At 64.4% G+C, this 113,649-nt stretch carries 104 protein-coding genes, 3 tRNA genes, 2 pseudogenes and 1 riboswitch (1 of these 110 only partly in view); of the genes and pseudogenes, 58 read left to right on the top strand and 51 right to left on the bottom strand.

All coding sequences use genetic code 11. The annotated features are described in order from the left end of the window. A protein-coding gene (gene leuB, locus IVB12_RS14440; protein WP_247299920.1) for a 3-isopropylmalate dehydrogenase crosses the window boundary here: on the bottom strand, positions 1 to 127 show its beginning. Its footprint begins 986 nt before the window's first position; the window shows 127 of its 1,113 coding nt (coding positions 1-127); its start codon is at positions 125 to 127; the stop codon falls past the left edge of the window. A gap of 219 nt (positions 128 to 346) precedes the next feature. On the opposite strand from leuB, the gene IVB12_RS14435 reads away from it, so the two are divergent. Next, positions 347 to 1,549, top strand: a complete 1,203-nt coding sequence (locus IVB12_RS14435) for a YbfB/YjiJ family MFS transporter (protein WP_247299918.1) — start codon at positions 347 to 349, stop codon at positions 1,547 to 1,549. 64 nt (positions 1,550 to 1,613) lie between these two features. On the opposite strand, the gene IVB12_RS14430 is transcribed toward IVB12_RS14435, so the two are convergent. The 4 genes from IVB12_RS14430 to IVB12_RS14415 form a co-directional block, all read right to left on the bottom strand. Then, a complete protein-coding gene (locus IVB12_RS14430) occupies positions 1,614 to 2,396 on the bottom strand; it encodes a molybdopterin-binding protein (RefSeq protein WP_247299915.1) in 783 nt (260 codons plus the stop codon). A gap of 13 nt (positions 2,397 to 2,409) precedes the next feature. After that, entirely contained in the window at positions 2,410 to 3,039 is a 630-nt protein-coding gene (locus IVB12_RS14425) for a cytochrome b/b6 domain-containing protein (RefSeq protein ID WP_247299912.1), read from the bottom strand. 181 nt (positions 3,040 to 3,220) lie between these two features. Next, entirely contained in the window at positions 3,221 to 3,775 is a 555-nt protein-coding gene (locus tag IVB12_RS14420) for a fasciclin domain-containing protein (protein ID WP_247299910.1), read from the bottom strand. A gap of 301 nt (positions 3,776 to 4,076) precedes the next feature. Then, entirely contained in the window at positions 4,077 to 4,838 is a 762-nt protein-coding gene (locus IVB12_RS14415; protein ID WP_247299907.1) for an SDR family NAD(P)-dependent oxidoreductase, read from the bottom strand. 86 nt (positions 4,839 to 4,924) lie between these two features. On the opposite strand from IVB12_RS14415, the gene IVB12_RS14410 reads away from it, so the two are divergent. After that, the gene (locus tag IVB12_RS14410; RefSeq protein WP_247299904.1) at positions 4,925 to 6,454 is read left to right on the top strand and encodes a malonyl-CoA synthase; all 1,530 of its coding nucleotides are present in this window, start codon (positions 4,925 to 4,927) and stop codon (positions 6,452 to 6,454) included. A gap of 29 nt (positions 6,455 to 6,483) precedes the next feature. Continuing rightward, positions 6,484 to 6,981 carry a DUF3658 domain-containing protein gene (locus IVB12_RS14405; RefSeq protein ID WP_247299901.1) on the top strand — a complete coding sequence of 166 codons (498 nt, stop codon included), beginning with the start codon at positions 6,484 to 6,486 and terminating at the stop codon, positions 6,979 to 6,981. A 141-nt stretch (positions 6,982 to 7,122) separates the two neighbouring features. Here IVB12_RS14405 and IVB12_RS14400 read toward each other — a convergent pair whose 3' ends face one another. Continuing rightward, positions 7,123 to 7,983 (bottom strand): sulfite exporter TauE/SafE family protein, encoded by an 861-nt coding sequence (locus IVB12_RS14400; RefSeq protein WP_247299898.1) that lies wholly within the window; start codon positions 7,981 to 7,983, stop codon positions 7,123 to 7,125. Positions 7,984 to 8,494: 511 nt separating this feature from the next. Between IVB12_RS14400 and sdhC the strand changes: the two genes are divergently transcribed. The 10 genes and pseudogenes from sdhC to IVB12_RS14350 all read left to right on the top strand — a co-directional run bounded on the left by sdhC (position 8,495) and on the right by IVB12_RS14350 (position 20,426). After that, entirely contained in the window at positions 8,495 to 8,893 is a 399-nt protein-coding gene (gene sdhC / locus IVB12_RS14395; protein WP_247299897.1) for a succinate dehydrogenase, cytochrome b556 subunit, read from the top strand. Further along, positions 8,890 to 9,306 carry a succinate dehydrogenase, hydrophobic membrane anchor protein gene (gene sdhD / locus IVB12_RS14390; protein ID WP_247276140.1) on the top strand — a complete coding sequence of 139 codons (417 nt, stop codon included), beginning with the start codon at positions 8,890 to 8,892 and terminating at the stop codon, positions 9,304 to 9,306. The genes sdhC and sdhD overlap by 4 nt, the downstream gene beginning before the upstream one ends. 3 nt (positions 9,307 to 9,309) lie before the next feature. Continuing rightward, the gene (sdhA, locus tag IVB12_RS14385; protein ID WP_247299894.1) at positions 9,310 to 11,145 is read left to right on the top strand and encodes a succinate dehydrogenase flavoprotein subunit; all 1,836 of its coding nucleotides are present in this window, start codon (positions 9,310 to 9,312) and stop codon (positions 11,143 to 11,145) included. A gap of 107 nt (positions 11,146 to 11,252) precedes the next feature. Next, on the top strand, positions 11,253 to 12,035 hold the full coding sequence (locus tag IVB12_RS14380; RefSeq protein ID WP_247276138.1) for a succinate dehydrogenase iron-sulfur subunit: 783 nt from the start codon (positions 11,253 to 11,255) through the stop codon (positions 12,033 to 12,035). Positions 12,036 to 12,221: 186 nt separating this feature from the next. Further along, on the top strand, positions 12,222 to 14,354 hold the full coding sequence (locus tag IVB12_RS14375) for a hybrid sensor histidine kinase/response regulator (protein ID WP_247299891.1): 2,133 nt from the start codon (positions 12,222 to 12,224) through the stop codon (positions 14,352 to 14,354). Positions 14,355 to 14,407: 53 nt separating this feature from the next. Beyond that, positions 14,408 to 16,365, top strand: a pseudogene (locus IVB12_RS14370) (ABC transporter ATP-binding protein/permease). A gap of 99 nt (positions 16,366 to 16,464) precedes the next feature. Next, positions 16,465 to 17,289: an FkbM family methyltransferase gene (locus IVB12_RS14365; protein ID WP_247299888.1), complete on the top strand. Its 825-nt coding sequence runs from the start codon at positions 16,465 to 16,467 to the stop codon at positions 17,287 to 17,289. A gap of 24 nt (positions 17,290 to 17,313) precedes the next feature. Further along, positions 17,314 to 17,700, top strand: coding sequence for a VOC family protein (locus IVB12_RS14360; protein WP_247276134.1), 387 nt, complete (start codon positions 17,314 to 17,316; stop codon positions 17,698 to 17,700). Positions 17,701 to 17,783: 83 nt separating this feature from the next. Beyond that, complete coding sequence (locus tag IVB12_RS14355; protein WP_247299885.1) at positions 17,784 to 18,026, top strand: hypothetical protein; 243 nt, start codon at positions 17,784 to 17,786, stop codon at positions 18,024 to 18,026. 186 nt (positions 18,027 to 18,212) lie between these two features. Beyond that, positions 18,213 to 20,426 (top strand): OmpA family protein, encoded by a 2,214-nt coding sequence (locus IVB12_RS14350; protein ID WP_247299883.1) that lies wholly within the window; start codon positions 18,213 to 18,215, stop codon positions 20,424 to 20,426. 66 nt (positions 20,427 to 20,492) lie between these two features. Here the strand turns inward: IVB12_RS14350 and IVB12_RS14345 are convergent, their stop codons facing one another. From IVB12_RS14345 to IVB12_RS14315, 7 genes are all read right to left on the bottom strand, one after another. After that, positions 20,493 to 22,250 carry an alkaline phosphatase gene (locus tag IVB12_RS14345; protein ID WP_247299881.1) on the bottom strand — a complete coding sequence of 586 codons (1,758 nt, stop codon included), beginning with the start codon at positions 22,248 to 22,250 and terminating at the stop codon, positions 20,493 to 20,495. A 104-nt stretch (positions 22,251 to 22,354) separates the two neighbouring features. Continuing rightward, positions 22,355 to 23,692 carry an argininosuccinate synthase gene (gene argG, locus IVB12_RS14340; protein WP_247299880.1) on the bottom strand — a complete coding sequence of 446 codons (1,338 nt, stop codon included), beginning with the start codon at positions 23,690 to 23,692 and terminating at the stop codon, positions 22,355 to 22,357. A gap of 93 nt (positions 23,693 to 23,785) precedes the next feature. Continuing rightward, the gene (locus IVB12_RS14335; protein WP_247299878.1) at positions 23,786 to 24,562 is read right to left on the bottom strand and encodes a phosphatase PAP2 family protein; all 777 of its coding nucleotides are present in this window, start codon (positions 24,560 to 24,562) and stop codon (positions 23,786 to 23,788) included. A 79-nt stretch (positions 24,563 to 24,641) separates the two neighbouring features. Next, the gene (locus IVB12_RS14330) at positions 24,642 to 25,136 is read right to left on the bottom strand and encodes a hypothetical protein (RefSeq protein WP_247299876.1); all 495 of its coding nucleotides are present in this window, start codon (positions 25,134 to 25,136) and stop codon (positions 24,642 to 24,644) included. Positions 25,137 to 25,300: 164 nt separating this feature from the next. Further along, positions 25,301 to 26,503, bottom strand: a complete 1,203-nt coding sequence (gene rlmN, locus IVB12_RS14325) for a 23S rRNA (adenine(2503)-C(2))-methyltransferase RlmN (RefSeq protein WP_247299873.1) — start codon at positions 26,501 to 26,503, stop codon at positions 25,301 to 25,303. A 185-nt stretch (positions 26,504 to 26,688) separates the two neighbouring features. Then, a complete protein-coding gene (locus tag IVB12_RS14320; protein ID WP_247299871.1) occupies positions 26,689 to 27,336 on the bottom strand; it encodes an invasion associated locus B family protein in 648 nt (215 codons plus the stop codon). A 114-nt stretch (positions 27,337 to 27,450) separates the two neighbouring features. After that, positions 27,451 to 28,290, bottom strand: a complete 840-nt coding sequence (locus IVB12_RS14315) for an SDR family oxidoreductase (RefSeq protein ID WP_247299869.1) — start codon at positions 28,288 to 28,290, stop codon at positions 27,451 to 27,453. Positions 28,291 to 28,552: 262 nt separating this feature from the next. Here IVB12_RS14315 and IVB12_RS14310 point away from each other — a divergent pair, with 262 nt between their 5' ends. The 3 genes from IVB12_RS14310 (at position 28,553) to IVB12_RS14300 (ending at position 31,849) form a co-directional block, all read left to right on the top strand. Further along, entirely contained in the window at positions 28,553 to 29,527 is a 975-nt protein-coding gene (locus tag IVB12_RS14310; protein WP_247299867.1) for an NADPH:quinone oxidoreductase family protein, read from the top strand. 113 nt (positions 29,528 to 29,640) lie between these two features. Further along, entirely contained in the window at positions 29,641 to 30,672 is a 1,032-nt protein-coding gene (locus IVB12_RS14305; RefSeq protein WP_247299865.1) for a hypothetical protein, read from the top strand. A 19-nt stretch (positions 30,673 to 30,691) separates the two neighbouring features. After that, a complete protein-coding gene (locus IVB12_RS14300) occupies positions 30,692 to 31,849 on the top strand; it encodes a TAXI family TRAP transporter solute-binding subunit (RefSeq protein ID WP_247299864.1) in 1,158 nt (385 codons plus the stop codon). Between the two features lie 8 nt (positions 31,850 to 31,857). On the opposite strand, the gene IVB12_RS14295 is transcribed toward IVB12_RS14300, so the two are convergent. Next, positions 31,858 to 32,235 (bottom strand): YkvA family protein, encoded by a 378-nt coding sequence (locus tag IVB12_RS14295; protein WP_247280031.1) that lies wholly within the window; start codon positions 32,233 to 32,235, stop codon positions 31,858 to 31,860. Positions 32,236 to 32,322: 87 nt separating this feature from the next. Then, a complete protein-coding gene (locus tag IVB12_RS14290; RefSeq protein WP_247299861.1) occupies positions 32,323 to 32,613 on the bottom strand; it encodes a 4a-hydroxytetrahydrobiopterin dehydratase in 291 nt (96 codons plus the stop codon). A 151-nt stretch (positions 32,614 to 32,764) separates the two neighbouring features. On the opposite strand from IVB12_RS14290, the gene IVB12_RS14285 reads away from it, so the two are divergent. Further along, on the top strand, positions 32,765 to 34,210 hold the full coding sequence (locus tag IVB12_RS14285; RefSeq protein WP_247299859.1) for a TAXI family TRAP transporter solute-binding subunit: 1,446 nt from the start codon (positions 32,765 to 32,767) through the stop codon (positions 34,208 to 34,210). 103 nt (positions 34,211 to 34,313) lie between these two features. After that, the gene (locus IVB12_RS14280) at positions 34,314 to 35,855 is read left to right on the top strand and encodes an alkaline phosphatase D family protein (protein WP_247299857.1); all 1,542 of its coding nucleotides are present in this window, start codon (positions 34,314 to 34,316) and stop codon (positions 35,853 to 35,855) included. Positions 35,856 to 35,858: 3 nt separating this feature from the next. On the opposite strand, the gene IVB12_RS14275 is transcribed toward IVB12_RS14280, so the two are convergent. Then, positions 35,859 to 36,239, bottom strand: coding sequence for a response regulator (locus IVB12_RS14275; protein ID WP_247299855.1), 381 nt, complete (start codon positions 36,237 to 36,239; stop codon positions 35,859 to 35,861). A gap of 181 nt (positions 36,240 to 36,420) precedes the next feature. On the opposite strand from IVB12_RS14275, the gene IVB12_RS14270 reads away from it, so the two are divergent. The 6 genes and pseudogenes from IVB12_RS14270 to IVB12_RS14245 all read left to right on the top strand — a co-directional run bounded on the left by IVB12_RS14270 (position 36,421) and on the right by IVB12_RS14245 (position 43,096). Next, positions 36,421 to 37,185, top strand: coding sequence for a Crp/Fnr family transcriptional regulator (locus IVB12_RS14270; protein ID WP_247299853.1), 765 nt, complete (start codon positions 36,421 to 36,423; stop codon positions 37,183 to 37,185). 96 nt (positions 37,186 to 37,281) lie between these two features. Next, complete coding sequence (locus IVB12_RS14265; RefSeq protein WP_247299851.1) at positions 37,282 to 37,998, top strand: prolipoprotein diacylglyceryl transferase family protein; 717 nt, start codon at positions 37,282 to 37,284, stop codon at positions 37,996 to 37,998. Continuing rightward, positions 37,979 to 39,410 (top strand): annotated as a pseudogene (locus IVB12_RS14260) (radical SAM protein). The gene IVB12_RS14265 and the pseudogene IVB12_RS14260 overlap by 20 nt, the downstream one beginning before the upstream one ends. Next, on the top strand, positions 39,407 to 39,667 hold the full coding sequence (locus IVB12_RS14255; protein WP_247299849.1) for a hypothetical protein: 261 nt from the start codon (positions 39,407 to 39,409) through the stop codon (positions 39,665 to 39,667). The pseudogene IVB12_RS14260 and the gene IVB12_RS14255 overlap by 4 nt, the downstream one beginning before the upstream one ends. Before the next feature lie 255 nt (positions 39,668 to 39,922). Then, positions 39,923 to 41,749, top strand: a complete 1,827-nt coding sequence (typA, locus tag IVB12_RS14250; RefSeq protein ID WP_247299845.1) for a translational GTPase TypA — start codon at positions 39,923 to 39,925, stop codon at positions 41,747 to 41,749. Positions 41,750 to 41,851: 102 nt separating this feature from the next. Continuing rightward, a complete protein-coding gene (locus tag IVB12_RS14245) occupies positions 41,852 to 43,096 on the top strand; it encodes an NAD(P)/FAD-dependent oxidoreductase (RefSeq protein WP_247299843.1) in 1,245 nt (414 codons plus the stop codon). 101 nt (positions 43,097 to 43,197) lie between these two features. Here IVB12_RS14245 and IVB12_RS14240 read toward each other — a convergent pair whose 3' ends face one another. Beyond that, positions 43,198 to 43,605, bottom strand: coding sequence for a DCC1-like thiol-disulfide oxidoreductase family protein (locus IVB12_RS14240; protein ID WP_247299841.1), 408 nt, complete (start codon positions 43,603 to 43,605; stop codon positions 43,198 to 43,200). Next, on the bottom strand, positions 43,605 to 44,516 hold the full coding sequence (locus IVB12_RS14235; RefSeq protein ID WP_247299838.1) for an alpha/beta fold hydrolase: 912 nt from the start codon (positions 44,514 to 44,516) through the stop codon (positions 43,605 to 43,607). Before IVB12_RS14235 ends, IVB12_RS14240 begins: the two co-directional genes overlap by 1 nt. Positions 44,517 to 44,882: 366 nt before the next feature. Here IVB12_RS14235 and IVB12_RS14230 point away from each other — a divergent pair, with 366 nt between their 5' ends. Together IVB12_RS14230 and ppa are read left to right on the top strand one after the other, a co-directional pair. Beyond that, positions 44,883 to 45,392: a GNAT family N-acetyltransferase gene (locus IVB12_RS14230; protein WP_008136728.1), complete on the top strand. Its 510-nt coding sequence runs from the start codon at positions 44,883 to 44,885 to the stop codon at positions 45,390 to 45,392. A gap of 177 nt (positions 45,393 to 45,569) precedes the next feature. Continuing rightward, entirely contained in the window at positions 45,570 to 46,106 is a 537-nt protein-coding gene (gene ppa, locus IVB12_RS14225; protein WP_247299836.1) for an inorganic diphosphatase, read from the top strand. 100 nt (positions 46,107 to 46,206) lie between these two features. On the opposite strand, the gene folD is transcribed toward ppa, so the two are convergent. Genes folD through IVB12_RS14210 form a run of 3 tightly spaced genes read right to left on the bottom strand, consistent with a single transcriptional unit; the run spans position 46,207 to position 47,740 of the window. Next, positions 46,207 to 47,091, bottom strand: coding sequence for a bifunctional methylenetetrahydrofolate dehydrogenase/methenyltetrahydrofolate cyclohydrolase FolD (gene folD / locus IVB12_RS14220; protein ID WP_247299834.1), 885 nt, complete (start codon positions 47,089 to 47,091; stop codon positions 46,207 to 46,209). A 1-nt stretch (position 47,092) separates the two neighbouring features. Continuing rightward, the gene (locus IVB12_RS14215; protein ID WP_247299831.1) at positions 47,093 to 47,434 is read right to left on the bottom strand and encodes a DUF167 domain-containing protein; all 342 of its coding nucleotides are present in this window, start codon (positions 47,432 to 47,434) and stop codon (positions 47,093 to 47,095) included. A gap of 15 nt (positions 47,435 to 47,449) precedes the next feature. Next, a complete protein-coding gene (locus IVB12_RS14210) occupies positions 47,450 to 47,740 on the bottom strand; it encodes a YggT family protein (protein WP_008539240.1) in 291 nt (96 codons plus the stop codon). A 187-nt stretch (positions 47,741 to 47,927) separates the two neighbouring features. Between IVB12_RS14210 and IVB12_RS14205 the strand changes: the two genes are divergently transcribed. Then, a tRNA-Ala gene (locus tag IVB12_RS14205) sits at positions 47,928 to 48,003 on the top strand. Between the two features lie 723 nt (positions 48,004 to 48,726). Here the strand turns inward: IVB12_RS14205 and IVB12_RS14200 are convergent. From IVB12_RS14200 to IVB12_RS14170, 7 genes are all read right to left on the bottom strand, one after another. Beyond that, positions 48,727 to 49,539: an enoyl-CoA hydratase gene (locus tag IVB12_RS14200; protein ID WP_247299829.1), complete on the bottom strand. Its 813-nt coding sequence runs from the start codon at positions 49,537 to 49,539 to the stop codon at positions 48,727 to 48,729. Between the two features lie 94 nt (positions 49,540 to 49,633). Next, entirely contained in the window at positions 49,634 to 50,434 is an 801-nt protein-coding gene (locus tag IVB12_RS14195; protein ID WP_247299827.1) for a glutamine amidotransferase, read from the bottom strand. 127 nt (positions 50,435 to 50,561) lie between these two features. Further along, on the bottom strand, positions 50,562 to 51,341 hold the full coding sequence (locus IVB12_RS14190) for an SDR family oxidoreductase (protein WP_247299826.1): 780 nt from the start codon (positions 51,339 to 51,341) through the stop codon (positions 50,562 to 50,564). Positions 51,342 to 51,543: 202 nt separating this feature from the next. Then, positions 51,544 to 52,050, bottom strand: coding sequence for a TerB family tellurite resistance protein (locus tag IVB12_RS14185; protein ID WP_247299824.1), 507 nt, complete (start codon positions 52,048 to 52,050; stop codon positions 51,544 to 51,546). Between the two features lie 219 nt (positions 52,051 to 52,269). Further along, positions 52,270 to 53,679, bottom strand: coding sequence for an adenylate/guanylate cyclase domain-containing protein (locus IVB12_RS14180; protein WP_247299823.1), 1,410 nt, complete (start codon positions 53,677 to 53,679; stop codon positions 52,270 to 52,272). A gap of 51 nt (positions 53,680 to 53,730) precedes the next feature. Further along, a complete protein-coding gene (locus IVB12_RS14175) occupies positions 53,731 to 55,098 on the bottom strand; it encodes a cytochrome P450 (protein WP_247299820.1) in 1,368 nt (455 codons plus the stop codon). 34 nt (positions 55,099 to 55,132) lie between these two features. Then, positions 55,133 to 56,506: a hydrolase gene (locus IVB12_RS14170; RefSeq protein WP_247299818.1), complete on the bottom strand. Its 1,374-nt coding sequence runs from the start codon at positions 56,504 to 56,506 to the stop codon at positions 55,133 to 55,135. Positions 56,507 to 56,640: 134 nt separating this feature from the next. On the opposite strand from IVB12_RS14170, the gene IVB12_RS14165 reads away from it, so the two are divergent. Further along, positions 56,641 to 58,329 carry an MFS transporter gene (locus IVB12_RS14165; RefSeq protein WP_247299816.1) on the top strand — a complete coding sequence of 563 codons (1,689 nt, stop codon included), beginning with the start codon at positions 56,641 to 56,643 and terminating at the stop codon, positions 58,327 to 58,329. Between the two features lie 55 nt (positions 58,330 to 58,384). Here IVB12_RS14165 and IVB12_RS14160 read toward each other — a convergent pair whose 3' ends face one another. Both IVB12_RS14160 and IVB12_RS14155 read right to left on the bottom strand, forming a co-directional pair. After that, entirely contained in the window at positions 58,385 to 58,600 is a 216-nt protein-coding gene (locus tag IVB12_RS14160; protein WP_247280007.1) for a cysteine rich repeat-containing protein, read from the bottom strand. A 166-nt stretch (positions 58,601 to 58,766) separates the two neighbouring features. After that, a complete protein-coding gene (locus tag IVB12_RS14155; RefSeq protein WP_247299814.1) occupies positions 58,767 to 59,060 on the bottom strand; it encodes a hypothetical protein in 294 nt (97 codons plus the stop codon). Between the two features lie 269 nt (positions 59,061 to 59,329). Between IVB12_RS14155 and IVB12_RS14150 the strand changes: the two genes are divergently transcribed. After that, the gene (locus IVB12_RS14150; protein ID WP_247299813.1) at positions 59,330 to 60,379 is read left to right on the top strand and encodes a polysaccharide deacetylase family protein; all 1,050 of its coding nucleotides are present in this window, start codon (positions 59,330 to 59,332) and stop codon (positions 60,377 to 60,379) included. 242 nt (positions 60,380 to 60,621) lie between these two features. Here IVB12_RS14150 and IVB12_RS14145 read toward each other — a convergent pair. From IVB12_RS14145 to IVB12_RS14130, 4 genes are all read right to left on the bottom strand, one after another. After that, positions 60,622 to 60,697: transfer RNA gene (locus tag IVB12_RS14145), tRNA-Thr, on the bottom strand. A 97-nt stretch (positions 60,698 to 60,794) separates the two neighbouring features. Next, on the bottom strand, positions 60,795 to 62,570 hold the full coding sequence (locus tag IVB12_RS14140) for a heme biosynthesis HemY N-terminal domain-containing protein (protein WP_247299810.1): 1,776 nt from the start codon (positions 62,568 to 62,570) through the stop codon (positions 60,795 to 60,797). A 36-nt stretch (positions 62,571 to 62,606) separates the two neighbouring features. Beyond that, positions 62,607 to 63,848, bottom strand: coding sequence for a hypothetical protein (locus IVB12_RS14135; RefSeq protein ID WP_247299809.1), 1,242 nt, complete (start codon positions 63,846 to 63,848; stop codon positions 62,607 to 62,609). Between the two features lie 72 nt (positions 63,849 to 63,920). Continuing rightward, complete coding sequence (locus IVB12_RS14130; protein WP_247299808.1) at positions 63,921 to 64,667, bottom strand: uroporphyrinogen-III synthase; 747 nt, start codon at positions 64,665 to 64,667, stop codon at positions 63,921 to 63,923. Positions 64,668 to 64,818: 151 nt separating this feature from the next. Between IVB12_RS14130 and tsaD the strand changes: the two genes are divergently transcribed. The 3 genes from tsaD to IVB12_RS14115 are packed head-to-tail and all read left to right on the top strand — an operon-like array spanning position 64,819 to position 67,297. After that, a complete protein-coding gene (gene tsaD / locus IVB12_RS14125) occupies positions 64,819 to 65,892 on the top strand; it encodes a tRNA (adenosine(37)-N6)-threonylcarbamoyltransferase complex transferase subunit TsaD (protein WP_247299805.1) in 1,074 nt (357 codons plus the stop codon). Positions 65,893 to 65,894: 2 nt separating this feature from the next. Beyond that, positions 65,895 to 66,875: an NAD(P)H-dependent glycerol-3-phosphate dehydrogenase gene (locus IVB12_RS14120; RefSeq protein ID WP_247299802.1), complete on the top strand. Its 981-nt coding sequence runs from the start codon at positions 65,895 to 65,897 to the stop codon at positions 66,873 to 66,875. A 2-nt stretch (positions 66,876 to 66,877) separates the two neighbouring features. Then, positions 66,878 to 67,297, top strand: coding sequence for an EVE domain-containing protein (locus IVB12_RS14115; protein ID WP_247299799.1), 420 nt, complete (start codon positions 66,878 to 66,880; stop codon positions 67,295 to 67,297). 30 nt (positions 67,298 to 67,327) lie between these two features. On the opposite strand, the gene IVB12_RS14110 is transcribed toward IVB12_RS14115, so the two are convergent. Continuing rightward, positions 67,328 to 68,407 (bottom strand): adenylate/guanylate cyclase domain-containing protein, encoded by a 1,080-nt coding sequence (locus IVB12_RS14110; protein WP_247299796.1) that lies wholly within the window; start codon positions 68,405 to 68,407, stop codon positions 67,328 to 67,330. 101 nt (positions 68,408 to 68,508) lie between these two features. Here IVB12_RS14110 and IVB12_RS14105 point away from each other — a divergent pair, with 101 nt between their 5' ends. Then, positions 68,509 to 68,964, top strand: a complete 456-nt coding sequence (locus IVB12_RS14105; protein WP_247299794.1) for an SRPBCC family protein — start codon at positions 68,509 to 68,511, stop codon at positions 68,962 to 68,964. A 12-nt stretch (positions 68,965 to 68,976) separates the two neighbouring features. Here IVB12_RS14105 and IVB12_RS14100 read toward each other — a convergent pair whose 3' ends face one another. Then, complete coding sequence (locus tag IVB12_RS14100; RefSeq protein WP_247299791.1) at positions 68,977 to 70,146, bottom strand: DNA topoisomerase IB; 1,170 nt, start codon at positions 70,144 to 70,146, stop codon at positions 68,977 to 68,979. 398 nt (positions 70,147 to 70,544) lie between these two features. Here IVB12_RS14100 and acs point away from each other — a divergent pair, with 398 nt between their 5' ends. Next, positions 70,545 to 72,491, top strand: a complete 1,947-nt coding sequence (acs, locus tag IVB12_RS14095; protein ID WP_247299789.1) for an acetate--CoA ligase — start codon at positions 70,545 to 70,547, stop codon at positions 72,489 to 72,491. A gap of 330 nt (positions 72,492 to 72,821) precedes the next feature. Next, complete coding sequence (locus IVB12_RS14090; protein WP_247300060.1) at positions 72,822 to 73,337, top strand: L,D-transpeptidase; 516 nt, start codon at positions 72,822 to 72,824, stop codon at positions 73,335 to 73,337. A gap of 55 nt (positions 73,338 to 73,392) precedes the next feature. On the opposite strand, the gene IVB12_RS14085 is transcribed toward IVB12_RS14090, so the two are convergent. Next, positions 73,393 to 73,977 (bottom strand): thermonuclease family protein, encoded by a 585-nt coding sequence (locus tag IVB12_RS14085; RefSeq protein WP_247299778.1) that lies wholly within the window; start codon positions 73,975 to 73,977, stop codon positions 73,393 to 73,395. 100 nt (positions 73,978 to 74,077) lie between these two features. Here IVB12_RS14085 and IVB12_RS14080 point away from each other — a divergent pair, with 100 nt between their 5' ends. Next, positions 74,078 to 74,326, top strand: coding sequence for a hypothetical protein (locus IVB12_RS14080; RefSeq protein WP_247299775.1), 249 nt, complete (start codon positions 74,078 to 74,080; stop codon positions 74,324 to 74,326). Positions 74,327 to 74,471: 145 nt separating this feature from the next. Here IVB12_RS14080 and IVB12_RS14075 read toward each other — a convergent pair whose 3' ends face one another. Further along, the gene (locus IVB12_RS14075; protein WP_247279992.1) at positions 74,472 to 74,669 is read right to left on the bottom strand and encodes a DUF1674 domain-containing protein; all 198 of its coding nucleotides are present in this window, start codon (positions 74,667 to 74,669) and stop codon (positions 74,472 to 74,474) included. Positions 74,670 to 74,858: 189 nt separating this feature from the next. On the opposite strand from IVB12_RS14075, the gene IVB12_RS14070 reads away from it, so the two are divergent. From IVB12_RS14070 to purH, 3 genes are all read left to right on the top strand, one after another. Further along, positions 74,859 to 76,205, top strand: coding sequence for a transcription antitermination factor NusB (locus IVB12_RS14070; RefSeq protein WP_247299773.1), 1,347 nt, complete (start codon positions 74,859 to 74,861; stop codon positions 76,203 to 76,205). A gap of 159 nt (positions 76,206 to 76,364) precedes the next feature. Then, positions 76,365 to 78,083 (top strand): heparinase II/III family protein, encoded by a 1,719-nt coding sequence (locus IVB12_RS14065; RefSeq protein WP_247300058.1) that lies wholly within the window; start codon positions 76,365 to 76,367, stop codon positions 78,081 to 78,083. 59 nt (positions 78,084 to 78,142) lie between these two features. Then, positions 78,143 to 78,224, top strand: a riboswitch (ZMP/ZTP riboswitch). A gap of 24 nt (positions 78,225 to 78,248) precedes the next feature. Then, complete coding sequence (gene purH, locus IVB12_RS14060; RefSeq protein ID WP_247299771.1) at positions 78,249 to 79,841, top strand: bifunctional phosphoribosylaminoimidazolecarboxamide formyltransferase/IMP cyclohydrolase; 1,593 nt, start codon at positions 78,249 to 78,251, stop codon at positions 79,839 to 79,841. Positions 79,842 to 79,962: 121 nt separating this feature from the next. On the opposite strand, the gene IVB12_RS14055 is transcribed toward purH, so the two are convergent. Further along, positions 79,963 to 81,348, bottom strand: a complete 1,386-nt coding sequence (locus IVB12_RS14055; RefSeq protein ID WP_247299769.1) for an MFS transporter — start codon at positions 81,346 to 81,348, stop codon at positions 79,963 to 79,965. A 101-nt stretch (positions 81,349 to 81,449) separates the two neighbouring features. On the opposite strand from IVB12_RS14055, the gene ggt reads away from it, so the two are divergent. Next, on the top strand, positions 81,450 to 83,201 hold the full coding sequence (gene ggt, locus IVB12_RS14050) for a gamma-glutamyltransferase (RefSeq protein ID WP_247299767.1): 1,752 nt from the start codon (positions 81,450 to 81,452) through the stop codon (positions 83,199 to 83,201). A 23-nt stretch (positions 83,202 to 83,224) separates the two neighbouring features. Here ggt and IVB12_RS14045 read toward each other — a convergent pair whose 3' ends face one another. Then, positions 83,225 to 83,890, bottom strand: a complete 666-nt coding sequence (locus tag IVB12_RS14045; RefSeq protein WP_247299765.1) for a glutathione S-transferase — start codon at positions 83,888 to 83,890, stop codon at positions 83,225 to 83,227. Positions 83,891 to 84,048: 158 nt separating this feature from the next. Between IVB12_RS14045 and IVB12_RS14040 the strand changes: the two genes are divergently transcribed. The 4 genes from IVB12_RS14040 to panE all read left to right on the top strand — a co-directional run bounded on the left by IVB12_RS14040 (position 84,049) and on the right by panE (position 87,789). After that, positions 84,049 to 84,630: a DUF2239 family protein gene (locus tag IVB12_RS14040; RefSeq protein ID WP_247299763.1), complete on the top strand. Its 582-nt coding sequence runs from the start codon at positions 84,049 to 84,051 to the stop codon at positions 84,628 to 84,630. Positions 84,631 to 84,712: 82 nt separating this feature from the next. After that, a complete protein-coding gene (locus IVB12_RS14035) occupies positions 84,713 to 86,062 on the top strand; it encodes an MATE family efflux transporter (protein ID WP_247299761.1) in 1,350 nt (449 codons plus the stop codon). 94 nt (positions 86,063 to 86,156) lie between these two features. Beyond that, positions 86,157 to 86,765 carry a 2-hydroxychromene-2-carboxylate isomerase gene (locus tag IVB12_RS14030; protein WP_247299759.1) on the top strand — a complete coding sequence of 203 codons (609 nt, stop codon included), beginning with the start codon at positions 86,157 to 86,159 and terminating at the stop codon, positions 86,763 to 86,765. A 100-nt stretch (positions 86,766 to 86,865) separates the two neighbouring features. Further along, the gene (gene panE / locus IVB12_RS14025) at positions 86,866 to 87,789 is read left to right on the top strand and encodes a 2-dehydropantoate 2-reductase (protein ID WP_247299757.1); all 924 of its coding nucleotides are present in this window, start codon (positions 86,866 to 86,868) and stop codon (positions 87,787 to 87,789) included. Positions 87,790 to 87,954: 165 nt separating this feature from the next. Here the strand turns inward: panE and IVB12_RS14020 are convergent, their stop codons facing one another. From IVB12_RS14020 to IVB12_RS14005, 4 genes are all read right to left on the bottom strand, one after another. Further along, the gene (locus IVB12_RS14020) at positions 87,955 to 88,548 is read right to left on the bottom strand and encodes a c-type cytochrome (RefSeq protein WP_247299755.1); all 594 of its coding nucleotides are present in this window, start codon (positions 88,546 to 88,548) and stop codon (positions 87,955 to 87,957) included. A 200-nt stretch (positions 88,549 to 88,748) separates the two neighbouring features. Then, entirely contained in the window at positions 88,749 to 90,023 is a 1,275-nt protein-coding gene (locus IVB12_RS14015) for a PQQ-dependent sugar dehydrogenase (RefSeq protein ID WP_247299753.1), read from the bottom strand. Positions 90,024 to 90,401: 378 nt separating this feature from the next. Further along, positions 90,402 to 91,388, bottom strand: a complete 987-nt coding sequence (locus tag IVB12_RS14010; RefSeq protein WP_247299751.1) for an NAD(P)-dependent oxidoreductase — start codon at positions 91,386 to 91,388, stop codon at positions 90,402 to 90,404. A 76-nt stretch (positions 91,389 to 91,464) separates the two neighbouring features. After that, positions 91,465 to 91,539, bottom strand: a tRNA-Gly gene (locus IVB12_RS14005). A 272-nt stretch (positions 91,540 to 91,811) separates the two neighbouring features. Here IVB12_RS14005 and trxA point away from each other — a divergent pair. Both trxA and IVB12_RS13995 read left to right on the top strand, forming a co-directional pair. Beyond that, positions 91,812 to 92,735, top strand: a complete 924-nt coding sequence (trxA, locus tag IVB12_RS14000) for a thioredoxin (protein WP_247299739.1) — start codon at positions 91,812 to 91,814, stop codon at positions 92,733 to 92,735. A gap of 32 nt (positions 92,736 to 92,767) precedes the next feature. Continuing rightward, positions 92,768 to 93,445, top strand: coding sequence for an LON peptidase substrate-binding domain-containing protein (locus IVB12_RS13995; protein WP_247279979.1), 678 nt, complete (start codon positions 92,768 to 92,770; stop codon positions 93,443 to 93,445). Positions 93,446 to 93,451: 6 nt separating this feature from the next. Here IVB12_RS13995 and IVB12_RS13990 read toward each other — a convergent pair whose 3' ends face one another. The 3 genes from IVB12_RS13990 to IVB12_RS13980 all read right to left on the bottom strand — a co-directional run bounded on the left by IVB12_RS13990 (position 93,452) and on the right by IVB12_RS13980 (position 97,083). Next, positions 93,452 to 95,959, bottom strand: a complete 2,508-nt coding sequence (locus tag IVB12_RS13990; protein WP_247299737.1) for an EAL domain-containing protein — start codon at positions 95,957 to 95,959, stop codon at positions 93,452 to 93,454. A gap of 202 nt (positions 95,960 to 96,161) precedes the next feature. Next, entirely contained in the window at positions 96,162 to 96,755 is a 594-nt protein-coding gene (locus IVB12_RS13985) for a cytochrome b/b6 domain-containing protein (protein ID WP_247299736.1), read from the bottom strand. A gap of 49 nt (positions 96,756 to 96,804) precedes the next feature. After that, positions 96,805 to 97,083: a PepSY domain-containing protein gene (locus IVB12_RS13980; RefSeq protein ID WP_247299734.1), complete on the bottom strand. Its 279-nt coding sequence runs from the start codon at positions 97,081 to 97,083 to the stop codon at positions 96,805 to 96,807. A gap of 336 nt (positions 97,084 to 97,419) precedes the next feature. Between IVB12_RS13980 and IVB12_RS13975 the strand changes: the two genes are divergently transcribed. After that, complete coding sequence (locus IVB12_RS13975; protein ID WP_246922246.1) at positions 97,420 to 97,617, top strand: Trm112 family protein; 198 nt, start codon at positions 97,420 to 97,422, stop codon at positions 97,615 to 97,617. Positions 97,618 to 97,869: 252 nt separating this feature from the next. Here the strand turns inward: IVB12_RS13975 and IVB12_RS13970 are convergent, their stop codons facing one another. Continuing rightward, positions 97,870 to 99,090, bottom strand: coding sequence for a ubiquinone biosynthesis hydroxylase (locus IVB12_RS13970; RefSeq protein ID WP_247299732.1), 1,221 nt, complete (start codon positions 99,088 to 99,090; stop codon positions 97,870 to 97,872). Between the two features lie 205 nt (positions 99,091 to 99,295). On the opposite strand from IVB12_RS13970, the gene tesB reads away from it, so the two are divergent. Then, positions 99,296 to 100,162 carry an acyl-CoA thioesterase II gene (gene tesB, locus IVB12_RS13965; RefSeq protein WP_247299731.1) on the top strand — a complete coding sequence of 289 codons (867 nt, stop codon included), beginning with the start codon at positions 99,296 to 99,298 and terminating at the stop codon, positions 100,160 to 100,162. A 1-nt stretch (position 100,163) separates the two neighbouring features. On the opposite strand, the gene IVB12_RS13960 is transcribed toward tesB, so the two are convergent. Next, the gene (locus tag IVB12_RS13960) at positions 100,164 to 101,039 is read right to left on the bottom strand and encodes a DUF4339 domain-containing protein (protein WP_247299729.1); all 876 of its coding nucleotides are present in this window, start codon (positions 101,037 to 101,039) and stop codon (positions 100,164 to 100,166) included. A 234-nt stretch (positions 101,040 to 101,273) separates the two neighbouring features. Between IVB12_RS13960 and IVB12_RS13955 the strand changes: the two genes are divergently transcribed. The 8 genes from IVB12_RS13955 to xth all read left to right on the top strand — a co-directional run bounded on the left by IVB12_RS13955 (position 101,274) and on the right by xth (position 111,263). Then, complete coding sequence (locus IVB12_RS13955) at positions 101,274 to 101,612, top strand: P-II family nitrogen regulator (protein WP_028176997.1); 339 nt, start codon at positions 101,274 to 101,276, stop codon at positions 101,610 to 101,612. 134 nt (positions 101,613 to 101,746) lie between these two features. Continuing rightward, entirely contained in the window at positions 101,747 to 103,048 is a 1,302-nt protein-coding gene (locus tag IVB12_RS13950) for an ammonium transporter (protein WP_247299727.1), read from the top strand. Between the two features lie 307 nt (positions 103,049 to 103,355). Further along, complete coding sequence (locus IVB12_RS13945) at positions 103,356 to 103,694, top strand: P-II family nitrogen regulator (RefSeq protein ID WP_247279969.1); 339 nt, start codon at positions 103,356 to 103,358, stop codon at positions 103,692 to 103,694. A 38-nt stretch (positions 103,695 to 103,732) separates the two neighbouring features. After that, positions 103,733 to 105,181: an ammonium transporter gene (locus IVB12_RS13940; RefSeq protein WP_247299725.1), complete on the top strand. Its 1,449-nt coding sequence runs from the start codon at positions 103,733 to 103,735 to the stop codon at positions 105,179 to 105,181. A gap of 438 nt (positions 105,182 to 105,619) precedes the next feature. Then, positions 105,620 to 106,834 carry an aminotransferase class I/II-fold pyridoxal phosphate-dependent enzyme gene (locus IVB12_RS13935; RefSeq protein WP_247279967.1) on the top strand — a complete coding sequence of 405 codons (1,215 nt, stop codon included), beginning with the start codon at positions 105,620 to 105,622 and terminating at the stop codon, positions 106,832 to 106,834. Positions 106,835 to 106,843: 9 nt separating this feature from the next. Further along, entirely contained in the window at positions 106,844 to 109,318 is a 2,475-nt protein-coding gene (locus tag IVB12_RS13930) for a DNA translocase FtsK (protein ID WP_247299723.1), read from the top strand. Positions 109,319 to 109,471: 153 nt separating this feature from the next. After that, complete coding sequence (locus tag IVB12_RS13925) at positions 109,472 to 110,227, top strand: outer membrane lipoprotein carrier protein LolA (RefSeq protein ID WP_247300056.1); 756 nt, start codon at positions 109,472 to 109,474, stop codon at positions 110,225 to 110,227. Positions 110,228 to 110,447: 220 nt separating this feature from the next. Beyond that, positions 110,448 to 111,263, top strand: coding sequence for an exodeoxyribonuclease III (xth, locus tag IVB12_RS13920; protein ID WP_247299720.1), 816 nt, complete (start codon positions 110,448 to 110,450; stop codon positions 111,261 to 111,263). Positions 111,264 to 111,388: 125 nt separating this feature from the next. On the opposite strand, the gene IVB12_RS13915 is transcribed toward xth, so the two are convergent. Both IVB12_RS13915 and IVB12_RS13910 read right to left on the bottom strand, forming a co-directional pair. Continuing rightward, positions 111,389 to 111,832: a cyclic nucleotide-binding domain-containing protein gene (locus tag IVB12_RS13915; protein WP_247279964.1), complete on the bottom strand. Its 444-nt coding sequence runs from the start codon at positions 111,830 to 111,832 to the stop codon at positions 111,389 to 111,391. A gap of 56 nt (positions 111,833 to 111,888) precedes the next feature. Then, complete coding sequence (locus IVB12_RS13910) at positions 111,889 to 112,575, bottom strand: response regulator transcription factor (RefSeq protein WP_007598630.1); 687 nt, start codon at positions 112,573 to 112,575, stop codon at positions 111,889 to 111,891. Between the two features lie 234 nt (positions 112,576 to 112,809). Between IVB12_RS13910 and IVB12_RS13905 the strand changes: the two genes are divergently transcribed. Together IVB12_RS13905 and IVB12_RS38170 are read left to right on the top strand one after the other, a co-directional pair. After that, positions 112,810 to 113,346 (top strand): L,D-transpeptidase family protein, encoded by a 537-nt coding sequence (locus IVB12_RS13905; protein ID WP_247299718.1) that lies wholly within the window; start codon positions 112,810 to 112,812, stop codon positions 113,344 to 113,346. Between the two features lie 6 nt (positions 113,347 to 113,352). Continuing rightward, complete coding sequence (locus IVB12_RS38170; RefSeq protein WP_256466435.1) at positions 113,353 to 113,487, top strand: hypothetical protein; 135 nt, start codon at positions 113,353 to 113,355, stop codon at positions 113,485 to 113,487. Positions 113,488 to 113,649: the final 162 nt, after the last annotated feature.

Genomic DNA, 113,649 nt, shown 5'->3' with positions numbered 1-113,649 from the left:
GGCCCGTATCGGTCTCGAACTTGGCGATCCCGGCCGAATTGAGCCAATCGATCAGCCGCTTCACCTCGCCTATCACCTCGGGGCCGATACCGTCGCCGGGGAGCAGCAGCAGTTTATGGGTCGCCATGGTCGTGTCCTCAGTTTTTCCTCGTCATTGCCGGGCTTGACCCGGCAATCCAGCCTTCTTGAAAGATGGATGCCGGGGTCAAAGCCCGGACATGACGAAGGGCATGAATTTCGGCCGGAGTGCTAGAGCGGCGTTGCGCGCTTGGCAAGACACCATTGCCGGGGAGCCGGCTGTGCAAAGCGGATGGAGCCTGCCACACTCGCTCGGCCGGAGTACCCCTTGCACGCCCCTGACCGCGCCCCGCCGAACGCGCATCCCGCGCGGCTGATCCTGACCTTGTCGCTGGCAGCGACGGTCGGGCTCGGGATCGGCCGCTTTGCCTATGCACTGGTGCTGCCGGATATGCGGGAGACCCTCGGCTGGCCCTACTCGGCGGCCGGATTCATGAACACCATCAACGCCGTCGGCTATCTCGTTGGCGCGCTGATGGCGTCCCGGCTGATCCAGCGGGTCGGCTGGTCGGCGGCGATCCGCCTGGGAACCCTGGCCTGCGTCGCCGCGCTCGCCACCTGCGCGCTATCAGGCAATTTCGTTGCGCTGAGCCTCGCGCGCCTCGTGCTGGGCTTGGGCGCGGCGGCCGGCTTCGTCGCCGGCGGCGCGCTGGCTGCGACCATCGCCCAGTCCCGCCCGGAGCGCGCCAATTTCCTGCTGAGCCTGTTCTACGCCGGCCCGGGCATCGGCATTCTCGCCTCGGGGCTGATCGCCCCGTTCACGCTGCAATATTTCGGGCCGGGCTCGTGGTGGATCGTCTGGTGGGCGCTAACCCTGCTGTCTGTCGCAATGACGATTCCGCTGTTCCTGATCCGCATCGAAAGCGGTGCGCGCTTCTCGGAAGGCAGCCACGCGTCGTTTGCGATTCTGCCGGTGCTGATCTATCTCGCCGGCTACTTCCTGTTCGGCGCCGGCTACATCGCCTACATGACCTTCATGATCGCCTATGTGCGCGACGGCGGCGGCGGGGCCGCGGCACAGGCCGGATTCTGGAGCCTGATCGGGCTGAGCGCCTTCGTCACGCCATGGGTTTGGCGCGGCGTGCTGGCGCTCGATCGCGGCGGGCTTGCCACCGCTATCATTCTCGGCACCAACGCGTTAGGAGCCGCCTTGCCGATGCTCGGACATTCGCCGGCGTGGCTTGCGGTCTCCGCGGTGGTGTTCGGCGTCGCGTTCTTCGCCGTGGTCGGCTCGACCACCGCCTTCGTGCGCTTCAACTATCCGCCAGAGGTGTGGCCGACCGCGATCGCGGCGATGACGATCTCGTTCGGCGTCGGCCAGACGCTCGGGCCAATCGTGGTCGGCGCGATCACGGATGCGCTGGGGAGCTTGAGTTACGCGTTGAACGTATCGGCGGCGCTGCTGGCGCTGGGGGCGGTGGCGGCGCTGTGCCAGCGCAAGGTGGGGCCGAAGGCGGCGAATGGTGAATAGCGAATTGAGAGCGGGTTGGCTTCACTGCTTCCCTATTCGCTACTCCCGATTCGCCATTCGCCTCTCAGCTCCCACTAAACGAATTATACCCCTGGTCTTCCCAATAACCACCCTTGTAGTCGTTGGTGACCTCCATCGAGACCACGTATTTCGGGTTCTTGAAGCCGAGCTTGGTCGGCACGCGAATCTTCATCGGGAAACCGTAGGCGCGCGGCAGAATCTCGTTCGCGTATTTGAACGTCATCTGGGTCTGCGGATGCAGCGCGCTGCGCATGTCGAGGGGAGAATTGTAGCCGTCCTTGTCGGCGCACTGGAACCAGACATATTTCGCACGCGTGTCGGCGCCGATCAGCTTGAGGAAATCGCGCAGCGGCGTGCCGGTCCAGCTTCCGATCGCGCTCCAGCCCTCGACGCAGATGTGGCGGGTGATTTGCGTGACCTGCGGCAGCTTGTAGAGCTCATCCAGTGTCCAGGACTTCTTGTTGTCGACGAGGCCGCGCACCTCGAGCTTCCAGTCTTTGCCGTCGACGTCGGGCGCGTCGTCGAGATCGTAATAGGCGTTGAACGGGAACGGCTTGGTGATCGCGCTCTCGGGAAACGTCGGCGCCAGCGCATCGGGATTGAAGATGAAGGCCTGCACCGCGTCGTTAAATTTCGAGACCTGCTTCAGCATCTCCTCGGCCGAGGAGGAATCGACGATGTCGCAGCCGGTGAGCAGCGTCAGCGCCCCTAAGCTGGCGCCGCCCGCGATGAAGCGGCGGCGGGTGACATCCGGCATCGCCTTGATGGAGTCTTTGATCAGCAATCGCTTGTCGACGCCGGGGATCAGGAATGAGCGCTTGGCCATGATCTCCTCCCTCTCAACGACCAATGATCATCGCGCGCAGGCTCTTCGGCACCAGCAGCGCGAGAGCAACGTGAATGACCAGGAACGCGCAGATCGCGGCCATGCAGAAGAAGTGCACATAGCGCGCGGTTGGATAATCGCCGAACAGCATCACCAAATAATAGAGCTGCACCGGCTTCCAGATCGCGAGGCCCGAGAGCACGATCAGCACGCCGACCACGATGATGCCGGCATAGAGCAGGCGCTGCACGTAATTGTAGACGGTGAGATCGTCATGGCCGAGCTTGAAGGTCAGCGCCGCCCTGACGTCGTGCAGCACGCCGGACGCCGTGATCGGCAGCAGCTTCTTGCGGAAGCGGCCGGTGGCGAAACCGGTGATGAGATAAGCGAGGCCGTTGATCATCAACAGCCACATCGCCGCAAAATGCCAGAGCAGGCCGCCGCCAAGCCAGCCGCCGAGTGTGTACTCGCGCGGAAAGCTGAAGCCGAACAGCGGCGAGGCGTTGTAGATCTGCCAGCCCGACAGGATCATCAGGATCATGGCAAGCGCATTGATCCAGTGCATGATCCGCACCCAGGCCGGCTGGATCACTTTGGCCGGAGTGGCCCTGACCTGCTCGTCGGTGACTGTGAGGCTCGCCATGATGGTTCCGTCCTGAAGGTCGTGTGTCAGCAATTATACGCCGAAGCGTCCGCTTTCGTTACGCCCTTCCGGCATCGAATCGATACCGGGGGCTATCACGGTCACAATAAAGCGAGCCGGGTACCCCCGGCTCGCGGCCTCAAGGCCTCCTGTTGGGGGGATGAAACAGGACCGCGCGGTGTTACGTCGCCGGCATCAGCACGGTGTCAACCACATGGATGACGCCATTCGACTGGTTGACGTTGGAGATCGTGACCATCGAGGTGCCGCCTTTGGCATCGACGATCCAGGTCTTGCCGTCCATCTTCTTCACTGTCAGTTCCTCGCCCTCGGCGGTCTTCATCTTTTTGCCGTCGGTGAGGTCGGCGGCCACGAGCTTGCCGGGCACGACGTGATAGGTGAGGATCTTGGTCAGCGTCGCCTTGTTCTCGGGCTTGACCAGATTGTCGACGGTGCCGGCTGGCAGCTTGCCGAAGGCGGCGTTGGTCGGCGCGAACACCGTGAACGGGCCTTTGCTTTCCAGCGTCGGCACCAGGCCCGCCGCCTTGACCGCCGCGACCAGCGTGGTGTGATCCTTGGAGTTGACCGCGTTCTGGACGATGTTCTTGGACGGGAACATCGCGGCGCCGCCGACCATGACGGTCCTTTCCTCGGCGCTGACAGGCGCGACGACGGTCGCGGTGATGGCCAGGGCACTGAAGGCGGCGGCAGCGAGACAGGCAATGCGCTTCGACATGAAGAATCTCCCGATTGAATTGAGACCGGCGATGGCCGGCGTTGAGCTGACAACAACGGCGGCTGCGACAGTTCGATCTGGAGCAGCAGCGCGTCGTTGGACCGAACTACGGGAGGGTTTGCGATGCGGTTTCGCAGAAAAATTCTTTGTGATGCGTGAAACTATGCGGGGGGATGTTCGTGTGGTGGCTCCGCCGTCATTGCGAGGAGCGAAGCGACAAAGCAATCCGGGCTATCTGCGCGGATATTTCTGGATTTGCTTCGCTTCGCTCGCAATGACGAACTCGCGGCTACGACCGGGGCTAATCCCTATTGTTCGGCGTCTGGATGAAGCCGCGATTATGCGTGGGGCTGATCAACACTTCGTTGATGCAGACTCTGGCCGGCATGCTTGCGATGAAGGCGATGGTGCGGCCGAGATCTTCGGATTGCAGCATCCTGGCCTGCTCCTCCTCGCTCGGCACCACCGGGCGCAGTTTCAGGATTGGCGTCGCCACCTCGCCCGGCATCAGGCAGCAGGCGCGCAGGCCGTTGACGCATTCGTCCATGTTGAAGGAATGGGTCAGCGCCAGCACCGCATGCTTGGTCGTGGTATAGGCCGGGCCCGGCATCTTCGAGACGTGACGGCCGGCCCAGGACGAGACGTTGATGATCGCGCCGTCCTGCTGCTTGCGCATCGTCGGCAGCACCGCGCGCATGCAATAGAGCACCCCGTTGAGATTGACCTGAACCAGTCTGTCCCAGCCTTCCAGTTCCATATCCTTCCAGCTGCGCTTGGGGACATTGATGCCGGCATTGTTCACCAGCAGATCGATCCGGCCATGTCTGGCGACGATCCGATCGGCCGCCTTCTGCGCTTCAGTGGCGTTGGACACGTCCAACACAATGGCCTCGGCCGTCCCGCCTGCTCCCGTGATCTTCGCGACCACGGCATCCAGGGCTGGCTGACGCCGGCCCGAGACCACCACCGTCCAGCCATCGGCCGCGAGCGCCTCGGCGCCGGCCTCCCCGATGCCGCTGCCGCCGCCGGTGACCCAGGCCACGCGTTTTCCGTTTCTTGTCATGCCAACTGTCTCCGTTGCTTCTGCGGGGCGGTTTTTGCTAATCCAGCCCTCGGTTTTGACCGGCCTTTGCCGGCGAGGAATGTTGCATGAACCAAGCTGCCAACGCCAACCTGTTTTCCCGCCTGTTCGACGGTCTTTCCGATCCCAAACGCCTCGCGATCGAGACGCATGACGGCGCCCATATCAGCTATGGCGATCTGATCGCGCGCGCGGGGCAGATGGCGAATGTGCTGGTCGCACGCGGCGTGAAGCCCGGCGATCGCGTCGCGGTGCAGGTGGAGAAATCGGTCGCCAATATCGTGCTGTATCTTGCCACGGTGCGGGCCGGCGCGGTCTATCTGCCGCTGAACACTGCCTATACGCTGAACGAGCTCGACTACTTCATTGGCGATGCCGAACCGTCGCTGGTGGTCTGCGATCCCTCCAAGGCCGAGGGCCTCGCCCCGATTGCTGCCAAGGTGAAGGCCGGGGTCGAGACGCTCGGCCCTGACGGCAGGGGCTCGCTGACGGACGCCGCCGCCAAGGCGAGCAGCGAGTTCACGACGGTGCCGCGCGAAAACGGCGACCTCGCCGCGATCCTCTACACGTCAGGCACCACGGGCCGCTCCAAGGGCGCGATGCTCACCCACGACAATCTAGCGTCGAACTCGCTCAGCCTCGTCGATTACTGGCGCTTCACCGACAAGGACGTCTTGATCCACGCGCTGCCGATCTACCACACCCACGGCCTGTTCGTTGCGACCAACGTGACGCTGTTCGCGCGCGCGTCGATGATCTTTTTGCCGAAGCTCGATCCGGATCTGATCATCAAGCTGATGGCGCGCGCCACGGTGCTCATGGGCGTTCCGACCTTCTACACACGGCTTCTGCAGAACCCCGCGCTGTCGCGAGAGACGACCAAGCACATGCGGCTGTTCATCTCGGGCTCCGCACCGCTGCTGGCCGAGACCCATCGCGAATGGTCGGCCCGCACCGGCCACGCGGTGCTCGAGCGCTACGGCATGACCGAGACCAACATGAACACGTCGAACCCCTATGACGGCGAGCGCGTGCCCGGCGCGGTCGGCTTCCCGCTGCCGGGCGTCTCGTTGCGCGTGACCGATCCCGAGACAGGCAAAGAGCTTCCGCGCGACGAAGTCGGCATGATCGAGGTGAAGGGCCCAAACGTCTTCAAGGGCTATTGGCGTATGCCGGAGAAGACCAAGGCGGAATTCCGGCCCGACGGGTTCTTCATCACCGGCGATCTCGGTAAGATCGACGCCAAGGGCTACGTCCACATCCTCGGCCGCGGCAAGGACCTCGTCATCTCCGGTGGCTTCAACGTCTATCCGAAGGAAATCGAGAGCGAGATCGACGCCATGCCCGGCGTGGTCGAATCCGCCGTGATCGGCGTGCCGCACGCCGACTTCGGCGAGGGCGTCACCGCGGTGCTGGTGCGCCAGCCCGGCGCGAGCATCGATGAGGCGACCGTGCTGAAGGGCCTGGAAGGACGACTCGCCAAATTCAAGATGCCCAAGCGCGTTTTCGTCGTCGACGAGCTGCCGCGCAACACCATGGGCAAGGTGCAAAAGAACATTTTGCGCGAGACGTATAAGGATATTTACTCGAAGAAATAGGGGCTCAATCGCTCCGGGATGGGGAACGCATGAACCGAGAGCAGGCCGTCCGGATCAACGATCATCTGCTTGATGCTTGCGAAGCCCTCGACCGGGCTCGAATGGCGATTGCAGCACTTGGCAAGACCGAGCGGATCGAGCTCGGGGACTGGCTTGTCGCTATCGTCGGCGCCCTGGAGGACAAGCTGCTCCTGCCGATTTACGAGCAGCATCCGGAGCTGGAGCCGCCAGCGGCCGATTTAGAGGAGCCGACGGTCACCAGCGAGCTCACATGGAATGACGTCCAGCTTCCGCCGTCAGTGACCGAGCAGCGTTTCGACGAGATCATTTTTTCGGTCATGGAGCGGACTTGGCGGAAGACCGCCATGATGGTCTGGCTTGTGGTGAATCGCTGCAAGGAACTTGGATTGTCGATCGACGACGAAATGGTTGCTGCGCGATTGAAGGCGCTTTCCGACTCCGATCGCATCGAAGGCATCGGCGATCTGCGAATGTGGCGCCACAGCGAAGTACGATTGAAGGACTAGACCGCCGATTAGGCCAGATCGGGGCTCAGTCCCGTTCACTTGGTGTAGCGTACGCTCTCAACCCCGCCTTGCGACCAATCCAGACTGCTGTTGTTGAAAGAGTCTTGATTGTTCGCTTCGCACGCAAGGAGTGTGTGGCGGCTACTGCCCGCCTAACAGGCTCAGCACAAACCGGCTGCCCACGATGAACAGATAGCAGCCGAACGCGACCTCCAGCGTTCGCTTCGACATCGCATGGGCGGCTCTTACACCGAGCGGCGCGGTGACGAGGCTCATCGGCATCACCAGCGCGGCGCCGATCAGCGAGACGTAGCCGAGCGCGAACGGAACTTGCAGCGCTACGATGGCCGGATAGGTCGTCGCGGCCGGCCAGCCGGCATAGACGTAGCCGAGCGCGCCGGGGATCGAGATCAGCACGGCGAGCGCCGATGAGGTCGCGACCGCCTGATGGATCGGACGGCCGTAGAACGTCATCAGCAGGTTGGAGAACAGGCCGCCGCCGATGCCCATCAGCGTCGAGAGGATGCCGACGCAGAAGCCGTAGGCGCGCATCAAGAGCCCCTCGGGCATGTCACCTCCGAGCTTCCAGCTCTCGCGCGCGAAGACAAGCCTCGCCGCAGCGGCGTAGGCGACACAGACGAACACGATCTTGAACAGCCGCTCCGGCGCGTAGCGCGCCACCACGCTGCCGGCGACGACGCCAATGACGATCGGCAGCCACCAGAGACGCAGGATCGCCATGTCGACCGCGCCGCGCCGGTAATGCGCCTGGAACGAGCGAAGCGAGGTCGGGATGATGATCGCGAGCGAGGTGCCTATGCAGAGCGGCATCCGCACCTCCAGCGGCACGCCGACGATGCGAAAGCATTCGTAGAGCACCGGCACGAGGATCGCGCCGCCGCCGATGCCGAACACGCCGGCCAGGAATCCCGAGAGTGCGCCGGTTGCAATCAGCAACAGCGCGAGCTCGATGATCTCCTTGATATCAAGACCTGGAATCACCCCTGACCTGCTCCGGCATCGCCCCCGAAACATCTGCTCGGATTCGGCTGCAGGCCCAGCTGTAGAAGATCTGATTTGCCTGGTCGACACGCCGCGCCTGCCGCCTTGGGTGGGATGCAGGACGTGCATATCCGCCATCGCACGGAAAGTCGGTGCGCACGGCAGAATTAGACATGCCCTTGTGGTTCGCCCGAGGTGCTTCCGGCGTCATGAACTGCTGGCTTGAGCGACATTCGAACCACCATCGCTTAGAGGCGTTCCAATAGTGATTTCAATGGACCGCGCCGACGCCAGAAAAGGATGAACCAAGATTCGATATTTCGCTGGTAGGCCTACGCTCTGGTATACCAAGCCTCTGATTGGCCTTGTTTCATCAAGGCTCTAGAGCTGAACTCGCGTTCGATTTATGGCCATTTGGTGATTGCGCAGGTGAAGTCGACTCCGTAAATAGAGCCGACCTTTCCGATCCCCACGCGCCCTTCTGTTGGGCCGCAATACAACATCAAAGCCCATGACCGCACGGATCGAACGACCGCTCTCGCCACACATGCAAGTCTACCGCTGGACACTGACGATGGCGCTGTCCATCGTCCATCGCGCCACCGGTATCGCCCTTTATGTCGGAACCCTGCTGCTGGTCTGGTGGCTGGTTGCCGCAGCCTCCGGTCCGGCCGCCTACGGCCATGTCCAGGCCTTCGCCGGCAGCATCATCGGCCGGCTGATCGTGTTCGGCTACACTTGGGCGCTGATGCATCATATGCTCAGCGGCATCCGGCATTTCGTGTGGGACCTCGGCTACGGCTTCAAGGCCAATGAGCGGGAAGCGCTGACCTGGGGCGCCCTGATCGGCGGCATCGCTCTGACGGTGCTGATCTGGATCATCGCCTATGCGATTGGAGGCGGCCGATGAGTTTTGACGAATCCCACGGCTCGCCGCAGCGTCCCTCGATGCGCACCCCGCTTGGCCGCGTCCGCAATCTCGGCGCCGCGCATTCGGGCACGTCCGATTTCTGGCGCCAGCGCATCACCGGCGTCGCGATGACGCTGCTGATGATCCCGGTGCTGGTGATCATCATGATGCTGCTCGGCCGCAACCAGGTCGGCGCTGCGCAGATTCTCAGTTCCATTCCTGTCGCCGTGATCCTGCTCCTCTTCATCATCGCCAGCGCCTGGCACATGAAGATCGGCATGCAGGTGGTGATCGAGGACTACGTCCATAACGAGAAGCTGAAGCTCACTGCCATCATGCTCAACAACTTCTTCTCGGTCGCCGTGGCGCTCGCCTCGACCTACGCGATCCTGAAACTGTCATCCGGAGTGTAACCCATGGCCACCACAACGAATGGCTCGGGCAAGGGCGCTCCCGCCACCAACGGCAAAGCCTATCCGATCGAAGACCACACCTATGACGTCGTCGTGGTCGGCGCCGGCGGCGCGGGCCTGCGCGCCGTGGTCGGCTGCAGCGAAGCCGGCCTGCGCACCGCCTGCATCACAAAAGTGTTTCCGACCCGCTCGCACACGGTCGCAGCGCAGGGCGGCATCTCCGCCTCGCTCGGCAACATGCACAAGGACGACTGGCGCTGGCACATGTACGACACCGTCAAGGGGTCGGATTGGCTCGGTGACCAGGACGCGATCGAATACATGGTTCGTAACGCGCCCGACGCGGTCTACGAGCTCGAGCATTGGGGCGTGCCGTTCTCACGCACCGAGGACGGCAAGATCTACCAGCGGCCGTTCGGCGGCATGACGACCGAGTTCGGCAAGGCCCAGGCGCAGCGCACCTGCGCCGCCGCCGACCGCACCGGCCACGCCATGCTCCACACGATGTACGGCCAGTCGCTGCGCCACGCAGCCGAGTTCTTCATCGAGTTCTTCGCCATCGACCTGATCATGGACGACCAGGGCACCTGCCGCGGCGTCATCGCGCTCAAGCTCGACGACGGCACGCTGCACCGCTTCCGCGCCCAAACCACGATCCTGGCCACCGGCGGCTACGGCCGCGCCTATGCCTCCTGCACCTCGGCGCATACCTGCACCGGCGATGGCGGCGGCATGGTGCTGCGCGCCGGCCTGCCGATGCAGGACATGGAGTTCGTCCAGTTTCACCCGACCGGCATCTACGGATCGGGCTGTCTCGTCACCGAGGGCGCGCGCGGCGAAGGCGGCTATCTCGTCAACTCCGAGGGCGAGCGCTTCATGGAGCGCTATGCGCCGTCGGCCAAGGATCTCGCCTCGCGTGACGTCGTCTCGCGCGCGATGACCATCGAGATCCGCGAAGGGCGCGGCGTCGGCAAGAAGAAGGATCACATCTTCCTGCACCTCGACCATCTCGATCCCGCGGTGCTGGCCGAACGGCTGCCGGGCATCTCCGAATCCGCGAAGATCTTCGCCAATGTCGACGTGACGCGCGAGCCGATCCCGATCGTGCCGACCGTGCACTACAACATGGGCGGCATCCCCACGAATTATCACGGCGAGGTGCTGACTAAGAAGGATGGCGACGACAACGCCATCATCCCGGGCCTGATGGCGATCGGTGAAGCCGCCTGCGTGTCCGTGCACGGCGCCAACCGCCTCGGCTCCAACTCGCTGATCGATCTCGTCGTGTTCGGCCGCGCCGCGGCGCTCCGCCTCGCCGAGAAGCTCACGCCCAACGCCAAGCAGCCCGAGCTGCCGGCGAACTCGGCTGACCTCGCGCTCGGCCGGCTCGACCATTACCGCTACGCCTCCGGCGGTACGCCGACGGCGAAGTTGCGTGAGGGCATGCAGCACGTGATGCAGAACAATTGCGCGGTGTTCCGCACCGGCGAGGTTTTGAGCGAAGGCCAGAACCTGATCCAGAAGGTCCACAGCGGCATCACCGACATTGCCGTGTCCGACCGCTCGCTGGTGTGGAATTCGGACCTCGTCGAGACGCTCGAATTCGACAATCTGATCTCGCAGGCGGTGGTGACGATGAACTCGGCCGCCAACCGCACCGAGAGCCGCGGCGCTCATGCGCGCGAGGATTTCTCCGAACGCGACGACAAGAACTGGATGAAGCACACGCTGGCCTGGCTGGACGAATCCGGCAAGGTCAAGATCGAGTACCGCCCGGTTCACAACTACACCATGACCAACGACGTGCAGTACATCCCGCCGAAGGCGCGCGTGTATTGATCGAACAATAGCCGTCATTCCGGGGCGATGCGCAGCATCGAGCCCGGAATCTCGAGATTCCGGGTCTGGTCCTTCGGATCATCCCGGAATGACAAAAGGTTAGAGCAATGGTTGAATTCGCACTTCCGAAGAACTCCAAGATCACTGGCGGCAAGACCTGGCCGAAGCCGGCGGGCGCCACCGAGCTCCGCGAGTTCAGGGTCTATCGCTGGAATCCGGACGACGGCAAGAATCCGAGCGTCGACACCTATTACGTCGATACCAATGATTGCGGTCCGATGGTGCTGGACGGCCTGATCTGGATCAAGAACCACATCGATCCGTCGCTGACCTTCCGCCGCTCCTGCCGCGAAGGCGTCTGCGGCTCCTGCGCCATGAACATCGACGGCCAGAACACGCTGGCCTGCACCCGCTCGATGCACGACGTCAAGGACGGCGCGGTGAAGATCAACCCGCTGCCGCATCAGCCGGTCGTCAAGGACCTCGTCCCCGACCTGACCAATTTCTACGCGCAATACGCCTCGGTCGAGCCGTGGCTGAAGACGACCTCGCCGACGCCGCAGAAGGAATGGCGCCAGAGCCACGAGGACCGCGAGAAGCTTGACGGCCTCTATGAATGCATCCTGTGTGCCTGCTGCTCGACCTCCTGCCCGAGCTATTGGTGGAACAGCGAGCGCTATCTCGGCCCCGCCGCGCTGCTTCAGGCCAACCGCTGGGTGTCCGATTCGCGCGATGAAGCGACCGGCGAGCGGCTCGACAATCTCGAGGACCCGTTCCGCCTCTATCGCTGCCACACCATCATGAACTGCGCCAAGGCCTGCCCGAAGGGCCTGAACCCCGCGGAAGCCATCGCCGAGCTCAAGCTCAAGATGGTCGAGCGCCAGATCTGAGTCGAAATTGATGGGCCCGCCCCGGCCGGGCTGGCCCGGGCATGCTGCGATCGCACTCAATTCGAGGAGAATTTTCTCCGGCCCGCTGCGCGCGCAAATTTTGAACCCACAACCAAAGGTTCCAGCAGAAGCTGCTTCCTTCCCTGCGCGTGATTCAGTTAAGCTCCGGCCAGGGACGGAGCGACTGTGCAGAGGGCGCAACGCAATTCGCTGAAACTGTTGCAGTGGATGATGGCGGCATCCCTGGCGCTGCCGATTGCGTTGTTCGCCATCGCCGCCACGATCTCCTACACATCGACGAATGATATCGCCGACCGCGAGATCGAGCGCACCCTCGACGTCGCGCATGAGCATGCGCTCAAGGTGTTCGAAACCATCGACCGCAGCCTTGCCGAGCTCAACGAGGTCGTGCGCAGCCTTCCCGACGAAACCATCCGCGCGCGCGAACCGGCTTTGCACCGTCGCCTGAAGCGGCTGACCGATTCGCTGCCGCAGCTCAAATCGGCCTGGATCTTCGATGCGGACGGAAAAGCGCTGGTCAACAGCCTCGTCTCGCCGCCGCCGGAGCTGAGCTTTGCGGACCGCGATTACTTCTATGCCCACGTCGACCAGAGCATCGGCACCTTCATCGGCACGGCGCTGACGCCACGCCCGCCCTATCAGGGCGCCCGCTTCTTCGGCGTGAGCCGGCGCCGCGATGCCGACGACGGCCGCTTCATCGGCGTGATCCAGGCCTCGGTCCTGCCGGAATATTTCGAGAGCTTTTATGCCAGGATCGGCTCAGATCCCGGCAGCTTCTTCGCGATGGGGCGCACGGACGGCGCACTGCTCGCGCATTTCCCGCGGCTCGACCACGACCTGCGGCTCGATCCGGGCGGCCCGGTGGGCCAAAAGATCGCAACAAGCCCCGAGCACGGCCTCATGACCATCGCCTGGCCGTTGGACGGGATTGAGCGCCGCATCGGCTACCGGCGCATCGCCGAATATCCGATCTATGTCAGCGCCGGGCTCGAAAGCTCGGCCATCCGGGCCCGCTGGTTCGCCACCATGGGCCAGCATCTGGTGTTCGGCATTCCCGCGACCGCGCTGCTGTTCCTGCTGCTCGCCTTCGCGTTCCGCCGCACCCAGCATCTCCAGGCCGAGGCCGCAGCGCGGCGAGAAGCCGAGGACGCGCTCAAGCACAGTCAGCGCCTGGAGGCGCTCGGGCAGCTCACCGGCGGCGTCGCGCACGACTTCAACAATCTGCTGACGGTGATCCGCGCCTCGGTCGACCTGCTGAATCGCCCGCAACTGACCGAAGAGCGGCGGCAGCGCTACATCACGGCCATCGCGGACGCAGTTGCGCGCGCCGCCAAGCTGACGTCCCAGCTCCTCGCCTTCGCGCGGCGCCAGACCCTGAAGCCGGAAGTGTTCGATGTCGGACAGCGGATGCAGTCGCTGCATGACATGCTGGCAACGCTGCTCGGGCCCGCCATCGAGATCGTCACGCGGTTGCCGGCCGAACCCTGCCTCGTCAACGCCGATGCCGGCCAGTTCGAGACGGCGCTGATCAACATGGCGACCAATGCGCGCGATGCCATGCAGGGCAAGGGCAGGATCACCTTCGAGGTCGAGGCCGCGACGACCATTCCGGACACGCTGGCCCCCGGCGCTCATGGCTACATAAGCGTCACCGTCCGTGACACCGGGATCGGCATTCCTGCGGCGCGGCTCGGGCGCATCTTCGAGCCGTTCTTCACCACCAAGCAGGTCGGCCACGGCACCGGTCTCGGCCTGTCCCAGGTGTTCGGTTTCGCCCGGCAATCCGGCGGCGAGGTGACGGTCGCGAGCGAGGTGGGACAAGGCAGCACCTTCTCGCTCTATCTGCCGCGCGTGCCGCTGGAGCTGCGGCCGCAGCGGCAGGCGCCGAGCACAGCGCCCGCGGTGGCCGGCAGCGGCATGTCGGTGCTGGTGGTCGAAGACAACATCGAGCTCGCCAATTTTGCCGCCGACGGGCTGACCGAGCTCGGTTACAGCATCACGCTGGTCGACAATGCGACCGACGCGCTTGCCGAGCTCGTCGTGGACGCCGATCGATTCGACGTCGTGTTCTCCGACGTGGTGATGCCGGGGATGACCGGGCTCGACCTGGCGCAGGCGGTCCGCGACCGCGGCATCGGCGTGCCGGTCGTGCTGACCACGGGCTACAGCCAGGCTCTATCCCAGGATGGCGCCGCCGAGTTCGATCTCGTGCAGAAGCCCTATTCGATCGAAGAATTGTCGGGCGTGCTCCACCGGACCGCCCGGCTGCGGCGCGTCCGGGACGGCGCTGCCGAATGAATCGGTGCTCGGAACCCAAGGGAACCGTTTGATTTCCTTTGCGTTGTCCGCCCATGCACAAGCCGGCCGCGAAGCGCGAACAGGGCAAGAATCCGCCCATTGTCGAGGTCAAAGGCGAGAACGGCGATGACGTGGCGCCGCCGCCGCCCGAGCTGCTCGAACCGGACCCCGAACTGTCGCCCGAAGAAGCCGAGCAGGCCCGCAAGGACTATCTGCTGACGCGTTTCTGGATCAGCGCGCGCGGCTTCTGGGCCGCAACGGCGACCGCATGGCCTGGCCGTTCTCGATCGGCCTCGGCATGCTGATCGTCCTGACCGTCGGCTTCCAATACGGCATCAACGTCTGGAATCGCGCGATCTTCGACGCCATCGAGAAGCGCGATGCGACGAGCGTCTTCCATCTCACGGCGCTGTTCTTCCCGCTCGCAATCGGCAGCATCGTGCTCGGCGTCGCCCAGGTGTTCGCGCGGATGAGCATCCAGCGGCGCTGGCGAGCCTGGCTCACGAGCAGCGTGCTGACGCGCTGGCTCGCCAACGGCCGCTATTATCAGCTTAACCTCGTCGGCGGCGACCACAAGAATCCCGAATACCGCATCGCCGAGGATCTGCGCATTGCGACCGACTCGCCGGTCGATTTCCTCGCCGGCGTCACGTCCGCGCTGCTGTCGGCCGTGACCTTCATCGTCGTGCTCTGGACCATCGGCGGCGCACTCACCGTCAGGCTCGGCGGCTCAAGCCTCACCATTCCCGGCTTCCTGGTGATCGCCGCGATCCTCTACGCCGCGATCGCCTCCAGCTCGATTTTGGTGATCGGCCGCCGCTTCGTGCAGATCTCCGAGGACAAGAACCAAGCCGAAGCCGATTTCCGCTACACGCTGACGCGCGTGCGCGAACATGGCGAGAGCATCGCGCTGCTCGGCGGCGAAGAGGAGGAGCGCGACGGCATCGACCGCAATTTCACCAGCGTACTTCGGCAATGGGCGCGCCTGGCCGGACAGCACATGCGGACGACGCTTGTCTCGCAGGGCTCCAGCCTCGTCGCGCCCGTGGTCCCTCTCCTGCTCTGTGCGCCAAAATTCCTCGACGGCAGCATGACGCTGGGACAAGTCATGCAGGCGGCCTCCGCCTTCACAATCGTGCAGAGCGCGTTCGGCTGGCTGGTCGACAATTATCCGCGACTCGCCGACTGGAACGCCTGCGCGCGGCGCATCGCCTCACTGATGATGTCGCTCGACGGTCTCGAACGTGCCGAGCAAGGCGATGGGCTTGGCCGCATCAAGCGCGGCGAGACCAGCAATGACGCCATGCTGGAGTTGAAAGACCTTTCTGTCACGCTGGACGACGGCACCGCCGTGGTCGGCGAGACGGAGGTGGTGATAGAGCCGGGCGAGCGGCTTCTGGTCGCCGGCGAATCCGGCACCGGCAAGAGCACGCTGGTGCGCGCTATCGCAGGGTTATGGCCGTGGGGCGGCGGCAGCGTCAATTTCCATCCCGACCGTCGGCTGTTCATGCTGCCGCAGCGGCCCTACGTACCCGCGGGATCGCTGCGCCGCGCGGTAGCCTATCCCGGCGCCGCCGAGGATTGGACGATCGAGGAGATCGGCAAGGCCCTGCGCAAGGTCGGCCTCGATCACCTCAAGGAGAAGATCGAGGAGGAGGCGCCGTGGGACCAGACGCTATCAGGCGGCGAGAAGCAGCGCCTCGCCTTTGCGCGGCTGCTGCTGCACAGCCCCGACATCATCGTGCTCGACGAGGCCACATCCGCGCTCGACGAGAAGAGCCAGGACAAGATGATGAAGATGGTCACCGACGAGCTGCCGAAGGCGACCATCGTCAGCGTCGCACATCGCGCCGAGCTGGAGGCTTTCCACAGCCGCAAGATTGTGCTGGAGCGCCGCAAGGGCGGCGCCAGGCTCGTCAGCGACGTCGAGCTGATCCCGCGCAAGGGCAAGCGCAGGCTGCTCGGCCGCTTCCTGCGCCAGCGCATGGCCCCGCCGAAGCAGGCGGCGTGACTTTCGCTTCGCCGTCCCGGCCGTAATCGTCCGCATCGAGCGTTGGAGTCCCTCGCAAAACCGGCTATGCATGCGCCGCCTGCAATGAGGACCGCCTGCTTGACGACCGACAACGCCCCTTCGTCCGCGCCGTTCGGCGCCTTTGCGCCGAATGCGGCGCAGGCCGCTCTCATTCGCCTGGCCCAACAGTCCGGGCTGAAGCGCGGCGCATTCCGGCCCTGGATGTCGCGGCTGGTCAACCTGCTGCGCGGCGGCCCGGTCGACGTGCAATATCAGGGCGCTTCGTTCCGCTTCTATCACCAGGGCAGCGCGACCGAGCGCGGTGCGCTGTTCAATCCCGACTACAATCTCGACGAGCTCGATTTCCTGCGTGAGCACACCCCGGCGGGCGGCACATTCGTCGACGTCGGCGCCAATGTCGGCACGTTTGCGCTGGTGATGGCGCGGCAGGTCGGCACCACAGGCAAGGTTGTGGCGATCGAGCCGCATCCGACGACGTTTGCGCGGCTCGCGTTCAATCACGCCGCATCGAACGCGACACAGGTGCGCCTGGTGCAGGCCGCTGCCGGTGACAGCAACGGCGAGCTGATGATCGAGAGCGGCGGCGGTAATCTCGGTGCCACGCACGTCGTCACCGGCACGGCGAGCGCTGATGCGATCAGGGTCCCCTCGCTGCGCCTGACCCGTATCCTCGACGAGGCTGGCGTCACGCAGATCGATTCGCTCAAGATCGACGTCGAAGGCTTCGAGGACCGCGTGCTGATCCGCTTCTTCCGCGACGCGCCGCCATCGCTGTGGCCTCGCGCCGTGGTAATCGAACACTTGTCTCAAAACGAATGGCAGCAGGATTGCATTGCCGACATGGTGGCGCGCGGCTTTTCCATCGCGCGCAAGACGCGCAGCAATACGTTCCTGTCGCGCTGACAGGGACGAACAACGGAGGTTGCGATGCTGGATCACATGGGATTCTCGGTCTCCGACTATGAGCGCGCCAAGGCGTTCTACGCCAAGGCGCTGGCCCCGCTCGGTTACAGCCTGATCATGGAAGTGACGGCCGAGCAGACCGGGCACGCCGCAGCCGCAGGGTTCGGCGCCGACGGCAAGCCGGATTTCTGGTTCGGCGGCGAAGGCGCGATGAACAAGCCGGTCCACATCGCGATCGCAGCCAAGGACCGCGCCACGGTGGACGCGTTCTACAAAGCGGCGATAGCGGCGGGCGGACGCGACAACGGGCCGCCCGGCATCCGCCCGCATTATCATGCGAACTATTACGGCGCCTTCGTGCTCGATCCCGACGGGCACAACATCGAGGCGGTCTGCCACGCACCGGAATAAGCCGCGCTGCACACCGGCGAACAGGGAACATCGGCACGGCATCATCGTTATCGTCCTCTGGGCCATTGATCACGAAGGTGCCGATGCCAATCGAGCCGCCAGAGATTCCACCGACAACACCGGGGACTCCAACCGAGCCGCCTCCTGGAATTCCGCCGGGCAATCCGCAACCCGACATCACGCCGCCGATGCGCGAGCCCGGCGAAACACCGCGGCCGGATGAATTGCCCGGCCATGTTCCCGAAGAGATTCCACGACGCGGGCCGAACGGACCGCTCACGCCCAATCCCGCGACGGACGCGCGTTCGCCGCGGGATCACACATGAGGCGAGCGATCACATGCGGGGCGATTGCAACATGCGTCTGAATGCGCAATGAACGTCGTCATAATGAAGTTATTTGCGTGCAGAAATAAATCGGGCCCCGACTGCTTGGCCCGCCACATTCCGGCCTAACGCGTAGCTGTTCATCCCAACACTTCGTCAAAGAACCTTCCGGGGAAGCTCACCACCATGACCAACCTTCGTCTCGTGCTGCTTGCAACGACGGCCCTGACCGCGATGCAATTCGCAAGCTCCGCATCGCATGCGCAAAGTGCGCCGCCGCTCGTCGTCGCGCAGGCCCAGCCACAAGAGACTGGCCCTGACGGAAAACCGAAGCAGCCTCCGAAGGGCCCGCCAGCGGCCGCGCCACCTGCGGCGCCCGCGCGCCCGGCCGCACCGCCGCCCGCGGCTGCACCGCCGCATCCGCCCGCCGCGCCTCCGCCGGCCGCCGCACCGCCGCGCCCGGCAGCGCCGCCCCCGCCTCCGCCTGCGGCCCGTCCGGCGCCGCCGCCACCTCCGCCGCCTGCCGCACCGAAGCAGCCTTCGCCGCCGGCTGCGGCGCCGCAGCAGCATGCGCCGACACCGTCCCCTTCGGCACCGCCTGCAGCACGTCCGGCTCCCACGCCGCCAGCACCTCCTCCCGCCGCAGCTCCGCAGCAGCATGCGCCGACGCCACCGCCACCTGCGGCTCGCCCGACACCGACACCGACGCCGCCTCCTGCCGCGCAGCCGCATACGCCGCCTCCGGCGCCGTCTGGCGCACGCCCGGCTCCGACGCCGCCGGCCCCGCCCGCAGCAGCGCCTCAAGGCCGCCCGGCGCCGACGCCTTCGCCTTCGCCCGCAGCGCCGACGGCACGACCTGGCGCGCCTGCCCCGACCGCCACGCCTGCACCGACTGCGACACCAGCCCCGACGCCTGCGCCGACCGCGACGCCGGCTCCCGGGAGCACGCCCGGCGCGCCGCCGGCTGGACGCCCCGGTGCACCGCTGCCCGGACGCCCGGGCGCGCCACCGGCTGCAGGATCGCCAGCTCCCGGTGCAACGCCCGCTCCAACGGCGACACCGGCACCAAGTCCCGGCACCCCGACGCCGCTGCCCGGACGTCCCGGTGCAGCACCGACGCCTGCTCCCGGCGCAACACCGGCCCCGGGCGCAACACCGACGCCTGGCCCTCAGGGGGGTACGCCGCCTGCGGGTGCGCCCGCTGCCGGAACTCCGCCCGCGTCGCCGCAAGCCGGCGCCCCGGCCCGGCCGCCGGCGCCTCCCGCCGGTGCCGCGGCGCCAACTGTCGTCCCTGGCACGGCGGCCGCAGCACCGCCGCCGAACCGGGCGCAATACGCTCCGCCCACGGTCGCGCCGGCCTTCCGAGCCGCGCCCACCGTTGCAGCACCGTTGCCGCCTCCGCCGCGTCCGCCGCAGCGTGACCTGACGCCGCTCGCGATCGGCGCAGGCGTGGTGGCCGGCGTCGCGATCGGCGCCACCATCGCCGACCTCCACAACCAGCGGCGCGAGGTCGTCGAAGGCGGCCGCACCGTCTACACCGAGCCGGATCGCATCATCATTCGCGATCCGGGCGGGCAGGCCTATGTCCGCGGCAACGATCTCTATCGCTTCCGCTACGGCGCCCGCGACATCCGCACCGACACAGTCGGCGGCGAAACCCGCACCGTCGTGGTCCGCCCTGACGGCAGCGAGGTGATCACCGTGGTCGGTGCGGACGGTTCGCTGCTGCGCCGAATCCGCAGGGACCCCGGCGGGCGCGAGATTGTCATCATCGACAACAGCTACCGGGATCCGCGCGCGATCGGCGGGTTCTATGTCGACGTGCCGCCGCCGGTGGTCAACATTCCCTATGATCGCTACATCGTCGATGCCCAGGAGGCGTCGCCGGACGTGATCTACGCGACCATGCAGGCACCGCCGGTGCAGCGGATCGATCGGCGTTACTCGCTCGACGAGATCCGCTACAGCCCCAATGTTCGCATGCAGATGCCGAGCATCGACGTCAACACGATCAACTTCGAGACCGGATCGTGGACCATCCCGCCGGACCAGGCGGCCCGGTTGCAGGTGATCGCCGACGGCCTCAACCAGGCGATTCAGCGCAACCCGCGCGAGGTGTTCCTGATCGAGGGACATACTGACGCGGTTGGCAACGAGGTCGACAATCTATCGCTGTCGGACCGCCGCGCACAGTCAGCGGCCGAATTGCTGACGCAGCAGTTCGGTGTGCCCGCGGAGAACCTGACGTCGCAAGGCTACGGCGAGCAGTATCTGAAGGAGCAGACGCAAGGGCCGAGCCTGATCAACCGGCGCGTCACCATCCGCCGCATCACACCGCTGCTCAATGGCGGCCAGGCCTCGCTGCCGCCGCCCCCGCCCGGCACCGCGCCGCCGCGCTGAGACGAAGCATTACGAACGCAAATGGCCGGGAGCGATCCCGGCCATTTTTTTCGAACAGCATCGCCGCTACGGCCGAGCAGCCAGCCCAAGCGCGTCGACCATGAGGCGAAAGATCTCGGTATTGTCCATCGAACCGCGCACACCATCACTGCCTGGCCCTGCCGCCGTGAGGATGACGTCCTCACCCGAATGCACACTGGCGCCGATCATCGCCGGCAGATTGCCCGGGCGCAGCACGACGCCTGGAACATCCTTGTATTTGTCGTTGGCCTTGAAGGTCCCATCCTCGCCACCCTTCACGGTAGGCTCGTTGGGATTGTCGAGCTTCGGGCGGAACGTCTCGTAATGGTCCGGCAGACTGGCCGAGAAGATGGCGAGCCGCCGGCTCACGTCGACGCGTGCCGGATAGCCCTCCGCATCCGCAGCCGGATAATTGGGAAATCCGGCCTGCTCGTAGACGCCGACGCGCTCGCGCAGCGGCACGTTGGGCGCAGTGCCCATGTCGTCAATCACCGTACCGACGAGGCTGTTGGGATGATTGTGGTCCGCCACCACCAGAATGAGGGTGTCGTCGCCACGCGCATGCGCCCATTCACGTGTCTGGCGCACAGCATTGTCGAGCATGATCGTGTCGTAGACGGCTCGCTCCATGTCGAGCAAATGCGCGTATTTGTCGATCATCCCGGACTCGACCATCAGGAAGAAACCGGCCTCATTCCGCGACAAGAGTTTCAGCGCCGCCTGCACCTGCTCGGTCAGGTCGGGCTGCTCGGGGAATTTCCTGACGCCGCCGCCCTTCAGGAACTTGCGGTCCAGTGCGCCGTCCATGTTTCCCGTTGCGAACAGGCCGAGCAGCTTGCCCGTCTCCGGCTTGGCCGCGAGAGCGCCGAGCTCACGCGCGGTGGTCGCCACCTGATAGCCTGCATCGCGAAACTTCGCGATGTAATCGGTCTCGTCCTTGCGTTTCGAGCCGGCGGCGGATTTCGGCAGAAAATTTGCGCTGCCGCCGCCCATCAGCACATCCGGCTTCGCCGCGAAGAATTGCTCGACGATCTCGTCATAGGCGGCGCGCCGGCGGGTGTGCGCAAGCATCGCCGCCGGCGTCGCGTCCTCGATCTCGGTATTGGTGACGATACCGATCGCCATGCCGAGCCGCCTCCTGGCGAGGCTCGTGATGGTTTCGACCCGTGGATCGTCGAACGGGCTTGCGGTGCGGTCCGCATAGACGCCCAAAGCGTTGACGGCGCTCTTGTGCCCGGTCGCATAGGCGCTGGCCGAATTCGCAGAGTCCGTGATGATCGAGTCCGAGCCTGCGGTCGCCACCAGTGCCATGTGAGGCATGTCGTCGATGGCGAGCTTGCCGCGGCTCTTGCCCTCCGAAATGCCCTTGGACAGGATGCGGGCTGCGACCCGATGCGCCGGCGACATGCCATCACCGATGAACAGGATGACGTTCTTCGCCTTGCGCGGACCCGTGTCGTAGACCGTCCATGTGACGCTGCGCTGGCGCGTGCCGTCGCTCACGTCCACGGCAACGCTGCCCGGCGTAGTCAGTGTAACGTCGCGCAGGACCAGGGCCGACTGTTCCTTGCCGTCCTCGCGATCGACGAAAATCCCGGAGCGGCCGAACGCGACTGCGTAATCTGTGCCGTTCACCGTCACCTTCAACTTGGCCGGGTCAACCGGCCCGGGGAGTTCGACCTTAAAATCGAATTGAGCTCCGGCCAGGATCTCGGCACGATCAATGGGATAGATCGTCTGTGCCGACACTGACGTTGCCCAAAGAAGGACGATGAGAGAGGCGACGGCCGACTGCTTGACCATGTTCGATGCTCCGCGCTGCCCATTCCGGGGGAAGCTAGGAGCCTAGCGGCCCTCAATGACACCGTCATTATGTCGTGCATCGCCCGATCGCCGCGACAAAGGGCTCAATCCTTGTCGCTCTCCAGCCGGAAGATCTGCGAGCCTTCGCTGCCCGACAGCAGGCCGGTGTCGCTGTAGAGCTTCAGCTTGCTGCGCGTGTCGGCGATGTCGAGATTGCGCATGGTGAGCTGACCGATTCGGTCGGCAGGCGTGAAGGCGGCGTCCTCGACCTTCTCCATGCTGAGCCGCTCGGGCGCGTAGGTGAGATTGGGACTCTCGGTGTTGAGGATCGAGTAGTCGTTGCCGCGGCGCAGCTCCAGCGTGACTTCGCCGGTGACGGCGCGCGCGACCCAGCGCTGCGCGGTCTCGCGCAGCATCAGGGCCTGCGAGTCGAACCAGCGGCCCTGATAGAGCAGCCGGCCGAGACGCATGCCGCTGATGCGGTACTGCTCGATGGTGTCCTCGTTGTGGATGCCGGTGACGAGGCGCTCATAGGCGATGTGCAAGAGCGCCATGCCGGGCGCCTCATAGATGCCGCGGCTCTTGGCTTCGATGATGCGGTTCTCGATCTGGTCGCTCATGCCGAGGCCGTGGCGGCCGCCGATCGCGTTGGCCTCGAGGAACAGCGCGACGGCATCAGAGAAGGTCTGGCCGTTGAGCGCAACCGGCTGGCCTTCTTCGAAACGCACCACGACCTTCTCGGCCTTAACGGCGCAGTCGTCGCGCCAGAACGGCACGCCCATGATCGGGTTGACGATCTTGATGCCGCTGTCGAGGCTCTCGAGATCTTTCGCCTCGTGCGTGGCGCCGAGCAGATTGCTGTCGGTCGAATACGCCTTCTCGGCGCTCATCTTGTAGGCAAAGCCCTGGGCCGTCATGAACGCCGACATCTCGGCGCGGCCGCCGAGCTCGTCGATGAACTGCTGGTCGAGCCAGGGCTTGTAGATCTTCAAAGCGGGATTGGTTAGCAGGCCGTAGCGGTAGAAGCGCTCGATGTCGTTGCCCTTGAAGGTCGAGCCGTCGCCCCAAATGTTGACGCCGTCCTCCTTCATCGCCGCGACCAGCATCGTGCCGGTGACGGCGCGCCCCAGAGGCGTGGTGTTGAAATAGGTGATGCCGCCGGTCGAGATATGGAAGGCGCCCGACTGGATCGCGGCGATGCCTTCGTGGACGAGTTGCGTGCGGCAATCGACCAGCCGGGCCTTCTCGGCGCCGAACTCCATCGCCTTGCGCGGAATCTCGTTGTAGTCGGCCTCATCAGGCTGGCCGAGATTGGCGGTGTAGGCGTAGCAGCGTGCGCCCTTCTGCTTCATCCAGAGCAGCGCCGCAGAGGTGTCGAGGCCGCCCGAAAAAGCGATGCCGACTTTCTCACCCTTGGGCAGGCTTTTCAGGATTGTGGTCATGGGGCTTCCAATCGGGTCACAAGGGCTGATGTCGGGCCGGGTTTGACCCGCGCGAATATCAAATTTCGCACGCCTCGGCACCTCTTTAATGGCTCAAATCGACGGCTCTGGACCTGTCTTGCGGCCGAACAGGCGCTGGCGGAGCCGGTAGGCGGGCCAGTTCAGCCGCGTCAGGGCCGCGTCGACCGCCTCGTCCGAAAACCGCGTTCGAGGCCAGCGGTAAATCAGCGCGTAGGCGAACCAGATCACCACGAAGGTGACGAGGCCGGCAATCGAGACATCGGTGAAGAAGTGGCCGCCGAAGGCCATACGCAGCCCGCTGGTCACAGCGCCGAACACCACGGCGGCCGTATAGGCGAGCGGCCGCCACGCCGGCGGAGCGAGAGCGGCCGGTGCCAGCGTCCAGAACGCGGTCGCGCCTTCCCCGGAGAAGAACGAGCAGTTGCGCCCGCAGCCGCCGCGCGGATCCCACCACGGCACGAACTGCTGATCGCCAGCAAACTCGGTCACCACGACCGGACGCGGCCGGCCCCAATAATTCTTGAACGTCAGGTTGGTCAGAATGCCGGCCGACATCGTCAGCGTTACCAGCAGGAAGACGACCGTGCGCCCCGGCACCAGCAGCGGCCGGTCAGGCCGGATCATCTTGACGACGAGCGCGACGATCGAGGGAAGCGCGAATGCCCAGGCGATCCACATCGCCGCATCGCGCGCAAAGCCGGCCCAGCCGTTCAGCTTGAGCGGGAATGTCTTGGTCGCGGGGTCGAAGAACAGCGACGCGAGCTTGAGGTCGAGCTCGGGATAGAGGCCGAAGACAAGGCCGATCACGAGCCACAGCGAAAGGGCGATGAAGAGTCCAGTCCGGTTCATGGCGCGCGGTTTAGCGGAGCAGGGCGGAGATGAAAACCCCAACGGCGGTCCCCATCCTCCCCTGGAGGAGGATAAGAAGTCACCGCGCATCGGGCCTGGAATTCGACGGCAGCGGAGGTGGGGGCAGGTGCGAAGGCGGCGGGATGCGCCAGGCGCCTGCATTGCGGCCGGCGATCAGCCAGTAGACCACGCCGGCGACGATGCCCGCGCCCGTCATGATCTCCAGGTGGCGCCGCACGATACCCTCGAATTGGAACGTGTCGCCGTGGAAGGGGACGAGACCGAGATAGCAGGCGAGCCCGACAAGGCCGCCGCCTGCGGCATAAGCGAGCGCGCTGCGGATATAGAGCGCCTCGGTGATGGCAACGATCACCGCGGCCGGCACCAGGGCGAAGCCGGAGACGAAGATGAAGCCGAAGCCGAACAGGATGTCGATCGTGCCCTGATCGACGGGACCCGCGCCGAGGTCAGCGAATTCCGGAAACAGCAGCGCGACGACGACGATTATGCCGCCGACGAAGCAGGCGGCGAGGAAGCCGATGAAGATGACGACAAGGCGGCCGATCAGGGACATGACGTCACCTTCACCGTCGTTGCGAGGAGCCAGCCGGTCCCGCCTTCGGCGGGCCGGATGACAGGCTCCGCGACGAGGCAATCCAGACTGCCTCCGCGGAAAGATTCTGGATTTGCTTCGCTGCGCTCGCAATGACAAGGATGCGAAGGCGCAGGCATTACGTATCAATCCGTCATCGCCATCGCGCGCAGCGCCTGGCGTTCACGCGCCGAGAGCTTCTCCGTCTCTGATTTGAGCTGGCCGCAGGCAGCGAGGATGTCGCGGCCGCGCGGGGTGCGCACCGGCGAGGAATAGCCAGCGTTGAAGATGTATTCGGAGAACTTTTCGATCTGGTCCCAGTCCGAGCATTCATAGGCGGTGCCGGGCCAGGGATTGAACGGAATGAGGTTGATCTTGGCCGGAATGCCCTTGAGCAGCTTCACCAGCAATTTCGCATCGTCGAGCGAATCGTTGACGCCCTTGAGCATCACATATTCGAACGTGATGCGGCGCGCATTCGAGGCGCCGGGATAGTCGCGGCAGGCCTGCAGCAGTTCCTTGATCGGATATTTGCGGTTGAGCGGCACGAGCTCGTTGCGCAATTCGTCGCGCACCGCATGCAGCGAGATCGCGAGCATCACGCCGATCTCCTCGCCGGCGCGCACGATGTTCGGCACCACGCCCGAGGTCGACAGCGTGATGCGGCGGCGGGAGATGCCGATGCCTTCATTGTCGCCGACGATCAGCAGCGCATCGCGCACCGCATCGAAATTGTAGAGCGGCTCGCCCATGCCCATCATCACGATGTTGGTGACGCGGCGCGTGCCGTCTTCGCGATCGGCCCAGTCGTTGAGGCGATCGCGCGCCACCATCACCTGTCCCACGATCTCGCCGGCGGTGAGGTTGCGCACCAGGCGCTGGGTGCCGGTATGGCAGAACGAGCAGTTCAGGGTGCAGCCGACCTGCGAGGAGACGCAGAGCGTGCCGCGATCGGTCTCGGGGATGTAGACGCACTCGACCTCATGCGCCTTCTGGATGTTGTCGCCGCTCGGCAGACGCAGCAGCCATTTGCGGGTGCCATCGTTGGAGATCTGCTCGGCCACGACCTCGGGCCGGTCGACGGTGAAATGCTGCGCGAGCTCGGCGCGAATGCCCTTCGAAATCGAGGTCATCTCGTCAAAGCTCTGGGCGCCGCGGAAATAGAGCCAGTGCCACAGCTGCTGCACCCGCATCTTGCGTTGCGCCGGTGCGACACCGATCTCGCCGAGGCGATCGGCGAGCTCGGCACGCGACAGGCCGATCAGCGAGGGCCTCGCCGGCGGCACATAAGTTTCGAGCGGAGTCTTCTCCACCAGGATTGCGTTGTGCGGCTCGGTCGTCGGTTGCATTGAATGGACCTGATGGGTTTTGTCGTTCCGGGATTGGTCCGGAGGACCAGACCCGGAACCTCGAGATTCCGGGTTCGATGCTGCGCATCGCTCCGGAATGACGGTAAATCTGGAACAGCCCCTATATAGCAACCGGATCTGCCGATTGCGACCGCGGCTATGACTTAGCCTTACCGCCTGCAATCCTATCTTTTGCAGTCCTGGGCGATCTTATCGAGCGCCTGGGCGAGGCCCTTCAGCGAAAACGTGTCGGTCGTCTCGGTGCCCTTGGCCGAGACCCCCTTGACCACGAGATCGGCGGATTTGCGCATGGCTTCGACCATCCGCTCCTCCTCGGCCGCGTTCTTGATCCAGAGGCCATCGCCCTGCGTATACATCGCGAAAGCAGCGCCGCCGACCTCGGCCGTCGATTCCGAACCCGGTTTCAGCGCATAGCCGATCATGACCGAGACTTCGTTGTTGACCTTCTCGGCCGGCCGGGTCGACACGAACGCATAAGCAGGATCGCGCGGCCGGTTCGGCGGGTTGGTCTTCGACGACGAGGGCTTGGCCAGCGCGAAGCAGACCTTCTTGCCGTTCGGCGTGGCTGAATAGGCGCCCCAGGTGCCGAACTGGCCGATCAGGGTCGGCTCCGCGCCGCCCGCAACCGCCGCGGGCGCTGCCGCCGGTTTGCTCTCTGGCTTTGCCGCCGTCTTGGCAGTCGGATGGGCCGCTGGGGGCGCCGGCTTTGGTGCCGCCTTCGGCGCCGGTTGCGGCGTCTGCGCCCCAGCGAGATCGGCGATCCCGCACGTCATCATGCCGATCATCAAAATGAAAGATAGCACCCGCCACATGCTGGAGTGGTTCCCTCAATATTGTGACTGGAAGATGGCCCGGCCGTGTTTTGTCCCCCGGCAGGGATAGCCGGGAAAGTCCAATTTGGGAAGGCAGTTAGCGGGTTGTCAGCACTAGCCTCGAGATCGCGCGGCGCGCTGCTCGGCCCATTGCGCCTCGGTCCAGCCGAGCAGGTCCTCGGCCCCGGAACTGCGCAAATGCGCGCCTCCGTCGATCACCACCATCTCGCCATTGATATAGCCGGCGCGGTCCGAGACCATGAAGCTGGCGAGGTCAGCAAGTTCGCCGTGCTCGCCGGTGCGGCCCAGCGGGTTGCGGGCGGTCCAGCCTTCGTCGCGACCTTCAGGGCGGAGCTGCCCCGACGCGCCGGCGGTCGGGAACGGTCCCGGCGCGATGGCAACGGTTCGGATGCCCTTCGGACCCCATTCCACGGCGAGACTTTTGGTCATCGCCAGCAGCGCCGACTTCGCCATCGCCGAAGGCACGGTGAAGGCGCGGCCGGTGATGGTCGAGGTCGAGAGGATCGAGAGCACGACGCCGCCATGCTTACTCTCGATCCAGCGCTTGCCGGCGGCGAGCGTGCAATACATCGCGCCATGCAGGGTCGGCGCGAGGATCGCGTCCGCGGCGCGAAACGAGAGATGCTCGCTCTGCGCGATGAAGGTCGCCGCAGCATTGTTGACGAGGATATCGAGCGGCGCCTCGCGCCAGATCTGATCCATCATGTTGTCGACGGCCGCACCGTCGCGAACGTCGCAGGCGATGGTCGTGACTTTGCCACTGCTCTCTTTGCGCATCTCGCTCGCCGTTGCCTCGAGCCGGTCGAGCTTGCGGCCACAGATCACGAGCTCGGCGCCGAGTGCGAGGAAGCGACGGCCCATCGCCGCGCCAAGGCCGGAGCCGCCGCCGGTGACGAGGATGCGCTTGTCGTTGAGCAGGTTCGTTTCAAACATCGTTTGAATCCTTATCTCCGCGGATTTCGTCATTGCAAGGAGCGAAGCGACGAAGCAATTCAGATTATTTCCGCAGGGCGGACTCTGGATTGCCTCGCGGAGCCTGTCATCGGGCCGCGCTTTGCGCGGACCCGTTGGCTCGCAATGACGTGATGATAGGCCGAACAGAACGACCAACAAAGAATCCGGATTGTCCGGCTGCTCTAAATCCGGCAAAACCGGGCCAATCATAATTCCACTCGAAACGCTCCAGGTGCCCGCCATGAAAGCCATCCTCTGCTCGCAATATTGCCAGCCCGACGATCTCGTTCTGGCTGACGTGCCGGATCCGGTAGCAGGACCCGGCGAGGCCGTGATCGCGATCAAAGCGGCGGCGCTGAACTTCTTCGACATCCTGATGATTCAGGGCAAGTATCAGATCAAGCCGCCGTTCCCGTTCTCGCCGGCCGCTGAAGTCGCGGGTGTGATCGAGAGCATCGGCGCTGGCGTCACTGATCTGAAGGTCGGCGATCGCGTTGTCGCCTCGTGCGGCCACAATGGCGCACGCGAGAAGATCGCGCTGCCGGCGGCCTCGATTGTCAAGATCCCGGACAATCTCGACTATGATCGCGCGGCCGGCATCATCATCATCTACGGCACCGCGCTGCATGCGCTGGAGGATCGCGCCAGTCCGAAGCCGGGCGAGACGCTCGCGGTACTGGGCGCAGCCGGCGGCACGGGCCTTGCTGCCTGCGAGCTCGGCAAGCTGATGGGCCTGAAGGTGATCGCCTGCGCCTCATCGGACGAGAAGCTCGCATTCGCCAGGGCGCACGGCGCCGAGCTGACGCTCAATTACGCCAAGGAGGATTTGAAGGAAGGTTTGCGCAAGCTCACCGACGGCAAGGGCGTCGACATCATCTTCGATCCCGTGGGCGGTGCTTACGCCGAGCAGGCGCTGCGCTCGATCGCCTGGGAGGGTCGCTTCCTTGTGATCGGCTTCGCCGCCGGCGACATTCCGAAGATGCCGCTGAACCTCGCACTGCTGAAGGGCTGCGACATCCGCGGCGTGTTCTGGGGCGCCTGGACCCGGCTCAACCCGGCCAAGAATCGCGCCAATCTGGAGAAGCTCGTGAAGTGGACGGCGGAAGGCAAGATCTCCTCGCATGTCGACCGGACCTTCCCGCTGGCCCAGACCGCGGACGCGTTGAAGGTGCTCGCGGGACGTCAGGCGATGGGAAAGGTGATCTTGCACCCGTGATTGCGACTGCGCTGGCTGTCGCGAAGATATGCGCATGACAGCTGAGTTCATGGCACCCCATTCCTAGACCGCCACCTGGTAAGGTCTCCTCAACCAGCGCGGGCAAAATTGAGGTGCATTCCACAACCTCGCCCGAATCAAACCCAAATATTTCCCGATTCGTCCCCATCGCCGTCGCTTTTTGGGCTGATTCAGATTGCGATTTACCGGCTCCAGTTTGCTGGGCGCTCCTGGACAACAACAAAAAAACTGAAACCGGTATGCCCCGCGTCGTGTCAGTCTTGGGGAGCATCACCATGGAGACGACGGCGTTCCGTCCGTCCAGGGAATCGAGGGCATTCGATTCCGATCAAGCCGCATCACATCCGTCCACCGCATCGTACATCCGTGCGCGCGCCGCACGGATCGATCTGTCACCCGACGATCCAATTCCACTATTCCTGTCCGATCCGCGCGGTGCCCCGAACCCGGACGAATATACCTCGCTGGAGTTGCGTCCCCGGGTCAGAATTGTGCCGCGTGTTCTTGCGGGCGGTCTCGCAGCCGTTCTCGTGGCGTCCATTCTGGCAATTCTGGCCGCGCTGTTTCAGTCCGACCTTCGCGGCATCTTCGATGCCGGTGGCTCGGCAGTCGTCGCGCTGGAGCAGGCGGTGGCCTCGGCCAACCCGTCGGTCATACCGCAGAGCCCGCGCAAGGATTCGGCGCGCGTGACCGATCCACGCCTGGCGAGCGCTGACACGCAGGATCTTCCTGCACCGCCGAGCCGCGAGGAGATCGCGACCGCCTATCAGACCGCGCTGCAAGCCCAGACGCCTGTGCCTCAGCCCGCGGCGGCACCGCCTGCGCCCCCTCCGCCCGCCAGCACGCTCGACGCCGACACGCTGGCCGGGCTGATGACGCGCGCGAAGAGCCTGTTGGGAATTGGTGACATTGTTGCGGCCCGCCTGCTGCTCGAACGCGCCGCCAATGCACAGGATGCGGCAGCGGCGTTTCTGCTGGCCCAGACCTATGACCCGGCCGTGCTGGGCACTAGCGACGCGCGGCGCATCGCCGCTGACGCGACCGCCGCGCGCGACTGGTATCAAAAGGCCGCGGCACTCGGATCGGCCGAGGCGCGGCAGCGCCTCGCCCAGCTTCAGAACTAGATCGTTTCAGGGGGACATCATGCGTAACGCTTTGGGAATGGCGCTTGCCGCCATTATGACGATCTGTGCCTTCGCGGCGCGCGCCGATCAGACCGAATACGATCCCGCCAAGGTCTCTGACGGCCTGAAGGCCATCTTCCAGTTCGGCTCGACCTCGACCAAGCAGGCGCTGAACGCAAACACGGTCACGCTGATCACCGGCACGATCGGCGGCACCTATGTGCAATTCGGCGCCGACCTCGCTTCCGTGCTCGACGACGGCAACAAGATCCGCGTGCTGCCGATCGTCGGCCGCGGCTCGGTGCAAAGCGTCGCCGATATCCTGTTCCTGCAAGGTGTCGATCTCGGAATCGTGCGCGCCGACACGCTCGACTATCTCGAGCGCAAGGATTTTGCCACGGGCATCAAGAAGCAGTTCACCTATGTCACCAAGCTCTACAATGAGGAGATGCAGGTGATCGCGCCAAGATCGGTCGCGACGCTCAAAGACCTCGAAGACAAGACGGTGAGCGTGGACCTGCCGAACGGCGGCACCTTCGTCACGGCGCTCACCGTGTTCGAGCGGCTCGGGATCAAGGCGAAATTCGTCTATGTCGAGCAGCGCATCGCGATGGAGAAACTGAAGGCCGGCGAGATCGACGCCGTCATCGTGGTCGGCGGCAAGCCGTACAAGTCGGTCTCGACCTTCGGCAATGACGGCCGCTTCCATCTTGCGAAGGTCGACTATGCAAAGCCCCTGCAGAGCGATTATCTGCCGGCAACGCTGACCGCCAAGGACTATCCGAACCTGATCAAGGAGGGCGAGAGCGTGGACACGATCGCGGTGCCTGCGGTGCTCGCGGCCTACAACTGGACGCCCAACACCGAGCGCTATCGCAAGCTCGCGCTGTTCGTTGACGCGTTCTTCACCAAGTTCCCCGCGCTCCAGAACCCGCCCTTCCATCCCAAGTGGAAGGAGGTCTCGCTCGCGGCGCCTCTGTCGGGCTGGAGCAGATTGCCGGTGGCGCAGCAATGGCTCGACCGGCACGGCGTCGAGCCGGTGACGCGCCAGCGCTTCGAAGCGTTCCTGAAGCAGAGCCCGGCGGCCGCGCAGGTGTCCGATGCGGACAAGGAGACGCTGTTCAAGCAATTCCAGGCATGGGACGCGGAGAAGGCGCGTGCGGGGGAAAAGAAGTAGTGGCGCCGTCACTCCTCCGCCTTATCCACCCCGCGCTTCAGCGCGGCACGGGCGGCCTCGCGGTGCTCGTTCGTGATGTGGCCGGCCACCATGCGGATCGCGGTGGCGAGCACGGCGGCGTCATCGGCGAAACCGAGGATCGGCATCACATCAGCGACGAAGTCGAATGGCAGGATGAAATAGGCGATCGCCCCCAGCAGCGAGGCCTGAACATGGCGCGGCGTCTGCCGGTCGAAGGCGCAGTAATAGGCCGCGAGCAGGTCTTCGGCGAACGGCAGTTGCGCGGCAACGCGCTTCAGCTTGCGCCAGAAGCGGCGGCGAACGCCCTCGCGGTCTTCCGCGAGCCGATCGGCGGGCTCAAAGCCGACGCTGTGTTCGGCAGCCATGCTCAAACTCCCCTTTCAGCCGGAGCGGCGGATCGCCGCGTCGCCTGCTGATCACAAGATGGGGATAAGGCCAGGAGCCGCAAGACGTCAGCCGGCAATGGCGTTCATCGCCTTGGCCAGCTCGATATCGAGCGCAGTAACGCCGCCGGCGTCATGGGTCGACAGCACCACCTCGACCGTCTTGTAGACGTTGCGCCATTCGGGGTGGTGATCCACCTTCTCGGCGACCAGCGCCGCGCGGGTCATGAAGCCGAAGGCCTGGTTGAAATCCTTGAAGACGAAGGTCTTCCCGATGGCGTCGCGGCCGGACATCTCACCCCAGCCCGGTAGTCCGCCGAGCGCCTGCTTGCGCGCCTCCGCCGATAGCCGCTCTGCCATGATCGCCTCCGTCGTTCAGGGGAACTTTACCCTAACGCCGTGTCGATGCCCGGGTTCATACGGGATTTCGTCCATCCGCTAACCATGAAGGAGATGTAACCCCGCCGGACAAGAAATTTGCTACAATTGCGGGCGTAAATCGCCGGCGAAGATGAAACTGAGCCTCAAGCGCCTGTTTGGGAGATCGATGACCGGGGGACTGAACCTGGCCGAAACGCCCTCTCCGCCTTCGCCGCGATCCGCGGCGCGGAAGACCGCGCTCGTGTCTCTGGCCCTCGTGCTTGCGATCGTCGGTGCGCTCGCCGGCGGTTACTACTTCGCGATGCGGCCGGTGACGCTGAAGATCGCGGTTGGTCCCGCCAGCAGCGATGACGTCAAGGTGGTGCAGGCGCTGACTCAGGCTTTCACGCAGAACAAGAGTCAGGTGCGGCTGCGCCCGATCCAGACCGACGGCGCCACCGCCAGCGCCAATGCCCTCGCGGAAGGCAAGGTCGATCTTGCCATCGTGCGCGGCGACCTCGATGTGCCGAAGAACGCGCAGGCGGTCGCGACGCTGCGCAAGAATGTCGTGGTGCTGTGGGCCGTAGCGGGCAAGGGCAAGAAGAAGGGCGCGAAGATCACCAAGGTGGCACAACTCGCCGGCCATCGCGTCGGTGTCGTCGGCCGCACCCAGGCCAACGTCAACCTGCTCAAGGTGATCCTCCAGCAATACGGCGTCGATCCCGCCAAGGTCGAGATCGTGCAATTCCCGGCCAACGAGGTTGCCGAGGCGATCAAGGCCCAGAAGGCCGACGTCTACCTCGCGGCCGGCCCGGTCAACAGCAAGATCACGGCGGACGCGATCTCTGCATCGGTCAAAGAGGGCGGCACGCCGACTTTCCTCGCGATCGATTCCGCCGACGCGATCGCGCAGAACCACCCGGTCTACGAATCCGCGGAGATTCCAGCCGGCGCCTATGGCGGTTCACCCGACCGCCCGGACGACGAGGTCAAGACCATCAGCTTTGCGCACCACATCGTGGCGCGCAAAGCTGTGTCCGAAACCACCATCGCGGCATTCACGCGCCAGCTGTTCGCCGTGCGCCAGCAATTGGTGACGGAATTCCCACTGGCGGCGAAGATCGAGACGCCCGACACCGACAAGGATGCGGTGATCCCCGTGCATCCCGGCGCCGCCGCCTTCGTCGACGGCGAGGAAAAAACCTTTCTCGACAAATACAGCGACTACATCTGGTGGAGCCTGATGGCGCTCTCCGCCATGGGCTCGATCGGCGCCTGGTTTGCCGGCTATCTGAAGAAGGACGAGCGCGACAACAACAGCCATTTGCGCGAACGCCTGCTCGACATGATCACGGCGGCCCGCAAGAGCGAGACGACCGAAGAGCTCGACCAGATGCAGGCCGAAGCCGACGTGATTTTGCGCGACACGCTGCGCTGCTTCGATCACGGTGCGATCGAGGAGGCCGCGCTCACCGCCTTCAACATCGCACTCGACCAATTCCATGCCGCCGTCGCCGACCGTAAGGCGGTGCTGTTCAGCCTGCCGCAGACGCCGCCCCGCACGGGCACGCAATTCAGAGCCGCCGGCAACGCGTAGCGCCTGCGCGTTATTGCTGCGTCACATTGTCTCAATATAGGGTCTGATCTCATCGTGGCGGCTGCCGCAAGGCACCCGTCCCTGGCGAAATCGGGACCGTCCCATGACCATCACATTCTCACGCCGCCGTTTCCTCACCACCAGCGCGGGCGCGCTTGGCACGATCGCGATGCCTTATCTGTCGCGAGCGGCTGACCGGCCTGCAGTCACCCATGGCGTACAATCAGGTGACGTCACGGTCGACGGCGGCGTGGTGTGGGCACGCACCGACCGGCCGGCTCAAATGCTGGTCGAGGTGGCGACGACGGAGTCGTTCAGGGACGCTCGCGCGCTGCCGCCGATCGCAGCGCTGCCCGAGAGCGACTTCACGGCCAAAATGCTGATCGAGAACCTGCCGGGCGGACAGGACATCTTCTATCGCGTGCGCTTCCGCGATCTCTCGCATAGCGCGGTCGAGGGCGAGCCGGTGACCGGCCGCTTCCGCACCGCGCCGGCCGACCGCCGCGATGTCAGCTTCGTCTGGGGTGGCGACGTCGCCGGCCAGGGCTGGGGCATCAACCCTGACGACGGCGGCATGTTCACCTTCGCCGCGATGCGCAAGCATCGTCCGGATTTCTTCCTGCACTCGGGCGATACGATCTACGCCGACAGCCTCATCCAATCCGAGGTGAAGCTCGCCGACGGCAAGATCTGGAAGAACGTCACAATCCCCGAGAAGGCCAAGGTCGCGGAGACGCTGGACGAGTACCGCGCCGCGCACAAATACAATCTGATCGACGACAACCTCCGCGCCTTCAATGCCGACGTGCCGATCTTCGTGCAGTGGGACGACCACGAGGTCACCAACAACTGGTCGCTATCGAAGGAGTTGCCGGCGTCATACAAAGTACGCGACATCACGCTGCTCGCCGCGCGCGCAACGCGCGCCTTTCACGAGATGTATCCGATGCGCGAGAGCATCACTGAACCGGGCCGGATTTATCGCCAGATCTCCTACGGCCCGCATCTCGACGTGTTCGTGCTCGACGAGCGCAGCTATCGCGGCGCGAACGGCGCCAATCTGGAAACGGAATACGGACCGGCCAGCCACTTCCTCGGACCCGACCAGATCGCCTGGCTCAAGCGCGGCCTGTTGAATTCGCGCGCGACCTGGAAGGTGATCGCCTCCGACATGCCGCTCAGTCTCATCGTCGCGGACACGCCGAAAGGCGGATCGGAAGCGATTGCGCAAGGCGACGGCCCGGTACGCGGCCGCGAGTTCGAGATCGCGGACATCCTTCGCTTCATCAAGATGGCGTCGATCAGCAACACGGTGTGGCTGACCGCGGACGTACACTATGCCGCCGCGCATTATTACGATCCGAACAAGGCACAATTCCAGGATTTCGAGCCGTTCTGGGAGTTCGTCTCGGGTCCGCTGCATGCGGGCACTTTCGGTCCGAACGCGCTCGACAACACCTTTGGGCCGGAGGTGCGCTTCGTCAAGGCACCGGGCAAGGACAGCCAGAACCTGCCGCCGTCTGCCGGGATGCAGTTCTTCGGCCACGTCAAGATCGACGGCGCCTCCGGCCAGATGACGGTGAGCTTGCGCGACCGCGCCGACGTGGCGCTGTGGTCGACCACGCTCGACCCGAAATCTGCCTGAACCTCAGCGACCGCGCGTCCGCAGCGCAGCCTCCAGCGCCTCGCTCGAGCACGGCTTTTGCAGCCGCGGCCGCGCCGCAAATTCGGGCGGAATCCACGTTTCGGCACCATAACCGGTGACGAAGACAAATGGGACGTTCAGCGCCACCAGTCGCTCGGCGATCGCAAAGCTCTTCTCGCGGTTCAGCTCGACGTCGAGCAGGGCGAAATCGGGAGCACCTTTCGCGATCGCGTCCAGCGCCTGCGTCACCGACCCGGCGGTGCGCACCTGCCTCACGCCAAACCCGAGCAGACGGTCCTCGAAATCGATTGCAATGATCGGATCGTCCTCGACGACGAGGACGTCGGCAGGACATGGGAAGCCATCGAGAAGTGCGGGTGCCATGATCGCATCTTGGAGCGAGAGGTTTTTCTGATCAGGACAGCCGCGCCACGACGCCTGCGCCCAGCGCATCGGAGGGTTCCCGGAACGAAACCACCACATCACAGTTCTTCAGTCTGTCCACTTGTGCACACAGGAAACGGACGGAACCCGGTATTGTGGAAAAGAGCACGGGGGGTTCACGATGGATGCGCGTATCGGCAGTACAAGCGAGGTCGACAGCCGGCCGATCAACAATCTGTTGCGGCGCCTGAGCCCGGCGGATTACGCACTGCTCGCGCCGCACGTCATCATCGAGGACTGCGCGGCCGGCGAACTGCTCTACAATCCCGGCGATGACGTCCAGGTCGTCCACTTCCCCTGCGGACCCTCGCTTGCGACCTTTCTCGTCCCTAACGAGGATGGCCGCGACGTCGAGACCATCCTGGTCGGTCGTGAAGGCGCGGTGGGCGGCATCGTCAGCGAGGGATTTCTGCCGGCCTATACCCGCATCTGCGTGAAGTTCGGCGGCCCATTTTCGCGCATTCACGTCGGCAAACTGGAAGCAGCCAAGACACGTTCGCCGTCACTGCGCAACATCTTCGCCCGCTATGCCGATTGCATGCTGGCGCAAATCTTCCAGTCGACCGCCTGCAACGCCATCCACTCGATCGAGCAGCGCACCGCCAAATGGATCTTGGCAGCAATGGAGCGTACCGGCGACGAAAGCAGCGTGCCGCTGACGCATGAGCAGCTTGCGACATTGCTCGGAGTGGGGCGCAGCTATGCGAGCCGCGTGCTCCAATCGTTCAAAGCCGAAGGCGTGCTCGACACGAGGCGCGGTTCAATCCTCGTCCGCAGCCGCGACGGCCTTCGCCTGCGCGCCTGCCTCTGCAACGATGCTGTCAAGCTGCACTTCGAGGAAGTGCTGCGAGGCGTCTATCCAACGGAGGAGCGGGAGGCCGGATAGCGAACCTAGTCTCGCCTCTTCTCCCTTGTGAAGGCAGTGCACATGGGAGAGGACATGAGCGCTCCGCTGGCGTGATCGTGCTATGCTCTCCGCCGCATGAGCGGGGCTTTCCTTCATACGGTCTTCGATATTGCAGCATGGCTGGCGGCGGCAGCTGCCGTCTACTGGCTGTCGCGACAGGGCTTGCGGTTTCCTGTGCAATCCTTCGAAATGTCCTACATCGCCGCCCTGGTGTTCGGCGCAGGCGTCGGCGCCTACCTGTTCGGGTCGGTCAATCTGTGGCTGTCGGGCCAGAGCGGCGTTGCGCGCTCGGTCGAGGGTGCGCTCGCCGGCGGCATCGTGGCGATCGAGCTCTACAAATGGTCCGCAGGCATCACGGCGCGAACCGGCGCCCGTTTTGCCCTGCCGCTGGCGCTCGGCATCGCGGTCGGCCGGATCGGCTGCTACTTCGCGGGCCTCGACGATTTCACCTATGGCACGCCCACGGCGCTGCCCTTTGGCCATGATTTCGGCGACGGCCTTCTTCGCCACCCGGTGCAGCTCTATGAGAGCACCGCCATGGGCGTGTTCGCGCTTCTCTATGTGCTGGCGGTCTTGAACCGAAACGGGTTTGTGGTCACCAATGGTTTCTACCTGGTGCTCGTCTACTATGGAGCGCAGCGCTTCCTGTGGGAATTCCTCAAGCCCTATGGCACGCTGATCGGCCCCTTCACGCTGTTTCACCTGCTGTCGCTGTCCATCCTACTCTACGCCGCATTCATGCTGGCGATGGCGCCCAAAGCGAGATCCCTGCATGAACGCGCCGTTGCGTAAGTCGCGCCCCTATATCTTCTGGGGCCAGACCCAGTCGCTGTGCGAGACCTGCCTGAAGCTGGTGCCGACCAAGATCCAGATTCTCGGCAACGAGGTCTGGTACGAAAAACGCTGCCAGCAGCATGGCGTCCAATCAACGCTGGTGTCGACGGACACGGCCTATTGGCATCTGTGCAAGGATTTCATCAAGCCTGGCGATCGGCCGCTGCAATTCCAGCAGCGGACGGAATTCGGCTGTCCCTATGATTGCGGTCTGTGCGCCGACCACGAGCAGCATTCCTGCCTGGCGCTGATCGAGATCACCGAGCACTGCAATCTCACCTGCCCGGTGTGCTTCGCCGAATCCTCACCGGCGCGGACGCGGTTCACGCCACTCGCAACGGTCGAGAGGATGCTGGATGCGCTGGTCGCGAGCGAGGGCGAGGCCGACCTGGTGCAGATTTCCGGCGGCGAGCCGACGCTGCATCCGGATTTCTTCGAGATCCTGGACGCCGTGCGCGCCCCACCCGATCCGCCACGTCATGATCAACACCAACGGCCTGCGCATCGCCCGCGAGAAGGATTTCGTGGCGCGGCTCGCCGAGAACAAGCGCGGGCTGGAGGTCTATCTCCAGTTCGATTCGCTGCAGCGCGAGCCACTGATCAATCTGCGCGGCGCGGACCTTCGAAAAATCCGCCAGCAGGCGCTGGAGAATCTTGAGCATTACGGCGTGTCGACCACGCTGGTCGCAACCATCAAGCGCGGCGTCAACGATGCCGAGATCGGCGACATCGTCCGCCACGCGCTCACCTGGAAATGCGTGCGTGGGGTCACGCTGCAGCCGGTGCAGGACGCCGGCCGTAACGAGAACTTCGACAAGAACACCGACCGCATCATGCTGTCGGAGATCCGCAAGCGCGTGATCGAGACCGACGTGTTCGGCGACAAGGACATGATCCCGCTGCCCTGCAATCCCGAAAGCATCTCGATCGGCTACGGCCTGCGCAACGGCGAGAACGTGCTGCCGCTGACCTCGCTGATCCCGCAGGAGCAGCTCGTCGCGGTGATGCCGAACACGATCAGCCCGGAGAAATATCCGGTGCTGAAGGAGAAGTTTATTGACCTCTTCTCGCTGTCGTCGGGCCCGCTCAACACCCCCGAACGCGTCTGCGAACTGCTATGTTGCCTGCCGAGCTTTCAGGTGCCGCAAGGGCTCACTTACGAGAACGTGTTCCGCGTCACCATCGTGCAGTTTCTCGATCGCTTCAATTTCTGCGTCGGCAACGTCAAGCGCAGCTGCATCCATTTCGTGACGGAGCAAGGCTCGATCATTCCGTTTGACACCTACAATCTGTTCTACCGCAACGGAAACATCGACGGCGTTCGCGCGGCCCTCGCTGCACAGACGACCGACGGAGTCTTGCAAGCATGAGCATCAGCAACATACCGCCGCCGGGACTGCCTCCTGCCCCGGCGAACAAACGCGGCGGCTGCCTGACCGCCCTCATGGCGATCTTCGGGCTGATCATGCTGCTGCCGGGTGTCTGCGCCTTGCTCTTTGGCGGAATGTCGGTCGTCGAGGACGGCCGGATCGCCTCCGACATCGCACCGCTGGTCTTCCTGGGCCTAGTCGTGGGAATCGGCGGGATTGCCCTGATCTGGGCGGCGATCAAGGGGCGGCGCGCTTAACGCCGCTATTCGCCTAACCCCCGGAGATTCCCGGACAAAATTCAGTCAACCAACGGCCAAAGTACACATTGTTTTTTGGCTGTTTTTGCATATATTGCGCCGCAACGCGTAGGGCGCCCGGTCTGATATGGCCGGGCTTCCTTTTTGGGCGGCGAGCGCCCGTTTCCAGTCTTTCAGCGTTGTTTCGAGAAGAGGTCCCGGTCCGACCGGCGAGATCGCGCTTAACCCATTGTTCGAACGCAAAGAAGCTCACTCATGAACCTCCGCAACGTTGCCATTATCGCCCACGTCGACCACGGCAAGACGACCCTGGTCGACCGCCTCCTCCAGCAGTCCGGCACGTTCCGCGAGAACCAGAAGGTGACCGAACGCGCCATGGACTCCAACGATCTGGAGCGCGAGCGCGGCATCACCATTCTGGCCAAGGCGGCCTCGGTGCAGTGGAAGGACACCCGCGTCAACATCGTCGACACCCCCGGCCACGCCGATTTCGGCGGTGAGGTCGAGCGCATCCTGAACATGGTGGACGGCGCGCTGGTGCTGGTGGACGCCGCCGAAGGCCCGCTGCCGCAGACCAAGTTCGTGGTGTCCAAGGCACTCAAGGTCGGCCTGAAGCCGATCGTCGTCATCAACAAGGTCGACCGTCCCGACGCGCGCCCGACCGAGGTCATCAACGAGGTGTTCGACCTGTTCGCAGCGCTCGATGCCAGCGAAGAGCAGCTCGACTTCCCGATCCTCTACGGGTCGGCCAAGCAGGGCTGGATGGCCGAAAGCCCGGAGGGTCCGAAGGACAAGGGCATGGAGCCGCTGTTCGACCTGATCCTGCGCCACGTCGCGGCGCCGAAGGTCGAGGAAGGTCCGTTCAAGATGATCGGCACCATCCTGGAAGCCAACCCCTATCTCGGCCGTATCATCACCGGCCGCATCTCCTCCGGCGTGCTCAAGCCGAACCAACAGGTCAAGGTGCTCAACGCCGACGGCAAGCTGGTCGAGTCGGGGCGCATCACCAAGATCCTGGCGTTCCGCGGCCTCGAGCGCACGCCGCTCGATGAAGCGGAAGCCGGCGACATCGTTGCGATTGCGGGCCTGACCAAGGGCACCGTCGCCGATACGTTCTGCGATCCGACCGTGGAAGTGCCGCTGCCGGCCCAGCCGATCGACCCGCCGACCGTGTCGATGTCGTTCATCGTCAACAACTCCCCGCTCGCCGGCACCGAAGGCGACAAGGTGACGAGCCGCATGATCCGCGACCGTCTCTTGCGCGAGGCCGAAGGCAACGTTGCGCTGCGCGTCGTCGAAGCCGCCGACAAGGACGCGATGGAAGTCTCGGGCCGCGGCGAATTGCAGCTCGCCATCCTGATCGAGACCATGCGCCGCGAGGGCTTTGAGCTCTCGGTGTCGCGCCCGCGCGTCGTGTTCCAGAAGGACGAAGCCACCGGTGCCACGATGGAGCCGATCGAGGAGGTCGTGATCGACGTCGACGAGGAGCATTCCGGCGTCGTCGTGCAGAAGATGAGCGAGCGCAAGGCCGAGCTGATCGAGATGAAGCCGTCCGGCGGCAACCGCCTGCGTCTGGTGTTCTACGCGCCGACCCGCGGCCTGATCGGCTACCAGGGCGAACTTCTGACCGACACCCGCGGCACCGCGATCATGAACCGCCTGTTCCACGGCTATGCCCCTTACAAGGGCGAGATCCAGGGCCGCCGCAACGGCGTCCTGATCTCCAACGACCAGGGCGAGGCGGTCGCCTACGCCATGTTCAAGCTGGAAGACCGCGGGCCGATGATGATCGAGCCGGGCTGGAAGGTCTATCGCGGCATGATCGTCGGCGAGCATACCCGCGACAACGATCTCGAGATTAACGTGCTCAAGGGCAAGCAGCTCACCAACATCCGCACGACCTCCAAGGACGAAGCGGTGCGCCTGACCCCGCCGATCCGCATGACCCTGGAAAAGGCGCTCGCTTATATCGAGGACGACGAGCTCGTCGAGGTCACCCCGAAGTCGATCCGCCTGCGTAAGAAGCATCTCGACCCGAACGAGCGCAAGCGTGCGGAAAAGGCCAAGGAAGCGGTGGCGTAGGCCAAGCGAATGGGGAATGGCGAGTAGCGAATAGGGTTATTTGGCGAGAGGCGGCATTTCTTATACTCTATTCGCCATTCGCCACTCACTATTCGCCCTTCCATGTCCTTCCCCTCCTCCGTCGACGTCGCGATCATCGGCGCAGGTGCCGCCGGCCTTGGCGCCGCGCATGCGCTGCATGGCTCCGGCCTCTCCGTGATCGTTCTGGAGGCGCGTAATCGGCTCGGCGGCCGCGCCTGGACCGTGCAGGCCTCGCCTGACGTGACCTTCGACGTCGGCTGCGGCTGGCTGCACTCGGCTGACAAGAATTCCTTCGTTGCGATTGCCCGCCAGCTCGGCTTCGAGATCAACACGGATCTGCCGCCTTGGGGCGATCGCGCCTATGGCGACGCCTTTCCGGAAGCCGAGCGCATCGCCTTTGCGGACGCGATCGACGAATTCTACGAACGCGCCTGGGAGGCCGCGGAAAGCGGCGAGGACGCGCCCGCCTCCTGCTACCTCGAGCCTGGCAACCGCTGGAATCCGATGATCGACGCGGTCTCGACTTATGTGAACGGGTGCGAACTCGATCAAGTCTCGATCCTCGACATGGAGCGCTACGAGGACACGTATTTCAATTGGCGTGTGCGAGCCGGGTATGGAACGCTGATCGCGGCCTATGGTGTGCCCTGTCCGGTCGCGCTGAACTGCAACGTTACGCTGGTCGATCACTCCGGTCAGCGCATCCGGCTCCAGACCTCGCAGGGCACGATGATCGTGAACAAGGTGATCGTCACCGTCCCGACCAATCTGATTGCCGATGAGGCGATCCGCTTTTCTCCGCCGCTTCCCGCCAAGCTCGATGCCGCACGCGGCCTGCCGCTCGGTGTCAACGACAAGGTGACACTGGCGCTCGCGGATGCTGAAGCCTTTCCGAAGGACGGAAACCTGCGCGGCGCCACCATGCGCACCGCGATGGGCACCTATCACATCCGCCCATTCGGGCAGCCCTGCATCGATGGCTTCTTCGGCGGCAGCTTTGCGCGTCAATTGGAAGACGCCGGCGAGGGCGCCTTCGCCGCCCATAGCATCGACGAGATTGCAGGCTTTCTCGGCAACGACATCCGCCGCAAGCTAAAACCCCTGCGCGAGTCGCGCTGGGCGCACGATCCTTTCGCCCGCGGCTCCTATTCGCACGCGCTGCCGGGTCACGCCGACGATCGCGCCGTGCTGGCCGCACCGGTTGATGGCCGGCTGTTCTTCGCCGGCGAGGCAACCTCGCCAAATTTCTTCTCGACAGCGCATGGCGCGCGCGACAGCGGCGAGCGAGCGGCCAGGGAAGTGCTGGCGGCCCTAGGCAGGCCATGACCGCAAGCTCCGTGTTGCGAGCGCAGCGAAGCAAATCCAGGGTCTTTCTCCGGAGAGATTCTGGATCGCTTCGTCGCTTCGCTCCTCGCAAGACGAGGATACTATTCGATCACCCGCGCCCATAAATCGGCATCGGGCACGAAACAGGGATCGTACTTGCCGAAGATGCGATAGCGATTGCGTGCGACGAGGCTGTACACGGGATCCCGCAGCGGCCTCGGCACGGCGAACAGCCGGCGCACCCATTCCCAGCCGGGGAGCTGAGACAGCACCATGAGCGCGGCATCGGACTTCATGAACACCTCGCCGCCGTGGATCACTGCATTGGTATCGGGATCGTGCGGATCGATCCCGAACGTGCGCGCGAGCCGCGCCCCATAATCCGACTGGACCGGCGTGAAGCGAAACCCCTTCGCCGTATCGCGGGCGGCGACGAAACGGACCCAGCGCGAGCAGAAGATGCACACGCCATCGAACAGGATCACATCGTCGTCGGGCCATTCAGGCATCAGCGATTGTCCCACGGCTTCTTGGCCGCCACCGGCCTGCCCTGGTTCAGCGCGCGCGCGAGCTCGCCGCTTGCGGCTTTGACGCCGGCCTCGGTTTCGATCATCCAATGACCCTCGCTGCCGACGGCCGGCAGGATGCGAAAGTCGAGCTTGTCGCCACCGCCGCCAAACGCCTCGGCCAATCTTTGAGAAAATGCCGGTGCGAAGTAACTGTCGTTGGCGGCAACGAGCCACGTGACGGGGATGCGCGCGGTCTTGCCGAATTCGGCGGCGGCCGCAAGGAGCGTATGCGGCGCGCAGATCCTGTTCGGCTCATCATTGGCATGGCCGCCGCGCCCCGGCGCGAATGCAACGATGGCGGAGATCGCCTTCGGCTCGGCGCTGGCGAGCGCCAGCGCGCCCCAACCGCCGGCGGAATGGCCGATGACCGTTGCAGCCTCCTTGCGGATGAATTCCTGTTTTCGCAAATAGTCCAGCGCGAGCGAGATTTCGTCGGCCGTTGCACGGGCCGATCGCGCGTAGTCCGCCTCGTCGCAGCCGCCCTGGTCTTCGACATAGTGGCCGCCGGTCGCGCCGTGACCGAGCCGTTCCGGCACCAGCACGGCAAACCCGTGCGCGACGAGATACGCCGTGAGCGCGCGATATTCCGGTCGCGGCATTTGCGCGCGACGCAAGCCATTCTGCGTCGAGGCGTGGGCAATGACCGCGAACCGGAACGGGCCGGCGCCGACGGGGCGAAACAGCAGCGCATGCGCGGCAATGCCGGTATCCGGCGACGGCACGCGCCACTGTTGCCGGCGAAACGGTTCGCCCTCCTCTCCGGAGGGGCCAAACGTGGTCTGAGCGCACAGAGGTGACGCAGTCAGCACGGCCAGCCAAGACAGAAACGCAGGGGTGATGAGGAGCCGCATGAATTGCCAGAGGAGGCGGACACCGACAGCGATGTCACACGAAAGCGCGATGAGATGAAGACGAATGGTCACCGCGCTTTAGACTATTGTTTGAGCATAATCTTTTCGGAAAACCGCTCCTCACTTTTCCGGATCATGCTCCAGTAGGAACGAATCACTCCGGCCAGACTTTTTGCGCAGCCATCGCATTCATTGGGTGCCGCAGCGAGTTTTGCACCGACGCACGGCAGGGCGATCCCGTTCTGAACGGCGGCTTGTCCTCTTTCGGTACAACATGGTTAAAAACTGATGCAGAAAGTCCACAGGTTAACCGATAATTAACGATAGGTCTTGCCGCCGGCGCGGCGACTTGGTTTGATCGCGTCCATGAGCACAACCCTGATCGAAGTCCGGCCGGCCAAAGCCGCAGATGCAACTGCGGTGGCGTCGACCCATGACGAAGCCTGGCGCTCGGCCTATCAGGGCATCATTCCCGGCGCCGAGCTGGAGAAGCTGATCAACCGCCGCGGTCCGCAATGGTGGGACAGTGCGATCCGCAAGGGCAGCCGCGTCAGCGTGCTGGTGTTCGGCGACAAGATCGCAGGCTACGCCAATTATGGCCGCAACCGCGCCCGCAGCCTGCATTTCGACGGCGAGATCTACGAGCTCTATCTGCGTCCTGAATTCCAGGGCCTCGGCTTCGGCCGCCGCCTGTTCGCCGCCGCCCGCCGCGACCTGATGCAGAGCGGCCTGAAAAGCATGGTGGTGTGGGCGCTGTCGGACAACGATCCGGCCACCGAGTTCTACCGTGCCCTGGGCGGCCGCATGGTGGCACGCTCCTCGGAGCGGTTCGGGCCGAAGTCGCTCGACAAGGTTGCCTTCGCCTGGACCAATTGAGCTGCTGAAACCTGAATCGGCAGCGTTTCCATCCGTCGATACCGTTGCCACTTGGGCCGGTGATCGCCGGATTCATTATTTCACAAAAACGCGATGGATCAGCGGGCGAAGCCCGCGTATGACAGCGCCAAAATCGCTGCCGGGCGCGATGTCACCTCGGCAACAACGGAGCCTTGAATGCGTATCGATGCGGTCTCGATCGGGAAAAACGTACCACATGACGTCAATGTCATCATCGAGGTCCCCGTGGGTGGCGAACCGATCAAATACGAGATGGACAAGGAGGCTGGCACGCTCGTGGTCGACCGCTTCCTCTACACGCCGATGCGTTACCCCGGGAATTACGGCTTCATCCCGCACACCTTGTCGGATGACGGCGATCCCTGTGACGTCCTGATCATCAACACCCGCGCCATCATTCCCGGCGCCGTCATGAGCGTGCGCCCGGTCGGCGTGCTGTTCATGGAAGATGAGGCCGGCGGCGACGAAAAGATTTTGGCGGTGCCGTCGTCGAAGCTGACGCAGCGGTACGATAAGGTGAAGAGCTACTCTGACCTGCCTGACATCACGCTCCAGCAGATCCAGCACTTCTTCGAGCACTACAAGGACCTTGAGAAGGGCAAGTGGGTGAAAATCCTGCGCTGGGGCGGCCCCGAGGACGCGCACAAGCTGATCCTCGAAGGCATTGAGCGCGAGAAGAAAAAGAAGGGCTAACGGTCATTCCGGGGCGCGCGAAGCGCGAACCCGGAATCCAGGAGTTTGTGTCCCGAGATTCCGGGTTCGATGCTGCGCATCGCCCGGAATGACGACAAACCTACACCGCCGGCTTCGGCAGCCTTGTGATCGCGCAGGCGGCACGGAGCGTATTCACCAGCAGACAGGCGACCGTCATCTGGCCGACGCCGCCCGGCACCGGCGTAATCGCGCCGGCAACCCCAAGCGCTTCCTGATAGGCAACGTCGCCGACGAGGCGGGTCTTGCCGTCTTGTTTGGGGATGCGATTGATGCCGACGTCGATCACGGTTGCGCCCGGCTTTAGCCAGTCGCCGCGCACCATCTCCGGCTTGCCGACAGCGGCGTAGACGAGGTCGGCGCGCTTCACGAGGCCAGGCAGGTCGCGCGAGCGCGAATGCGCGATCGTGACCGTGGCGTTCTCGTTCAGCAGCAACTGCACCAGCGGACGGCCGACCAGGTTGGAGCGGCCGATGACGATGGCGTTCATGCCTTCGAGCGAAGCGTGCACGCTTTTGGTCAGGATGATGCAGCCCAGCGGCGTGCAGGGCGACAGCGCCTCAAAACCGGCGGCGAGCCGGCCGGCATTGCTCGGATGCAGGCCATCGACATCCTTGGCGGGATCGATGGCATTGATCACGGCCTCGGTGTTCAGCCCCTTCGGCAGCGGCAGTTGCACCAGAATGCCGTGCACGGCCGGATCGCGGTTGAGCTTTGCGACGAGCGCCAGGAGATCTGCTTGCGCAACGTCGGCCGGCAGCTTGTGCTCGAACGAGGCCATGCCGGCGCCTTGCGTCTGAGTGTGCTTGGAGCGGACATAGACCTCACTGGCAGGGTCGTTGCCGACCAGCACCACCGCAAGGCCCGGCACCAGATTGTGCTCGCGCTTGACGCGGGCGACCTCCTCGGCGACGCGGCCGCGAAGTTCCGCGGCAATGACTTTTCCATCGATGATTTTCGCGGTCATGTCAGTTCCTATGGTCTATCGATTTGGCGAAAGCGAGCTGACGCAAGGCTTCGCCGAGCCGTGCCGAATCGCCTTCGATCGCGATCTGCTTCAGCCGCGAGGTCGCCCCGGATAAAAGCCTGACGTTGGCCTTGGGCACACCAAGCGATTTCGCCAGCAGGACCAAGACCGACTTGTTGGCCTCGCCACCATCGGCAATGGCGCGTACCCGCACCTTGAGCACGCTGCGGCCGTCGGAGAGCTGCTCGATCCCGTCGATGTCGTCGCGGCCGCCGCGCGGCGTCACCCGCAGCGCGATGCTGATTCCTGTGGCGGAGGGACGCCAGGGTTCTTTGACAACCAAGGCGCTCCAGCTTGCCTAGATCACGTTCGGGTAGATGTAATACAGGATCACCCGCTCGATGAACATGATCAGCAGGATCAGGATGATCGGCGAGATGTCGAGGCCGCCGAGACTGGGCAGGAAATTGCGAATAGGTGCCAGCAGGGGCTCGGTGATCCGGTACAGGAACTCCGCCACCGCCGAGACGAACTGGTTGCGGGTGTTCACCACGTTGAAGGCGATCAGCCAGGACAGGATCGCGGACGCGATCAGCAGCCAGACGTAGAGATCGAGCACGATGATGACGATATCGAGAACGGCACGCATGGTTTTTGAAAACTCTGGCTCCGGTCGGGATTGACGCCGCTGGCTTGATATCGGTTCCCCCCGACCCAAACAAGGGAAGTCGGCGCCCGGATGGCTAAAACCGGGTTATACCCGTCCTTGACTTGACCTTGGCGGGGACTTAAATGGCGCCCGGTTGTCGGCCGCATTCACCAGAGCGGCCAGCAAAGGGGCCATAGCTCAGCTGGGAGAGCGCGTCGTTCGCAATGACGAGGTCGGCGGTTCGATCCCGCCTGGCTCCACCACGCTTCGCCCTTCGGGCTACGCGTGGCGCAGCCACGAGGAGTCCGAAGAGCGAAGCGTGGTGTCCGGCGAAGCCCGAAGGGCGAAGACGGACCGTATCCGCAAATCGAAACAGCACTTAGCCAAGGCCCTTCGGGCTACGCGTGGCGCAGCCACGAGGAGTCCGAAGAGCGAAGCGTGGTGTCCGGCGAAGCCCGAAGGGCGAAGACGGACCGTATCCGCAAATCGAAACAGCACTTAGCCAAGGCCCTTCGGGCTACGCGTGGCGCAGCCACGAGGAGTCCGAAGAGCGAAGCGTGGTGTCCGGCGAAGCCCGAAGGGCGAAGACGGACCGTATCCGCAAATCGAAACAGCAATTAGCCAAGGCCCTTCGGGCTACGCGTGGCGCAGCCACGAGGAGTCCGAAGAGCGAAGCGTGGTGTCCGGCGAAGCCCAAAGGGCGAAGACGGACCGGAAGCGTGGTGTCCGGCGAAGCCCAAAGGGCGAAGACGGACCGTATCCGCATCGAAACAGCAATTAGCCAAGGCCTCCGGGCTCCGCGTGGCGCAGCCACGAGGAGTCCGAAGAGCGAAACGTGGTGTCCGGCGAAGCCCAAAGGGCGAAGACGGACCGTATCCGCAAATCGAAACAGCAATTAGCCAAGGCCCTTCGGGCTACGCGTGGCGCGAAGCGTGGTGTCCGGCGAAGCCCAAAGGGCGAAGACGGACTGTTCGAAGCTCCTGCCCCTATTTCCCCATAAACCGCGGTGGCCGCTTCTCCATGAAGCTTGCGACTCCTTCCCGGAAATCGCTGCCGTTCAGCGCCACCATCATCTCTCGGTTGGCTTCGATCGTCGCCTCGGCCAGCGTCTGGAACGGCACCTCGTAAAGCTGCCGCTTGATCACCGCCATCGCGCTCGGTGAGACCAAATCGGCGAGGTCGCGGGCATAGGCATAGGTCTCCTCGCGGAGTTTTTCCGGCGAGCAGAGCCGGTTCACCAGCCCGATCCGCAGCGCTTCCGCGCTCGGCACGCGCCGGGCCGAAAGCAACAGGTCCAGCGCATTGGCATGACCGACGATGCGCGGCAGCATCCAGGATATGCCGTGCTCGGCGATCAGACCGCGCCGCGCGAAGGCGGTCGTGAACACCGTGTTGTCGGCGGCAAAGCGCAGATCGCAATAGAGCGCGTGGACGAGGCCGATGCCCGCGGTCGCGCCGTTGAGCATGGCAATGATCGGCTTCTTGATCGATGGGTAATAGCCGTAGCGCGTCTGCCAATCCGGCCGGCGGTTCATGTCAAAGGGCGGCAGGTTCGAGGCGCGTCTGACGTCATCGGGATCGAGCCCCTTCAGCGCATCCATGTCGGCGCCGGCGCAGAAGGCGCGGCCCGCACCGGTGAGCACGATGACGCGGACATTGTCGTCGATGCTCGACGCTTCCATCGCGTGACGCACGTCGCGCTCCATGATCGGCGTCCAAGCGTTCATACGATCCGGGCGATTGAGCGTGATGGTTGCGATCTTATCGCTCACTTCATAGAGAATGTGCTCGTAGGCCATGGCGCTCTCCCTTTGCCGGCGCGTTCGTGCGCGCACGTTGACAGAGAGCCTAGCATATTCAGGGGAGAGGCAAGGGCTTCGCGCGAAGGCGCGATCACTCGGCGGCTTGCGCCAGCGCCGGCCGGCGCGCCAGCCAGCCATCGATGAAGTGATCGAGCCAGGCGCGTTCCGCGGCATCGTAGACGGCACGATCTGCAAAATGATGATGCCGCTGCCGCGCACCCGGCGCGCTGAAGCCATCATAGCCGCGCGTGGTCCAGCGACACATCATCGCGTAGGTCACGTCTGGATGAAACTGCACACCGAAGGCATTGCCCGTACGGAACGCCTGCACCGGAAAATCATCGCCCTCGGCAAGCAGCTCGGCGCCGACCGGAAGATCAAATCCTTCGCGATGCCAGTGGTAGACTTGCTCCGGCCAGTGCGGGCAGAGCGCATGTCCCGCGGCAGTGGGCCTGATCGGGTAGTATCCGATCTGGGCCAGCGCCTCCGCATGAGGCGCGACCCGGGCCCCGAGCTGCATCGCCAGCATCTGTGCACCTAAGCAGACGCCGAGGAACGGCCGCTGCTCGCGGAGCGGAATTTCGATCCAGTCGATCTCACGGCGGATGTAGTCGTCGGGATCGTTGACGCTCATGGGGCCGCCGAAGATCACGACGCCGGCATGCTGATCGAGCGTCTCGGGCAGGGCATCGCCGAAGCGCGGTCGCCGGATGTCGAGACGATGACCGAGCGCGCGCAGAGCGTTGCCTATTCGGCCGGGGCTCGAGGATTCCTGATGCAGGACGATCAGAACCGGGAGCCGGGCTTCGGAGGCGAAGGCGGCCGCGCCAGGCGTCCTCTTTCGGAGGGGCACCAATTCTGCGCGACGAAACCTGTCCGTCCGGAACGACATGGCCTCTGCGAGTGCTATCGGTTCAGACCGCCAGCATAGCTAATCGATGGTTAACATCGTGTGAGTTCGCGCACACACCGGGATCAAAGCAAGCTCCGGGCCACTACGGGGCGCCTCAGGCTTTCTCTTAGTATCTGCGCCTCTGGAATCGGCTGGTCGCGGCCAGGATGAAGCCGCGCGGGAAGAAACGCAGCGCCAACGGCACAATCTTGATGCCCAGACCAGGCAGCACTGCCCGTTTGTTGGCCATCAGACCGCGATACGCATCGCGGGCCACCTCGGCGGCAGAGACGTTGAGAACCGCCGTATCATGTTGGGATCCGACACCGGCGCGAGCCTGGAATTCGGTTGGCACCGGGCCCGGGCAAAGCACGGTGACGCGGACGCCGCGCGGTGCAAGCTCCGCCCGCAGCGCTTCGGTGAAGGAGATGACATAGGCCTTTGAGGCGTAGTAGACGGCCATGCCGGGGCCAGGCAGAAAGCCGGCGACAGATCCGACATTGAGAAGACCGCCCCTGTTCTTGATGAGCTGATCGGCAAAGCGCAGCGACAGATCCGTCAGGGCCCGGACATTGACATCGACGACGCCGAGCTGCTCAACGCGATCGCGCTCGATCGCATCACCGAACACGCCGAAGCCGGCATTGTTGACGAGATGATCGAGCTCGACACCTTCAGCGGCAAGCGCTGCCGCGATCTTGTCGCCGGCATCCGCTTCCTCGAGATCGCAGGCGATCACGATCGGTTTCTTGCCGCCCTTGGCGGCCAGCTCAGCGGCGAGCGCTTCCAATCGGTCTGCCCGGCGCGCGGTCAATGCGAGGCGATGCCCGTTGGCGGCAAACACGCGCGCCAGCTCCATGCCGATACCCGCCGAGGCACCGGTAATCAGCGTCACCCGCTCAGTCACGATCGAAGTCTCTTGAATTCAAGTTTTTGGCCCCGCAATGGTGGAACGAGAGCATAGGCCACGCGCGACATGCAAGCTGCGCCGCCAGCATGGCCGCTTGAGCAGAACGACAGGCCGCGCTGAAAAACCTTTGATTTGCAGGCGAATTCGGCGCAGGCGGCGAATAAATTAAAGTTTCGTCATGTCTCCGCGCAGGCCGCGATCAGTCGAGGCCAGAGCCGTCAGCCGCGACCGCGGTGTCCTTGACCTGACCACCGGCTCGGTCCGCGACCGCGTGCTTCAAGTCGATCCGGTCGCGCTGCGAAATCCCGAGCAGATCGGAGGCGCGCCAGACGACGTTGTCCTCGAACTCGCTGACCTGGCCGTCTGCATAGACCAGCTCCCACATCATCCGCACGATGCGCTTGCGACCCTCTTCGTCGAGCGAGCGCATGATGACGCTGGTGAAATGATAGAGATCGACCGCCTCGCCCTCGACCTGGGTGGCGTCGGCGATCAGCCGGTCCGCAGTGCCGCGATCCAACCCAAAGTGGCTTTCGATCAGGCTATGTAGTTTACGTTGCTCGGCTGCGCTCGGCTGACCGTCCAGCGAGACCACGTGAATCAGCAGCGCCGTGGCTGCCAGCCGATAGTCGCTATCGCCAAATGCGCGAGTCTGGTCGTGGGGAGCAACAATGTCGGCGATGAATTGGCGCAGGCCGTCGAGCATAAAGTCCTACCGAGATCGATGAAGCCGCGAGGGGCGGATGTTACCAGCATTATATGAGGCGCAAATTCAACCGGCGCAATGTGCGTCAGTTCCGCGCGCTGCATTACGTTTCGGCAATCTGCCGGTTGGCGTTATGCCCGGTCCGATCGGCGCTGGAGGATGTAGCGCGCATCCGCCGCCACGCCCTCATTGCGACGGAGCGCATGTCGGACGCATCCCTCACGGTATCTCGTACACCACCATCTTGTCGGCAATGCCGCGCAGAGCCGCCTGCTTCTGGATCGGCTTGATCTCGCGCTGCTGAAGGATTTCGGCAACCGCCGGCACGTCGAGCACTGGACCGGTGATGTGGATCTCCTGCGCGGTCGACAGGCTTTGCACGCGCGCGGCGATGTTGACGGTCTGGCCGAAATAATCCTGGCGCTCGTTGAGCATCACCGCGAGGCAAGGCCCCTCATGAATACCGATCTTGAGAATGAGATCGTTGGCGCCGCGCTCCTTGTTCAATTCATCCATGGCGGCGCGCATGCGCAGCCCCGCGGTAATTGCGTGCTCAGGTCTGACGAAGGTCGCCATGACAGCGTCGCCGATTGTCTTCACCACCGCCCCCTTCTCGGCGGCAATGATCTCCAGCAGCGCACGAAAATGCGCGCGCACGAGGTCAAAAGCACTGAGATCACCGACTCGCTCGTATAGCGCCGTCGACCCCTTCAGGTCAGTGAACAGGAAGGTCAGCGACGTGATCTTCAATCGCTGGTCGACATTGAGGTTGTCGGCCTTGAAGACGTCGCGGAACGTCTGATTGGACAGCATCCGCTTGGCCGTCAGAATGGGCTTGCGCTTGCCGATCATCTCATGCAGCGCATCGGCGGCAATCCACACCGAGGGCAACACGCGATTGCCTGATTGATTCTCGAGCGTGAGGCGCAACGGTCCGGGGCGCATCACAGTGGTCCCCGTAGGCGCCTCTAATTTGTTGAACATGATCGAAAGCTGCTGACGTTCGCTCGTCGGCTCACCCTGAACATCCAGGAAATGGGCGGAATGCGTCACCGGCTCGAAGACGATGACGAACTGGCTAGGAAGCTTCAGCGAGAGGATCGCCTTTTCGCCGGCAGGCAATTCGAGCGCTTCCAGCGTCACTTCGTTGATCAGGCGCGAGAACGATTCATCGTTGATGTCGACCCCAGAGCTCCAGAACATCTGCCGCACATATTCCCAGATCGGCAATGTGTCGGGATCGTGGGCACCGATTCGGCGGACGCGCGGACTGACGGTAAAAGCCACCTCGACCATCTCATCGACTGACGCCTCGTACCCAGCTGCACAGAGCGCACAGTTGTAGTCTTCATGCTTCAGGGATTTCAACGTCGTATGCGCACCCAGAACTCCTCCGCAGCCGGGACACAGCACGTTCCAGCTCATGTCGAACAGGCCGAGCCGCGATGCGTGCAGGAATCCAGAAATGACCTTCTCCTGATCGAGCCCGGCACGATCGGCAAAATCCAGCACGTTGATGCGGTTGAGGTCTCGATCCTGACCATTGGCGATCAGTTGCGCAATCGCGTCGACCACCTTGGCGTCGGCGGTCTGCTTCAGAACGGAAAACTGGGCCTGGATGTCGCTCATGGCGGGGGCTCTGTCTAAGGTGGATCACGCCATCGGCCAGCCGAGCGTCCGTTACCGACGCGTGATGCGGAACATGGGTGAGTGGTCTGGCTGCGTCGTGACGACGCCATGCGGAATCACGGGAACGGTATCGGCAAGCTCGACGCGGAACGCGCCGATCAGCCGGGCCAGCGCCAGCACCGATTCGGCTTGCGCAAACGGCGCGCCGATGCAGACGCGGGGGCCCGCGCCGAACGGCAGATATGCGAAGCGATCAGGCGGCTCTTTCGCCATGAAGCGCTTTGGAATGAACGCGTTCGGCTGATCCCACAATTTCTCGTGCCGGTGCAAAAGCCACGGCGCGATCATGATGATGTCGCCCTTGCCGATCTCGATGCCGGCCGCGTTGTCCTTCTCGCGCGCGGCACGCGCGACCAGGAAGGCGGGCGGATAGAGCCGCATGGTCTCCTCGATCACGGCACGGGTGAATTTCTGCCGCTCGATGTCGGCCATGCTGTCGAGATGTTCGCCGCGGGTCTCGGAGGCGACCTCCTCCTGCGTGCCAGGGTCGAGCGACAGCAGATAGAGCGCCCAGAACAGCGCCGTCGCCGTTGTCTCGTGACCCGCCAGGATCATGGTTGCGACCTCGTCGACGAGCTGTCCGTCGGAAAAGCCCTTGCCCGTTTCAGGATCGCGGGCCTCGTCCATGAGGTCGAACAGGTCACGCGGCGGCGCGCCGTCCTTCTTGCCCGCCGCGCGCCGTTCGGCGACCAGCATGGCAACGAATTCGGTCCAGCGCTTGCGAAAGCGCGCTCGTGCAAGATCCATCGGGCTCGGCCAGGACACCGGCAGCGCCATGTCGAGGAAATAGGGCCGTCCCAGCCGCGCGGCATATTCCATGATGAAATTGCGCAAGCTCGTGCCATGGCGGTCCATACCGAACGAGAACATCGTGCGTCCGGCGATCTCGAGCGTCATGCGCTGCATGACCTCGCGCAGATCGACCGGCTCGCCGGTTCGCGCGTCGAGCTTCGCAATCGCTTCGTCGAGCACCGCGGTCATGTGCGGGACGAGATTTGCGGTAGCGCGCGGCGTGAAGGCCGGGGCTAGCGTGCGGCGCTGAAACGTCCAGGAATGACCTTCCGCAATCAGGAGGCCGTCACCGAGCACCGGGCGCAGCATGCGGATGCCCGCCGGCGTGCGCGTATAGTTCTCGTAATTGCTGAGCAGGACGTGCCGGATCGCGTCCGGCTGGTTCAGGATGAAACTGTTGCGGAAAAAAAAGCGGCCCGGGATGACGTCTTCCTCATAGGCGCGCTGCCCCCAGGACGCGATCATGTTCTGGCGGATCACCGCGAGCTTGCCAAAGAACGACATATCGTCCGGCGCACGCGGCGGGGTCGGAGGGATGATGGGCCGACGCACGCTGGCGATGTTCATGGCTCTCTCCCGCGGAAGTGACGCAAGCAAACAGCTAATAAGTCAGCTCGGCAATCGCAATCCTGTTCTCAGAGGCGGGCCAGGCGCGTGCCACAATCCGTTCTTCGCCAAACTGGGCCACGATGTTACGCCCGACCTCGCTCGCCGGAAGCCGCAGGGTTGCTGCCGCATCCGTGGGCACGCCCGATTTGACGTCGGCCGGCTCCTTGCCGTCGAGCAGCACCACGTCGCGTGGCAGACCGAAATAGCCGCGCGGCCGAGACATGATCACGACAGCTCCTGCGTCCTTGTCAGCCGGCCCGAGCGGGCGCGCGGGCCGCAGGTGCACGACGTCCGACGAGCGCGGGAATGGCGAGCGGTAGATGTGCGTCGTCGGCGCGTCGGGCGATGCCAGGACGAATTCGAGCGACCAGGTGGGATCGACCTGGACCGGTCCCCAGCGGCCATCGGCACCGGTTTTTGAGCTGTGCAGCGCACCGCCCTTGCGCTCTCCCGTCTCGGGATCGACGCGGAAGACCTCGACGGTTGCGCCGGCCACCGGACGGTTGGTCGGCACGCCGCCCGGCGTGCCCGTGACCAAACCGCTCAACTTCACGCTTGGCTCCGGCACAATCGCGATGCGCATCGGCTCGCGGCCGGCGACGAACTTGTAGATCTCGCGAAATGCGCGCGGATGAAACGCAACCTCGCGATGATCGAGCGCACCGAGCACGAGGTTGGTGGCGCCCTTCAGCTCCGGCCCCTCCGCGGTAACACCGGTCGGGACGCCGGGGTTTCCGATGAAACGGCCGTCGGCTTGGGCATATTTGTCCAGGCCGTCACTGCGCAAGGTGAGAAAAGCTGTGCCCGCCGTCACCTCGCTCTCGCCCTCGTTCAAGCCGCGCAGGAATGCGCCGCGGCCATTGAACTCGTTGTTGGGCTGGTCGTCGGTCGCGAACACGCCGTGATTGGGCGTGCCACACAACACGGCGTGGCTGACATCGCCGGCACCGCCATTTTTGATGACGTTACGGATCGCATAGCCACCGCGGGAGCTGCCGACCAGCGCCACGCGCGGCGCGCCGGTACGGCGCTTCAGGTCAGCGATGGCGGCGGTGAGCTCGCGGCGCTGGTCTTCGGTCGAGGACCGGTTCGCCTGCTCGACCTTGTCGTCGCTGCGCGCCAGCGGATCGGTGAAATTGATCGCCGCCATGCGATCGCGTGCGACGCCGTTCGATTCCATCCGCCACAAAGTCGTCATCCAGAGCGCGTCGTAGTCGCCGTTGCCGTGGACCAACAGGATCGGCGGCAGCTCAGTGCTTGGCGTGGCGGCCGGTGCGGTTTGGGCCATCGCGCCCGCCCGCAAGCTCGCAACTGCGAAAGGCAAGCTGCTGACCCCTTGCAGGATCGTCCGTCGCGACAGCTTCATCTGTTCCTCCCCGGCAAACGCCTCTTTGCACCGCTTATACCGGCCTAACCACTGGACAGCGAAGGACTTTCGCGGGCATCACTGAATTTGCCGGAATCGCCAGGACCATTTCTGCCAGACCGTTTGGAAGGGATATGACCGAGCAGAGCAACCGCCAGAAAATTGTCGCCGAACGCATCACCGCGCCGCTGCGGTACACCGTATTCCGGCGCATCTGGCTTGCCAGCCTGCTCTCCAATCTCGGCCTCCTGATCCAAGGCGTTGGTGCCGCCTGGGCGATGACGCAGATGGCGGCCTCGGCCGATAAGGTGGCGCTGGTGCAAACCGCGCTCATGTTGCCGATCATGCTGATCTCGATGCCGGCGGGCGCCATCGCAGACATGTATGATCGACGCATCGTCACTCTGGTCTCGCTGTCGATCGCGCTGGTCGGCGCGAGCGCGCTCACTGTGCTGGCCGGCCTTAATCTGATCACGCCAGAATTGCTGCTCGCCTTTTGCTTCGTCGTCGGCAGCGGCAATGCGCTGTTCGGCCCCGCCTGGCAGTCCTCGGTGAGCGAACAGGTGCCGCCCGACGCACTGCCCTCGGCCGTCGCGCTCAACGGCATCAGCTACAACATTGCGCGCAGCTTCGGTCCCGCAGTTGGCGGCGTGATCGTCGCTGCGCTCGGCGCGGTGGCGGCGTTCGCCTGCAACGCGATTCTCTATCTGCCGCTGCTGGTGGTGCTGCTGCTCTGGCGCCGCAACACCGAACCCTCGCGCCTGCCGCGAGAGAAGCTCAACCGCGCGATGGTATCGGGCTTCCGGTACATCACCAATTCACCGCCGATCAAGATCGTGCTGTTGCGCACGCTGGTGATGGGCCTGATCGGCGGGGCCGTGATGGCGCTGATGCCGCTGGTCGCGCGCGACCTCTTGCATGGCGGCGCGCAGACCTACGGCATCATGCTCGGCGCCTTCGGCATGGGGGCCGTGATCGGCGCGCTCAACATCCATGAATTGCGCAAGCGCATGAGCGGCGAAGCCGCGATCCGCGCCTGCACCATCTCGATGGCGTTTGCGATGGCCGCGCTCGGCTTGAGCACGGAGCCGGTGCTGACGGCAACCGCGCTGGTGCTGGCCGGCGCGGTCTGGATGGCCGCGATCGCGCTGTTCAATATCGGCGTGCAGCTCTCGGCGCCGCGCTGGGTCGCGGGCCGCTCGCTCGCGGCGTTCCAGGCCTCGATCTCGGGTGGTATCGCGATCGGCGCCTGGGGCTGGGGCCATCTCACCGACTATGCCGGGGTCGAGGTCGCACTCCTGGTCGCGGCCGGCCTGATGCTGATCTCGCCGCTGCTCGGCGTCTGGCTAGCGATGCCGCGCGTCGGCGCGCGCAATGAGGATGCCGAGGTGCTGGCCGATCCTGAGGTGAAGCTGTCGCTGACCGGCCGCAGCGGGCCCCTGGTGGTTGAGATCGAATACCGCGTAAGCCAAGAGAATGCCCGCGCCTTCCACAATGTGATGCAGGACGTACAGCTCTCCCGGCAGCGCAACGGCGCCTATGGCTGGTCGATCGCACGCGACATCGCCGATCCGGAATTGTGGACCGAGCGCTATCATTGTCCGACTTGGCTCGACTACTTACGCCAGCGCAACCGTTCGACTCAGTCCGAACGCGCGCTGCATCAGGAAGCCATGGCCTTCCACATCGGCCCCGAGCCGGTGCGGATCCGGCGCATGCTGGAGCGTCCGTTCGGCTCGGTGCGCTGGAAGGAGGACACGCCGGACCGCGCCAATAGCGAAGTGCTGCCGGTGGTCGCGACCGCGGCGGGGAGCAGCACGTAAGCCTCACGTTCGTCATTCCGCAGCGCGCCGTCAGGCGCGAGGCCGGAATGACAGCTTACTGCCCGTGATCCGTCAGCACCTTGTCGCAGCCTTTGCTCAGCCGGGTGCGGTTCTGCTTCAGGCAGGCGAGCACGGCGCCATCGCCATTGTTCATCACGGCGCGGCAGAAGCGACTGACATCACGCGCGCAGGCATCGTGGCCGGGCTGCTGCTGCGCGGACGCGGCCGATGCGCACAGGAGCAAAGAAATAACGAAAAGAAATCTAGCCATCGCGTAATGCCTCTTACCCGGAAGAAATGTGCGGGCGAAGCTAGTGCGATGGTCCTAAGGCCGCAACGGCTTTGTTGAGTGGCTGCAACGTGCCGCCGCATGGCCCCGGCTTGACGCCGGGGCACATCGCGAGGGGAGCTATCCGACGCAACGATCGCCGTGTTGCTTACTGCTTGTCCTGCGTGTCAGCGACCTTGCGCGACGCGCCCTTGGCGAGGTCCTTGTCCATCACCGCGCGGCAGCCGGCGCTTAAGTCAGAACGATGCTTGATCATGCACGCCGTGATCTTCGGGATATTGGGAATGTCCGCGGAGCAGAGTCGGAAGGCATCGCCAGTGCACATCTGCTGCGCTTCGGCCGAGAAGGCGAAGCCCGAGGTCGTCGAGACGGTCGACACGATGGCGGCAAAGCACAGGGCCAGGTTGGTGTCGCGGATCCTGCTGGAAAACGACTTGGTCATTTGAAGCTCCCATTGGCACCGTCGGAACGGCGCCGGTTGTTGATGGGAACTACGATGCTCCGGCCAAACCGTTTCCACCGTGATGATGGTCACGGGAGGCACAGCCTCTGTGACCTCAGTCACTTTGGCGCACTTCCACTTTGGCGCACCTCGCTGAAATTCCTGCGCGACCGGCGTCGCGTTGGTGTCACGTTAACTGTTCCTTCGCATTAATGGCTCGTCGCGCGGGAAATTCCGCCGGTTTGGTTGCGTAATTGGAAAGAATAGCGATGCGTAATGCGTTGGGCCTGATGCTGGCCAGTGTAGTTGCGGCGGTCGTGATCGCCGCCGGCGGTTGGTTTTATTATTCCGCGCGCGCCGATCAGGGCGCCCCCAAGACAGTTGCAGCCCGTGCCGCCGATCCATTGCCGGCACCGGCGAAGCTCGCCGCCAAGGATGACGTCGAGACCACCGCGGCGATCGCGGCCAAGCCGGCGGCAGCTGCCCCATCGCCCGCCCCGGCCATGCCGGTGCAGCAGAAACAAGCCTGCGCCAATCCGAATGCGCTGGGTGTTGCCCGCGTGGTCGAGATCGACACCACAGGCGGTCCCGGCTTCGGCTTCGAGCACTTCAAGCAGTTCGACTTTCTGACCGAGAAGGAGGTCGTGCTGACCTTCGACGACGGTCCGTGGCCGGTCAATACGCCCGCGGTACTCAAGGCGCTCGCGGATGAATGCACCAAGGGCCTGTTTTTCTCGGTCGGCAAGCACGCAACCTATCATCCGGAGATCCTGCGCCAGGTGCTGGCCCAGGGCCACACGGTCGGCACGCACACCTGGTCGCATGTCAACCTCAACAGCAAGAAGATGACGGAGCAGCAGGTCAAGGACGAGGTCGAGAAGGGCTTCAGCGCAGTGAGATTCGCGCTCGGCACCAATCCGGCGCCGTTCTTCCGCTTCCCGCAGCTTCAGCACAATCCGGCGATGGTGACCTATTTCGGCACCCGCAATGTCGCGATGTTCTCGACCGACATCGACTCCTTCGACTTCAGGAAGGGCGCCACGCCGGAGAAGATCGTCGAGACCGTGATGACCAGGCTGGACAAGCTCGGCAAGGGCATCATCCTGATGCACGACTTCCAGAAGCACACCGGCGAAGCCATGCCGGGGCTGCTCGCGCGGCTCAAGGCCGGCGGCTACAAGATCGTGCAGATGAAGGCCAAGACGAGCCTCCAGACGCTGCCGGAATATGACGAGGCGTTGCTGAAGGACCTGAAGGTGCCGACCTCAGGCACGAACTCCCGCCCGATATCGAGTGTGGTGCAGACGGTCTCGCAGTAGGCGATCACCCGCTCAGATAGCTTCAACTTGCGCTGTGGCCGGGCTCGTCCCGGCCATCCACGTTCTTGGGCTCTCGTCAACAGCTCGGGACATGGCGGCGAGAGCGCGGGCCGAGCAACAATGGGGTGTGCCATCAATGCGTGAAGAACCCTGCAACCCTCGACACCCGAACGGCACGAGGTTGTCACCCATGTCTCAGGTACGACCTGTTACCCATGTGTCCGGGCCGGACACAGGGGCGCTGGTGCCGCAAGAGGGATTCGAACCCCCGACCCCGTCATTACGAATGACGTGCTCTACCGACTGAGCTATTGCGGCGAACCCAGCCGGAGCCAGGACGATGCCGGCCCCGATACGCGCGCCCCTGATATCGGGCATGGCCCGAATTGGCAAGGACAAGCGTTCGAAATGGGCCTCATGCGCCCCAGCGAGACCAGAATCCGCGCCACCCGCCGGCCTGGGCCTTTGGCGTGCCGATTTGTTCCGTAAATTCGTCGCTCGGGCCCTCGTCGTCGACCCCGGGATCATCCGGCGCGCGCACGATCGGGATCACGGCGGGGATGGGGGCCGGTCCGGGTTTGCCAATATCGGCACGGCTCCGGAAGACCGGCGTTGCCGCCGGCGGCGATGATTCGGCAGGCGCGGGAGCCGGATCAAGCGGCTCGGAAGGCGCGATCGTTGGCTCTTCCTTGGCAGCCTCCTTGGGGGCTTCCTCGGGAGCTTTCTCGGAACCTTCCTTGGCCTGAGGAGGGGAATTGTCCTGGGCGGCGAGGGCGGGGGCCGTCTCCAGCGGTTCCACCGGCGCCTCGCTGGCCACGGTCACTCGCTTCGGCGGGGGCGCCGCCAGCATGGCCTCCTCGAAGGCCGAGGATTCGATCGTGGTGCCCTTGTCGGAAGGCAGGCTCGCGACCGGCGTCTGCCATTGGAAGGCGTCGAGACGGCCGGTGACCGGAGAGACCGGGCGCCAGCGGTCGCTGACATAGCCGTCCGCAGTCCAGGCTGGATCGAGGCGGGCCCGCACCGCACGCAAGGTCCACGCGCGCGCACGGCCGCCATCGCCATGCTCGGTACGCTCGATCTCGGCCATCAGCAGCGCGACGCGCTGGGTCGGATCGTTGAGATACGGTGCGAGCACCTCGCGCGCGCGGGCGAACTCGGCGGCATCGATCGCAGCGCGCGCGATCGCGAGCTGGCCCTCGACATGGCCGGGCTTGTCGGCAGGCGTCTTGGCCGCGAGCGTCTCGACCCGCTGCAAGCGCTGCCGGGCGGAATCGCCGAGCTTCACATGGGCATAGGCTTCCGCAAGATCGGGATGCGGATTGGCGAGCCAGGCGGCCTCGATCAGCTTCATGGCGCGGCGCACCTGATGCGCCTCGCTCTCGAACCTTGCGGCGAGCACCGCGGCCGGCACCAGGGTCGGCGCGAGCTTGATCGCCTCCATCACGCTCTCGCGCGCGACGTCGCGATCCATGGTTTCCAATTCCAGCGCGCGGGCGGTGAGCAGGACGCCGCGCTGCCGGCGATAGGTACCCTTGTCGATCAGACCCGCGGACAGATTCGAATCGAGGATCGCGAGCGCGCCGCCCCAGTCGCCGCGCGCGCAGCGGAAGCCAAGCACGGCATGGGAGGCCCAGGTCGAGGACGGCGACAGCTTGATGGCTTCCTCCGCGATCGTCACGGCGCCGAGCGCATCGTCGGCGCGCTGCGCCTCGATGAACAGGCCCCGCAGGCCGAGCAGCCGCGTGTCCTCACGCTCGGTCATGGCGCGGAAGACGCGCTGCGCTTCGTCGCGATTGCCTTCGAGCTGCGCCGACTGCGCGTGCAAGAGCAGCGCGAGCGGATCGTCCGGCGCATGCCGTCGCGCCGCTGCCGCATGTCGACGGGCAAGCGCGGTGTCGCCATGACCGATCGCGAGCAGGCCGTGAGTGATAGCGTGGCGACCGCGGGCATGGCGCTTCTCATGACGACGGCGGCGCAGACGCCCCGGCATGCGCCACATCATGGTCAAGACGCTCCAGACCAGCACGATCGCGGCTGCGAAGATGCCGAGCCCGAGCACGAACCCGGGAAAGGTCGTCGTGGCACGGAGACCGCCCCAGGTCAGGACCAGATCGCCGGGCTGATCGGCAACCCAGGCTCCGCCGGCCGCCGCCAATGCGATCAGAATGAGAAAGAGGACGATGCGAAGCATGGCGATCCCTATACGCGCCGATCGTTGCGCGAATCTTTATTGAGCAGGCTTGGCTGGATCAGATTTGGCGAGATCCGCCATGGCATCGTCGGCGAATTTGCGGGAGGCGGCGAGCGCGGCGTCGCGAGCATCGGCCTTGTCGAGCCAGGCTTGCGCGGCAGTGCGATCAGTCTCCGGAAGCGACTTCAGCTCGCGACGCGCCTCCGCCACATCGTTGCGCAGCGCCGCCGAGGTGATGCGCGCCACGATCGCACCGCGGTCATTGCCGATGCCGTCGGTGCGTTCGATGCGGACGAGCTTCGACGCGCCCGCCTGGAGACGCTCGACGATACCGGTACCGCCGGTCTGGGTTTCCGCCGGCGGCGACAGCTTCGGCACGATATTGAGAAGCTCGCGGCTCAGCGCGACCGGCGTCGGGATGCCGGACGATGCAAAGGCGTCGAGCGGCTTCAGCATATCCGGCTTTGCCGCCAGCGATCGCGCCGCTGCCAATTGCTGTTGATAGGGATCGCCATGGCGAACGGCGACGTCGAGCAGGGCCGCCGCCACCACATGGCGCAGCGGCTTGTCGTCCATCGTCCTGGCGTCGGCGATCTTCTCGCCTTGCTGCGCGAGCTCGGCCCGTTCGGTCCTGCTGGCGCGCTCGAGCTGCGCGATGCGGTCGTTGAGCGTGGCAAAATCGGGCGCGGCAGCACCTGGAGCGGATTTCACGTCGTTCAGTGCGCTCGCAGTCTTGTCGGATTGTGCGCGCAGATTGGCGATATCGCTGCGCAGACTGCTGACGGACTTCTCCAGCGCGTCGATCCGCGCCGTCATCGCCGGATCGGCGACGGGCTTGCCGGCCTTGGCTTCGACTGCGCTCACACGCCCGCTGAGCGCATCAACCGTCGCGCTCGTGACTTGCGGTGCGGCAGGCGGCGCCTGCACCGCGGGCCAGCCCAGCATCCAACCGACCGCAATCACGATTGCCGCTGCGACAGCGCCGGAGAGCGGGGCAACGACCCAGGGCGAAATCGGCTGCGATACGGGCGCGGATGCCACAGCGGCCGGCGCCTCGTCACGTTCCGGCTCAGCGTCAGCAAGTTCGGACTTTGCCGGCTCGGATTGTGCCGGCTCGGGCTCGGCGTGCTCCGGCGTCGGCTGAGCCTCGGGCTCGCCCGCCGCCTGCTGCGGCTGGGTCGAGACTTCGCTCGCCTCGAGGTCGATGGTGGGCGGGGCACGCTTGGCACGACGGCTGTCGGGGGCCAATCCTGCGTCTTCAGGCTTGTCGTCGACCATCGTGACGGTTCCTCACATCCATACCTTGCACAGATCCTTCGGATCCGATTGCGTCGGATTCGGCTCGACCTCTTACGCCAAACGGGTGCGCAAAGCACGCTCCAAGGTGTCGAATAAGGCATTTTCGTCCGGCGTCGCCGCCACCAGAACCTGCGACGCGCCGGCCTCTCGCAGCACGCCGGCAACCGTCTCGGACAGGCAGCATTGCGGTATAGCCAGCGCCGAGATTTCGACACCTTCGTCCCGCGCCGCCTCCAGGAACGCCCGCGCGCTGCGCCGGGAGTAGTGCAGCACCGCCTCGATCCCATGGGTGGCAAAGCCCTCGCAAACTTCTCGCGGCAGCAACTTGACCGGAGCCATGCGATAAGTGGTCTGCGTGACCACATTGAATCCTTCGGCGCTGAGCTCGGCGCCGAGATCACGCGACAGATCCGCACCCGCCAGATAAAGCAGCGTGCTCCTTTTCTTCAGCACCTTGTCGCGTGCACTCTGCACCACCTTGTCGCGCAAGGCCGCGGCGTCGCCACCGGCAACGATCACCTCGGCAAAGCCGGCGTCGCGTGCCGCAATAGCCGTGTGCTCGCCGACCGCAAACAGCGGCAAGTGCAACAGACCAAGGCCCGGCAATTGCGGCGCGACGCCGCGGATCGCATTGGCCGATGTAACGATGATGCCGTTATAGCTCGTCTCACTCTCGTCATGAAAGGCGACCGGCTCGAACTTGAGCACCGGCGCAAGCAGCACCACATGCCCTCGCGCGCGCAAACTCGCCGCCGTCGCCTCATTGTCGGGATGTGGTCGTGTGACGAGAATGGACATCGCTTGGTGTTCCCGAGCCATTTGACGGTGGCCATTTGCGAGGGCGGCCGCGCGTGACGATTGCGCAAGCCGTGCCCGGAATGCTACCGGACGTACCAGAACTCTGCTTTACGGATGAGCGCAAGGGCGCAAGTTGGATAACAATTCGCCAATGCTGGTATTGGGCATCGAAACCACGTGCGACGAAACCGCCGCAGCCGTGGTCGAGCGCGCGCATGACGGTAGCGGCAAGATCCTGTCCAACATCGTACGGTCGCAGGTCGAGGAGCACGCCCGCTTCGGCGGCGTGGTACCGGAGATCGCCGCCCGCGCCCATGTCGATCTGCTCGATGACATCATCGGCCGCGCCATGAGTGAGGCCGGCGTCGGCTTCGCCCAGCTGGGAGGGGTCGCGGCGGCCGCGGGTCCGGGGCTGATCGGCGGCGTCATCGTTGGGCTCACCACCGCCAAGGCGATCGCGATGGTGCACGACACCCCGCTCATCGCCGTGAACCACCTGGAGGCGCACGCGCTGACGCCACGTCTCACCGACGGGATCGAATTTCCCTATTGCCTATTTCTCGCCTCGGGCGGACATACCCAGATCGTTGCGGTCACCGGCGTCGGCAAGTATGTGCGGCTCGGCACCACAGTCGACGACGCCATTGGCGAGGCCTTTGACAAGGTCGCGAAGATGCTGGGCCTGCCTTATCCCGGCGGTCCGCAGGTCGAGCGCGCGGCGGCAAGCGGCGATGCGATCCGCTTCGCCTTTCCACGCCCGATGCAAGGGCGCCCCGACGCCAATTTCTCGCTATCCGGTTTGAAGACGGCCGTCCGCAACGAAGCAAGTCGCATCGCCGAGCTCACACTGCAGGACATCAGCGACCTCTGCGCGAGTTTTCAAGCCGCCGTGCTGGAGTCGACGGCCGACCGGTTGAGCGTCGGTCTAAGACATTTCCGCGAGCGGTTCGGCGCGCCGCGCGCGCTCGTGGCCGCCGGCGGCGTGGCCGCCAATCAGGCGATCCGCGGGGCCCTGCACGACGTCGCGCAGCAGGCCGGGACCCAGCTGATCATGCCGCCGCCCGAGCTCTGCACCGACAATGGCGCGATGATCGCCTGGGCCGGCGCCGAACGCCTCGCGCTCGGCATGACCGATACGATGGACGCGCAGCCCCGCGCACGCTGGCTGCTCGATGCCAACGCGACGGCACCGGCGGGCTACGGCAACACGCGAGCGGGATTCTAGTGATGACCGCGTTCGATTCCGTCGCCGTGGTCGGGGCAGGTGCCTGGGGCACGGCTCTCGCAATTGTGGCGGCGCGGGCAGGACGGAACGTGATGCTGTGGGCGCGCAATGCCGAACATGCGACGCGGATTGCCTCGACGCGCGACAATCCGCGGCTGCCCGGCGTGCGGATCGCTGCGGAAATCGTCGTGACGAGCGATCTGGCGCTCGCCGCGCGCGCCGACATGCTGCTGATCGCAACGCCCGCGCAGCACCTGCGCGGCGCGGTCAACCTGCTGGCTTCGCACATTGCAAGGCCGGTACCCGTCGTCGCCTGCGCCAAGGGCATCGAGCACGGCACCCACAAATTCATGACCGATGTGATCACCGAAGCTGCACCGGGCGCGCAGCCGGCGATCCTGTCAGGCCCGAGCTTCGCCGACGATGTCGCGCGCGGCCTGCCGACCGCGGTAACGCTGGCGGCGAAGGAAGAAGCGCTGGCTACCAGGCTCGTGCAGGCGCTGGGCTCGCCGACATTCCGGCCCTATCATTCCACCGACATCCGCGGCGTCGAGATCGGCGGCGCGGCCAAGAACGTGCTGGCGATCGCGGTCGGCATTGCGGTCGGACGCGAGCTTGGCGCCTCGGCCCAGGCCGCGCTCACGACCCGCGGCTTTGCCGAACTGACACGCCTCGGTCGCGCCCTTGGTGCGCGCAGCGAGACCCTCACGGGCCTGTCCGGCCTCGGTGATCTCATTCTGACCTGTTCGAGCCCGCAATCACGGAATTTCGCGCTTGGCCTCGCACTGGGCCGCGGTGAGAACCCGCCCGCAGGCAAGCTTGCCGAGGGCGAGTCCACCGCGCCGGTGCTGATCGAGCTTGCGGCTTCGCAAAACATCGAGATGCCGGTATCGGAAGCGGTCGCTTCGATCCTGAGCGGCCGGAGCACAATCGACGCCGCGATCTCGGGGCTGTTGACGCGCCCCTTCAAGGCAGAGGAATGAACATGGCTTATTGGCTGGTGAAATCCGAACCGTCGGTGTGGTCCTGGGACCAGCAGGTGGCGAAGGGCGCCAAGGGCGAGGCCTGGACCGGCGTGCGCAACTTCACCGCGCGCCAGAACCTCGTCGCCATGAAGAGGGGCGACAAGGCGTTCTTCTATCATTCCAACGAGGGCAAGGAGATCGTCGGCATCGCGGAGGTCATCAAGGAAGCCTATCCGGATCCGACCGACAAGACCGGCAAGTTCGTCTGCGTCGACATCAAGGCCGACAAGCCCCTGAAGACACCGGTGACGATGGCGGCGATCAAGGCCGAGAGGAAGCTCGCCGACATGGCGCTTGTGAAATATTCGCGCCTGTCGGTGCAGCCGGTGACGGCGGAGGAGTGGAAGCTCGTCTGCAAGATGGGTGGGATGTCGTCCTAGGTACGTAGCCCGAATAAGCGAAACTCGACCCTACGTCTCCGGCAGCGCAAACACCTCGCACGGCGCGGCGATCCCACGCAGCGAATGCGATCCGAGCGCGATCAGAGGCATGTCCGTCTCTGCAGCGAGCGCGCCCGACACCAGCACGGTCCGCCCCAACGGCTTGCATAACCCTTCGAGCCGGCTGACGAGATTGACGGCGGGGCCGATCGCCGTGAAATCGAGCCGGTTGGCAGCGCCGATATTGCCCCAGAGCATCTCGCCGAGATGGAGGGCGGCACCGAACGCGAGCGGCGGCGAGCCGTTGCCGCGGCGCTCCTCGTTGAGATAGGCCATCCCGGCTTCGGCCGCGCTCGCGGCGCGCAGAGCGGCCTCGCAGGCACGCCGCGGTGACGCTTCGACCACCGGAAAGATCGCCAGCACGCCGTCGCCGATGAATTTCAGCACCTCGCCGCCGAAGGCGTGAACGGCGCCGGCGATGCGGTCGAACCAGGCATCGAGCGCTGCGATGACATCGCCCGGCGGACTTGTCTCCGACAAGCCGGTGAAGTTGCGCAAGTCGGCATAGAGCAACGCGGCCTGAATGGTGTCGCCAAGATCGCGCCGCAGCGGCGCCGCCAGCACCCGCTCCGCACTGCGCTTGCCGAGATAGGCGTCGAGCGTCGCCCGCAACGTGGCACGCGCGGCGAGCACGGCGAGCGGCGTCGCGGCAAAACGTGCAGCCTGACGCAATCGTTCGATCTCGTCCGAGGTGAACGGACGCGGCCCGATCCACCCGAGCAAAGGCCCATCGGCCCGTCCGACGATGTCTTCCTGCACCTCACCGCCCGCGATATCGCGCAGCCAGCGGCGGCCGGCATCGTTCGGCGGGTCCGGCGCCAGGCCGCCCGGCGCAAAGCCGAGCGCTTCGATCACCCGGCCGGTATCGGCGCGCCACAACCAGGTCCGCTTCGCGATCAGCGGGTGAGGCACTTCCAGGGTCAGCGCGCCCGCTGCAAGCGGCACGCCATCAGCGACCAAATGTGCGCCGAGTTCCGCAAGCAGGCGGTCCGCCCCAACACTATCTGCGGCGGCATCGACAAGCCAGGCGAGGGTCGGGGAGAGGTGCATGGCTCAATCATGACGAAAGCGCGCCGTCTTTGTCACGGGCAATCCTTGACGGGCCGCTCCGGCCCCGCCATGTCCGAGTGTGAGCCCAGGGATGATCGCCAATGACCGAACCGTTCATAGTGCGACGCGAGACCCAGATCGCCGCCCCGCGCGCGACTGTTTTCGCCTATCTGACCGACCCCGAGAAGATTTTGAGCTGGATGGGTTCCGACGCGACCACGGAGCCGCATCCCGGCGGGCTCTATCTTCTGAAGGGCGTCGGCCCGCGCGGCGGCGTCGCCCGCGGCGCTTTCCGCGAGGTCGTGCCGGTGCATCGTCTCGCCTACACGTTCGGCTGGGAGGGCGGCCAGGAAGTGCCGCCCGGCTCGAGCCTGGTCGAGATCGATCTGATTGAGCAGGACGGCGGCACGTTGCTGCGGATGACCCACAGCGGCTTGCCGACCGCAGAACAGGCCGCCGCACATGCGACGGGGTGGGCACACTATCTGGAACGGCTCACCACGGCCGCTGCGGGCGGCGATCCCGGTCCGGACCGCGGCGTTTCGAACAAAGCGTAGCCGACAGGCGGATCAGACCGCCGCGGTCGCCACCACTTGCGCCAGAAGCTGCTCGCGCCTCGCCTGCGAGCGCTGGCCCTTCATGGTCGCGGCAAAGCGTTCGAGGATGCCGTCCTCGAAGGCGGTGACGATGGTGTCGTGGACGTAGCTCTTGCGGCAGATCGCCGGCGTGTTGGAGAGCTGGTCGGCGGCGGCGCGGATTGCGTCAAGCACCTGCTTCTTGCGGCCACGCTGGCTGGTCGCCGGCGTGATCCGCGACAGCGATTCCACGACCACGGCGGACGCCATCAGCGTGCGAAAATCCTTCAGCGAGATCTTGATGCCGGCGATCTCGCGCAGAAACGCATTCACCTGCGTGGTATTGACCGCGCGCACGATGCCGTAGGCATCGCGATACTGGAACATGCGCTTGCCCGGAACGCGCTGCAAAATGCCGATGGCGCGGACTAGCTTGGCTGCGTCGCACTCCTTCCGCACCGCCTTGCCGCCCTTCGCCTTGAAGGTCATCACAAAGCAATCGTCTTCCAGCGTGACGTTGGACTTGAGCAGCGTGGTGGCGCCGCGAGTGCCGTTGAGACGGGCGTAGGATTCGTTGCCCGGACGGATCGCGGTGCGGGCGATCAGTTCGATGACGGCCGAGAGCGCGAATTCGCGCGTCGGCTCGTCGCCCGACAGGAACGCCGAGACCTTGCGCCGGATTTTGGGCAGCGCGCCGACAAGCTTCTCCAGGCGATGCGCCTTGCGGTGCTCGCGGACCTTCTCCCAATCGGCGTGATAGCGATATTGCAGCCGACCCGCGGCATCGCGTCCCACGGCCTGGAGATGCGAGCTCGGATCGGCGGAGTAGCGCACCTCCCGGTAAGCTGGCGGCACTGCCATGGCGTGCAGCCGGCGGATGGTGCGGGCGTCGCGGATATGGGCCCCGTTCGGGCGGACGAAGGAATAGCCCTTGCCGCGCTTGATGCGCCGGATGGTCAGCTCGTTTTGGTCGCTGAGCCGTAGGCCGAGTTCCCTTGCGAGCGCCTCGACGGTTGCCGCCGGCCTCGTGTCGAAGGTCTTTTTGGGGCTGGAACGCCTGAAACCAGCTGGTTTCGGCCATTGTCCAAGGGCTTTGGCGAGGGCAATGGCCGCAGGATCGGCTGAAGCGGGCCGCATCGTCCCGAGATTCTGCTGATCCATCATAGTGTTAAGCCTTGGCCCTGTGTCTTACCGTTCAATGCCGCTGTTCTGATTTTTGTTCCTGGGGTCTCTTTGGACCCGGGTTGGCCATTTAGGGTGTTCCGAACCGTATTGCGAGTCCTGAATCAGTGATAGGCGGTTGCCAAATACCTCCAGACGGCGCATGCGGCTCTGCACGCCGCTATTTCGGCGATCTGGGTAAAGAGCCGAAAGGCGCCCTTGGCCGGCTTCAGATTTGCGCCAGCCGCCATCGCGGACCTTGATCCTCCGCATGGTCGGCCGCCCGCCGAAGGTCCAGCTTGTGCTCCTTGTCGGGTCCGGTTAGCCCGACGCATAATCGTTCAGCGATCAAGTCGGCTTGCCAATCGCATGCGTTCGGCTTGCCGTATGTGGAGGGAAACATGTCCGAGAAGATCTACGACGTACCCGCAGAGTGGGCGAAGCGGGCCTGGGTCGACCAGGCCAAGTACAGGGACATGTATGCGCGCTCGATCTCGGACCCGAACGGTTTTTGGGCGGAGCAGGCCAAGCGCATCGACTGGATGAAGGCGCCGACGAAAATCGAGAACGTCTCGTTCGCGCCCGGCAACATCTCGATCAAATGGTTCGAGGACGGCGTTCTTAACGTCGCCCATAATTGCATCGACCGGCATCTGGCCAAGCGTGGCAACCAGACCGCGATCATCTGGGAAGGTGATGATCCCTCCCAATCCCGTCACATCACCTACAAGGAGCTGCACGACGAGGTCTGCCGGATGGCGAACATCCTGCGCACCCGCAACGTTGGGAAGGGCGACCGCGTCACCATCTATCTGCCGATGATCCCGGAAGCGGCCTATGCGATGCTGGCCTGCGCGCGAATCGGCGCGATCCACTCCGTGGTGTTCGCCGGCTTCTCGCCCGACAGCCTCGCCCAGCGCATCAATGACTGCCAATCCAAGGTGATAATCACCGCGGACGAAGGCCTGCGCGGCGGCAAGAAGGTGCCGCTGAAGGCCAATGTCGACGCGGCGCTCGCCAAAACCGACGGCGTCGACTGGGTCGTCGTGGTCAAACGCACCGGCGGCAAGATCGACATGAACCCGACGCGCGACCTCTGGTACCACGAGGCGGCGGCGATGGTGACGACGGAATGCCCGCTTGAGCACATGCATGCCGAGGATCCGCTGTTCATCCTCTATACCTCGGGCTCGACCGGCCAGCCCAAGGGCGTGCTGCACACCTCGGGCGGCTATCTCGTGTTCGCCTCAATGACGCATCAATACGTCTTCGACTATCACGACGGCGACATCTACTGGTGCACCGCCGACGTCGGCTGGGTCACCGGTCACAGCTACATCCTCTACGGGCCGCTCGCCAACGGCGCGACCACGCTGATGTTCGAAGGCGTGCCGAACTATCCCGATAATTCCAGGTTCTGGAACGTCATCGACAAGCACAAGGTCAACATCTTCTACACCGCGCCGACCGCGATCCGCGCGCTGATGCAGTCCGGCGACGAGCCGGTGAAGAAGACCTCGCGCGCCTCGCTTCGTCTGCTCGGTTCGGTCGGCGAGCCGATCAATCCGGAAGCCTGGGAGTGGTATCACCGTGTCGTTGGCGACGACCGCTGCCCGATCGTCGACACCTGGTGGCAGACCGAGACCGGCGGCATCCTGATCACGCCGCTGCCGGGCGCAACAAAACTCAAGCCGGGCTCGGCGACGCAACCGTTCTTCGGCGTTGTGCCGGAGATCGTCGATGCCGACGGTAGGGTGCTCGAGGGCGAGGCCACCGGCAATCTGTGCCTGACGCGATCCTGGCCGGGCCAGATGCGCACGGTCTATGGCGACCATGCCCGCTTCGAACAGACCTATTTTTCGACCTACAAGGGCAAATACTTTACCGGGGATGGCTGCCGGCGTGACGCCGACGGCTATTACTGGATCACCGGCCGCGTCGACGACGTCATCAACGTCTCCGGCCATCGCATGGGCACCGCGGAAGTCGAGAGTGCGCTGGTCGCGCACGAGAAGGTGTCGGAGGCGGCCGTGGTCGGCTTCCCGCACGACATCAAGGGCCAGGGCATCTACGCCTATGTCACGCTGATGGCCGGCGTCGAGCCGACCGACGATCTGCGCAAGGAGCTCGTGACCTGGGTGCGCAAGGAGATCGGCCCGATCGCCTCGCCCGACCAAATCCAGTTCGCCCCGAGCCTGCCCAAAACCCGCTCCGGCAAGATCATGCGCCGCATCCTGCGGAAGATCGCTGAGGACGAGCCGGGCAGCTTAGGGGACACCTCGACGCTGGCCGATCCCGCCGTGGTCGACGACCTCGTCAAGAACCGGCAGAACCGGAAACAAGCATAGGCTCAACCCATCGTCATTCCGGGGCGGTCCGCAGGACCGAACCCGGAATCTCGAGATTCCGGGTCACGCTGTCGCGCGCCCGGAATGACGCGGCTCACATCCTCACGCACTCGTCAGCATGCGCGACGCACGTCCGCCTCTTTCCCGCCGAGTGTTGTTTTCAAGTCATTTACTTTATTTCGAACATTTCCTTTGTTCCCCCCGCTGGCTGGCACTTGGCGGCCGTGCGTGGAAACCATCCGGTTAACAAGCGCGGTTAGGAATGTCTGGGCAAGCCGCAATTGCCGGGTTTGCGTGGTTTGGACGATCCTTTCGGGGCAAGGGAAAATGATATCGATGAGGATTGCGGTGGCGCTGGCCGCCACCATCGGGGTCGGGGTCTTGATGTCGACGGCGGCCGAGGCGCGGCCGGAAATGGTCGGGACGAACCTGGCCGATTATTCGCCGGGCACGATCGTGGTCAAGACCAGCGAGCGGCGGCTCTATCTCATTCTCGATAGCGGCCATGCCGTGCGCTATCCGGTTGGCGTCGGCAAGGCCGGCAAGCAATGGGCCGGCACGACCAAGATCGACGGCAAGTATCTCAATCCGGCCTGGGCACCGCCTGCCGAGGTGAAGCGCGACAAGCCGAACATTCCCGACGTCATCCCGGGCGGCTCGCCTCGCAACCCGATGGGCGTTGCGGCGATGACGCTGTCCGGCGGCGAATATGCGATCCACGGCACCAACGTGCCGGGCTCGATCGGCGGCTTCGTCTCCTATGGCTGTATCCGCATGCTCAACGACGACATCACCGATCTCTATGGCCGCGTCCCCGTGGGCACGACGGTGGTCGTCACGCACTGATCGAAGAGACCGGGAGAGGATTGCGAAAGCCGCGTCTTGCGACGCGGCTTTTTTGTTACCAGAAACGCCAGCCCCGCGCGCACCAGCCGTCGCGATGGCCGCCATTGTAACTGCGCACGTAACCGCCCGCGAGCAGCGTGGCCGCGACGTTGGCAGTCCGCCGGGTCGCGACATCAGCGAGAATGCGTCCGTATTTGTCGGGTCCGAGATTGGAAATCGTCACGTCCCCCTGACCGAGCAGATTGCGCAGCGCATCGGTGGCGGCTTCGGCCTTGTTCAGCTCATCCTGGCAGGATGCCTTCAGTTCCGGCGCATCGATGCCGCGCAGGCGAACCCGCACAACGAGATGGCCGCCGCTGCGCTGATGCACGCGCGCCAGAAACGTGTCGCCGTCGACAGTGCGGATGACCTCGACCGGCTGGCGAGCGCCAGCATCTCCCGCCTGCTGGAGGACGACTTCGGTGGTCTGGCGTTCGGGCCCATGCGGGACGGGCCAGTTCGTGCCGTGCCGGAAGGCAAGCACGACAGCCGTCACGACGCCGACCACGAACATCCAGGGCAACAGTCCGGAGAATCGGCGATGGAACGGAGAGCCGCCGAACTGCGGCCGATAGGCACTAGGGCGATTGGGCAGGCGCATCCAGCCAAGCTAGGGCTGAGTCGGGGAAACGGACAAGTGCGACGCTCCAGATGCGACAATTCCGATCGACAGACGAGCCCTGCAGGAAAGTTCCACTTTCATGGATTGTCGACTCGATGGGCGAGGCAAACGAATTCGCGGTGCGGCGGGAGCGGATCGTGTCGCCAACTTCGCGCTCGTCGGCGGCGCATTCGTCTTCTCGGTGCTGAACATCGCCGGCCCGATCGTCGCACCGCGAGGTGCTGTTACAGCTCGCGGTGGCAAGAAGACAATCGAGATTCCCTGTTTCGGTCGTGGTGACGGGATCGGCGACGACGCGCATGCGGCCAAAACATTCAAGGAAGCCTGATCGGCATCGAGCAGATGGAATCCGAGCAGAGAATAAGCAAGCCGCGCGGGCAAGTTCATCGAGATCATGTCGCCTGTCGCTCACCGAGCGCGAGCATCGCGATCTGTGATGGCCACGGCGGACATCCCGCTGGACCAGCAAGGGCTCAAAAGTCGGAAGCGATGCCCTTGCTCTCCCAATCGCCGTAGCGAGTGGGCTCTGGTCCCTTGGGTCCCTGAAGCTCCTTCGGCCGCGCTTTGGCTTCGGCTGCCGCGGCCTGCCGTCGCGCCTCGGCTTCAGCCAGCGCGCGCTGGGCTGCGGGCGGCAGCGGCTTGCGATCGGGAACGGAAGGCTGGTCACTCATCGTGCGGCTCTTCTAGCGCAGGACGGCCCGCAGCGCGACGTCCAATAACGCATCCCTGAAATGGGGCCCAAGGGCTGAAAAAGCCGGAAGCGATTCTTACATTTGGCATATTCGCGTGCCACAAACGAGCCGGTTAAGGCATGCGCCCATCGCGGCGGAACTGCCGCTCGCTCAGAACCTTGCTTCCGCATGCCATCTCAACGTTTCGCCCCTCCGTCCGAAGTGCCAGGTCTTGCGGCACGGCGGATTGCCGCCGACATCGTCGACGGCGTGCTGCACAAGCACCGCACGCTCGACGACCAACTCGACGGAAGCGGCGCTCATCCCGGACTGAAGTCGCTGGCCGACCGCGACCGCGCGCTGATGCGGCGCCTGGTCGCCACCGTGCTGCGCCGCCTCGGCACGCTTGGCCACGTGCTCTCCCGCCTGCTCGACAAGGGCATTCCCTCCGACGCACCGCGTGCGCAGAGCGCGCTCCTGATCGGCGCGGCGCAGATCCTCTGGATGGACGTGCCCGACCACGCCGCCGTCGATCTCTCCGTTCGCCTCGTGCAATCCGACCGGCGCGCCGCGCGTTATGCCGGGCTCGTCAATGCCGTGCTGCGCCGCTGCGCGCGCGAGGGCAAGGCTCTGGTCGAGGAAGTTGCCACGCAATCGCTGGACCTGCCGCCATGGCTGCTCGCGCGCTGGAGCGCGCATTATGGCGAGGCGACAGCGAGAGACATGGCGCTCGCGCTCGGCCACGAGCCGTCGCTCGATCTGACGGTGAAGTCGGATGCCGCGCAATGGGCAAGCCGCCTGCATGGCGAGACGCTGCCGACCGGGACCGTGCGGATGCTGCTGCATGGCGCGGTGACCATGCTGCCGGGCTTTGCCGAGGGACAATGGTGGGTGCAGGACGCCGCGGCCGCGCTGCCCGCTCGGCTGTTCGGTGATATCAACGGCAAGTCCATCGCCGATCTCTGCGCTGCCCCCGGCGGCAAGACCGCGCAGCTGGCACATGCCGGCGCGCATGTCACGGCCGTCGACCGCTCGCCCGCCCGGGTGGCGCGGCTGCGCGAAAACCTGCGGCGATTGTCGCTCCAGGCCGAGACGGTCGTCGCTGACGCCGTTGAATGGGCCGGCCCTGCCGAAGCCTTCGACGGTATTTTAATCGATGCGCCCTGCACCTCGACCGGTACGATCCGCCGTCATCCCGACGTGGCATGGCTCCGGCAGCAATCCGACATCGCCGCCCTGACCGCGCTCCAGCAGCGGCTGCTGCGCAAATCCCTGTCGCTGCTTAAATCCGGCGGGACGCTGGTCTACTGCACCTGTTCGCTGGAACCCGAAGAGGGTGAGCAGGCCATCGCTGCGCTGCTGGCCGCAGAGCCCGCGCTTCGCCGCGTTCCAATCGAGGCGTCCGAGGTCGCAGGTCTCGACGAAATCCTCACCGCGGAAGGCGATCTGCGCACCCTGCCCAGTCATCTTCCAAACGCCGATCCCAAGCTCGGCGGGCTCGACGGATTCTACGCGGCTCGGCTCGTTAAATCCTGATTTTGCACTGGATTTTGCACCCCCGACGCTAATTCGCACCCTTTCAAGGTGGTGTCAGCCGTGCGATTTTGGGATTAATAAGGATTCGTCGGAATCCTCCTCTCCCCTTCAAGGCAAGGCGTGTCGGTCGCTCAACGCAGACGTATCTCGACGCTGGTGATGAACCGCTTCGCGCGGAACATGCTCGCGCGCGCGAGCGGCGGACCTGTGGCGGTGTCGCGGGTCTGGCCCAGCCGCACCGACCGGCTGATCATCGCGCCGCATGACCTGCGTACCGCGGATGCGACCCGCGCCGCCGAGATCTATGCCGGCCGCTTCGTCTTCGCCGGCAAGATCGTCAATTGCCATGGCCGCTCGATCTTCGATCTCGAACCGCCGTCGGAGGATTGGGAGGTCGCGCTGCTCGGCTTCGGTTGGCTGCGGCACTTACGCGCCGCCGACACCGCGCTGACGCGGGCGAATGCGCGCGCACTGGTCGAGGACTGGATCTCGAACCCTGCCAACAAGCGCCGACCGGTCGCGCGGCGCGCCGACGTGCTGGCGCGGCGCGTGATCTCGCTGCTGTCACAGGCACCCTTGGTGCTCAACGACACCGACAACAAGTTTTACCGCCGTTACTTGCGCGCCCTCGCGCGCGAGATCCGCTTGCTGCGCTACGCCATGCTCGACATTCCCGACGGGGTGCCGAAGCTCCAGGTGCTGATCGCGCTGTGCTACGCGGCGTTATGCCTCGCCAACCAGGCACGCCACATCCGCACCGCCTCGAAAAAGCTCTCCGACGAATTGCAGCGGCAGATCCTGCCCGACGGCGGACACATCTCCCGTAACCCGGGCGCCCTGATCGATCTCCTGATCGACCTGTTGCCGCTGCGACAGACCTTCGCGGCGCGTAACATCGCGCCGCCGCCGGCGCTGCTCAACGCGATCGACCGCATGATGCCGATGCTGCGCTTCTTTCGCCATGGGGACGGCAATTTCGCGCTGTTCAACGGCATGAGTGCGACGCCGTCCGACCTGCTCGCCACGCTGCTCGCCTATGACGATACCCACGGCGCACCGATGGCGAACATGCCGCATACAGGCTTCCAGCGGCTCGACGCCGGCCAGACCACGCTGATCATCGATACCGGACCCCCGCCACCGGCGGGCGTCAGCCACGACGCCCATGCCGGCTGCCTGTCGTTCGAACTGTCCTCCGGCATCAGCCGCATCGTCACCAATTGCGGAATGCCGACCACGGGCCGCGACAATTGGCGGCCGTTCGCACGGGGCACCGCAGCGCATTCGACGCTGGCCTATCACGACACCTCATCCTGCCAGTTCGTCGAGATGTCGGCGATGAAGCGCCTCCTGCACGGCGCGCCCGTCACCAGCGGCCCGGTCGAGGTCGAGAGCTATCGCGAAATTGTCCAGAACGGCACCCTGCTTACAACCTCGCATGACGGCTATTTCGCCAAATTCGGCGCGATTCATCGCCGCGTGCTGATGATCGCCAATGACGGTGCGCGGATCGACGGCGAGGACACGCTGTCGCCGCCGCAAGGCGGACGCTTCAAGGGCGCCGATGCCGATTTCGCGCTGCGCTTCCATCTGCATCCGGCAGTGAAGGCGAGCCGGTTGTCGGATGCGCGCGGCGTCATGCTGGTGCTGCCGAACCGCGACGTCTGGACCTTTGAGGCGCTCGACGACAAGGTCGATCTCGAAGACAGTGTGTTCCTGGCCGGCAATGACGGGCCGCGCCGCACCGCGCAGATCGTGATCCGGCAGGATGCGCGGCAGGCTCCCTCGATCCGCTGGAGTTTTGTGCGTTCCACTGCCTCGCCAGCGGTGACCAATGCGCGCCGTAATGCCCGTCGCGAGCCGGAACTTCCCTTGTAAACAGGCGCGATCCGGCGCTATCTAGCCGTTGAGAGCGACTCCGAAAGCTGCTATCGAGCGCTCGTTCGCGCGACTGGCGACCTTGGATGGAGCACCATCGGGAAGCGCGACACATATCCGCCGCGCGCCTGGGCATAGACACTCCCTGAACAGAGGATCTTGCTCATGACTGACCATCTCCGTCGCGCCACCCGCGCCCTGCTCTCCGTTTCCGACAAGACAGGCCTGATCGAGTTCGCAAAGGCGCTTGCCGTGCACGATGTCGAACTGGTCTCGACCGGCGGCACCGCCAAGGCGATCGCCGCCGCCGGCCTCAAGGTGAAGGACGTCTCCGAGCTGACCGGCTTCCCCGAGATGATGGACGGTCGCGTCAAGACGCTGCATCCGAAGGTGCATGGCGGCCTGCTCGCGATCCGCGACAACAAGGACCATACCGACGCGATGAAGACCCACGGCATCGCGCCGATCGACCTCCTCGTCGTCAACCTCTATCCGTTCGAAGCGACCGTCGACAAACGCGCCGGTTTCGAGGATTGCATCGAGAACATCGACATCGGCGGCCCCGCCATGATCCGCGCCGCCGCGAAGAACCATGACGACGTCGCCGTCGTGGTCGAGGCAGAGGACTACAAGGCCGTGCTCGACGAGCTCGTCGCCAACAACGGCGCAACCACGCTGAAGCTGCGTCGGCGCCTTGCGGCAAAGGCCTATGCCCGCACCGCGGCCTATGACGCCGCGATCTCGAACTGGTTCAACCGGCAGCTCGAAGTCGACGCGCCGGACTTCCGCGCCTTCGGCGGCAGGCTGATCCAGTCGCTGCGCTATGGCGAGAACCCGCACCAGACCGCTGCGTTCTACGCAACCCCCGAGAAGCGCCCGGGCGTCTCGACCGCGCGGCAGCTCCAGGGCAAGGAACTCTCCTACAACAATATCAACGACACCGACGCGGCCTATGAATGCATCGGCGAGTTCGATGCAAAACGCACCGCGGCCTGCGTCATCGTCAAGCACGCCAATCCCTGCGGCGTCGCGGAAGGGCCGAACCTCGTCGAGGCCTATCGCAGGGCGCTGGCCTGCGATTCCACCTCGGCGTTCGGCGGCATCATCGCGATGAATCGTCCGCTCGATGCCGAGACCGCGCGCGAGATCACCAAGATCTTCACCGAGGTCATCATAGCGCCCGATGCCAGCGAAGAGGCGATCGCCATCATCGGCGGTAAGAAGAACCTCCGCCTGTTGCTCGCCGGCAGCCTGCCCGATCCGCGCGCGCCCGGCCTCACCGCCAAAACGGTGGCGGGCGGCCTGCTGGTGCAGAGCCGCGATAATGCCGTGGTCGACGACATGACGTTCAAGGTCGTGACCAAGCGTGCGCCTGATGATGCCGAGATGCGCGACCTGAAATTCGCGTTCCGTGTGGCAAAACACGTGAAGTCCAACACCATTATCTATGCCAAGGACCTCGCCACCGTCGGCATCGGCGCGGGCCAGATGAGCCGGGTGGATTCAGCGCGGATCGCAGCGCGCAAGGCCCAGGACGCGGCGAGTGAGCTGAAGCTCGCCGAGCCGCTCACCAAGGGCTCGGTGGTGGCGTCGGATGCGTTCTTCCCGTTCGCCGACGGCATGCTCGCCTGCATCGAAGCCGGCGCCACCGCCGTGGTGCAACCCGGCGGCTCGATGCGCGACGACGAGGTGATCAAGGCCGCCGACGAGCACGGCATCGCGATGGTCTTCACGGGGACGCGGCACTTCAGGCATTGAATTCGCTGTCATTCCGGGGCGCGCCATTTGGCGCGAGCCCGGAATCCATTTCTCCGCGCGACACGCTGCACGATAGATTCCGGGCTCGCGCTCCGCGCGCCCCGGAATGACGGCAGGAATGCTAATCCCGCACCCGCATCAACAGCCCCAATCCCGCGACGAAGAACACCACCAGCACGGCCATGCCGGCTTTCTGGCTCGCCGTCGCAGCGGTGATCATGCCGATCAACAGCGGACCGATGAAGGACGTCACCTTCCCGGTCAATGCGAACAGGCCGAAATACTGCGCGATGCGGTCCTTCGGCGCCAGACGGATCAGCAGCGTGCGCGAAGCGGCTTGCAACGGGCCGCCGGCGGCGCCGATCAGGCAGCCCAGCACCAGATAGGCACGCTCCGCCGCGCTCGAGAACAGGGCCGCACCCGGCTGCGGCGGCGCGACCTTGACGAACAACACACTGTCCTTGTCGACCAGCAGGATCGCCGCCACGGACAGCAGGAGGATCAGCAGGCTGCCGGCAATCACGCGCTTCGGCCCGAGACGATCGTCGAGCTTGCCGCCAAGCCACGCACCGAGGGCACCGGCGATCGCGAGCATGATGCCGAACGTGCCGATCTGGATCGTGTGCCAGCCGAAGGTGCCGGCGGCATAAATGCCGCCGAACGCGAACAGCGACACCAGACCGTCGGTGTAGATCATGTTGGCGAGCAGGAACGCCGCGAGCGATTTCTGCTTCGGCAGACCTTTGATCGATTGCTTCAGCTCAGACAGTCCTTCGCGCAGTGCCTCGCGCACCGGGCGCTTCGCCGGATAATCCGGCGTGAACAGGAACATCGGCGTCACGAAGATGATGAACCACAGCCCGGTCAACGGCCCGGCGGCACGGTCGCCCTGATGCGTGATCGGGTCGAGCCCGAATAGCGGCATCAAGCCGAGCAGCGTGCGGCCGGTCTCGGGATTGGCGGCGAGCAGGCCGAGCACGATGATCAGGCTGACGATGCCGCCAATGTATCCTGTCGCCCAGCCGGTGCCGGACAGCCGCCCGATCCGCTCCGGCGGCACCAGGGTCGGCATCATCGCGTTGTTGAAGAGGGTAGCGAATTCCGCGCCGACGCTGGCGAGCGCGACGGCGGTGAGCAGCGGCGGAATGATGGCGTCATCGCCGGGCTTGCCGATCCACAGCGTGCAGGACGCCAACACCAGCACCGCGCCGAAACCTGCGATCCATGGTTTCCTGCGGCCCGAAGCATCCGCGATGGCCCCGAGCACCGGCGACAGCAATGCGATCGCAAGGCCCGCGGCCGCCATCGCAAAGCCCCACAGCGATTGACCGGTGGCAGGATTTGGCGCGATGCCGGTCGCGAAATAGGGCGCGAACACGAAGGTGGTGATCAGGGTGAAATAAGGCTGCGCGGCCCAATCGAAGAAGATCCAGCTGACGACGGCGGCGCGCCGCGGATAGGTCCGCGGCACGCCGGCCATGCGCACATCCTGGGCGATCGTCGTCATCACGCAGTCCTCATCACGAACAGTTTTGCCTGTCTCGGGGCAAACCGTATAGCATTGCCGTGACGCGTGTGAACTGGCCGAAAAGCGCGACGGGAATTTTGATGATGTCGTCATATTCGACACGGCGGACATTTTTCGCCGTCATAGCCACGCTGGCGTTCGGTCTTGTCCCTCTGACGGCCCAGGATGCGCGGCGGGGCTATGTCCCGCCCGCGCGCGATATGGTGCGCGCCGCTGCTGCCGAACACGGCATGGTGGTGGCGCAGGAGAAGATATCTGCGCAGGTCGGCGCCGACATCCTGCGGCGTGGCGGCAATGCCGTCGATGCCGCGGTCGCCACCGGCTTTGCGATGGCCGTGACCTATCCGCGCGCAGGAAATATCGGCGGCGGCGGCTTCATGGTGATCCATTCCGCCGATCGCAATGAAGACATCACTATCGACTATCGCGAGACCGCGCCAGCTGCGACCACGCCGCAAGTTTTCCTCGGGCCCGACGGCAAGCCTGACCCGACGAGGTCACGGGATTCCGTGCTTGGCGTCGGCGTGCCCGGCACCGTTGCAGGTCTCGCGCTCGCATTGGAAAAATATGGCTCCGGTCAGTTCACGCTGGCGCAATTGCTCGAGCCGGCGATCGCGCTCGCTCGCGATGGCTTTGTCGTCAGCGACGACATGGCCGATACGCTGCCGGCCTGGCACCGGCGGCTGGCGCGCTGGCCTTCCTCGGCCAAGATCTTCTCGCGCCCCGACGGCACGCCACTTGGCGAAGGCGACAGGCTGGCGCAGGGCGATCTCGCCGAAACGCTATCGGCCGTGGCCGCACAGGGGCCGCGCGGCTTCTATGAGGGGCCAGTTGCGGAGAAACTCGCCAAGGCCGTGGCTGACGCCGGCGGCATCATGACACCTGCCGATCTGAAGTCCTATCAGGCGGTGATCCGCGCGCCGGTGCGCGGCACCTATCGCGGCTACGACATCGTGTCGATGCCGCTGCCATCGTCCGGCGGCGTGGTGCTGGTGGAAACGCTCAACATTCTCGAAGGCTTCCGGCTCGCCGATCTGAAGCAGGGATCGTCGGCATCGCTGCATCTCCTGATCGAAGCCATGAAGCGTGCCTATGCGGACCGCGCGCGCTATCTCGGCGATCCCGCCTTCGTCAACGCACCGATCGAGACGCTGACCGCGAAGGACTACGCTGCCAAGCTGCGCGCGGGCATCTCCGCCGAGCGCGCCACGCCTTCGAAAGAGCTCGTTTCCGCTGCTGTCTCGCCGCGCGAGGGCAGCAACACCACGCATTTCTCCGTCGTCGACGGCCGCGGCAATGCCGTCAGCAACACCTACACATTGAACTTCAGCTATGGCGTCGGCCTCGTTGCCGACGGCACCGGCGTGCTGCTCAATAACGAGCTCGACGACTTCACCGCGGCGGTCGGCGCCTCGAATGCCTACGGCCTCGTCGGCTTCGAGGCCAATCTGCCAGGGCCTGGAAAACGCCCGCTGTCCTCGATGTCACCGACCATCGTGCTCAAAGACGGCAAGCCAGTGCTGGTGACGGGCTCGCCTGGTGGCAGCCGCATCATCTCGACCGTGCTCCAGGTGATCGTGAACGTCCTCGACTACAAGATGGATGTGGCTGCCGCCGTCTCCGTACCGCGGCTGCATCACCAATGGCTGCCGGACGAGGTGCGCGTCGAGAGCGGGTTTCCTGCCGATGTTCTGCTGGAGCTGAAGGCGATGGGCCACTTCGTTGTGGAGCCGATGGGACAGACATCGGCCAATTCGATTCTGGTGACGTCGAATGGGCCGCTCGGCGCGCCCGATCCGCGCACGCGTGGGGCGGAAGCTGCGGGACAGTAACCCTGTCACTGCGCCGAGATGATTTACCGCCCGACCTGATAAGGCCCGCCCTTTTCGAGCGCGCGGTTATACGCCGGCCGCGCGTGGATGCGCTCCAGGAACGCCATCGCCTTCGGATGACCCTGCTCCAGCCCGCCGCGCGCTTGCGCTGCTTCCAGCGGAAAGCTCATCTGGATGTCGGCTGCGGTGAACTCGTTGCCGGCGAACCACTCGCTGTTGCCGAGTTCGCTTTCCCAAAAATCCATGTGCTGCTTGAGCTGCGGATTGACCAGCGCGGTGAGCGCCTGGTTCGAAACCTTGCGCACCAAAGGGCGCAGCAACGCCGGCGCGCGCTTCGGCATCAGCGTGAACAGCAGCTTGAGCAGCAGCGGCTGCATCGCCGACCCTTCCGCATAATGCAGCCAATAGGTGAAGCGCAGCCGTTCCGGCGTGTTCGGTGGCGGGATCAGTTGGCCGTTGCCATAGGTAGCGATGAGATACTCGATGATCGCGCCCGATTCGGCGATGGTGTTGCCGTTGTCTGTAATGACCGGCGATTTGCCGAGCGGATGGATGGCGCGCAGCTCCTTCGGCGCACGCATGTCCGGCTGGCGCTGATAGCGCACGATCTCGTAGGGCACGCCCAATTCCTCGAGCAGCCACAGCACGCGCTGCGAGCGGGAATTGTTGAGGTGGTGAACGGTCAGCATCGCGTGGTCCCCAGCTTGGCTTGGTCGTCGCGCCGTTGGTGCCAGCCCGGGAACACAATGTCGAGCCATCGGTGCGGATATTTTCACCCGGGTATATTGACGCCGTGAATTTACCCGGGTATTAAATCCCCAACACAGTCAATCTGGCAATGATTCCAATGCAAGCCACCTTCACAGCTTTCATGGGCCAGCGCCGGCTGGCCTCGGGAGCGGCCGGCGACGTCGCGCTCGCAGTCAAGCGGGCCGGATCGAAGCCGGACCAGCCGATCATCATTTTCGACGACCGGACTGGCCGGTCGATCGATTTCGACCTGCGCGGCGAGGATCATGAGGTGCTGGCGCGGCTCGCCGAGATCATACCGCCGCCGAGCGAAAGCACCCAACCATCGAGCGAGCCGCGCGGCCGCGGCCGGCCGAAGCTCGGTGTGGTCGCGCGCGAGGTGACGTTACTGCCGCGCCACTGGGAGTGGCTCAACGCGCAACCCGGCGGCGCCTCGGTCGCGCTGCGCAGGCTCGTCGACGAGGCCAGACGCGCCAGCGGCGACAAGGACCGCGAGCGGCAGGCGCGCGATGCGGCCTATCACTTCATGTCGACCATGGCGGGCAATCTGCCGCAGTTCGAGGAAGCCTCGCGCGCGCTGTTCGCGGATGACCGACGGCGCTTCACCAGGCTGATCGCCGACTGGCCGACTGACATCCGCGACCACATCGTCAAGCTCGCCTACAGCGACCTCGCTTAAACCGCGCAGCATTCACCCCATCAACGGCCGAGCCGCGCATCGCGCGGCAACGGCTTCGCACGCTTCGATGAAAGGCAAATTCATGTCCGCATCCGCGCCTCTCTGGACGACGTTTCTTCGCTTCCTCGCACCGCTGATGGCGAGCAACGCGCTGCAATCGCTGTTCGGCACCGTCAGCAACGTCTATCTCGGCCAGATGATCGGCATCGACGCGCTCGCCGCGGTCTCGGCGTTCTTCCCGGTGATGTTCTTCCTGTTCGCCTTCGTCATCGGCCTGAGCACCGGCGCCACCGTCTTGATCGGCCAAGCCTTTGGCGCGGGCGAGCACGGCAGGATCAAGCTCGTCGTCGGCACGACGCTCGCAATCGGTCTCTCGCTCTCGGCAACGGTTGCACTCGCTGGCGGGATCTTCAGCCGGCCATTGATGGTCATGCTGGCAACGCCCGCTGACATCCTCGACCAGGCCAGCGCCTATGCCCGCATCATGCTGCTGACCATGCCGCTCGGCTTCGTCTTCCTGCTGATGACAGCGATGATCCGCGGCGTCGGTGACACGTTGACGCCGCTCCTCGCGCTGGCGCTATCGACCGCGATCGGCCTGGCCCTGACGCCGTTGCTGATCCGCGGCGCCTTCGGCTTGCCGGCAGCGGGCATCACCAGTCCGGCATGGGCAGCCGCAATCGCCAACGCGCTGACGCTGATCGTGCTGGCCGTCCATCTGCTCCGGAGAAAGCATGCACTGGCACCGGACGCTGCACTGCTGCGTCACCTGCGGCTCAACGGCGCCGTGCTCGGAAAAATCCTCGGCATCGGACTGCCGAGCGCAATTGGCATGGTGGTGATGGCGATTGCCGAGCTGGTGCTGCTTGGGCTCGTCAACGGCTTCGGCTCAAACGCCACGGCCGCGTACGGCGCCGTCAATCAGGTGATGGGCTACACGCAATTCACGGCAATGTCGATTTCGATCGCGGTCTCGATCCTCGGTGCGCAAGCGATCGGCGGCGGCGACAGGGTGCGGTTCGAGGGCATCGTGCGCACCGGCCTCGCGTTCAATGTCGTCCTGACCGGCGGGCTGGTGGCGCTGATCTATCTGGTACCGCGCGCCGTGCTCGGCATCTTCATCACGGACGGCGCCGTGCTCGATCTGGCGAAGACTCTCCTCTACATCGCCCTGTGGAGCTCGGTTCCGTTTGGCCTCGCCACGGTGTTCTCGGGCGCCCTGCGCGGCGCCGGCATCGCCTTGACGCCGATGCTGCTCTCGATCTTCGCCATCGTCGCGATCGAGCTGCCGGCTGCAACGATACTAAGCCGCACGATTGGCCTTGAGGGCGTATGGGCCGCCTATCCGATCGTGTTCTGCGCCATGTTCGTTTTGCAGATGGGCTGTTATCTCCTGGTGTGGCGCAAGCAGGCGATCCGGCGTCTGCTCTGACGGGATCATCAAGGCATTATGACCATCATTAAACGATGGACCTGTCGCGCGGCCTGCGCCACAATGGATGAAAAGCGCCCCCAGGGAGATCGAATTGACCCGCACAGCCCCGCAATTCCTGTTCGATTTCGGCAGCCCGAATGCCTATCTCAGCCATCTGGCGATCCCGGCAATCGAGCAACGCATCGGCGTCAAGTTCGAATATGTGCCGATCCTGCTCGGCGGCATCTTCAAGGCGACCAACAACAAGTCGCCAGCCGAGACGCTCGCTGGCATCAAGAACAAGCGCGAGTTTCAGGCGGTCGAGACCGAGCGCTTCATCAAGCGCTTCAAAGTCCAGCCCTACGCCATGAATCCGTTCTTCCCCGTCAACACGTTGAACTTGATGCGCGCGGCGATCGCGGCGCAGCTCGAGGGCGTGTTCGAGACCTATGTCGAGGCCGCCTTCCACCACATGTGGCGCGAGCCGAAGAAGATGGACGATCCTGAGATCGCGGCGAAGGCGCTGGCGTCATCCGGCCTCGATGCGCAAAAGTTATTCGCCCGCGCGCAGGAACCCGAGGTGAAAGGCAGACTGATCAAGAATACCGAGGAGGCGGTGGCGCGCGGCGCGTTCGGCTCGCCGACCTTCTTCGTCGGCAACGAGATGTTCTTCGGCAAGGAGCAGCTGCGCGAGGTCGAGGAGATGGTGTCGGGAAAGTGAATGGCGCGAATGGTGAGTAGCGAATAGCGAGTGGAAAGCGAAGCTGCTATTCGCTACTCCCTATTCGCCATTCGCCAAGAATAACTACGGAGTTCTCCCCATGCGCATCCTCGTGGTCGGCGCCGGCGCCATCGGCGGCTATTTTGGTGGCAGGCTGTTGCAGGCCGGCCGCGACGTCACCTTTCTGGTCCGGCCGCGCCGCGCCAGCGAGCTCGCGAGCGCCGGCCTCGTCATCAAGAGCCCGAATGGCGATGTGACGCTGAAGGCGCCGCCGACCGTGCAAGCGGACAAGCTCGCGGAAAAATTCGACGTCGTGCTGCTGAGCTGCAAGGCGTTCGACCTCGACGACGCCATCAAGTCGTTCGCGGCCGCCGTCGGGCCGAACACCGCGATCATCCCCATGCTCAACGGCATGAAGCATCTCGACGTCCTCGACGACAAGTTCGGCAAGGAGCGCGTGCTCGGCGGCCTCTGCGCCATCGCCGCGACCCTCAACGAGCAGCGCGAGGTGGTGCAGCTCCAGCCGATGCAATCGATCAATTACGGCGAGCGCGACGGCAAGCTGTCGGACCGCGTCAAGGCGATCGACGAGGCCTTCAGGAGCGGTATCAATGGCGCCAGCGCCAGCCAGAACATCCTGCAGGACATGTGGGAGAAGTGGGTGTTCCTCTCCACGCTCGCAGCGTCCACCAGCCTGATGCGCAGCTCCGTCGGCAACATTCTCGCTGCCCCCGGCGGCAGGGACTTTCTGCTCGGCATGCTGGACGAGACCAGCGCGATTGCCGCTGCGTCGGGCTATCCGCCGGGCGGACCGTTCTTCGAGCGCGTGAAGGGCAATCTGACCACCGAGGGCTCGCCGATGACGGCATCCATGTTCCGCGACATCAAGGCCGGCCTGCCGGTCGAAGCCGATCACGTCATCGGCGATCTCATCGCGCGTGGGGATGCGGCGAAGGTTCCCGTGCCGAAGCTGCGCATCGCGTATACGCATCTGAAGGCGTATGAGAAGCAGAGGGCGGGGTAGGGACCGCCCCGACGAAGGCCGAGACCCACACTGCGTGATCTATCGCAAGCGACGCTATCAGTACCGCGCGACGATCGAAGAACGACCTGTCTTCGCCAAACCACACCTTGTGGTTATCGGTCCCGTCCTCGAGACGACGGTGGAGTTTGGGGCAACAGCCTTGCGCTACTGCAAATGCGCCAGGTAGTGCGCGACCGCTGTAATCTCTTCCTCGCTCATGTGATAGGCGACATCGGCCATCGCGGCGACGCCGCCGCCGACGCGCTGCCCGGCCTTGTAGTCGTGCAGCGCCTTCACGAGATATTCCTCGCGCTGGCCCGCGAGCCGTGCCACGGCCTTGGTGCCAGCGTAGCTGTCGGTATGGCATGAGGCGCAGCGGCGGCCGGCGGCGACCTGGGCGCCTTTCTTCGACAAGTCCGGGTCCTCGTCTTCCGGTGCCTTCGGCGGCGCCAGCTGCGAAAAATAGGCGCCGAAATTGCGAATGTCCTCGTTGCTGATCTCTTCGACGATCGGCTGCATCTGATCGTTCTTGCGCGAGCCGGCGCGGAAGAACACCAGCTGCCATTGCAGGAATTGATCGGGTTGGCCGGCGAGCGAGGGGACGTTCTCGGTCTGCGAAATGCCGTTCTCGCCGTGGCAGCCGGCGCAGGCGGCCGCCTTCTCTTTGATCGCGGCATTATCGGCGGCCTGCGCCGAAACGAACGCAAGCGCCGCGAGCGATAGCGCGCCGGTGACATACGGAAAAAACTGGCGGCGCATGATTAGGACTTCCGATCTGTCGAGTTCGTCATTGCGGGCGGGGGGCGCCGCTTGGCGGGAGCCGGAATCCATAACCCCCGCTCGTGGATATGGTTTCCGGACTTGCGCGCAAGTGGCGCGCAATCGGGAACGACATCGAAGTTGAGAGCAAACGAGGCTGCGGCAGCTCGCGACCACCGCAGCCTCTTATCGTCCGCGCGCTACTTCTTGCTGTAGCTGATGCGATAGATCGCGCCGGCCCAGTCGTCGGCCACGAGGATCGAGCCGTCCTTGGCGAGAAGGATGTCGTTGGGACGGCCGAGATAGCCCTGATCACCCTCGAGCCAGCCGGAGGCGAAGATTTCCTGCTTGGGATTCTTGCCGTCAGGCCCGACGATCACGCGCACGATGCGTGCGCCCTGGTACTTGTGCCTATTCCAGGAGCCGTGCTCGGCGATCAGGATATTGTTCTTGTACTCGGCGGGGAATTGGTCGCCGGTATAGAACTTCATGCCGAGCGGAGCGACATGCGCGCCGAGATTCAGCACCGGCGGCGTGAACTCGGAGCATTTGTGGCCCATCGCGAACTTGTCATCAGGCAAATTGCCCTGGTGGCAATAGGGATAGCCGAAATGCTCACCGATCCTGTTGATCATGTTCAGCTTGTCTGAGGGCAGATCATCGCTGATCCAATCGCGCGCGTTCTCGGTGAACCAGTATTTGCCGGTGCGCGGATCGACGTCCCCGCCGACCGAGTTGCGGACGCCGAGCGCCCAGATCTCGGCGTTGCCGGTCTTGGGATCGACGCGCCGGATCTGCGAGACGCTGGTCGGCGGGATGCCGACATTGAACGGCGGCCCGAACGGCAGGAAGAACCAGCCATCCTTGTCGACCGCGATATATTTCCAGCCATGCGCGGCATAGGACGGCATGTCGTCATAGACGACCTTGCCCTCGCCGAGATTGTCGAGCTTGGCTTCGGCGTCGTCATAGCGGATCAGCTTGTCGACGGCGATGACGTAGAGCGCGCCGTCCTTGAAGGCGAGACCGGTGGGCATGTTCAGGCCCTTGAGGACGGTCTTGACCTCCTTCTTTCCGTTGTTGTCCTTGATGGCATAGACGTTGCCGAGGCCGAACGAGCCGACGAACAGCGTGCCCTTGTCGCCCCAGGCCATCTGCCGGGCGGCCAGCACGCCGGAGGCATAGACCTCGATCTTGAAGCCCGGCGGCAGCTTGATCTTCTTGACGATGTTGGCGAGCTCGGTGTCGGAAGCGCCGGTCGGCGGACCCGATGGCGGCGCGAGGCCCTTCTGCGCCTCGGTCTCGTCGCCGAGGAACCAGTCATCCGGCGGATGGGTCCAGAACTCCTTGGTACCGGATTCGTATTTCTTCAGCGCCCGGTTCTTGTCCTGCTGTTGCGCATTGCCAGCGCTCGTCCCCGCGAGAAGGGCAACGGCTGCAAGCGCCAACACGGATCGATGGAACATCGATGTCATCGCGTCACTCCCCAAAGGCAGCCGTCAGGGCTGCAATTTATTTTGTTTTGCTAGTCGAGAGGCGAAGTTTGGAGTCTGCCGGGAGGCAGACGCAAAAAGGCTAGCACATCTGCGAGCGCTGAGAAGGGCATCGCATGCACTGCGGTTGCTCTCCGGAAAAATTGAGACGGAATGTCAATGGGGGCGAACGGCGCGATGCCAACGCTCCCGCTGCAACGCGGAATCAATAGGGCGCGTGACCATTTTCAGGCGGCGCGAGGGTGGACATCCAAAAAATGCGAAAACAACCCCATGCACAGTAGAACGGCTCTCGCCAGCCTGCGCTCGGCGACACCGGACAGACAGTTGAAGCATCGAGCAAAATAGCGATAAGCGCGCTTAGGGGGCGACGGGGTAGGGCCCGTCGTCGAACAGCGTGTCGTGATAGCCTTTCGACCCGATCTCGCGTGCCAGCGCGCTGCGAAAATCGCGGTCACCATGCAGGCTGCGCAGCACATGCGCGAAGTCGAATTCGGGCCGCCAGCCCAGCTCGCGCCGCGCGCGTTCGTTGACATAAACGCGGTCGATCGCGGGGAAGAGGCGCCAGCCCCGCGCGGCAAAGAGCTGCACACAATCCGGATAGAGCTCGCGCACGACACCGGCAGCATCGCGCGCGAGCGCCGCGAGATGGCGTTGCTCGAACGGGCTCGTGGCCGAGACGATGTAGCGCGCAAAGCCGATCTTGGGCGCGCGCTCGGCGGCGAGCAGGTGGGCGCTCACCGCGTCCGCGATGTCCAACCGGCGATAAAGCGGCTCGTTGGCCTGCGTGTTCTCGGTCGTGTAAGCCTGTCGCATCGCCGGATCGTCATCGGCTTCAGGAAAGAAGCGCGAGGTCCGCAGGATGACGACCGGCAGGGCGCGCTCGCGAAAGAACAGCTCGCAGAGGTTCTCGGCCATCAGCTTGGTCGTGCCATAGATGTTCTTCGGCACCGGCGGCAGGTCCTCGGTGACCCACACTGCGGCTTGTTCCGCCTCCAGGCGAAGCTGCGAGCCGAACGCGCTGGTGGTGCTGGTGAAGACGAAGCTCTTCACGCCGCTCGCCGCGGCCGCCTCGAGCAGGTTGAGCGTGCCGGCGACGTTGGTGTCGACGAAATCCTGCTTACTGTGGGTCGCCACATGCGGCTTGTGCAGCGTCGCAGTGTGGATCACCGCCGTGACGCCGTCCATCTGGCGCCGGACGAAGCCTGGGTCGACGATCGATCCGATGGCGTCGGTGAAGGAAGATGGCTTCAGATCGACCCCGCGCGCAGGCAATCCGCGCCCCCGCAGCGTCCGGAGAATGGCTTCACCGAGATGGCCCGCGCTGCCCGTGACCAGAATCGTCATGTGAGACCCAATGCAGTCGCCGGCGGCGTGGAAAACCACGGCCCGGCCCGGTTCGGCTGGATGCTCTGGGAAAAATTGGAGCGGGCGAAGGGGCTCGAACCCTCGACCCCGACCTTGGCAAGGTCGTGCTCTACCACTGAGCTACACCCGCATCCTGTGTCGGTCGCGTGACGCGCCGGCAACGGCTGTCGTATGCCAAAAGCGGGAGGGGAATGCAACAGCTACCGGCGGCATAGATTCGCAATCGGAGGCCCGATATGGACGCTGAATGCGACCAAATCGCCCGAAAGCGCCCCGGAACCGGCGAATCAAGGCACCTGGATTGAAATTCGGCCCATTCGGCCCAATTTAGGTGCCGACAACAAGCACACGATGTGGCGGCGTGTTAAAGAGCCGCCATTCCAGACATGACGAGGGGATCCCGTGACGATCATCGACCAGGGTAACGGAGCGGCGGGCCCGGCTGCCGCCGATCTGATCAAGGACACCACCACCCAGACCTTCGTGAAGGACGTCATCGAGGAATCGAAGCGCCAGCCGGTGCTGATCGATTTCTGGGCGGAGTGGTGCGGCCCCTGCAAGCAGCTCACCCCGATCCTGGAAAAGGCGGTCAAGGCAGCCAAGGGCAAGGTCAAGCTGGTCAAGATGAACATCGACCAGCACCCGGCGATTCCGGGGCAGATGGGCATCCAGTCGATTCCGGCCGTGATCGCCTTCGTCAACGGCCAGCCGGCCGACGGCTTCATGGGTGCGGTGCCCGAGAGCCAGCTCAACGCCTTCATCGAGCGGCTGACCAAGGGCGTCACCGCGCCGGGCGAGGTCAACGTCGCCGAGATCGTGCAGGAGGCTGAGGCCTTGCTCGCCGAGGGCGACACGGCTGCGGCCGCGCAGATCTATGCCGAGGCGCTCCAGCATGATTCGACCAACATCGCGGCGCTTGCGGGCCTTGCGAAGTGCTACGCCGTCTCCGGCGCGATGGAGCAGGCCAAGCAGACGCTGGCCATGGTGCCGGAATCCAAGCGCAACGATCCCGCTGTGAAAGCCGTGCAGACCACGATCGATCTCGCCGAGCAGGCGGAAGCGCTGGGACCGGTGGCCGAGTTGGAACAGAAAGTCGCCGCAAACCCGCTCGACCATCAGGCACGATTCGATCTCGCCACCGCGCTCAACGCGCAAGGCGACCGCGCGGCCGCCACCGAGCAGTTGCTCGAAATCATCAAGCGCGACCGCAAATGGAACGACGACGGCGCCCGCAAGCAGCTGGTGCAGTTCTTCGAGGCCTGGGGCGGCACGGATGATGCAACCGTCGAGGGCCGCAAGCGTTTGTCGACGATCCTGTTTTCGTAGGGCGTGCTGGCAACGCCAGGGGGACCGGGCAGATGCCGATCAACATCGAATATCGCGGGCCCGCCGACCTTCCGGAGGTCATTCCGGTATTTCCGCTGCCGGGTGCGCTGCTGCTGCCGCGGGGCCAGATGCCGCTCAACATCTTCGAGCCGCGCTATCTCGCGATGGTCGACGATTCCTTCCGCGACGGCCATCGCCTGATCGGCATGATCCAGCCCGATGTGGCGCACTCGCCGAAGAATTCCGACAAGCCGGCACTGTTCCGCGTCGGCTGTGTCGGCCGCATCACCCAGCTCGCTGAATCCGGGGATGGCCGCTACATCCTCGAGCTCACCGGCGTCTCGCGTTTCAAGGTGGTCGAGGAGCTCGACGTGCTGACCGCCTATCGGCAGTGCAAGGTGGATTTCTTCGCCTTCGTCGACGATTTCACGGCGCGCATGGGCGAGGACCAGGTCGACCGCGAAGCCCTGCTGGCGGTTCTGGCGGACTTCCTGAAGGCCAACAATCTCAAGGTCGACTGGGAGGGCGTCGAGAGCGCGCCCAACGAGGCGCTGGTCAACGCGCTGGCGATGATGTCGCCCTACGGACCCGCGGAAAAGCAGGCCATGCTGGAGGCGCCTGACTTGAAGACCCGCGCCGAGATCCTGATCGCGGTCACCGAGATGGATCTCGCCAAGAAGCGCACCAGCGGCGATCCGCCGCTGCAGTGAGAACACCTACGCGGCACGGATGGCCGCTTCGGCTTGTGCCTTCGGCTGGGCCAGTTCCGGAATCCTGGAGGCCTGCATTGGCGGGCTGAAATAGTAGCCCTGCGCCTCGACACAGCCCTGTTCGCGCAGAATGTCCAGCTGCTCGGCGGCTTCGACGCCTTCGGCGGTCGTCGTCTTGCCGAGGCTGACGGCGAACGCCACGACGGCACGGGCGATCCGATGCGCCTCTTCGCTTTTGCTGGACAGCTCGCTGACGAAGCTGCGGTCGATCTTGATCTTGTCGAATGGAAATTTCTGCAGAAAGCTCAGCGATGAATAGCCCGTGCCGAAATCGTCGAGGGCAATTCGCACCCCGAGCTCGCGCAGCTGCCCAAGCGCTGCGAACACCGCGTCGCTGTCATGCATGATGACGGTTTCGGTGACCTCGAGCTCGAGCCGGTGCGGCGCAATCTCCGAGGTCGTCAGGGCGCTGACAATGATGGAGACGAGCTCCTTGCTCCTGAACTGAGCGGGAGAGAGATTGATTGCGATCATCAGATGGGACGGCCACTTGGCTGCCTCAGTGCAGGCAGCTCTCAAGACCCATTCGCCCAGGGGCAGGATCAAGCCGGTTTCCTCCGCAAGCGGAATGAATTCGGCAGGCGAGACCAGACCGCGCTCGGGATGGTGCCACCGCAATAACGCCTCATAGCCGCAGGTTTGGCCGGTCTCCACACTCACAAATGGCTGGTAGTGGAGCTCGAATTCGCCCCGCGCAAGCGCTCTGCGCATATCCTTTTCCAGGTTGCGGCGCACATGCATGAGCTGGTCCAGCTCCGGCTCGAAGAAACGGAATGCACCGCGTCCGCCACTCTTTGCCGCGTACAGAGCAAGGTCTGCGCTCTTGAGGATGACGTCGGAATCAGCCCCGTCGCGGGGGCCGATGGCGATCCCAATGCTGGCGCCCACGGTGACTTGATGATCGCCAAGGTCAAAGGGTTCGCAGAGCGCAGCCTTGATCGTCTCGGCGAGCGAGGCCGCATCCACGACGGGATTTGTAACATAGTCCACGACGGCGAACTCATCGCCACCCAGTCGGGCAATCAAGGTGGTGTCTCGGCTGCATTCCCGCAAACGCGTTGCGGCCGCACGCAGCAGCGAGTCGCCGGCCGGATGTCCGAGCGTGTCATTGACCTCCTTGAAGCGATCGAGATCGATCATGAGGACCGCCAGATGGCGAACTCCACTGCGCGTGTCGGCGAAGGCCTGCTCCAAACGCGCTCTCAGCAGCACGCGATTTGGCAACTCCGTCAGCGCGTCGTGCTGCGCCATATAGGTAATCTTGGCCTCGGACCGGCGTTGCTCCGTGACATCGAGATGCGTTGCCACCCATCCGCCACCAGCCATCGGCTGTCTCGTCACGCAAATCAACCGGCCATCAGCGAATTCGTCTATCCGGCTCGAGACCGCATTGACGGGCAAAGCATCGAGCTTCGAGATCAGTTGCTCGGCGGCAATGTCGCTCGCGTCGCTTTTGAGTGTACCGCTGATGATGCGATGCCTGATGATGTCGCGGTGCGAGGTTCCCGCGCGCAGCAATTCCGGCGGCAGCCGATACAGATTGGCGTAACGCTCGTTGCAGATGACCAGCCGCTTCTCGGCATCGAACATGCAAAGGCCCTCGACCATGTGATTGATGGCCGTGTCCAGCCTCAGCTTCTGTTCCTGTAGCTCCTGCTGGGAGTCTTCGAGCTGCTGCCGTGCGTCCGAAAGCTGGCTGATGATCCCTTCGAACTTCACGGTTCTGCTTGCCAGGCGACGATCGGCCACCACGCCGATCAGGCTCATGCCCAGCACAGAGAGTGCTACACCGGCGATAGCAAGCGCGAGCACGGCCGGAGAAAGCGATAGGACACCTGTCGCACGCATTGGGTCCGGCGTAATTTGCACGGCACCCATGGCCGTGAAGTGATGCGATACGATGGCAAGGGTCAGCAGGACCGCCGCCGCGAGCGTGCCGCGGTAGTTCTGGTACCTGATCGCCACAGCCAAGGCCGCATAGCCGAGGCACATGCCGAGAGTGATCGAGACGAGCACGAGGTCCGGCGACCAGGCGACGCGACCCGGCACTTCAAGCGCCCACATGCCGAGATAATGCATGCTGGCAATGCCGCCGCCGATGATGACGCCGCCGGCCGCCGCGCGCCACCGGCCGGAATCGCCGAGCGCAACACCGAAGCCCCCCGACGTCAGCAGCATTGCCGTAGCCAGCGAGAGCGTCGTCAGCACGATTCCATAACCGGTCGGGACGCCGGGCTCATAGGCGAGCATCGCAACGAAATGGGTTGCCCAGATTCCGTATCCGATCGCAGCGCCAGCAATGGCGATCCAGATCAACCGTGATCGCGCGCGCGCAGCGATCGCGCGATGGAAGATACTGATCGCAACGATACTCGCGACGAAACAGACCAGGCCAGCCAGCAGGACCAACCGCCAATCATGCTCGACGGTAAGGCAGGAAAAAACGCGGAACATCCAATATCGCTCCATCGTCAATAGTGTCGATGGTGAACGGGCTAAACGTCGTTCGCGTTAATTTTGTGCAACGCCTGATTGCATGCTTACCGTGACGTTAATGCTTCCTGCGCAATTCGATTTTGCCGAGCATTGCGCATGCGTCACACCGCCATCGCGCCCAAGGAGAGCGAAGGAGACCTGCAAGGATCGGCAACAAGCCCTAGAGACGATTGCGGATGCGCTTGCGTCCGGTGAACATCGCGCGGATCAGGTTCTCGCGCTGGAGCGTCCCCATCAGCACCACGCCGAGCACGTGGACCACGACCAGGATGATGACCGCGTCCGATGAATAATGGTGGGTATCCTCGACCCACCAGACGCCGAAAAAGGTGACGGTCACCGACATCGCGCCCGTGATCGTCGACACCGCGAGCGAAGCCAGCAGCGCCACCAGCATCAAGGTGCCGGCAGGATTGAGTCCGATATAGCGGCCGGTGATGCCGCGGCGCAGATTCCAGAGATAGCCGGGCGCGGCGCGAAGTCTGATCCCGACCATCCGGAAGCGCGAATAACGGCCTCCTATGAAGCCCCAGACCAATCGGAAGCCAAGTAGGCCGATGACCGTATAGCCCACGATGCGGTGCAGGCCGCCATAGACGGTCGGCGTGAACCACGCGATCAGAACCGAGGTCGCGAGAAGCCAGTGCCAGAGCCGCAACGGGAGGTCCCAGACCGCGACCGCCCGCGGAGCCGTTCGATCCGCGGGGGTCCGGTTGGACACCCCGCGCGCTTGTGGCATCGCTTCTGCCATCAATTCCGCTTCACTTTGCGCAAGTCATTTGGCGCAGACTACTTCGCGCAAGTCACTTGGCAATCGTGTGCTTCAGGCTGAGATCTTCGGGGCTGTAGAACAGCTCGTAGAGCTTGCCTTCCTTGACGCCGTACACCTCGTAGCACGAGCCTTCGATCTTGGAGCGCCGCACCTCGTAGCCCAGCGCCTTGGCCTTGGCTTCGGCCTCGCTGGCCGGCTTCCATGACGCCTTGTCGAGCTTGGTGCAGTTCTTGAAACCGTCGGCCATGACCGCCGATCCCGTACCAATCCCGATCGTCAGTGCAATGGCAACAACTCGAATGACCTTCACGAACGTCTCCTCCTCTGTCGTGTGCGCTGTGTGCTCAGCGCGAAGCGCAGCCGAAGGAAGCAAAGGCGAAGGTGAAGTCAATCCGGTTCAGGGGTGACCAATCTTAGATTTGTTCTAACGGTCGCCAAAAGATCAGCGCTCTCCGCATGCAGCGCGCATTTGAAGCGGGGCTGCGGCCTTACGCCTCACGGGCCGAAATGCGCGGGGCCGCTCGTCACCGGCAACCGCAGGCGCCACCACAGCGCCCCGCCGACAGTCTCCGCTCGAACGACGACAGCCCGCGATGGGCGGATGCGAATTTCTATGGTAGAGGCAATCCGACTGCCGGAGACCATCATGAACGCGCCCACCGACCGCCCCGAAGCCAGCGTCGATCCGAAGCTGCTGGAGATTCTGGTTTGCCCGTTGACCAAGGGCCCGCTGGAGTTCGATGCTGCCAAGCAGGAGCTGATCTCGCGCAGCGCCAAGCTCGCTTACCCGATCCGCGACGGCATCCCGATCATGCTGCCGGAAGAGGCGCGCAAGATCGATTGAAGTCATGGCGCGTACCCCGGCTGGAGCGCGATGGCTTCACCACATTCTTAATTTCGTCCCCGCCTAGCGCGCAATTGCGTGCGGGGGGCCAGTATCCATAACCACAAAGAGAGGTTATGGCGCGAAGCTGGTAACTCCAGGCGTTCGCAAAATTATTGCTGCGGCGTATGGGTCCCGGATCTGCGCGCGTTCGGAGCGCGCTTGTCCGGGACGATGAGGAGAGAGTGGGGCGAGCGCTCTTGAAACCTCCGCCTACAACGCTTCGCCCTTCAACAACCTTGGCACCTCGCCGGTCAGTCCGGCGGCCTGTCGGATGAAGAGATTCTTCAGCGGCGGGGCACGGTCGACGAGGCCGAGGCCGATATCGCGCAACGAGCGCAGGAGCGTCGATTGGTTGGAGAACAGGAAGTTCAGCGAGTTGGTGGCGACGCCCATGGCCATAGTGTCGAAGCGGCGCCAGCGCTGGTAACGTTCGAGCACATCGGCGCCGCCGAGATCGATGCCGAGCCGCGCGGCATCGACCACCACCTCGGCCAGCGCGGCGACATCCTTCAGTCCCATGTTGAGGCCTTGGCCCGCGATCGGATGGATGACATGAGCGGCATCGCCGACCAGCGCCAGACGCTCGGCGATGAAGGAGCGCGCGACGAAATAGGACAGCGGGAACGCACGCGGCGTGTCGAGCGCCTTGACCTCGCCGAGATGCAGACCGAAGCGCTGCTCGAGCTCGCCGTGAAATTCCGCCTCGCTCAGCGCGATGATGCGTGCGGCTTCGCTGCGGCGCTCGGTCCACACCAGCGAGGAACGTTTGCCGGATAGCGGCAAAATCGCGAACGGACCGGCCGGCAGAAAATGCTCCTCGGCGCGGCCCTCGTGATCGCGCTCGTGCCCGACGGTGACGACGATGCCGGACTGGTCATATTCCCAGCCATGGGTAGCGATGCCGGCGCGCTCGCGCAGCTTGGATCTGGCGCCATCCGAGGCGACCAGCAGGCTCGCGGCGATCACGCTGCCGTCGCCGAGCGTCACGTCGATGCCTTCGGAACGCGCGTCGTAGGACGCGACAATGGTGGCACGCAGATCGACGCCCTCGGCCTCGGCGCGCACCACCAATGCATCGATCAGGCGGCGGTTTTCGACCATATGCGCGAAGGGCTCGCCCGGCGCGACATCGCCGGCGAAATTCAGGAACACCGGACGGGTCGCGTCCTCCAGCTTGGAATCGGTGACGACCATGTCGAGGATCGGCTGCGCCTCGCCCCTGACATCGTCCCAGGCGCCGATCGCCTCGAACAGCCGGCGGCAAGCCGCCACGATCGCAGTTGCGCGCGGATCGCGGCTTGGACGCATGCTGAGCGCGGGATCGGCGACGATGACGGGAATCTCGGGCCCGAGCCCCTGGCGCAGCGCCAGCGCCAGCGCCAGCCCTGCAAACGCGCCGCCGCCAATGACAATGCTCCCCTGTACCGACATACCCGACTTTCCCGGCCAATTCCTGGACTTGCTAGCAGACTTGAGGTGGGCGAAACAGTGCGGTGAAACAAGGGCGGAACGGTAATCGTTCCGTCACCCGGAGCGCGCGCGAGCGCGAACCCGGAATCCGGAGGTTATCAGCTCGGGATTCCAGGGCATCGCTGTCGCGATGCTCCGAAATGACGAGGCACTCGAAAGCAGCAGCATGTCCAAAGGCCTGATCGACCTCATTTCAATCCTCGACCTCGAACAGCTCGAGGTGAACCTGTTCCGCGGCAACAGCCCAAAGACGAGCTGGCAGCGGGTGTTCGGCGGGCAAGTGATCGGACAGGCGATGGTGGCGGCCTGCCGCACCGTCGAGCGCCGGCTGCCGCATTCGCTGCATTGCTATTTCATTCTGCCGGGCGACCCGCAGATCCCGATCATCTACCAGGTCGAGCGCCTGCGCGACGGCAAGAGCTACTCGACGCGCCGCGTCACCGCGATCCAGCACGGCAACGCGATCTTCTCGATCATGGTATCGTTCCACGCCGAGGAGGAGAGTGCGTTCGATCATCAGGACAAGATGCCCGACGTCCCGCCGCCGGAAAAGCTCACGGCGGAGGAGGTGGCGAAGCAGCCGATGTTCAAGGAGATGCCGGAGTTCATCCGCCGCTATTATGAATCCGATCGTCCGATCGAGTTGCGCCCGGTCGAGCTCGGCCGTTATTTCGGCCAGAAGATCGACGATGGCCGCATTCACGTCTGGATCAAGACGGCTGCGAAACTGCCCGACGATCCGGCACTACACATGTGTGCGCTCGCCTATGCCTCGGACTTTTCGCTGCTGGATGCGATCATGGCGCGCTATGGCCGCACGCTGTTCGACAAGCGCATGATGCCGGCGAGTCTCGACCACGCGATGTGGTTTCACCGCCCGTTCCGCGCCGACGATTGGCTGCTCTACGCCCAGGATTCGCCGAGCGCACAAGGCGGCCGCGGCCTGACCCGCGGCTCGATCCTCAAGCCCGACGGCACGCTGGTGGCCTCCGTCGCGCAGGAAGGCTCGGTGCGCGAGCGGAGGACGGGATAGCTTAGCGCGAGCCGCGCGGAGCGAGCTCGGTCTGCGATGCAAACCAGTTCATGATCCAGCGATACACCCACGGGATCGGGATGATGAAGCTGCACAGGATCACGGCCACAATTCCGCGCCACAGAATGTCAAGACCGCTGCCCTTGAAGACGATTTCGCGCCGCGTGCCTTCGACGCTGCGGCAGAACCAGCGCATCTGCGCCGCGGCGACCCAGGCCCAGCCGACGATGGTGATGATCGAGACCGCGAACAGCAGGCTCCAGCCGATATAGGCCCAGATCGAGCCGGTGAAGCTCAGGCCCAGCGGCTGCCCGTTGGAGGCGAGGTTCGCGACCATCCATTTGATCAGCAGCCAGTAGAGAACGATCTGGACGATGAACAGCAGGTTGCTCAAGATCTCGCTGCCGATGAAGGAGATGGCGATCGCCAGGACGATGAAGCCGAAAAACCAGGGCACCAGCGTCATCGCATTGCCGGTGAAGCTGAGGTTCGGACGCCCCGGGACCTTCACGCAGGACACGATCCATTGCGTGTACCAGACGAACACCCACGGCGCCGGCAGGACGAAGATCATTCCGATCAGCAAGACGATGCTGCGCCAGGTGAACTCGAGGATGCCGAAATCGACCGAAAGCGATTCTCCAGCTGCGCTATCATAGCGGCCAGCGTCAGCATATCCGCCGGTCGGCATCATCGGCGGCGCGCCGCTGCCGCGGACCAGGCCAGGAATTTCGGCGGCCTTCTGCCAGCCGGCCATCCCCTCGGTCCACACCAGCGTGTCTGGGCGCACGATTCCTTGGGCGATGAGGTCGCGAAATTGCCCCTCCGGAAAGGGCCCCTGCTGCTTGCCCTCGGATGCGTAGAACCAACTCGCCATGTAGCCGCCCCCCTCGAACATACTTATGTACCGGCTGGGACGCCTGGGTTCACCGCATCCATGCCAAAAATGCATTGTGAGGGATGAACGGCTGCCCTGTACAGAGGCGGCCGTTCACATGGCCAAACGTTTTTCCGCTTCAATCTGCAACTTTTTTGTGCCATTTGCCCGGAAAGATGCCAGATTGACGCAGCGCCGGGGACATACGGCGCATCCCGGGGAATAGGCCTGACCATGAAACTCGTCGTCGCGATCATCAAACCCTTCAAGCTCGATGAGGTCCGCCAGGCCCTCACGGCGATCGGCGTCCACGGCATGACCGTGACCGAGGTGAAGGGCTATGGCCGCCAGAAGGGCCACACCGAGATCTATCGCGGCGCCGAATATGTCGTGAACTTCCTGCCCAAACTGCGCATCGAGATCGCGGTCGCATCCGACGTCGCCGACAAGGCGGTCAGCGTGATCACCGCGACCGCGCGCACCGGCCAGATCGGTGACGGCAAGATCTTCGTCACGCCGATCGACCACGCGCTGCGTATCCGCACCGGCGAAACCGACAGCGACGCGCTCTAGATTCTGGTTTGACGCGTTGTCTTGAGGCGAGCCGGAATCCGCTTCGCCCGAAAACGCGCTGATATGTCTTCGTCGATCGCACCGGGCAACGAGGCCACAGCGTGCGACGTCATCACCATGCTGGGGGAAACGACATGGCGGGATTGTTGCGCCGCGCAGCTTGTTTGGCTGTGCCGATCGGACTTTTGTCGATCATTGCCTGGCCGGCGCACGCCGCGGGCTCCGATATCAACACCGCCGACACCGCCTGGATGATCGTCGCCACCGCGCTGGTGCTGATGATGACGATCCCGGGACTTGCGCTGTTCTACTCCGGCATGGTGCGGAAGAAGAACGTGCTTGCCACCATGGCGCAGAGCCTCGCCGCAGTGACGCTGATCTCGATTCTCTGGGTCGCGTTCGGCTACTCGCTGTGCTTCGTCGGCGACGGTCCGTGGATCGGCACGCTCGACCGCTGGTTCCTTGCGGGCATGACCATGGACAGCGTCAATCCGGCGGCCAAGACGATCCCGGAATCGCTGTTCATGCTCTACCAGATGACGTTTGCGATCATCACGGTGGCGCTGGTTGCGGGCTCGGTCGCCGATCGCATGCGGTTCTCCGCCTATCTCTTGTTCTCCGTCGCCTGGTTCATCTTCGTCTACATTCCGCTGGCGCATTGGGTGTGGGGCGGCGGCTTCCTCGCCAGTATGGGCGTGTTGGATTTCGCCGGCGGCCTCGTGGTGCATCTGTCGGCCGGCACCGGCGGCCTTGTCGCCGCGATGGTGATGGGGCGCCGTCACGGTTACGGCACCGAGAATCTTTCGCCGTTCGATCTCTCGCTCGCGGTGATGGGCACCGGCCTGTTGTGGGTCGGCTGGTTCGGCTTCAACGGCGGCTCGGCGGGCGCGGCCAATTCGCGCGCGGTGATGGCGATCATCGCAACGCATCTCGCCGCCTGCGCCGGCGCCCTGACCTGGGGCGCGATCGAATGGTCGACGCGACGCAAGCCCTCGGTGCTCGGCATGATCTCCGGCGCGGTCGCGGGGCTCGGCACCATCACGCCGGCCTCCGGATTCGTGGCGCCCTGGCACGGCATTGTCATCGGCATCACCGCCGGTGCGGTTTGCTACTGGGCCTGCACCTGGCTGAAGCACCGCTTCAACTATGACGATTCGCTCGACGTGTTCGGCGTCCATGGCATGGGCGGCCTGACCGGCACCCTGCTTGGCGGCGTGTTCGCAACCAGCGCCATCGGCGGCACCGCCGGCCTGATCGAGGGCCATCCGCAGCAATTGTTGATCCAGTTCTATGGCGTCGCCGTCACCTTCGTGTGGTCGGCGGGCGTGAGCTTCATCCTGCTCAAGCTGGTCGGCCTGTTCGTGCCGTTGCGCGTATCCCGTGAGCACGAACTCGAAGGCCTGGACATTTCGCAGCACGGCGAGGCCCTGCAATAAGCCTTGCGCTACGAAATTACCTTTCCGCTGCCCGAGGCATGAGCAACATTGTGTCGACAGCCTGTCCTGCCCGCCTTTTGGGCAGTCGTGACCACGTTTTGAGCGCGACGTAATAGCGCACTGCGCAGCAGCACGCGCCAAGCGCGAAAACACCCGTTTTCATAATCTATTAGGCAACGCGCCTGATCTGGCACGGCATTTGATTCTAGGGTCCCGGCTGTGCCCGCGTAGTGAACTTCTCCCTCGTGGCGAACCAGTCGAGAACGCCCGGCCATGTCCGGACCGGGCCAAAGCGGGGATAGGACCCATGAAAATTGTTATGGCGATTATCAAGCCATTCAAGCTGGAAGAAGTCCGTGACGCCCTGACCGCCATCGGCGTTCACGGTCTCACGGTGACGGAAGTCAAGGGATATGGCCGCCAGAAGGGCCATACGGAAATCTACCGCGGCGCCGAATATGCCGTGAGCTTCCTGCCCAAGATCAAGATCGAGGTCGCTATCGCCTCCGACCAGGTCGACAAGACCGTCGACGCCATCACGTCTGCCGCGAAAACCGGCCAGATCGGCGACGGCAAGATCTTCGTCATCAACCTCGACCATGCGGTGCGCATCCGCACCGGCGAGGCCGACGCCGCGGCGCTTTGATTTCGCGCTCAACCTTTATCCAATCAGGAGTGAATAAAATGACGTTTAAGCGTCCCTATGGCGCGGGATTGGCGGCTCTCGCAGTCGGCCTGTTCGCTGCGACCGCAGCCTATGCCGAGCCAACGGTCAACAAGGGAGACAACGCCTGGATGCTGACATCGACAGTGCTGGTGCTGTTGATGACGATCCCCGGCCTCGCGCTGTTCTACGGCGGCCTCGTCCGTTCCAAGAACATGCTCTCGGTTCTGATGCAGGTGTTCTACACCGTCTGCGTCGTCACCGTGATCTGGGCCGTCTACGGCTACAGCCTCACCTTCACCGGAGGTTCCGACTTCATCGGCGGCTTCTCCAAGGCCTTCATGATGGGCGTGACCACCGATACCAAGGCCGCAACCTTCTCGGTCGACGCCAACATCTCGGAGCTCATCTATGTCTGCTTCCAGATGACCTTCGCGGCGATCACGCCCGCCCTCATCGTCGGCGCCTTCGCCGAGCGCATGAAGTTCGCGGCGATCGCGCTCTTCATCCCGCTTTGGGTCACGCTGATCTACTTCCCGATCGCGCACATGGTCTGGTACTGGCCCGGCCCGGACATGATTCAGGATGCGGCCAAGGCGCTCGCTGCTGCCACTGACGCGGCAGCCAAGACCGCGGCGCAGGCCAAGCTCGACGAGATCAATGCCGACGCCGGCTGGATCTTCAAGAAGGGCGCGATCGACTTCGCGGGCGGCACCGTGGTGCACATCAACGCCGGCATCGCGGGTCTCGTCGGCGCTCTGCTGATCGGCAAGCGCGTCGGCTATGGCAAGGAGCTGATGGCTCCGCACTCGCTGACCATGTCGATGATCGGTGCCTCGCTGCTCTGGGTCGGCTGGTTCGGCTTCAACGCCGGGTCCAACCTCGAGGCCAACGGCGGCGCTGCGCTCGCCATGACCAACTCCTTCGTCGCCACCGCAGCCGCCGCGCTGTCGTGGATGTTCGCGGAGTGGATCATTAAGGGTCATCCCTCGGTGCTCGGCGTCATCTCCGGCGCTGTCGCGGGCCTCGTGGCGGTCACGCCTGCGGCCGGCTACTCCGGCGTGATGGGTGCGATCGTTCTCGGCCTCGTGGTCGGCGTAGTCTGCCTGTTCTTCTGCACCGCCGTGAAGAACGCGCTGGGCTATGACGACTCACTCGACGTGTTCGGCGTGCACTGCGTCGGCGGCATCGTCGGCGCGATCGGCACCGGCATCCTCGTCAACCCCGCGCTGGGTGGTGCCGGCATCATGGACTACACCGCGATCCCGCCGAAGGTCGGCGACTACGATTTCGCGTCGCAGATGATCGCCCAGCTCTGGGGCGTCTGCACCACGCTGGTGTGGTCGGGCATCGGTTCGGCGATCCTCTACAAGGTCGTCGATGTGATCGTTGGTCTCCGCACCAATGTCGAGAGCGAACGTGAAGGCCTCGACATCACCGAGCATACCGAGCGCGCCTACAACATGTAACTCTCCTCCCAGTCGCGATCTCCTTGGGAACCGCGACCAGACCTACGGTTCGGGCACATACCCGGCAATGCCCTGACCGTTGAGGGGCTCCAGCGCAAGCTGGAGCCCCTTTCTTTTGATCTGGAGTGCCGAAGGAAAAGATTGCAATTGCGCGATTGTGGCGAAGCTCGTTTTGGCGGGGCTTGTCCGGCCATGACGTCGCCGAAACATCGACGTTCCCGGGAAGAGCACGATCAAGCACCGTCAGCGACGAGAAGCGAGGACCTCGACAAAAGCGCCATGGATCCCGCCGTCATCCCGCCTCATTATTCCCGCTCTGGACGGAGGCGGCGGCCGATGGTTAATCGCGTCTTAACCTCGCCCTATCTATGGTGAACTGAACCGCTTCCCGCCGGTGCCTTCGCGCGACCGGCTGTTCCAAGAGTGCTGGCGCCCAGAATGGCTATGACCGCTTCATCCCGTGCGCCGCAGACCGGTGGAAGCTCCGAGACCGAACGCTCGCCCTTCGTCCGGCTGAATGAGCTCTTGGCCCCGCATCAGCCGGGTAAGCCCTTGATTACGCTTGCGGTTGGGGAGCCCCAGCATCCGGTGCCTGATTTCGTCGGCCCAGTGCTGGCCAAGCACATCGCCGATTTCGGCCGGTATCCCATGAACAAGGGCACCGACCCGTTCCGCAAAGCCGCCGGCGCCTGGCTGTCGTCGCGTTTCAACCTGCCCCGGGCGCTCGACCCCGAGAGCGAGATTCTCGTCCTCAACGGCAGCCGCGAGGGGCTGTTCCTCGCCGCGATCGCGGCCGCGCGCTATGTCGGCCCGCGCCCGGGCAAGCCCGCCGTCCTGATGCCGAACCCGTTCTATCCGGTCTATGGCGCCGGCGCCCTCGCAGCAGCTTGCGAGCCGGTCTATCTCCCGACCACCGTCGACAACGGCTTCCTGCCCGATCTCGATGCCATCGATGAGGCGACGCTGGCGCGCACGGTGGCGTTCTATCTGGCCTCGCCCGCCAATCCGCAGGGCTCGGTCGCTACACCCGATTATTTCAAGCGGTTGAAGCAACTCGCCGATCGCCACGGCTTCGTCATTCTCAGCGACGAGTGCTATTCGGAAATCTACACCCGCGAGGCACCGGGCAGCGCGCTCGAATGCGCCGGCCCCGATTTCACCCGCGTGGTCGCGTTCCAGTCGCTCTCGAAGCGCTCCAACCTTCCGGGCCTGCGTGTCGGTTTTGCCGCCGGTGACAAGAAGTTCATCGGCATGTTCCTGGAGCTGCGCAACATCGCGGCGCCACAAGTGCCGGTGCCGCTCCAGCATGTCGCGACCGTTGCTTACGGCGACGAAACGCATGTCGAGGAGAACCGCAGGCTCTACCGGATCAAGTTCGATCTCGCCGACCAGATCATCGGCAATCGTTACGGCTACCGCCGGCCCGATGCCGGCTTCTGCGTCTGGCTCGACACGTCCGCGATCGGCGACGACGTGTCCGTGACGCTGAGACTCTTCAAGGAAGCAGGCGTGCGCGTGGTGCCCGGCAGCTACCTGGCGCGGCTCCAGCCCGACGGCTTCAATCCCGGGGCAGGCTACATTCGCCTCGCGCTGGTGCAGGATGGCGAGACCACGGCGCAGGCGCTGCACCGCCTGGTCGAGACTCTGGGTTAGGCGGGGCCCATGAGCATGTCGGCAATCGAACGTGTCATTCCACTGGTCGGCCATCTGCCGCCCTCGATCCGCGAGGGGTTGGCGCGGCGCCTGCGCGAGCTCACCGGCCTCGGCCTGGTCGCGCTGTCGGGCGTCGCGTCGGCGGCGCTGATGACCTGGTCAGTGCAGGATCCCAGCCTCAGCCACGCCACCTCACGGCCGATCCGCAACATCCTCGGCTATGCCGGCGCGATCGGCGCCGATCTCGCAATGCAGATCCTCGGGCTCGGCGCGATCATGCTGGTCCTGACCGTCGCGGTTTGGGGCTGGCGCATGATGACGCATCGGCCATTCGACCGCGAAGCGCTGCGGCTCGGCTCCTGGATCCTCTGCACGGTGATCGCGGCGGGCTTCGTCAGCTGCTGGCCGCATGGCGGCGCCTGGCCGCTGCCGACCGGCCTTGGCGGCGTGGTCGGCGACGCCCTGATGCGGGCACCCGCAGTGATCTTCGGGCCGGCGGGCACGATCTATCGCATCTTGCTCGGCACGATCCTGTTCGCCGCGATGACGGCGACCTTCCTGATCGCCTGCGGTCTCGGCGCACGCGAGCATGACGACGAGCTCGCGGAGATCGAAAACGAGGACAAACCGCTCGACGCAGACGAGGAGAGCGATCGCGGCTCGGTGTCGCTGGGCTGGCTGTTCCACGCCTTGATGAGCACCAAGGCGCGACTGATCTGGCTGCTCGGTGCCGCTTACCGCTCGCTGGTCTCGAGCGGGCCGAAGACCAAGGCCGTTGCGTTCAGTCGTCAGGAGCCCAATCTCGGCGGCGGCCGCGCCGCGCCCTCGATCACACCGCAGTCCGAAGACGAGGACCACGCGGACGAGTACGAAGAAGAGGAAGACGAGGAGGAAGAGGAGGAGCCCGCCGCGCGCGCGCCGCGCAAGAAGGCTGCGCCGAAGACTCCTGCCAAGAAATCCTCCGACAAGTTCGATCTTCCGTCCGTCTCCATGCTGGCCGCGCCAAAGGCCGGCGACCGCCAGCCGCTCAGCAAGGCCGAGCTTGAAACCAACTCCCGCTCCCTCGAAGGCGTGCTCCAGGATTTCGGCGTGCGCGGCGAGATCGTGAAGGCCAATCCGGGTCCCGTCGTCACACTGTACGAGCTGGAGCCGGCGCCCGGCATCAAGTCGTCGCGCGTGATCGGGCTTGCCGACGACATCGCGCGCTCGATGAGCGCGCTATCCGCCCGCGTCGCGGTCGTGCCCGGCCGTAACGCGATCGGCATCGAGCTGCCGAACGCGCACCGGGAAAAAGTTTATCTGCGCGAACTGCTGGTGGCGAAAGAGGCGACCGACACGGTTGCAAAGCTGCCGCTCTGCCTCGGCAAGACCATCGGCGGCGATCCCGTCATCATCGACCTCGCGCGCACGCCGCACATGCTGATCGCCGGTACCACCGGCTCCGGCAAATCGGTCGCCATCAACACCATGATCCTCAGCCTGGTCTATAGGCTGCGCCCCGACCAGTGCCGGCTGATCATGGTCGATCCGAAGATGCTCGAACTCTCCGTCTATGACGGCATCCCCCATCTGCTCACGCCTGTCGTGACCGACCCGAAGAAGGCGGTGGTTGCGCTGAAATGGGCCGTGCGCGAGATGGAAGAGCGCTACAAGAACATGGCCAAGCTCGGTGTGCGCAACATCGACGGCTACAACACGCGCCTGCTCGAATTGAAGGCCAAGGGCGAGGAGCCGACGCGCACGGTGCATACCGGCTTCGACAAGGAGACCGGGAAGGCGATCTACGAGGAAGAGAAGCTCTCGCTCGACCCGCTGCCCTACATCGTCATCATCGTCGACGAAATGGCCGACCTGATGATGGTCGCCGGCAAAGACATCGAAGGCGCGGTGCAGCGTCTGGCGCAGATGGCGCGCGCCGCCGGCTTGCACGTGATCCTCGCCACGCAGCGTCCGTCGGTCGACGTCATCACCGGCACCATCAAGGCGAACTTCCCGACCCGCATCGCTTTCCAGGTGACGTCCAAGATCGACAGCCGCACCATCCTCGGCGAGATGGGCGCCGAGCAGCTGCTCGGCCAGGGCGACATGCTCTACATGGCCGGCGGCGGGCGCATCAGCCGCGTGCACGGACCGTTTGCCTCCGACGAGGAGGTCGAGAAGGTGGTGCGTCACCTCAAGACGCAGGGCCAGCCCGAATATCTCGAAGCGGTCACGGCCGAAGAGCCCACCGAGGACGAGGATGGCGCGGTGTTCGACGCCACGGGCATGGGTGCCGACGGCGGCGGCGATTTATTTGCGCAGGCCGTTGCCATCGTCAAACGTGACCGCAAGGCCTCGACCAGCTACATCCAGCGCCGCCTGCAAATCGGCTATAACCGCGCTGCATCGCTGATGGAGCGCATGGAACTGGAAGGCATCGTCGGGCCCGCCAACCATGCCGGCAAGCGTGAGATCCTGGTCGAGGAAGAAGACAGCCATATGTGAGGCAAGGGGCCTCGAGACATCATTTCACGCAGAATCGATATCTGCTTTTGGCCGAAATCACGCTAAGAAGGCGCCCAGCCACGTTAGGACGACGCGTTGATCAGACATACGGACATTCGATTCGCTGCCACCATCGCTGCGCGTAGCGCGCGTGTGGCCGGCGTGCTTCTAGTGAGCGCCGCGATGGTGACCGCAGCGTCGCTGGCGCAGACTGTGCCTGTGCCGAAGCCCGCGCCGAAGGGACGTGACGGCGGCGCCGCCGCGGGCGGGCCGGCTGTCACCGGTGCGACGCAGACGCCACCGAATCCCGTCATCCCGGATCCGCGCCGCAACGTGCCGAGCAGCATCTTCCAGACCTTCGACGCCAACCAGAAGGCACAAGCCGCCAAGGTCAGCGCCTATCTGTCCTCGCTTCAGACGCTGGTCGGGAATTTCGTTCAGGTCGGCCCCGACGGCAGCAAGACGCAGGGCGATTTCTACATCCAGAAGCCGGGCAAGGTCCGCTTCGAATATGATGCGCCGAGCCCGATCGACATCGTCGCTGACGGGTCGTCGCTGGTGGTGCGTGATCGCAAGCTCGCAACCCAGGATGTCTATCCGCTGTCGCAGACACCGCTGCGTTTCCTGCTCTCCGATCGCATCGACCTGATGAGGGACACCAACGTCGTCAACGTATCGGCCGACGACGTCTTCATCAGCGTTACCATTGAGGAGAAGCAGGCGCTGGTTGGCACCAGCCGCCTCCTCTTGATGTTTGGCGCCAAGGACGGTCAGTTGAAGCAATGGACCGTCACCGATCCGCAGGGCTACGACACCACGATCGCGGTCTACAATCTGGATTCGAGCAAGAAGCTCGATCCCAACATGTTCAAGATCGATTTCACCAATTACGGCCCATCGCCAGGTTGAACGTTCTATTGCCGTAGGGTGAGCGAAGGTGCCCTTGCGCCGTGCCCACCATCTCTTTCCTCGCGGTCGGCATGGTGGGCGCGCTTCGCTCTTCGCGCTGCAGCGGACAAGTTGCTTTGGCCGTGCTTCGAGACCTCGCATTTCCAAGCTCGAAAAGACGGTGAGCACGTCGCTCTGCGCCTTTGCCGATCCTGCGAGAGCTTGCTAAGACGCACGTCCCATGCGTTTTTCCCTGACAACCTGGAACATCAATTCGGTGCGGCTACGCATCGATCTGGTCGCGAAATTCCTCAAGAGCGCGCGGCCGGACGTACTGTGCCTGCAGGAGACCAAATGCATCGACGACGCCTTTCCGCTCAAGCGTTTCAAGCGGCTGGGATATGAGCACGTCGCGCTGAATGGGCAGAAGGGCTATCATGGCGTCGCCATCGTCTCGAAGATTCCGTTCGAGTCGAAAGACATCCGGACCTTCTGCGACAAGCTGGATTCCCGCCACATCTCGGTGTCGTTCGGCGGCAAGGCCAACATCGCACAGCCGCTGATCGTGCATAATTTCTACGTGCCCGCCGGCGGCGACATTCCCGATCCCGCGCTGAACGAGAAGTTCGACCACAAGCTGCGCTTCCTCGACGAGATGACAGCCTGCGAGCCGCTGCATCCGCGAGGGCAGGACCGCCACATCCTGGTCGGCGACCTCAACGTCGCTCCGCACGAGAACGACGTCTGGTCGCACAAGCAGCTTCTGAAAGTGGTTTCGCACACACCGATCGAAACCGAGAAGCTGAAGGCGGCGCTGGCAGCCGGCGAATGGATCGATGTCGCGCGCGAGCGCATCCCGATGTCGGAGAAGGTCTATACGTGGTGGAGCTATCGCTCCCCCGACTGGACCGTCGGCGATCGCGGCCGCCGGCTCGACCACATCTGGGTCTCGCGCGCGCTGAAGGATGCGGTTCAGGATTTCAAGATCCTTCGCGATGCGCGGAGCTGGGAGCGGCCGTCGGACCATGTCCCGGTGACGGTGACCCTGGAGGTTTGATCTCCCGTCATTCCGGGGCGCGACGAAGTCGCGAACCCGGAATCCATTCACCCACTATCTCTGCGGCTCGATGGATTCCGGGCTCGCGCTACGCGCGCCCCGGAATGACGAGCGGAAAGACCGAGCTACGACGTCAGCTTCGCACCGGCCATCAAAATATCGCTGGCGATCTGGCTGGAGCGGACTGCGAATTCGTCGCGCAGGCGAACCGCGGCGGCGGGGTCGCTTTCGAGCACGCGCTGGAACAGGCTGCGCGCGATGCGGATGACGGAGGCGTGCTCCAGCGCGACCGCGGTCGACGGCCGCTTCATCGGCACCACCAGCGCGAGCTCGCCGATCAGGGCGCCGGGACCGGCGATCATTTCGGCACCGGCGCCGTCATCGACCCGGAAGGCGCCGCGCTGGACTACGAAGCCGGCGTCGGCATCGTCGCCGAGATTGAACAGGACGTCGCCGCGGACGAAGTTGCGCTGCTCGGAGCCGATCGCCAGCATGCGCAACGAGGCGTCTCCCAACAGGCGCAGTGTCGGGACACGCTCGAGAAGCGCTACATCGTCGTCGATTGACATTCAGGTCCGAGGCTCAAGGGCACGCGATCTAACGATTCGCAGGCCCCTGAAGCGTATCACGGCACCAGCTTGTAGCCACCGGCTTCCGTGACCAGGATTTCCGGGTTGGCGGCGTCCTTCTCGATCTTCTGGCGAAGGCGGTAGATGTGGGTTTCCAGCGTGTGGGTGGTGACGCCGGAATTATAACCCCAGACCTCCTGGAGCAGCGTCTCGCGCGACACCGGCATCTGGCCGGCCCGGTAGAGGAAGCGGAGGATGGCGGTCTCCTTCTCGGTAAGGCGGACCTTGCGCGCGTTCGCTGCCGTCAGCATCTTCGAGCCGGGGCGGAAAGAGTAGGGGCCGACCGAGAACACCGCGTCCTCGCTGGCCTCGTGCTGGCGAAGCTGAGCGCGGATGCGGGCGAGCAGCACGGCGAAGCGGAAGGGCTTTGCCACATAATCATTGGCGCCGGATTCCAGCCCCAAAATGGTGTCGGAATCGGTGTCGTGGCCGGTCAGCATGATGATCGGGGCCTTGAAGCCGCCCTTGCGTAAGGAGCGGACCACCTCGCGACCATCGGTATCGGGCAGGCCGACATCCATCAGAACGAGATCGGGAGCATTGGCCTTTGCGGCGCTTGCGCCCTTGGCGCCGGTGTCGACGGCGGACGCTTCGAATTCTTCGTGCAGCGATAATTGCTCCACCAACGTATCGCGCAGATCGGTATCGTCATCCACGATCAGGATCTTGCGGGCATTGGCCATAGGGGATCATCCTTTTGGGTCCGGCTCGGCGCGCATCCAAGCCGCACCCAGCCGCGAGGGAAAGTTAGGGGTCGCCGTTGTTATTGTTGTTCGTGTTGAAGTAGTGGGCTGTTACCGATTCACAAGCCAGAACCACTCTAACCCAGAATAGCAGGGCGTTTTGATGAATGTCCTGTAATGAATTCGAAACCGCATGTTCACATGAAAAACAAAGCTGCGTCAGCTAGTTACACCATGAACCGAAGTGCCGGGCCGCTGTCCGCGATCCGCGTTAGGCCTGCCGCCGGCAATCCCCGCCGCGGCTGGCTGACGGCCGGAGCACTGACGATACCGGTGGCGCTCGGACGCGGCGGCATCCTCGCCAACAAGCGCGAGGGCGACGGCGGCACCCCGAAAGGCAGCTTCCGTCCCAGGCGGCTGTGGTGGCGGGGCGATCGGCACAGCCGTCCGCAGACGTTCTTGCCGGCCCGGATCATCACCGGCGAGGACGCCTGGTGCGAGGACCCCAAAGACCGTCATTACAACCAGGGTATCCGGCTCGGCGAAGGGCAGGGCGGTGACCGGCTCAAGCGGACCGACCATCTCTATGATTTCATCATCGAGATCGACCACAACACCAGGCCGCGCATCGCCGGCCGCGGCAGCGCGGTGTTCTTGCACCTCGCCCGCGACAATTTCGGCCCGACCGCAGGCTGCGTCGCCATGACGAAATCTGCGATGCTGCAATTGCTGCGACGATTGGGACCAAGAACAAAAATCATCATCGGGTGACGACGCATGCTCGATGAGGATCAGATCGGGCAGGGAGGTGGTGACCACGGGCCCGTGCATCCACCGCCGCCGATCGAGGCCCGCGATCATTTTGCAGTGGATTTCGGCGTGCTGGGCAAGGTGTCGGTGGGGTTCGCTTAGGTGCGGCCCCTTCCGCCGTCATTGCGCGAAGCGAAGCAATCAAGAATCTTTCTGCAGAGACAATCTGGATTGCTCACATGGGGGTTTGGTGTGTCAAGATTTATGATCAGCTCTTTGTTCGATTGCAGGCCAGCTCTTCGTCCCGACCGTGGGATCTTTCGG

It is taken from the genome of Bradyrhizobium sp. 179, from assembly GCF_023073535.1.
Lineage (GTDB): Bacteria > Pseudomonadota > Alphaproteobacteria > Rhizobiales > Xanthobacteraceae > Bradyrhizobium.
The sequence above is the reverse complement of the archived record's forward strand: the minus strand, read 5'-3'. Positions and strand labels throughout refer to the sequence as shown.

Bases quoted from the DNA above. Each gene is read 5' to 3' on its own strand.
- IVB12_RS14345 (WP_247299881.1), bottom strand. From the start codon at position 22,250: ATGGTCAAGCAGTCGGCCGTCGCCTCTCTCATCGTCCTTCTTTGGGCA.
- IVB12_RS14175 (WP_247299820.1), bottom strand. From the start codon at position 55,098: ATGAACATCGCCAGCGTGCGTCGGCCCATCATCCCTCCGACCCCGCCG.
- xth (WP_247299720.1), top strand. From the start codon at position 110,448: ATGCGTTTTTCCCTGACAACCTGGAACATCAATTCGGTGCGGCTACGC.
- IVB12_RS14320 (WP_247299871.1), bottom strand. From the start codon at position 27,336: ATGTGGCGGGTGCTATCTTTCATTTTGATGATCGGCATGATGACGTGC.
- IVB12_RS14415 (WP_247299907.1), bottom strand. From the start codon at position 4,838: ATGACAAGAAACGGAAAACGCGTGGCCTGGGTCACCGGCGGCGGCAGC.
- IVB12_RS14360 (WP_247276134.1), top strand. From the start codon at position 17,314: ATGCTGGATCACATGGGATTCTCGGTCTCCGACTATGAGCGCGCCAAG.
- IVB12_RS14070 (WP_247299773.1), top strand. From the start codon at position 74,859: ATGCCATCTCAACGTTTCGCCCCTCCGTCCGAAGTGCCAGGTCTTGCG.
- IVB12_RS14185 (WP_247299824.1), bottom strand. From the start codon at position 52,050: ATGCTCGACGGCCTGCGCCAATTCATCGCCGACATTGTTGCTCCCCAC.
- ppa (WP_247299836.1), top strand. From the start codon at position 45,570: ATGCGTATCGATGCGGTCTCGATCGGGAAAAACGTACCACATGACGTC.
- IVB12_RS14235 (WP_247299838.1), bottom strand. From the start codon at position 44,516: ATGCGGCTCCTCATCACCCCTGCGTTTCTGTCTTGGCTGGCCGTGCTG.
- IVB12_RS14270 (WP_247299853.1), top strand. From the start codon at position 36,421: ATGGATGCGCGTATCGGCAGTACAAGCGAGGTCGACAGCCGGCCGATC.
- IVB12_RS14160 (WP_247280007.1), bottom strand. From the start codon at position 58,600: ATGGCTAGATTTCTTTTCGTTATTTCTTTGCTCCTGTGCGCATCGGCC.
- IVB12_RS13990 (WP_247299737.1), bottom strand. From the start codon at position 95,959: ATGTTCCGCGTTTTTTCCTGCCTTACCGTCGAGCATGATTGGCGGTTG.
- sdhD (WP_247276140.1), top strand. From the start codon at position 8,890: ATGAGTTTTGACGAATCCCACGGCTCGCCGCAGCGTCCCTCGATGCGC.
- IVB12_RS14280 (WP_247299857.1), top strand. From the start codon at position 34,314: ATGACCATCACATTCTCACGCCGCCGTTTCCTCACCACCAGCGCGGGC.
- IVB12_RS14020 (WP_247299755.1), bottom strand. From the start codon at position 88,548: ATGCGCCGCCAGTTTTTTCCGTATGTCACCGGCGCGCTATCGCTCGCG.
- rlmN (WP_247299873.1), bottom strand. From the start codon at position 26,503: ATGCAACCGACGACCGAGCCGCACAACGCAATCCTGGTGGAGAAGACT.
- IVB12_RS14255 (WP_247299849.1), top strand. From the start codon at position 39,407: ATGAGCATCAGCAACATACCGCCGCCGGGACTGCCTCCTGCCCCGGCG.
- IVB12_RS14355 (WP_247299885.1), top strand. From the start codon at position 17,784: ATGCCAATCGAGCCGCCAGAGATTCCACCGACAACACCGGGGACTCCA.
- IVB12_RS14150 (WP_247299813.1), top strand. From the start codon at position 59,330: ATGCGTAATGCGTTGGGCCTGATGCTGGCCAGTGTAGTTGCGGCGGTC.
- IVB12_RS14040 (WP_247299763.1), top strand. From the start codon at position 84,049: ATGCAAGCCACCTTCACAGCTTTCATGGGCCAGCGCCGGCTGGCCTCG.
- IVB12_RS14275 (WP_247299855.1), bottom strand. From the start codon at position 36,239: ATGGCACCCGCACTTCTCGATGGCTTCCCATGTCCTGCCGACGTCCTC.
- ggt (WP_247299767.1), top strand. From the start codon at position 81,450: ATGATGTCGTCATATTCGACACGGCGGACATTTTTCGCCGTCATAGCC.
- IVB12_RS13975 (WP_246922246.1), top strand. From the start codon at position 97,420: ATGAACGCGCCCACCGACCGCCCCGAAGCCAGCGTCGATCCGAAGCTG.
- IVB12_RS13935 (WP_247279967.1), top strand. From the start codon at position 105,620: ATGGCTATGACCGCTTCATCCCGTGCGCCGCAGACCGGTGGAAGCTCC.
- IVB12_RS14055 (WP_247299769.1), bottom strand. From the start codon at position 81,348: ATGACGACGATCGCCCAGGATGTGCGCATGGCCGGCGTGCCGCGGACC.
- IVB12_RS14420 (WP_247299910.1), bottom strand. From the start codon at position 3,775: ATGTCGAAGCGCATTGCCTGTCTCGCTGCCGCCGCCTTCAGTGCCCTG.
- IVB12_RS14115 (WP_247299799.1), top strand. From the start codon at position 66,878: ATGGCTTATTGGCTGGTGAAATCCGAACCGTCGGTGTGGTCCTGGGAC.
- IVB12_RS14240 (WP_247299841.1), bottom strand. From the start codon at position 43,605: ATGCCTGAATGGCCCGACGACGATGTGATCCTGTTCGATGGCGTGTGC.
- IVB12_RS14195 (WP_247299827.1), bottom strand. From the start codon at position 50,434: ATGTCGTTCCGGACGGACAGGTTTCGTCGCGCAGAATTGGTGCCCCTC.
- IVB12_RS14120 (WP_247299802.1), top strand. From the start codon at position 65,895: ATGACCGCGTTCGATTCCGTCGCCGTGGTCGGGGCAGGTGCCTGGGGC.
- IVB12_RS14335 (WP_247299878.1), bottom strand. From the start codon at position 24,562: ATGAACCGGACTGGACTCTTCATCGCCCTTTCGCTGTGGCTCGTGATC.
- IVB12_RS14155 (WP_247299814.1), bottom strand. From the start codon at position 59,060: ATGACCAAGTCGTTTTCCAGCAGGATCCGCGACACCAACCTGGCCCTG.
- IVB12_RS14140 (WP_247299810.1), bottom strand. From the start codon at position 62,570: ATGCTTCGCATCGTCCTCTTTCTCATTCTGATCGCATTGGCGGCGGCC.
- IVB12_RS14100 (WP_247299791.1), bottom strand. From the start codon at position 70,146: ATGATGGATCAGCAGAATCTCGGGACGATGCGGCCCGCTTCAGCCGAT.
- IVB12_RS14170 (WP_247299818.1), bottom strand. From the start codon at position 56,506: ATGAAGCTGTCGCGACGGACGATCCTGCAAGGGGTCAGCAGCTTGCCT.
- panE (WP_247299757.1), top strand. From the start codon at position 86,866: ATGCGCATCCTCGTGGTCGGCGCCGGCGCCATCGGCGGCTATTTTGGT.
- IVB12_RS14315 (WP_247299869.1), bottom strand. From the start codon at position 28,290: ATGTTTGAAACGAACCTGCTCAACGACAAGCGCATCCTCGTCACCGGC.
- IVB12_RS14350 (WP_247299883.1), top strand. From the start codon at position 18,213: ATGACCAACCTTCGTCTCGTGCTGCTTGCAACGACGGCCCTGACCGCG.
- IVB12_RS14165 (WP_247299816.1), top strand. From the start codon at position 56,641: ATGACCGAGCAGAGCAACCGCCAGAAAATTGTCGCCGAACGCATCACC.
- typA (WP_247299845.1), top strand. From the start codon at position 39,923: ATGAACCTCCGCAACGTTGCCATTATCGCCCACGTCGACCACGGCAAG.
- IVB12_RS14265 (WP_247299851.1), top strand. From the start codon at position 37,282: ATGAGCGGGGCTTTCCTTCATACGGTCTTCGATATTGCAGCATGGCTG.
- purH (WP_247299771.1), top strand. From the start codon at position 78,249: ATGACTGACCATCTCCGTCGCGCCACCCGCGCCCTGCTCTCCGTTTCC.
- IVB12_RS14080 (WP_247299775.1), top strand. From the start codon at position 74,078: ATGGATTGTCGACTCGATGGGCGAGGCAAACGAATTCGCGGTGCGGCG.
- IVB12_RS14430 (WP_247299915.1), bottom strand. From the start codon at position 2,396: ATGGCCAAGCGCTCATTCCTGATCCCCGGCGTCGACAAGCGATTGCTG.
- IVB12_RS14085 (WP_247299778.1), bottom strand. From the start codon at position 73,977: ATGCGCCTGCCCAATCGCCCTAGTGCCTATCGGCCGCAGTTCGGCGGC.
- IVB12_RS14065 (WP_247300058.1), top strand. From the start codon at position 76,365: ATGAACCGCTTCGCGCGGAACATGCTCGCGCGCGCGAGCGGCGGACCT.
- folD (WP_247299834.1), bottom strand. From the start codon at position 47,091: ATGACCGCGAAAATCATCGATGGAAAAGTCATTGCCGCGGAACTTCGC.
- IVB12_RS14310 (WP_247299867.1), top strand. From the start codon at position 28,553: ATGAAAGCCATCCTCTGCTCGCAATATTGCCAGCCCGACGATCTCGTT.
- IVB12_RS13955 (WP_028176997.1), top strand. From the start codon at position 101,274: ATGAAACTCGTCGTCGCGATCATCAAACCCTTCAAGCTCGATGAGGTC.
- IVB12_RS13995 (WP_247279979.1), top strand. From the start codon at position 92,768: ATGCCGATCAACATCGAATATCGCGGGCCCGCCGACCTTCCGGAGGTC.
- IVB12_RS14300 (WP_247299864.1), top strand. From the start codon at position 30,692: ATGCGTAACGCTTTGGGAATGGCGCTTGCCGCCATTATGACGATCTGT.
- IVB12_RS14200 (WP_247299829.1), bottom strand. From the start codon at position 49,539: ATGGCCTACGAGCACATTCTCTATGAAGTGAGCGATAAGATCGCAACC.
- tsaD (WP_247299805.1), top strand. From the start codon at position 64,819: ATGCTGGTATTGGGCATCGAAACCACGTGCGACGAAACCGCCGCAGCC.
- sdhA (WP_247299894.1), top strand. From the start codon at position 9,310: ATGGCCACCACAACGAATGGCTCGGGCAAGGGCGCTCCCGCCACCAAC.
- IVB12_RS14290 (WP_247299861.1), bottom strand. From the start codon at position 32,613: ATGGCAGAGCGGCTATCGGCGGAGGCGCGCAAGCAGGCGCTCGGCGGA.
- IVB12_RS14330 (WP_247299876.1), bottom strand. From the start codon at position 25,136: ATGTCCCTGATCGGCCGCCTTGTCGTCATCTTCATCGGCTTCCTCGCC.
- IVB12_RS14230 (WP_008136728.1), top strand. From the start codon at position 44,883: ATGAGCACAACCCTGATCGAAGTCCGGCCGGCCAAAGCCGCAGATGCA.
- sdhC (WP_247299897.1), top strand. From the start codon at position 8,495: ATGACCGCACGGATCGAACGACCGCTCTCGCCACACATGCAAGTCTAC.
- IVB12_RS13940 (WP_247299725.1), top strand. From the start codon at position 103,733: ATGACGTTTAAGCGTCCCTATGGCGCGGGATTGGCGGCTCTCGCAGTC.
- IVB12_RS13945 (WP_247279969.1), top strand. From the start codon at position 103,356: ATGAAAATTGTTATGGCGATTATCAAGCCATTCAAGCTGGAAGAAGTC.
- IVB12_RS14135 (WP_247299809.1), bottom strand. From the start codon at position 63,848: ATGGTCGACGACAAGCCTGAAGACGCAGGATTGGCCCCCGACAGCCGT.
- IVB12_RS13910 (WP_007598630.1), bottom strand. From the start codon at position 112,575: ATGGCCAATGCCCGCAAGATCCTGATCGTGGATGACGATACCGATCTG.
- IVB12_RS13915 (WP_247279964.1), bottom strand. From the start codon at position 111,832: ATGTCAATCGACGACGATGTAGCGCTTCTCGAGCGTGTCCCGACACTG.
- IVB12_RS14285 (WP_247299859.1), top strand. From the start codon at position 32,765: ATGAAACTGAGCCTCAAGCGCCTGTTTGGGAGATCGATGACCGGGGGA.
- IVB12_RS14295 (WP_247280031.1), bottom strand. From the start codon at position 32,235: ATGGCTGCCGAACACAGCGTCGGCTTTGAGCCCGCCGATCGGCTCGCG.
- IVB12_RS13970 (WP_247299732.1), bottom strand. From the start codon at position 99,090: ATGTCGGTACAGGGGAGCATTGTCATTGGCGGCGGCGCGTTTGCAGGG.
- tesB (WP_247299731.1), top strand. From the start codon at position 99,296: ATGTCCAAAGGCCTGATCGACCTCATTTCAATCCTCGACCTCGAACAG.
- IVB12_RS14110 (WP_247299796.1), bottom strand. From the start codon at position 68,407: ATGCACCTCTCCCCGACCCTCGCCTGGCTTGTCGATGCCGCCGCAGAT.
- IVB12_RS38170 (WP_256466435.1), top strand. From the start codon at position 113,353: ATGCTCGATGAGGATCAGATCGGGCAGGGAGGTGGTGACCACGGGCCC.
- IVB12_RS14180 (WP_247299823.1), bottom strand. From the start codon at position 53,679: ATGAGCGACATCCAGGCCCAGTTTTCCGTTCTGAAGCAGACCGCCGAC.
- IVB12_RS14380 (WP_247276138.1), top strand. From the start codon at position 11,253: ATGGTTGAATTCGCACTTCCGAAGAACTCCAAGATCACTGGCGGCAAG.
- IVB12_RS14035 (WP_247299761.1), top strand. From the start codon at position 84,713: ATGTCCGCATCCGCGCCTCTCTGGACGACGTTTCTTCGCTTCCTCGCA.
- IVB12_RS14405 (WP_247299901.1), top strand. From the start codon at position 6,484: ATGAACCGAGAGCAGGCCGTCCGGATCAACGATCATCTGCTTGATGCT.
- IVB12_RS13930 (WP_247299723.1), top strand. From the start codon at position 106,844: ATGAGCATGTCGGCAATCGAACGTGTCATTCCACTGGTCGGCCATCTG.
- IVB12_RS14105 (WP_247299794.1), top strand. From the start codon at position 68,509: ATGACCGAACCGTTCATAGTGCGACGCGAGACCCAGATCGCCGCCCCG.
- IVB12_RS14015 (WP_247299753.1), bottom strand. From the start codon at position 90,023: ATGACATCGATGTTCCATCGATCCGTGTTGGCGCTTGCAGCCGTTGCC.
- argG (WP_247299880.1), bottom strand. From the start codon at position 23,692: ATGACCACAATCCTGAAAAGCCTGCCCAAGGGTGAGAAAGTCGGCATC.
- IVB12_RS14045 (WP_247299765.1), bottom strand. From the start codon at position 83,890: ATGCTGACCGTTCACCACCTCAACAATTCCCGCTCGCAGCGCGTGCTG.
- IVB12_RS14210 (WP_008539240.1), bottom strand. From the start codon at position 47,740: ATGCGTGCCGTTCTCGATATCGTCATCATCGTGCTCGATCTCTACGTC.
- IVB12_RS14075 (WP_247279992.1), bottom strand. From the start codon at position 74,669: ATGAGTGACCAGCCTTCCGTTCCCGATCGCAAGCCGCTGCCGCCCGCA.
- acs (WP_247299789.1), top strand. From the start codon at position 70,545: ATGTCCGAGAAGATCTACGACGTACCCGCAGAGTGGGCGAAGCGGGCC.
- IVB12_RS13960 (WP_247299729.1), bottom strand. From the start codon at position 101,039: ATGGCGAGTTGGTTCTACGCATCCGAGGGCAAGCAGCAGGGGCCCTTT.
- IVB12_RS14410 (WP_247299904.1), top strand. From the start codon at position 4,925: ATGAACCAAGCTGCCAACGCCAACCTGTTTTCCCGCCTGTTCGACGGT.
- IVB12_RS14010 (WP_247299751.1), bottom strand. From the start codon at position 91,388: ATGACGATTCTGGTCACGGGCAGCGCGGGCCATCTCGGTGAAGCCATT.
- IVB12_RS14245 (WP_247299843.1), top strand. From the start codon at position 41,852: ATGTCCTTCCCCTCCTCCGTCGACGTCGCGATCATCGGCGCAGGTGCC.
- IVB12_RS13950 (WP_247299727.1), top strand. From the start codon at position 101,747: ATGGCGGGATTGTTGCGCCGCGCAGCTTGTTTGGCTGTGCCGATCGGA.
- IVB12_RS14130 (WP_247299808.1), bottom strand. From the start codon at position 64,667: ATGTCCATTCTCGTCACACGACCACATCCCGACAATGAGGCGACGGCG.
- IVB12_RS13905 (WP_247299718.1), top strand. From the start codon at position 112,810: ATGAACCGAAGTGCCGGGCCGCTGTCCGCGATCCGCGTTAGGCCTGCC.
- IVB12_RS14425 (WP_247299912.1), bottom strand. From the start codon at position 3,039: ATGGCGAGCCTCACAGTCACCGACGAGCAGGTCAGGGCCACTCCGGCC.